We start from the raw sequence: 112,754 nt of genomic DNA, 5'->3' as shown, positions 1-112,754 counted from the left end.
GGGGGTGGCGGCCGGCCGCCCCCCGTTCGCATCGAAGCCCGCGCGGCGCATCGCGCTGGTGGGGGAGACCTTCGCCGACGCCCGCGAGGTGATGATCGAGGGCGTGTCAGGCCTTCTCTCCGTGCACATGCCGGCCGAGCGCCCGCGCTGGGAGCCCTCCCGGCGGCGCTTGCTCTGGCCCAATGGCTGCGTGGCGCAGGTGTTCTCGGCCGAGGATCCCGAGAGCCTGCGCGGGCCGCAATTCGACGTCGCCTGGCTCGACGAACTCGCCAAGTGGAAGCATCCGCAGGAGACCTGGGACATGCTGCAGTTCGGCCTGCGCCTCGGCGACTTCCCGCGCCTCGTGGCCACCACCACACCGCGCGCCGTGGACCTGGTGCGCCGGCTGGTGTCCGATCCGTCGGTGGCGCTCACCCGCGCCTCCACCACAGCCAATGCCATGAACCTGGCCGCCGCCTTCCTCGACAGCGTCACCGCGCGCTATGCCGGCACGCGGCTCGGGCGCCAGGAGCTCGATGGCGAATTGATCGAGGACCGATCCGACGCGCTGTGGTCCCGCGAGCTCATCGAGGCGCGGCGCGAGGCCGAGCCGCCGCCGCTGGTGCGCATCGTGGTGGCGGTGGATCCGCCGGCGACCTCCGGCGCCAGGGCCGATGCCTGCGGCATCGTGGCCGCCGGCATCGACACCGCGGGCGTGGTCCACGTGCTCGCCGACGGCAGCGTCCAGGGCGTGAGCCCGGCCGGCTGGGCGCGGGCGGCGCTGGCCGTGCACCGCCGGCTGGAGGCCGACGCACTGGTGGTGGAGGTGAACCAGGGCGGCGAGATGGCCGAGGCGGTGCTGCGCGAGGCCGACCCGCTCGTGCCGGTGACGCCGGTGCGCGCCACGCGGGGCAAGGCCCTGCGGGCCGAGCCCGTGGCGCTGCTCTACGAGCAGGGTCGCGTGCGCCACGCCGGCAGCTTCCCGGCGCTGGAGGACGAGATGTGCGATTTCGGCCCCACCGACCGCGGCTACGCCCTCTCCGGCGGCCGCTCGCCCGACCGCCTCGACGCCCTGGTCTGGGCGGTGACCGCCCTGGCCCTGCAGCCGAGAGGCGCGCCGAGGGTGAGGCGGTTGTAGGCGCCTGCAGCCTTTCATTCGCCCCCGCCCTTCTCATCCCGGACCCACCCCATGATCCTCTCGCGCCTCTTCGGCCGCGGGCCGCGTGCGCATGCGCCGGCTGCGGAAGCCAAGGCCTCGCGCACGGCTGCGGTGTTCGCCTGGCAGGGCGTCGGACGCCCGGTGTGGACGCCGCGCGACTACGCGGCGCTGGCCCGCGAGGGCTACCAGCGCAATCCCGTGGTGCATCGCGCCGTGCGCATGGTGGCCGAGGCGGCCGCGGGGGTGACGCTGGTCGCCTATGACGGCGAGCGCGAGGTGCCGGACCATCCGGTTCTCGGCCTCCTCGCCCGCCCCAACGCCCGCGACGGCGGCGCTGCCCTGCTGCAGGCGCTCTACGGCCACCTGATGGTGAGCGGCAACGCCTATCTCGAGCGCGTCGACATTGCCGGCGTGCCGCGCGAACTGCATGCCCTGCGCCCCGACCGGGTGAGGGTGGTGCCAGGCCCGGACGGCTGGGCGCAGGCCTGGGACTACACGGCGGGCGGGCGCAGCGTGCGCCTGGAGACCCCGCCGGACGGCCCGGCGCCTGTGCTCCATCTCGCCCTGTTCAACCCGCTCGACGACCACTACGGCCTCTCGCCCATGGAGGCGGCGGCCGCCGCGCTCGACGTGCACAACGCGGCGGGCGCCTGGAACAAGGCCCTGCTCGACAACGCCGCCCGTCCCTCGGGCGCGCTGGTCTATGCCGGGCCAGCCGGTGCCACCCTGGGCGAGGAGCAGTTCCAGCGCCTGAAGGCGGAACTCGAGGCAGGCTTCCAGGGCTCCGCCAATGCCGGCCGGCCCCTGCTGCTGGAGGGCGGGTTGGACTGGAAGCCGCTGTCGCTTTCGCCGCAGGAGATGGATTTCGTCGAGGCCAAGGCGGCCGCGGCGCGCGAGATCGCGCTGGCCTTCGGCGTCCCGCCGATGCTGCTGGGCCTGCCCGGCGACAACACCTACGCCAACTTCGCCGAGGCCAACCGCAGTTTCTGGCGCCAGACGGTGCTGCCGCTCGCGGCCCGCACCGCCCAGAGCCTCGCCCACTGGCTCGGCTCCGCCTGGCCGGGCGCCCTGCGCCTGGAGCCGGATCTCGACCGCATCGACGCGCTGACCGCCGAGCGTGGCGAGTTGTGGGCGCGCGTGGGAGCGGCCGATTTCCTGAGCCGCGACGAGAAGCGGGCGGCGGTGGGGTATGGGGCGGAGGGGGGCGGGGTTGGCATCAAGGGTGGCTGGGCCGGCTCCGATACGGTGGGCGGAGACCTCAGCGTCTCACCCGCCGGCGGAGGTGGCGGGGGCGATCTTGGCGGTGGGGCTGGCTCAGGAACTCGCCAAAGCTGGCGGGAACAGCCACGTGTACCGGCGGGCAGTGAGGATGGGGGGCAGTGGACCAGCGAGAACCTCCCTGATCATTCCTTGATTGGCGGGGCCGGCGATGACGACTTGACGACAGGCGCGCCAAAGCTGACAAAAAACATTCGTGAGGTGGCTCGGCGGCTGGAAATCGACCCCATCGAATTCCGGGCATTGATACATCGTCTAAAAGACGACCTGGGCTTTGGAGGCGCTGACGAACTCGAGTTTGATTTCGAAGGAAATGCATTTTTCAATGGGGAACACCTTGGAAACATAAAGGACTATAGAAAATGAGCATGACAATACCCCTTAGGTTGGTGTCCCTTGTCTTGAGGGGCGACACATTGGACCCAGCCGAGTGGACGACGTTCTTCAATAAAACGCCGTGTAGTTGGGCTGTTAAGGGTCAGCGTATCTGTAGAGTGGGTCGAACAATTGAAGGCACTGTAAGCAAGACGGGCCTTTGGGTGTATTGTCCAGAGCATCGGGAGGATCCGAAAAGTATGGACTTCATGGTGAAATCGATGTTGGACGAGCTATCGTTGCCCAATGATATTTTCTTGAAAAGGAAAAAATACTCCTCAATTCAGTGCGAGATATCGATGTATTTCGACAATCATTCAGGAGACAATCCGCCGTCATACTCGTCTGATACTGTAAAATTGGCTGCCGAGTGCAGTGCGAAGATAAAAGTGGATGTTTGGGAGCCAGAGCAGTCAGGTCATTGAGATAGGATCATCAGACCTGGTCTCTCCTTTCTGGACAACATAATCGTCCTGACGCAGAGCAAATTCCCCTCCTAACCTTCGCACCCCTCCCATCCTCCTCATCCTGAGCAGGCCGCATAGCGGCCGTGTCGAAGGGCGCAGAACTGTGCCGTGCCCGGCATCCTGCGTCCTTCGACACGCCGGCTCCGCTGGCTGATCAGGATGAGGACGTATTGAGGTTGAAATCGGATGTGGCGGATACATGCTTGAAATTGCTAAAGCAAAGGACATCTAGGAAATGAAAAAATATCATGGGATCAATGGGTTGCTAGAATTTTGCACGCTTCTGCAAAGCAAAAATATTCATTTCAATATGAATATGTATTCGGCAGACTCCATCACAGTTACATTGACTCTGGTAGGGGCGCGCGTAGAGGTCTCATTTCAACAAAATGGGACGAATTATTCGGTGTTCGAAGGCAGTGAAGCCACGAGTTCCGATCTGTCGATGGTTTTGAAGATGATAGCCGAGGAAAACTAGTACTTTCTGCGTCTGCTGCCGGAAACCCGGGAACCTGGCTTTGCTCGCAATTGCACGTGGACCTCGGGCGCGCGTGGGGGCGGTGGAATTCCTGAGCCGCGACGAGAAGCGGGCGGCGGTGGGGTTTGGGGCGGAGGGGGGCGGGGCTGGCAGCAAGGGTGGATGGGGAAGCCCTGATCCCGGCGTAGAGTTACCGTCAAATTCCGAGAGCCGGGATGTCTCAACTGACGATCACTGGAGGAAGCAACCGAGAGTACCACCTGGCTCACCGGATGGCGGCCAGTGGACGAGCTCCAAAGGGGCTCGTCCAAGTGAGGGAACACAATCAGACCACGAGGGAAATCAGAGGACGAAAATCTCAGACATAGTCAAGATTTGCGTGCCGACTGACATATTGAGAGAAGTCGACAGTTTCGGGAACAAAAGCTACACTGCCATTGATGAGTGCCACGATGGGTTTCAGTTGAAGCGCTTTGGCGCAGGCAACGCTCCCGGATTGATGCGACAACCAGATATTCAGAAGCGGAATATACTATTAATTTTCAAGACGATGAAGTAATGGACGAACGGCTATTTGCGTTTCCCGGATCACTCTCCATCGATCCGGAAGTTCTTGTACAAGGTCAAGCATTCTTCGACGCTGCGCGAGCCGCGGACCCTGACAAAGATTGGATCTTGGCTTTCGAATGGGCTGACGATCGTCGCTATCGAATCCCTGGCACAAACAACTGGCGCGTGATGGGAGCGGGCCTAGACGTGTGTGTCTACAAGCGGCGGTGTGTGCCACCGAGCGTGATCGTGTCACTCAGCGGAGTTCCGTTGGTTGTCAAGATGAGGGCTGACGTCCTGAGCCAATCAAAACAGCGACGCCTGATCTCGGACCCGCAGAATCCGTCGAACATTCTATTGCGTTGACGTGTGGCCGGCGGCCGCCAAGGAGGAAGATCAAACGTCATCCGCCCGATGCTTGGCCGCCTGCGCCTACAACAAGACTCTGCTCAGGCTGGCTCGACAGAAGCCGCTGTCGCTCTCGTCGTCAGAGTGGTAACTGATGCCGCCCAGCGATAAACATGCTAATCGCCGGTCAATGCGCGTTGGGGTGGCCGCCGATTGCGCTTTCGACGGGGGATGACTTGAAATGCCCGCCTCTGCTTGGTGATTTCGTAGAGGATGATGCCGGATGACGTCCCGAGATTCAGGCTCTCAACGATGCCATACATCGGGATATTGACGCACAGCACACTACGGTCGAGTGCTTGCGCACTGATGCCGGTTGCCTCGTTGCCAAACCAGACGGCAAGCTTCTTGTACTGCGTGTAGTCATGCTCGTGCAGGACAGCATTTTGGCGCCCCTTCGTGTAGGGCGATGTCACGATCGAGACGAACCCGTTTCTTTCGAGGTGCTCCAGACAGGCTTCCGTCGTTGGAAATGTCTTCACAAAGCTCCACTTGATCGCAGAAGCCGACACATTCCCCAGTTTCCTGCGTTCCCGCATGTCACGCCACTCGGGCGGCAGAAGGGATCTCCTGGACACCACGTAGGCCTTCTCAACGCCAAGCACATTCACGTTTCGAATGACCGATCCGACGTTTCTGATGTCGTCCGGTTCTTCGATGACCGCGATCAGATATCGACACCGAAAGCCCTTGATCCGGTTCGCACGGGCGCGAACGCTTCGGGTTTGCGTGTCAGTGGTGTTCATTTTTTGGGCTCTCTGTCCATGGGGTCGGTCGCAATAGAAACAATTCCCTCGATCATGGCTCTAAGATTTTTGAACAAAATTCTGATGCGAGGGGTAATAAAAAGCCATAGACCAGAAGTTGGCTCTATGCACAGAATGAAGAAAAGGCAACTCAAGCGAGAAGAACGGGGCAAAATTTGATGCCGCCGCGCCGTTTGGACAATCACCAACAAGCCCGTTCCCGGGCCGCGGCCGACACTGTCAGGCGTCGAAGTGTGTACCAAGGTCCCGCCGCGGCGTGGCCGAGGGCGTGGCTCGGGGCAGTGCGTGGTTCGGCGGGGTTCACCGGGACGAGATGATCATGGCCATCCTGCGACCGGAGCGGGAGCGCTGGGTGTGAGCTCGCCTGGGCGTCCGTCGACCCGCCTTCCTTGCGGGCTGCCGACACGAGGATGTCGGGTGGTCGAGAACGATCCGAACACCGCCTGAGTCGCTTCCGCAGTCCCACACACCGGAGCCGTGCCATGGCCGTCGACGCGGTTCCCTCGATGATCGACGCCTTCGTGACCCGCGCCGACCTCGCGGATCTCGCGCTGTTCATCTGGGCCAGCGGGGCATCCACCGCGGCGGCCATGCTGCTGCGCGAGCTGGCCGCCGCCAACCGCCGCTTCGACGCCTTCGTGCGTGAACTGCACCGCTTCAACGCCCGCCACGCGGACGACTGACGAACCGCTGCCCCGCAACCCTGGAGATCACCATGCCGCGACGCGATGAGCGCCGCGGGACGGCGGCCGTGCGCCCGCCGGATCCCGCGGATGTCTTTGCCACCTTCCTGGCCCTGCTGGCCCGGCTGTCCTCCACCGGACGGCGCCCGGGCCAGGCGCCACGCCCGGGGAGGTAAGGCCATGTCGCACGCTCCCCTGGCGCCCGTCTGGCCACCCACCGCTCCGCCCTCCGTGCCGCTGCGCCCGGCGCCGCGGCCGGGCCCGCTGGCCGCCGCCGAGACCAAGCGCGTCGACGCGGCGCTGAGCGCCGCCGGCGACGGCGTCTTCGAGGGTTATGCCAGCCTCTTCGGCGTGGTGGACCTCGGCCGCGACATGGTGATGCCCGGCGCCTTCGCCGCCAGCATCGCCAGCCGCGGCGCGGGCGGCATCAGGCTCCTGTGGCAGCACGATCCCGAGCAGCCCGTCGGCCGCTGGGAGAGCGTCGTGGAGGACGAGAAGGGCCTCTTCGTGCGCGGCATCCTGAACCTGAAGGTGGCCCGCGCCCGGGAGCTCCACGCCCTCATGCGCCAGGGCGCGCTGGACGGGCTGTCGATCGGCTACCGCACGGTCAACGCCCGCACCGAGCCGCGCACCGGGGTGCGCAAGCTCTTCAAGCTCGATCTCTGGGAGGTGTCGCTCGTCACCTTCCCCCTGCTTCCCGCCGCGCGCGTCGCCGCGGTGAAGGCGGCTTCACCGCCGCGTCCGCCGCGCCCGGCCCGCCGCCGGCTGCGCACCCTCTTCGTCAACTCCGGGATCCCGACATGACCGACACGCCCGCCGACCTCGACACCAAGGCCCGCTCCGGCGAGGCCTACGCCACCCTCGACGACCTGAACCGCGTGTTCGCTCACTACCGCGAGGCGAACGAGGACCGGCTCGGCGAGCTCGCGGCGAAGTCCGCCGCCGATCCGCTGACCGAGGAGAAGCTCGCCCGCATCGACGCGGCGCTCGACGAGACGCGCAGCCGTCTCGACGCGCTGACGCTGAAGGCCGCGCGTCCCGCGCTCGAGACGCGCGCCGCCCCGGCCGACACGCTGGCCAGCGAGCACAAGGCCGCCTTCGCGGCCTATGTCCGCACCGGCGAGACGCAGGGCATGAAGGCGCTGGAAGCCAAGGCGCTTTCCGCCGGCTCGGGACAGGACGGCGGCTACCTCGTCCCGCCGCCGGCGGAACGCGAGATGCTGCGCCGGATGACGCAGATCTCGCCGATCCGCGCGCTGGCGACCGTGCGGGAGATCTCCACCGCGGTCTACAAGAAGACCTACTCGACCACCGGCCCGGTGGCCGGCTGGGTGGGCGAGACCGCGGCCCGTCCGCAGACCGCTAGCCAGGTGCTGGCCGAGCTCGCCTTTCCCTCAATGGAACTCTACGCCATGCCGTCGGCGACGCAGACGCTGCTCGACGACGCGGCGCTCGACATCGAGGCCTGGGTGGCCGACGAGGTCGAGACGGTCTTCGCCGAGCAGGAGGGCGCCGCCTTCGTCAACGGCGACGGCATCAGCAAGCCCCTCGGCTTCCTGTCGCCGCCCAGGGTCGCCCAGGCGGCGTGGACCTGGGGCAAGCTCGGCTACATCGTGACGGGTGCCGCAGGAGCCCTGCCGGCCGCCAACCCGTCGGACGTGCTCATCGACCTCGCCTATGCGCTGAAGGCCGGCTACCGGCAGAACGCGTCGTTCGTCATGAACCGCAAGACGCAGGCCATGGTGCGCAAGCTCAAGACCACCACGGGCGAGTATCTCTGGGCGCCGCCGCTCACCCCCGGCACGCCGGCCACGCTGATGAACTTCCCCGTGGTCGAGGCCGAGGACATGCCCGACGTCGCCGCCGACAGCCTGTCCATCGCCTTCGGCGACTTCCGTCGCGCCTACCTGATCGTCGACCGCCTCGGCATCCGGGTCATGCGCGATCCCTACACCGCCAAGCCCTACGTGCTGTTCTACACCACCAAGCGCGTGGGCGGCGGCGTGCAGGACTACGACGCGCTGAAGGTCCTGAAGTTCGGCACGGCGTGAGGCGTGGGCCTTCACGGCGCGTGAAGCGTCCAGCCTGCACCACCTCTCCGCACGTCTTCCCCGGGCTTGGCCCGGGGACCCACGACTGCGGAGCGGCAACGGCGAAGGCGTGGATGGCTGGGCCGGGCCCGGCCAGGACGCGGCGAGGTGGGCGCCTTGATGGCGGGCCCGAGGCGTCAGCGCTTCACCGCACGCCCCAGCCGCCGAGCACGCCGTCGATCCAGCCGCGCTGCGGGCCGACGAGAAGGCCCTGGGTCAGGGCCCCGCAGCGTGCCTTGCCGGCGCCCTCGGCCCAGACGGTGACGGCGATCACGCCGCCGCCGTCGAGGATCGGGCCGCCGGAATCGCCCTGGCAGGCCCCCGCGCCCGACGCGTTGCGGCCGGTGGCGGGGTCGGTGAGCCAGACGAGGATGCTGCTCGGGCCGAAGGGCTCGATGACGCCGAGCTCGGCCGTGCGGAACTGGCCGCCGCTCACCGCCGAACCCTCCACGCCGAGGCCGTAGCCGGCCACGGTCAGCCGCGCGTTCGGGCCCGGCCGGCCGGCCTGCGACAGGCCGATCGGCTCGAAGCCCGGAAGCGGTGCCGTGAGCCTCACCAGGGCCATGTCGATCGACCTCCGGCGGCCCTTCACGGCGCCCGCGTCGTAGCCCGGGTGCACGGCGATCTTCGCCGGTTCCAGCATCACGGGCTGCCCGCCGCCGTCCTTGTAGTGGACGCGGTAGGCGTTCGCGCCGGTGACGCAGTGCGCCGCGGTGAGCAGCACCGTCGGCGCGATGAGCGAGGCGGAGCAGAAGGCGCCGCGGTCGTTGAGCACCATCAGGGCATGGCGGGCGAGGCCCGTGTCGGGGCGTCCCTGCACCACGGCATGGGCCGGGCCGGCCGTGGCCAGTGCCACGACGGCAGCGACAATCCACTTCGGCATCGCAACCCGCATCTCTTCCGCCTCCGGCGACACATGGGCCGCTGCTTAGCACGCTCTCGCCGCGGCGCCAGCCATCTCGCTCGGGAGACACCGCCATGGCCCTCGACATCGTGATCCCACCCTCGGCCGAACCGCTGGGGCTCGAGGAGGCCAAGGCGTGGTTGCGCGTCGACGGCAGCGGCGAGGACGCGCTGCTCATGGCGCTCGTCGCGGCGTCCCGCGCCGCGGTGGAGGCGGCCTGTGGCCGCCTGCTGCTGACCCAGGGCTGGCGCCTGCGCCTCGACGCGTGGCCGGAACACGGGCCGCTTCGCCTGCCGGTGTCGCCCGTCACCGCCGTCACCGGCGTGACGGTCGTGACGGCCGGCGGTCCCGTCGACGTCGATCCGGGCTGCTGGGTGCTCGCCACCTCGCGCGATCCGCCGCGCCTCGTCTTCCTGCGGCCGCCGCCCCTACCCGATCCACCGGCCGGAGGCATCGCGATCACCGGCACGGCGGGCCTCGCCGGGGCGCCGTCCGCCCTGCCCGAGGCGGTTCGCCAGGCCGTGCGCCTGACGCTCGCCGCGCTCTGGGAGAACAGGGGCGACGCGGCCCTGCCCTGGGCGGTGCCGTCGGCCGCGCTGGCGCTGCTGCTCCCGTTCCGGAGGATCCGCCTGTGAGCCCGCTGCCGCCGCTCGCGTCCCTGCGCCAGCACCTCGTGCTGGAGGCTCCCGTCGATACGCCCGACGCCGCCGGCGGCCTGGCCCGCCGCTACGTCGCGGCGGGCTCCGCCTGGTGCGCGGTGACGCCGCTGAAGGCCAGCGACGCGCCGCTGGCCGACGCCCCGGCGCTCGCCATCACGCATCGCGTGACGCTGCGCTGGCGGGCCGGCGTGACGGCCGCCATGCGCTGGCGCGAGGGTGACCGCGTGCTCGACATCCGCACCGTCTTCGATCCCGACGAGCGGCGGCGCGCCCTCGTATGCCTGTGCCAGGAGACGCGACCGTGACCAGCCCCATCCTGGCTTTGCGCGCCGCCCTGCGCTCGGCACTGCTGGCCGATGCCGACCTCGTCGAGCGTCTCGGGGGAGCGCGGGTGTGGGACCAGCCGCCCCAGGGCACCAGTCCGCCCTACCTGCTCTTCGCCGAGGCCGAGGCGCGCGACTGGAGCGACGCCGACGTCGCGGGGCACCGGCACGCGCTCGCCCTCGTCGCGTGGTCGCAGCAGGCCGGCGACGCCGAGGCACTCGGCATCGTCGAGCGCGCCGCGCTCCTCCTCGACGGAGCCGAACCGGCGGTCGAGGGCCACCGGCTGCTGCTCCTGCGCGTGTCGGCGCAGGAAGCCTGGCGGCCCGATCGCCAGGGCCTGCGCCGCGCCGTGCTGCGGCTCACCGCCCTCACCGAACCCGCCTGACGAAAGGACCCGCCATGGCCGCCCAGAGAGGCAAGGACCTGCTGCTGAAACTCGACGACGGGGCGGGGGCGTTCGTCGCCGTCGCCGGCCTGCGCGCCCGCCAGATCACCTTCAACGCCGAGGCCGTCGACGTCACCCATGCCGGCTCGGCCGGCCGCTGGCGGGAACTGCTGGCGGGCGCCGCCGTGCGCCGCGCCACGGTGAGCGGCTCGGGCGTGTTCCGCGACGAGCAGTCCGACGCGCTGGTGCGCCAGGTGCTGTTCGACGACGAGATCCGCCCCTGGCAGGTCTGCGTGCCCGACTTCGGCATCGTGCAGGGCTCCTTCCATATCGCCAGCCTGGACTACCGCGGCGACCATGCGGGCGAGGTCACGTTCGACCTCACGCTCGAGAGCGCCGGCCCCCTCGTCTTCACCGCGATCTGACGGAGAGCCCCATGGTCAACGCGCGACGCGGCGAGGTCGAGGCGACGCTCGCCGGCCGCTCCTTCGTCTTCTGCCTCACCCTCGGCGCGCTGGCCGAGCTGGAAGCCGCCTTCGGCGCCAGCGACGTCGATGCGCTGGGCCGCCGCTTCGCGGCCGGGCGCCTCTCGGCGGGGGACCTGCGCACCATTCTCGTGGTCTCCGCCCGCGGCGGCCCGCGGCCACAGGATGCCGAGGCTCTCGCGACGCTGCCCCTGGGCGGCGAACTGCATCTCTTCGTCGACGCGGCGATCCGCGTCCTCGAAGCCGCCTTCGGCTCGGGCGCGGACCCCTCACCGCGCCCTTGAGCCCCGCAGGACGCCGGCCCGCCCGGGGCGAGGGAACTCTCTCCCGCCCCTTTCCCTGGGCCGAGGCGCTGGCCTTCGGGCTCGGCGTCCTGCGGTGGCCGCCCGCCGCCTTCTGGTCCGCCACCCCGCGCGAACTCGCCGCCGCGGCGGGTCGGCGCGGCGGTCCCGGTGGCGAGCCTCCGGACAGGGCGGTCCTGGGAGAGCTGCTGGCGCGGTTTCCCGACTGAGACCGCTCACCGTCCCGCCAAAGGAGGTCCCATGGATCCCACAGCGCAGTTCACCGACACCCTCCAGGCCGCCGGCCGCGACATGGAGCGCCTGACGGCCATGGCGGAGAAGCTCTCGGCTTCGCTGGCCGGCGCCTTCGCCACCGGCATCGCACGGGGCAAGAGCTTCGACGACGTGCTGAAGGGGGTCGCGCAGCGGCTCGAGCAGACGGCGTTGAAGGCGTCGCTGCAGCCCCTGCAGCAGCTCGTGGCGTCGGGGGTCGGCACGGTGACGAGCGTCCTGGGGAGCGCGCTCACGTCCGCGCTGGGCGGCTTCGCGGGCTCGGGGGGCGGGGAGGGGGTCTCGGCCGCGGCGCCCGTGATGCGGGCGGCGAGCGGGGCCGTGCTGACGACGCCCACCTACTTCCCCACCGCGGGAGGCCTGGGCCTGGCGGGCGAAGCCGGGGCGGAGGCGATTCTGCCCTTGGAACGCGGCGGCGACGGCCGCCTCGGCGTGCGCGCCAGTGCCGGCACGCGGCCCGTCGCCGTCACGGTCAACGTGGCGACGCCGGATCTCGACGGGTTCCGGCGATCGGAAGCCCAGGTCTCCGCCGCCATCGCCCGGGCGGTCGCCCGGGGGCAGCGGGCGCTGTAGGCCGCTCAGGCGGCCGTGCGCAGCATGGCCGCGATTTCGTCCTTCAGCTTCAGGCGCTTCTTCTTGAGGCCTTCGAGGGCTTCGTCGCTCGCCGGAGCCACGTCGGCTTCGATGCGATGGATCTCGCGGTTCAGGGTCTCGTAGGTCTCGGCCAGACGCGCGAAATGGGCGTCCTTGATCTTCAGGGACGAGATGGCTGCGGCGCTGCTGGGAAACTCCTCGTGCAGGCCGTGGGGGACGTGGGTCATCTCTCGCTTCTCCTCGCATGACGGGGCGCAGGGCGCCCTCCGTCGCGTATCTGAGCCCTCAACCGCCTCGCCCGCCTTGAGCAGGATCAACCCCCGGAGAGGTCCCCATGCCGGCCCCCTTCCACGAGGTGCTGTTTCCCGTCGACATCGCGCTTCGCGCGCGGGGCGGGCCGCGGCGGCGTACCGACGTCGTCGTCACGGGCTCGGGCCGGGAGGAGCGCAACGCCCGCTGGGCCCACTCGCGCCGCCACTACGAGGCCGGCTACGGCGTGAAGACCCTGGCGGCGCTCGCCGAGGTCGTGGCCTTCTTCGAGGAACGCCGCGGCCGGCTCTACGGGTTCCGCTGGCGCGACAGGCTCGACGACCGCTCGTGCCGCCTGGGCACCCTGCCGACGCCGTTCGACCAGCCGATCGGCACGGGCGACGGCACGACCCTGAGCTTCCAGATCGCCAAGACCTATGGCTGGGCCTTCGCGCCCTATGTGCGGCCCATCCGCAAGCCGGCGGCCGGCAGCGTGACGGTGGCCGTGGGCGGCCAGCCCGTGTCGGCCGCCGACCTGTCGATCGATGCCGCCAGCGGGCTCGTGACCTTCCGGGCCGGCCGCGCTCCCGCGCCCGGCGCCGCGGTCACCGCGGGCTTCCTGTTCGACGTCCCCGTCCGTTTCGACACCGACGATCTCGCCGTCGATTTCGCCGCCTTCGAGGCCGGGGAAATCCCGCAGATCCCCCTCATCGAGATCCTGCCCTGAGGACCCCACCATGCGTGACCTGCCTTCGAGCCTGCGCGAGGCGTTCGCGTCCGGCGTGACGACGCTCGCCCGCTGCTGGACCCTGCGCCGCCGCGACGGCACCGTGCTGGGCTTCACCGACCATGACCGCGACCTCGACCTCGGCGGCGTCGTCCATGCCGCGGGCACCGGCCTGGAGGGCTCCGACATGCACGGCGAACTGGGTTTCGCCGTGGGCGGCGGAGACGTCTCCGGCGCCCTCACGGCGCCCGGGCTGGCGGAGGACGACCTCGCCGCGGGCCTGTGGGACGATGCGCGCGTGGAGCTGTGGCTGGTGGACTGGCAGGCGCCGCAGACGCGCGTCCTGCTCGACGTCGGCACCATCGGCGAGGTGCGTCGCGCAGGCGCGGCCTTCGTCGCGGAGATGCGCGGCCTCGCCCACCGGCTCGACCTGCCACGCGGCCGGCTCTACCAGGCGCGCTGCGACGCCGACCTGGGCGACGCGCGCTGCGGTGTCGATCTCGCCGATCCGCGCTGGTCCGCGACGGGGTGGGTCGCCGCGACGGATGGGGTGTCGTGGTTCACCGCCACCGGGCTCGAGGCGTATGCCGACGGGCTCTTCAACGGCGGCCGGGTGACCTTCGCGCAAGGCGGGCTGGCGGGGCAGATGGCGCAGGTGCAATTGCACCGCCACGATGCGTCCGTCGTGTCGCTGACGCTGTGGGAGCCGGCACCCCGCGCCATCGAGCCCGGCATGGCCTTCACCGTTTCGGCGGGGTGCGACGGCAGCCTCGGCAGCTGCACGGGGCGCTTCGGCAACCTGCTCAATTTCCGCGGCTTTCCCCACATGCCGGGCAGCGACTACGTGCTGCGCAACATCCGCACCGGCGACGGCCGCATGGATGGTGGGAGCCTTTTGTCGTGACCGCCGGTCCCTCGGATGCGGCCCGCATCGTCGCGGAGGCGCGGGCCTGGATCGGCACGCCCTACCGGCACGCCGCCTCGCTGCGCGGGGTGGGCTGCGACTGCCTCGGCCTCGTGCGCGGTGTCTGGCGGGCGCTCTACGGCGAGGAGCCGGAACCCGTGCCGGCCTACTCTGCGGACTGGGCCGAGGCGGCCGGCGCGGAGACGCTGCGCGACGCGGCCGCCCGGCATCTCGCCGGCCGTCCGGTCGACGAGGCGCGGGCAGGGGACCTCCTGCTCTTCCGCTGGCGCGACGGGACGCCCGCCAAGCATTGCGGCATCGCCACCGGCCCCGGCCGCATGGTGCACGCGCACGACGGGGCGAGCGTGGCGGAGGTCGACCTCGGCCTCTGGCGCCGCCGCCTCTCCCACGCCTTCCGGTTTCCGCCCCTGCCGGAGTTCCGCCCATGAGCACCCTCGTCCTCCAGGCCGCCGGCGCCGTCGCCGGCGGGGCCATCGGCGGCCCGGTCGGGTCGGCGGTCGGTCGCGCCCTCGGCGGGCTGGCCGGCGCGGCGCTCGACGGCGGGCTCCGGCACAGCAGCCATACGGTCGCCAGCCGCAGCGTCGAGGGCCCGCGCCTCACCTCGCTGCCGGCGCTCGGCTCCAGCGAGGGCGCGCCCATCCCGCGCGTGTTCGGCCGGGCCCGGATCGGCGGCGAGATCATCTGGGCGACGCGCTACGAGGAGGTCGTCTCGGTCAGCCAGTCGACCTCCACCTCGGCGACGCGCACCTCGTCCAGCGGCGGCAAGGGCTCCCGCACGGCCGCGAGCGCGACGAGCGTCACGACCACGACGCGCTACAGCTATTTCGCCAACTTCGCCGTCGGCCTGTGCGAGGGACCCATCGCCTTCGTCCGGCGCGTCTGGGCCGACGGCAAGCTCCTCGACACGCGGACGCTCGCCATGCGCGTCCATCGCGGCACGCAGGACCAGGAGCCCGATCCGCTGATCGTCGCCAAGGAGGGCGCTGCCGCCGCGCCGGCCTACCGCGGAACCGCCTACGTCGTGTTCGAGCGCCTCGCTCTCGAGCCCTTCGGCAACCGCGTGCCGCAGCTCACCTTCGAGGTCGTGCGCCCGGTCCACGGTTTCGCCGACCGGATCAGGGCGGTGAACCTGATCCCCGGCGCGGGCGAGTTCGTGCTGGATCCGCAGCCGGTCTCGCGCGTCGGCGACCTCGGCGCGACGGTGGCCGAGAACACCCACCAGTGGCAGGCCGCCAGTGACTGGGGCGCCTCGCTCGACGCGCTGCAGGCCCTGTGCCCCAACCTGCGCCGCGTCAGCCTCGTCGTGGCGTGGTTCGGGGATGACCTGCGGGCTGGCTCCTGCACCGTCGCGCCCCGGATCGAGGATGCGGGGCGCAGCCATGTCGGCACCGCATGGAGCGTGGCCGGCCTGGACAGGGGGCATGCCCGTGTGGTGTCCCGCGCCGACGGCGTCCCCGCCTTCGGCGGCACGCCGTCCGACGCCTCCGTCGTCCGGGCCATCCGCGATCTCAAGGCGCGGGGGCTGGAAGTGACCCTCAACCCGTTCCTGATGATGGACGTCCCGGCCGGCTCCGGCCACCAGGACCCCTGGTCGGGCGCCGCCGACCAGCCGGCCTATCCCTGGCGCGGCCGCATCACCTGCGACCCCGCGCCCGGCCGGCCCAATTCCGCCGAGGGCACGGCGTCGGCGCAGGCGCAGATCGACCGCTTCTTCGGCCAGGCGCTCGCGTCGCACATGGTGCTGGCGGGCGACGCGGTGTCCTATGCGGGGCCCGACACGTGGTCGCTGTCACGGCAGGTCCTGCACTGCGCGGCGCTCGGCGTCGCGGCCGGCGGCGTCGACGCGGTCCTCATCGGATCCGAGCTCGTCGGACTGACGCGCGTCCGCGATGCCGCGGGACGCTATCCGGCGGTCGACCGGCTGGTCGCGCTGGCCGGCGAGGTGCGCCGGCTGGTGGGGCCCGCCACCGCCGTCACCTATGCGGCCGACTGGACCGAGTATGGCGGGCACTGGCCCGCGCCGGGCACGCTGCGCTTCCCGCTCGACACGCTGTGGTCAGCGCCGGCCGTCACGGCCGTCGCCATCGACGCCTGGTGGCCGATGGCCGACTGGCGGGACGGGCCTCTGCACGCCGACGCGAGCCGCTTTCGCGGCCCGCACGATCCGGACGGGCTGCTGGCCGGCACCGCCGGCGGCGAAGGCTACGACTGGTACTACGCGAGCGACTCGGACCGGCGCCTGCAGCGGCGCAGCCCCATCACGGACGGGCTCGGCAAGCCGTGGATCAACCGCCCGAAGGATCTGCAGGGCTGGTGGGCCTCCCCCCACGTCGAGCGCGACGGCGGCATCGAGACGCGATCCACGGCCTGGGTGCCGCAGGGCAAGCCGATCTGGCTCATGGAGGTGGGCTGCCCCGCCGTCGACAAGGGAGCCAATGCGCCCAACGCCTTCCCCGATCCGCGATCGACGGCCGCCACCCTGCCGCCGTTCTCCACCGGCGCACGGGACGACCTGATGCTCGCGCGCGGCGTGATCGCCGTCCTCACCCGTTTCGATCCCGCCGCGGCCGGCCATCCGGCCGGATCCAATCCGGTCTCGCCCGTCTATGGCGGGCGCATGGTCGACCCCGATCGCATCCATGTCTGGGCCTGGGACGCACGCCCTTTCCCGGCCTTTCCGAGCCTGGCGTCGGTGTGGGCCGACGGCGCCTCGTGGCAAACCGGGCACTGGCTGAACGGCCGGCTGGAGGCCGCACCGCTGGATCTCCTCGTCGCGGACGTGCTTGCGGCCACCGCCGTCGCCCCGGTGGGCCGCGTCGCGGTGGACGGATGGTGCCACGGCTTCGTCCTCGACCGTCCCCTCTCCGCCCGTGCCGCGCTGCAGCCGCTTGCCGAGGCCTTCGGCTTCGAGGCCGTGGCCTCCTCCGGAGAACTGCGCTTCCTGGCCGATGGCTCGCGCCGGTCCGTCGCCATCGCGCCGGACGACCTGGTGCCGGGTCGGGACGGGAGCCTCGTCCAGCGCGTTCGGGCGCAGGAAGCGGACCTCGTCGACGAGCTCACGGTCGGCTTCATCGATGCCGAGGGTGACTATGCCAGCGCGGCCGCGACCGCCCGGCGAGCGGGAGGAGCGAGCGTCCGCACCGCCCAGGTGGACCTTCCGGCCGTCCTCGACCGCGCCGTCGCCGAGACCATCGCCGAGCGTGCGCTGCACCGCGCCTGGATCGCGCGGGAAACGGCGACCCTCGTGCTGCGCCCGGGGCTGCTGGAGCTGGAACCCGGCGACACGGTGATGCTTCCCGCGCCGGGGGCCCCGGGCCCCTATCGCATCGTGCGGATCCGGGATGCGGGGCAGCGGGAGATCGAGGCCCGCGCCGTCCCCCCGCCTCCGGCATCGCCTCCCCCAAGGGCCAGACCCCGGCCGGGCACGGCGGCGGCGCCCTCGGTGGCCGGCCGTCCCCTGATCGTGACGCTCGACTGGCCGCTGGCCCGCACGGACCCGGCGGTGCTGCAGTCTTTCGCCGCGGCGGCCGATCCGTGGACGGGCCCCCTGGCCGTCTGGCGCTCCGTCGACGGGGCGTCCTACGCGCTGGCGGGCAGCATCGCCGCCGCGTCCCTGATCGGCCGGACCATGGCCCCGCTGCCGGCCGGGCCGCCGTGGCGGTGGGATCGCACGGCCGTCTGCGACGTGGTGCTGTCCGGCGACGGCCTCGTCGGTCGGGGCGACCTGGCCGCCCTGGCGGGCGAGGCCGTCGCGGCCGTGCGCGGCGCCGACGGGCAGTGGGAGGTCCTGGCCTTCGCGGCCGCCGACCTGGTCGGCCCGCGCCGGTTCCGGCTGAGCCGCCTGCTGCGTGGCCTCGGCGGCTCGGAGAGAGCGGCCGCGCGGCCGGCGCCCGCCGGCTCCGACGTGGTGATCCTGGACGGCTCGCTGTTCGACGCGGCGGTCGGCGCCGACGCGCTCGGCCGCGCGCTGCGCTGGCGGATCGGCCCGGCCACCGCCGACGTGGGCGATCCCGCGATGGTCTCGCTCACCGCGACGCCGGGTGCGGACGCGCTGCGGCCGCTGGCGCCGGTGCGGGCCGGGGCGCGGCGCACGGCGGATGGCGTCGCTCTCGCATGGATCCGCCGCAGCCGCCTCGGCGGCGATGCCTGGGAGCCCGTCGACACACCGCTGGACGAGGCCTCCGAACGCTACGAGGTCGACGTGCTGAAGGCGGGCCTCGTGGTCCGCACCCTGGGCGCCACGTCGCCCGCGGTGCTCTACCCCGCTGCGGCCGAACTCGCGGACTTCGGCGCGCCGCAGCCCACCCTGTCGGTCCGCATCGTCCAGCTCAGCGCCAGCGTCGGGCGCGGCGCCCCGCTGGAGGCCGTGCTGGCGGCCGCCTGATCCCACCCTCCGAGGATCCTCATCCATGTCAGACAGCACGCGGCTGCGGTTGCCCTACCTGGCGGCCGCACAATCCCAGAAGCACGTCACCCACAACGACGCCTTGCAGGTGCTCGATGCGCTGGTGCAGATCGCCGTTCTCGACCGCGACCGCCTCGTGCCGCCGACGGCTCCGGCGGAGGGCGATCGCCATCTCGTCGGCACCTCGCCGACCGGGGCCTTCGCCGGCCAGGCGGGCCGCCTGGCGGCCTTCGAGGACGGCGCCTGGCGCTTCCACCAGCCGCGTGCCGGGTGGCTCGCCTTCGTCATCGCCGAGCAGGCGCTGCGCCTGTTCGATGGCACCTCCTGGACCGATGCCGGCCTCGCCCTGCGCACGCTGGCGGGTCTGGCGGGCCTCGGCATCGGGGCGGCGCCCGACGGGCAGAACGCCTTCGCCGCGAAGCTCACGGGCGGGTACTTCACGGCCAGGACGGTCGCGGAGGGCGGCACCGGCGACGTCCGTCTCGCCCTGAACAAGGAGGCCCTCGGGCGCACCGTCTCGCACGTCTACCAGTCCGGCTGGTCCGGGCGCGCGGAAACGGGCCTCGCCGGAGATGACCGCTACCGCATCAAAGTGTCGGCCGATGGCGCCGCCTGGCACGATTGCCTGGTCGCCGATCCGGCGACGGGGGCCGCGAGCCTCCCGGGCGGCCTCACCGACATCGCCGGAGCTCCCCTCGGGGGCCTGCGCAATCACGTCGTCAACGGCGAGTTCGCCATCGCCCAGAGGGGCGCCGGTCCCTTCACGCTGGCCACCGGTTCGGTCTGGACCTTCGACCGCTGGGTGGCCGTCGGCACGGGCTCGGTCGCGGGGCAGGTCAGCCGGACGGCTGGCGTGCCCGACGGGCCACCCGGCTGGGTCGCGACCCTGAACGTCACCTCGGCGGCCGTCGGTGGCCTGGAATGGAGCACGCGGCTGGAGGACGTCTCGCGCCTCGCCGGGCGGACGGTCACGCTCTCCTTCTGGTACCGCACCGCCTCCGCGTCGTTCTCCGTGGAAGCCCGCCAGCTCTTCGGGGCAGGCGGCAGTCCGGCGGTCGTCGCGTTGCCGCCCACGGCGCTCGCCATCTCGCCGGCCTGGCAGAGGATCCGCTTCGTGGTCTCGCTGCCGCCGGTGCTGGGAAAGACCATCGGAACGGGGTCCTCCCTCGCGCTCCGGCTGCTGCTCACGGGGACCGCGCCGGCCACGCTCGACGTCGCGGGCGTGCAGCTCGAGGAGAGCCCGGTCGCGACGCCGTTCGAGCGGCGGCCGCCATCGCTCGAACTCCTGATGGCCCGCCGCTACTTCCGCCGCTCCGCCCTGGCCGTGCCCGCCGCCGACCTCGCGCTCGAGATGCGGGCCGCGCCGGTCGCCAGCGGCACGGGCCCCTACGACTACCTGGCCGAACTGTGAGGCTGACATGGACACGTCCTTCGACACCGCACTGGCCTGCGTGCTGCGCCACGAGGGCGGCTGGTCCGACGACCCGCGCGACCCGGGCGGTCCCACCTTCCGCGGCATCACGCTGTCGACCCTCGCCGCCCACCGCGGCCGGCCGGTGACGGCGGCCGAGCTGAGGGCGCTCGAAGCGTCCGACATCGCAGCGATCTACCGGGCCCGCTACTGGCGGGCGGTGGCGGCGGACCGGTTGCCGTCGGGCCTGGACCTCGCCGTCTTCGACCTCGCCGTGAACTCCGGTCCGGGCCGCGCCATCCGCCTGCTGCAGAGCGCGCTGGGCGTCACCCCGGACGGCCGCATCGGTCCGGCAACCCTGGCAGCCGCCGCCAGGGCCGATCCGCTGGCGGCGATCCGGGACCTGCAGCGAAGACGCCTCTCCTTCCTGCAGCGCCTCGCTGCCTGGACCGCCTTCGGCCGCGGCTGGAGCCGCCGCGTCGCCGATGTCGAGGCCGAGGCGATCCGCCTCGTCCGCGCCACGCCTGCGCCTTCCGTTTCAACAGCAAGGGACATTGCGATGATCGATACGAAATCCATTTTCCTCAGCCGCACCATCTGGGCCAACGCCATCGGCGTGGTCGCCTTCGGGCTGTCGGTGCTGGGCTTCGACACCAAGGCGATCGACTCCGGCGGTCTAGCCGATGCCGCTCTGCAGATCGTGACGGCGGGGAGCTTCGTCGCCTCGTCGGTCTTTCGTGTGCTGGCGACGCGGCAGCTCAGCGGCTGACGCAGACGCAAACCGCTGGACGCGGAAACTGGTATGATGACATGATCTCTCGGCCTGGCGCGTCAAGACGCCGGGCCGGGAGGCATGACATGGGCAAGCTCGTCCTTGCGCCCAACGGGCGCCATTTCCTGCGCGACGGCAGGGCGTTCTTCTATCTCGCCGACACGGTCTGGGCGACGTTCTCCAACGTGACGCTGGAGGAGTGGGCTCGCTATCTGGCGGTCCGGCGCCTGCAGGGCTTCACGTCCCTGCAGATCAGCATCCTGCCCATCACCCACGACCGCAGCGTGCCACCCACCGAGCTCGCACCCTTCGAAACGCAGCCCGATGGCCGCTGGATCCTGTCGCGGCCAAACCCGGCCTATTTCGACCGGGCCGAGCGCATGCTCGAGATGGCCGTCGCGGAAGGCTTCCTGCCGGTGCTCACGGTGCTGTGGTGCAGCTACGTCCCGGAGACGCGCTGCTCCCGCGGCAGCCCGATCCCGTCGGCCATGGCGCTTGCCGACGTCGCCCCCTACGCGACCATGGTGACGCGCCGCTTCCGCCGCTTCGATCCCGTGATGGTGATCAGCGGTGACACCCGGTTCGAGTCGCCCGACGAGGCGCCCTACTACGGCGCGGCCCTCGAGGCGGTGCAGCGGGAGTGGCCGGACGCCACTGTCTCGATGCACCTCCATCCCGAAGGACACCTGCCGGCGCCGTTCGACACGGCCGTCGACTTCTACTCGTTCCAGTCCGGGCACCACGTGGCCCACTCCGACCGGCCCTGGATGCTCGCCGAAACCTTCCTCGGCTACCCCAAGCGCGTCCCGGTGCTGAACTCCGAGCCCTGCTACGAGGGCCACGGCCGCATCACCCAGGACGGCAGCCGCTGGTCACGCGACGAGGTGCGCCGCGCGGCCTGGCAGAGCCTGCTCTCCGGCGCCAGCATGGGCGTCGCCTACGGCGCGCACGGCGTGTGGAGCTTTCACCGGCGCGGCTTCGATTTCCTCGCGAAGGCCCGTTCGCTCGAACCCTTCGACTGGGAGGACGCCCTGACCATGCCGGGCGCCTGGGACATGGGCTTCGCGCGGCACGTCTACGAGACCCACGACCTCTTCGCCATGGAACCCGCGACGATCCTCGAGGGCGCCATTCCGCAGATCCGGACCATGGCGACGCCCGACCGCTCGCGCCTGGCCGTCTACTGCCCCGCCCCCACGGACCTGCGCTTCACCGTGGATCTCACGGGCTACGACGTCCGCGGGATCGATCTCGCCAGCCGCCAGGCGTTCTGGCCCGTGGTCGACCGCGGTCCCCGCTCGCTGGTCCGCCAGCCCCCGATGAACGGCGATGGCCTGATCCTGGCGGAGCGGCGGTAGGGGGCAAAGGGACTGCCTAACAACGGTTCCCACAGTCTCCAACTCGGCATTCTTCCAGTTCGCGCTCCCTCTCAACCGTCATGGCCGGGCTTGGCCCGGCCATCCACGACTTTGCCGGGGCCGTTCCGAAGTCGTGGATGCCCGGGCCAGGCCCGGGCAGGACGAGGGAGGGGAGCAAGGCGTGCACGCTTCTTGGCCGAAGCGTGTCTCTCACCCCGTGACGAACGCGACCGCATAGGGACCGAGCACCGCCGGCAGGGCTTCCGGAGTCCCATCGATCCAGCCGGCGTCGCCGCGCGCCTCAGCAACGGTTGAGACGTCAAGCACGCGTCCCGGGCCCGTGAGCCCGAGGGGCTGTTCCTCGGCCGTGAGGTTGGCCACGACACCACGTTTGCCCGTCCCGTCGCGCCACGCCAGCGACGCCAGGCCCGTGCCGACAGGCAGCTCCGCCCACTCTTGTCCCGAAGCCCGCGCCAGCGCCGCCATCACGTGGAAGCACGGCCAGAGGCCGGTCTCGTCGCCGAGCCCCAGGAAGCCGTGGCTGGCATGCAGGCAGACCATCGCCGCTCCCGCCTCCGTGGCGGCCGCCGCGTACCCGACCGTCCAGGCCGCGCCGAAGAGCCCGCGCTGGCGCGGGTCGCGATCGGCCAGCGGCATGCGCAGCCAGTCCGGGTTCCGTGGCTCGGTCGCGCCGTACGGATTGGAGCGCATGGCGATGGACGATGGCCCAAGGTGCCAGGGCACGCCGGGCCAATGGTCCCTCACGCGGTGCCCGATGTGGACCAGCGTCTCCAGCGTCTCCATCACGGCCTCGTCGTCGGCATCGTGCACGATGGCCGTCGTGCCGTGGGCGATGAAGGCGAGGTTCGCCGGATCGGGCCGCTTGCGGTTCAACTCCGTGAAGTTGGTCATCATGCCGCCGCCGACCGCAGCCCCCGGGAAGGCACTGCGCGCGGCGGCGTAGTACTCCTCGAGTGGGGGCAGATCGGGCCATGGCCCGCTCGGCTGAAAGCTCTTGAGAAGGGGAGCCGGCACCACCAGGACCGCGTCGGGCCGCAGGCCGGCCTGGGCGCACAGCACCGCTGCGGCGGCCAACTCGTCGGCCGGGGACGACACGGCCGGTGCGACGATCTCCACCTGTGTGCCGCGGCCCGCGGTCAGCCGGGCTGCCGCCGACAGATGGTCGGGGAGATCCGCGCGCCGCATGTCCGCCTCGATGACGGCCCAGGGCATCCGCAGGCCACGCACGGCGGCCAGGGCCGTCGGCGGAGCCTTGTCCGCGCCATGCGGCACCGCGATCGCAAAACGCGGCAGCGCATCGACACGGGACGCAGCGGACGCATCGGCGGCCGCGGCCGGCCCCCCATCCGTCGCATCGACCGACACCGTCACCTGCTGCCGGAACGGCTCGCCGGCGGGCAGCCCGTAGGGCCAGGGATGCAGCAGTGAGCCGACATAGGTCTTGAACGACGCGTCGCACCAGTTGCGCTGGTCCTCGGTCTCGAAGCGGCCCAGCGGGTCGGTCGGCAGCGAGGCGTCCATCAGGCACGTGACCGTACCGGCGCCCGCAAGCGCGTAGCGCAGGCCGCGCAGGTCGAAGAAGGGTTGGCCGGGGCTGATGCTCTCGGGGAAAACCGCGTCGCTCTCGTGCTCCGCGACGTCGAGCAAGGTCACCGGCATCCCGGCGAAGCCGGCAGGATGGAGAACGACGAAACCGGCCCGGTTGGTGACGATCTCCGCGTCCGATCGTCCCTCCACGGCGAAGGAGAACGTTCCGTCGGCGCGGCCCTCGATGGAGGCGGCGAAGGCGAAGCGCGCGCCCTCGGCCTCGATGGTGCCGTTGAGGCCCACGCGAAAGCCGCTGTCGGTCCGTTCCAGCACGGGATCGTCGAGGCGGACCGGCAGCGTGCCCCAGGCTTCGTCGCGGATCAGGAACGAGATCCCGCGCACGATTTCGACGCCGTTCCAGGCGAGCCGGCGGATGCCGCCGTCGACGAGGTCGGCGGTGAGCGCTCCGGCGCGAAGGCGCAGGCGGGGCGGCGGCGGGGCGGCGGTGCCGTAGAGACGTTCGGCCACAGGCTCCATCGCGCCGCGGCCCGTCATGACGACCCGCTGCCCGTGGCGTCGGTTCCCAGGCGCCGATAGAGCTCGTTGGCCCGCGTGAGATGGTCGCCCATCGCGGCGGCGGCCGCGTCGGGATCGCCGGCCGCGATCGCGGCCAGGATGCGTTCGTGCTCGGCGAGCGTCAGCTGCTCCGCGCCGGGCGCGCGCACCAGCGATCGGTAGAAGGCGCCGAGCCAGCCGAACGTCGCCTCGATGATGGCCGGAAAGATCGGATTGCCCGACAGGTTCGCGATCTCACGGTGGAAGGCCATGTCGCGGTCGAGGAAGTCCTCGAGATGCGTCAGCGCTTCCCGCTGGTCGTCGAGCCGCGCCCGCAGGGCGGCCACGCCCTCGGGGGTCGCGCGCTCCGCCGCCAGCCGCGCCATGCCGGTCTCCAGGAACAGGCGGGCATCCTTCAGGTGATCGAGCGAATGTGTGTCGGAGCGCAGCAGATGCCGCGCCCCTTCCTGCACCTGTGCCAGCAGGTTGCCGGCGGTCGGCACGACGAGGCGGGCCCGCTCGCCGTGGGTGATGCTGACCAGCCCCCAGCGTTCGAGCGACTGCAGCGCCTCGCGGATGGCCGGTCGCCCGACCTGGTAGGCTTCCATGAGCTCGCGCTCCGAGGGCAGCGGATCGCCTGGCGCGATCTCCCCGCTCTCGATGCGCGACAGGAGCCGCTCCACCACCTCGTGGGAGAGTTTCCTGCGGTGGATGGGCTCCTGGCGCATGGCGTCATCCGTCGAAGCGCGCAAACTCCCGGATGCCTCGGGCGAAGCGCGAGAGCTTTGCGAAGAAGTCTTCCTGAATAAAGCGCACGTCGACGGTTTCATAGACCCTGGCGGGCCGGTTCATGCCGTTGGGCACGTAGCTCATCAGGTCGTTGAACTCGGGGCCCGGCCGGTACTCCCACTTGCCGCACTCCGGGTACATCATCACGCCGATGGCCGGGCTGTCGCCCAGCGAGCGGTGTTCGATGGGGCCCGCCACCATGCGGGTGTTCCAGTCGATGAGCTGCTCCACCAGGTACTTGCCGATGGGGCCCTTGTCGTAGACGCGCTCGTAGAGCTCGGCGTAGCCGACCGCCATCATGCGGTAGACCGTCATCGGGATCTGCCAGACCTCGATGCCGGAGCCGAACACGAGGTTGGCGCCGGCGATGTCGTTCGACAGGTTGTACTCGCGTCCGCCGTGCGGATAGTGGCCGCCGCCGATCCAGATCACGCGCACGTTCCGGTTGACGATCCGCGGCTCCATCAGGATCGCCGACGCCATGTCCGTGAGCGGGCCGAGGAAGGCAATGTGCAGCGGGCGCGGGTCGTCCTTCATCGCCTCGCGGATGATCATCTCGGCCCCGGCCGAAGGTGCCGGCGTCTGCGCGTCGGGGATCGGGCCCAGCGCGCCGTCGGCCACCCGCACCTGTCCGGTGAGGTCCATGAGGTCGAGGATCTTGTGCACCTCGTCGGCCGAGTCCTTCAGGCTCGTCTTCGACTTGATCGCGCCGAAGTGGGCCGGAATGATTCCATGCAGGTCGAAGCAGGGCGTCAGGAGAGCCTGGACGATGGCGTACTGGTCGTCGGCCTCGTTCTTGGCGTCGGTGTTGATGATGACGCGTTGCAGCTTCTCGGGTGGCAGGCGCATGTCGTGCTCCGTTGGGGTCAGGATTTGAGGGAGCCGGACAGTCCGTCGACGAAGTACCTCTGGAAGAAGAGGTAGACGAGGACCAGCGGCACGATGGTGATGCACTGCGCTGCGGCGAGGAGCTCGTAGGCGGTCGAGAACTCCGTCTGGAAGTTCACGAGCCCCAGCGGCAGCGTGCGGTTGGTGTTCTGGCGCAGGAAGATCTGGGCCAGGATGAACTCGCTCCAGGTGGCGATGCCGTCGAAGATGATCAGCGACACGACGGCCGGCTTGGAGAGCGGCAGGACGATCCGCCAGAAGACGCCGAACCACGTGCAGCCGTCGATGAACGCCGCGTCGATGAGCTCGCGCGGGATCGACCGCATGTACCCCCGCATGACCAGGATCGCGAAGGGCAGCCCGAAGCCCAGGTAGATCCAGAACAGGCCGAACAAGCTGTCGATCAGGTCGACGCTGCGCAGGAGCAGGGTCAGCGGCACCAGCGTCATCTGGATCGGCACGACGAGGCCGACGATGAAGAAGGTGAAGATCCAGCGTTCGCCGGGCAGCCGCAGGAAGGTCAGCGCGAAGGCGGCGAGCGAGGCGATCAGCACGCCGGTCGGCACCTTCACCAGCGTCATCATGGCGGAGTTGGCGAAGTAGATGCGGATGCCGACGTCCCAGGCCTTGGAGAAGTTCGCCCACTCGATGTGCCTGGGCAGCGAGAACGTGCCGCCATGGGCGAAGTCGGAGGCCGATTTCAGCGCCGTGAAGATGAGGATGAAGACCGGCGCGAACCACACGAGCGCGAAGATCGACAGGCCCGCGTAGAACACGACGCGGCTGACCGGGATGCGGGTGCCGCGCGCGTACTCGGCGGCGCGGGGATGGGAGCGAAGGGCGGCGTCGGTCATTTCTCCGCCCCCAGCCGGCGCGTGTAGGGAATGGCGAAGATCAGCGTCAGGCCGAAGAGCACGACGGCGATGGCGGTGCCGAGCCCGATGCGGTTGAAGTTGTAGGTCAGGAAGTACATCCAGGTGCCCAGCACCTGCGTCTGGTTGGCCGGGCCGCCATAGGTCATCACGTAGACGACGTCGTAGACCTTCAGCGAGTTGATGAAGGTGATGGCGAGGACCACGAAGGTAGTGTCCTTCAGCATCGGCCAGATCACGAAGCGGAAGCGCTGGATGCGGCTGGCGCCGTCGACCTCGGCGGCCTCGATGATCTCGCGCGGGATGGTCTGCAGGCCGGCGAGATAGAGCAGCATCGGCAGGCCGGTGTTGTGCCAGGCCGCCGCGACCATGACCGCGAAGAGCGCGATCGAGGGCTCGGAAAGCCACGCCCGCTGCAGGTTCTCCAGTCCCACCCACTCCAGGAACTGGTTCAGGAAGCCCAGCGTCGGATGATAGATCCAGGTCCAGATGAGGCCGCAGATGCTGAGCGAGAGGATCGCGGGAAAATAGAAGATGCCGCGCCAGAAGCCTCGGGCGACCAGCTTGCCGTTGAGCAGCAGGGCGAGCCCGAGGCCCAGCGCCGTCGGCACCACCAGCGCCACGGCCGTCCACAGGGCGTTGTTCTTGAGCGCGATCCAGAAGACCCGGTTCGACGTCCACAGGGTGACGTAGTTCTCGAAGCCCACGAAGCGCTTCGTCGGGCTGATGCCGTCCCAGTCGAACAGGCTCAGCCAGGACGAGTAGACCAGCGGGTAGACGATGATGGTCACGTAGATCAGGAACGCCGGCGCGAGGAACAGCGCGCCGACGATCCATTCGGGCCGCAGGGAGGCACGGCGGCCCCCCTGCGTCACGGGCGTGGTGACGCTCACTTGGTGCGCGCCTTGAAGGCGGTGATCGCCTGCTGGACGCTCTTGGCGGCCTCGGCCGGGGTCATCGCGCCGAGCACGACGCTGTCCTGCGCCTCGAAGTAGGCGGCGACCATTTCCTGCGGCAGCGACTGGTCGCCCGGCAGGTAGAGCTGCAGGCCTTCGGAAAGCCACTTGGCGTACTGGCTCTGGATCGGCGAGTCGGCGCCGGGCGTGATGCCCTTCACCGCGCTCGGTCCGCCGATGCTCTCCATGTTCTTGGCCGCGAGGTCGGGCCGCACGACGTAGGTGGCGAAGAGCAGCGCGGCATCCTGCACGTCCTTCGACGCCTTGGCCGAGACCTGCAGCTGCTGCTGGAAGCCGGAGACGCGGCGCGGCGTCTGGTCGGTCGGCATCAGGAAGGTGCCGTAGGTGTTGGGATCGATGTTCTCGCGCTTCAGGCGCGTGACCTCGACCGAGGGCACCTCGAGCACCATGGCCGCCTTGCCCTGGTAGAGGAGCTGCATGTTCGTCGCCGGGTCGACGTTCAGGAAGCCCGGGTTGAAGTAGCCCTTGTCGTTCCATTCCTTGAGCTTGGCGAAGGCCTTGACCACGGCCTCCTGGTCCCAGCTCTCGTCCATCGCCTTGATGGCGTCGTGCTTCTTGGGGCCGGCGTAGTGCTCGATGAAGAAGTCGGTGAAGCGCATCGTCATCCAGCTGAACTTGCCGCCCAGCGAGAAGGGGATGATGCCGGCGGCCTTCAGCTTCGCGGCGGCCTCCTCAAGCTCGGCGAAGGTGTTGGGCACCTTCACGCCGGCCTTCTCCAGCATCTCCTTGCGGTAGACCATCGTCATCGGGACGACGCGGTTGGGCACGCCCCAGAGCTTGCCCTGGTCCTTGGCGAGCTCGATGGCGGCGGGCGCCAGCGTCTGGTCGAGCTTGAGCTCGCCGATGCGTGGCGTCAGGTCGAGGGTGAGGCCCGCCCGGCTGTAGGGATAGGCGAGGCTGCCGCCCCAGTTGAACCACAGGTCGGGCATCTTGCCCGAGGAGGAGCCGACGCGCAGCGCCTGCTTGAACTCGTCGGTGCCGAACTTCGTGTATTTGATCGTGATGTTCGGATACTGCTTCTGGAACGTCTCGATCACGGGATCGAAGCCGTTCGTAGCCAGCGCGAAGAGTTCGACGGTGACCTTGCCGGTGGGCACGGTCTGGGCCGCCGCGGGCAGCGTGGTCGCGGCCGCAAGCGCGAGGCCCGCGGCTCCGGCCAGGAGGTGACGACGATCAAGCAAGCGGGTCATGGGCGTTTCTCCAGGTGCTTTGTTCGTTTTGGGTTTTTGGCAGGCGATAGGCGAAGGCAGGCGACACGGCCCTCAGCGGGCCGGATTGCAGATGTCCTTGACGCTCTCGGTGATCGCGTCGGGCTCGAGCACGGAGAGCCAGTCGTCGCGGAACAGGCGCGGCATCGCCTTGGCGATGGCGAGCTTCGCGCCGTCGGAGAATTGGCCGGGGTACTGCTCGAACAGCAGCGCGAGCTCGATGCCGAGATGGCCGAGCATGAAGTCCCAGGCGGCGCCCTTCGGCACGCCCTTGGCGACGGCGGCGTCGGTGGCCTGGCGCAGCGCGGTGACGAGCGTCGCGCCGATCGTCTCCGAGAGGCCGGGCTCCAGGATCGCCATCTGTTCCACCGTGACGCGATGCGACACGGTCACGGGTGCGTAGATGGCCTTCGCCACCGCCTCGCACTGCGCGTAGTGCTCCTCCGGTCCTTGCATCAGCGCGCAGACGATCGCCTGCGGGGCGATGCCGCCGAAGAAGTCGGCGTGCCGTTCCGCGGTCGGCTCGTGCTTGAAGATCGACGGGTGGCAGGGGTGCGAGATGAAGTAGGTGACGTCGTCGCGCTTGGGCAGTTCGCCGGCATGCGGGGCCGCCGCGTCGAGCATGACAATGGCGCAGCCCGGCTTCACGCGCTCGATGAAGCCCTTGGCGATCTTGCCGATCAGCGCGTCGGGCACCGCCATCAGGATCCCGTCCGCCGCGGCGAGCGCGTTGTCGGCCGGCACGCAGGTGATGCCGAGGTCCTTCTCGACCCGCGCCCGCGCGTCGGGGTTCACCTCGACATGGTCGACCTGCCAGGGGCCGCCCTTCAGGTTGAGGGCGAGGCGCCGCCCCATCTTTCCGCCTGCTCCCAGGAGCGCGATCTTTTCCATGGGCCTTGGTCCTTTCACGTCAGGGGAGCGCCGGCCTTGACGGCGCCGAAGAAGGAGGCGGAACCCACCTGGCCGCCCTTGAGGGCGACCTCGAGCGGTGGGCGGGAGGGATCGTCGGACCAGGCCGCGCAGAGCGGCGACCCGGGTGCGAGAGGGGCCAGGGCTGTGAGCGCCATCAGCCCGAGGCTGCTCGCCACGTCGCCCGAGGTGTCGCCGCCGGCGACCGCGACCCGGGTGAGACCGGTGCGCTCGAGCAGCGTCCGCATCACGCTGGCCAGGGCCTGTCCGATGCGCCGGTTCGCGGCGGCCGGATCGAGGCCGGTACGCTCCGCCGCCGCAGCGACGGTGGCGAGCGACGGATCCGCGGGGCCGAGCGCGCTGAAGACGAGCGGGTCGCGCCCTTGCCCCAGCGCCGCGAGGGCGAGGCCCGTGCAGCGGTCCGCTTCGCGTTCGACATCGCCGGACACGGCCGCCGCGGCATCGAGGCGGATCGCGTCGAAGCCATGCTCGGACGCCCAGCCGATCTGGGCCTGGGTGGCCGGCGAGCAGCTGCCGCTGACGACGGCGATCCTGTCGACCGCCGATGCGGGCCGCGCCGCGGTCTCGGGCGCGAGGGCGCCACAGCCGCGCCAGTAGGCCACGAGCGCGTATTGCAGGCCCGACGAGGATGCCGTGAACAGTCCCTCGCCGCGGTTCTCCCACACGAGCCGGCCGGCCTCGGCCAGGGTCTCGTCGTCGAGCACGTCGATGAGAACCACCGGCACGTCGTCGCCGGCCAATCCGGCCAGGCGATCGGCGCCGCGCCCCTGCTTGAGCTGCACGAGATGCACGAGCTCGATGCGCCGTTGCGTCTGGCGTGACAGGTGGATGGCGAGGTCGGCCTCGCCCATCGGCGTCACCGGATGGCGCGCCATGGTGGGATGGCGATCGAGCCGGTAGCCGACGTCGTCCAGCGTGGCGAAGAGGTTGCCGAAGGCCTGGAAGCGGCGCAGCCGCGGCGCACCCACGACCATCGGCGTGAACCGGCCGGGCGCGTGCTGCACGCCGAGGTCGACGGCCTTGCCGATGGACCCGACATGGGGCGCGGAGTCGAAGGTCGAGCAAACCTTGTACTGCAGCACCGGGGCGCCGAGCCGCGCCAGGGCCTCGAACCGTCCGGGGAGATTGGCTTCCATCCAGGCCGGATCGCGGCTGCGCGAGACGCCGGCGATGCCCACCGCCCGCGCATCGGGAAAGCGGGCCATCCGTTCGGGCGTGGGATCCTCCAGGAACAGCACGATCGGCAGGCCGGCGAAGGCCATCACCTCCATCGTGTCGGTCGAGCCCGTGAAGTCGTCGCCGTAGAAGGCGAGCAGCAGGCCGCCAGGGAGGGCGAGGGCGTCCGTCACCGGCCGATTCCCATGGCAGCGGCGACGTCCGGTTCCTGCCGGGCGAGGTCGTCCAGGGACACGCCCTCGACGGCCGCCTGCCACGCCTTCCGCAGGGCGACGACGCCGGCCTTCACGCCGCCCGGATGGCCGAAGATCCCGCCTCCCGCGGCGAAGATGAGGTCCGTCGTGCCGATGGCCGCATAGGTCGGTGCCGCCTGGCGTACCGTCTGCCCCGAGCTGAACACGGGCATGGCCGCCATGGGCGCCTGGGGGAACATCGGGGTGAGCACCGCCTGCGCGGACGCGATCACGCTGGCGTCGTCCTCGCAGAACTTGTTGGCGAGGCCGTTCACGTGCAGGTGGTCGGCGCCGGCCAGCCGCCAGAGCATCTGCCAGGGCGCATAGTCGAAGCCGAGTGCGGGGTGACGGGACAGATAGCCCCAGCCGTTGCGGTGAGCGTGGATCGGCAGGGCGCTGTGCCGCGCGAGCTCGACCATGCCGACGAAGCCGACCGAGTGCAGGCTCGCCATCACGCAGGTGCCGCCCTGCGCCACGACGAAGTCGTGCCGGCGCCGCATCTCGTCGAGCTCGCCCGTGAGGTTGAAGGCGATCATCGCCTTCTTGCCTGTGCGGTCGGCGGCCTCGTTGACGACCCGCATGACCGCGCGCACGCGGTCCTCGAAGGGGCAGTGCGGCCCGTCGGCCTGGAGCTCGTCGTCCTTCACGAAATCGATGCCGCCAGCCACGAGCTGCGCCACCTCGTGGGCGGTCTCGTCGGGTGACAGACCCACGCTCGGCTTGACGATGGTGCCGATCAGCGGACCGTCCGTGACGCCGGAGAGCCGGCGCGTGCCGTCGATGCCGTGGCGCGGTCCGGGATAGCGCTCGGCGAAGGCGGCGGGGAGCGCCAGGTCGACGAGCCTGAGCCCCGCGACGCAGTTCAGCTCGAACAGGTTGCCGGCGATCGTGGCGACGAGGTTGGGCAGGGACGGGCCCATGTTGGCGAGCGGCCAGGAGAGCTCCAGCACGCAGCGCCGCAGGACCGGCCCTGTCTTGGCGCCCGGCAGGCCGGGGCCCTCGACCTCGCCCACGATCTCGAGTGTCTCGACTTGCGCGCCGGACCGCTCCTTCAGCCCTTTCGTCTCGCGCGCCAGCGCCACGAAGGTTCCGCTCGACTGTTCGCCCGCGATGATCTCGGCGGCGCGCTCGGGCGCTTCCGCCGTGTCGAGGACGTAGCGCGCGACGACGCGCTCGGGCGGGGAGGGAGCCTGGCGGCCGGAGGCGGTCATGCGGCAGCTCCCGAGATGGTGACGGCCTCGCCCCGCGCCGCGCTGTCGTAGGCGGCGAAGACGAGTTCGAGCGTCCGCAGGTTGTCGGCCCCGGAGGGGGCCGGCTCGCGCCCGTTGCGCAGGCAATCGAGCCAGTGCCGCTGGATGGCGATCACGCTGTCCTGGATCAGGTGCCAGGGGCGCTCGCCCCAGGCCGGCACGGGCGGATCGACGGAGCGGACGGAGGTCTGGCCGCCCGTCGTCACCGCGAGGCGATAGCCCGGCGAGACCTCGAGCGTTCCCGTGTCGCCCTCGATCCGGACCAGCGTTTGCGGGAAGGGGTCGGGATCGAGCTTGGCGAAGAAGGAGATCTCGACGGTGCTCACCGCACCCGAGGCGTGGTCGAGCACGAGGGTGGCGGCGTCCTCGCCGGCGACACGCGGGTTCAGCCGCTGCGTCCGGCAATAGAGGCGCGTGACGTCGCCCAGGAAGAAGCGCGCGAGGTCGAGCACGTGCACGCCGACGTCGACGAGCGCGAGCCGCGGCTCCGTCGCCAGGTAGGGCTGGTTGGCATAGATGTCGAAGCCGTGGCGGAAGCTGATGCGAGCGAAGGCGGGTCGTCCGATCGCGCCGTCCTGCAGGAGCCCGGCCATCGCCTGCATCGGGGCCTGCCAGCGGAAGTTCTCGTGCACCAGCAGCGGGACGCCGGCGGCCCGCGCGGCGGCGACCATGGCGCGACCGTCGGCGAGATCGAGGGCGAAAGGCTTCTGGCAGATCGTCGGCAGGCCGGCGGCGGCGCACATTTCGACCAGGGGCCGGTGGCTCTCGACCGTCGTGGCGATGTCCACGAAATCGAGGCGCTCGGCCGCGAACATGGCCGCAGCGTCCCGATACACGGCCTTGGCGCCGAATTCGCGGGCGAGGGCCTCGGCCCTGTCGAGAGCCCGGTCGCACAGGACCATCTCGACGCCCAGGTCGCGCCAGGCTGCCAGGTGATTGCGGGCAAAGAACCCGCAACCGATCAATCCTCCCCGCATGGTGCCTCTCTCTGGAGATCACTCGTGTACTCATCATACCAGTTGACGGGAGCGCTGCAAGAGCGTTCATCCGCGGGGCTCGCAGCAACGCGGCCGCAAGGAATTCTTGCTCATTCGGCAAATGGCATGATGATGCAGATCATCAAAAAACCCTTTGGTTTCAATGCTTAGACTGGGGTAATCTGGGGCTCCCAGGGATCCCCCGGCCCCACGATGGTCACGCGAGAAACGCCGTCCCCCAGCGCACCGGATCTCGCGCAGGAGAACCTGCGCCTCCGCGAGGAATTGCGCCTGAGCGAAGGGCGCCTTCGGGCTCTCCTCGACGCCTTGCCCGTGGGCGTCATCATCGCCGACGCCTCGGGCCGCCTCGTCCTGGACAATGCCGCCAATCGCGCGCTCTGGGGCGTGCCTCCCGAGACGGGGAGCTGGGAGAACTACGGCGAGTGGCTCGGGTGGGACGGTGAGACCGGCCGGCGCATGGAAGCCGGCGACTGGGCCATGGCGCGCGCCTTGCTGCGCGGGGAGACCACCCGCAACGAGCTGATCGAATGCCAGCCCTTCGATGGAGGCCCCCACCGCTTCTACATCAACAACGCCGCGCCGATCCGCGATGCGGCGGGTGCCATTGTCGGCGGCGTGGTCGTCGAGCTGGACGTGACCGAGCGGCAGGCCGAGGACCGTCAGCGTCAGCTCCTGCAGCAACTGGTGGAGACCATCCCCGATCTCGTCGCCCTGGCCGACCCCGACGGGCGCGTGACCTACATGAACCGGGGCGGTCGCCGCATGCTCGGCGTCCCGGAAGGCGAGGACGTCTCCGCGGTCGATCTCCCCTCCTGCGTCGCCCCGGAACAACGGCCGCGGCTCGAGACGGAGGTGCGGCCGGCCATCGAGCGGACCGGCACCTGGACCGGCGAGATGCGGCTTCTGAACCGCGCCGCCGGCACCGTCGTGGAAACGCATCGCACGGTGGTCGCGCTTCGCGACAGGACCGGCCGGCAGCTCGGGCTGGCCACCATCGCCCGCGACGTCAGCCTGGAGAAAGACAAGGACCGGCGCCTGCGCGAACTGCTCGCCACGCTCGATGCCGGGGCGTTCATGACGCGCCGTCCCGACGGCACGATCCGCTACTGGTCGGACGGTTGCCAGCGGCTCTATGGCTGGACGGCCGCGGAGGCGTTGGGGCGCAAGGCCCAGGACCTGTTGCACACCACCTACCCCGACACCTTCGCCAGGATCTCGGCCCGGCTGGAGGCCGAAGGCGAGTGGGAGGGTGACCTGAGGCAGATCCGTCGCGACGGCACGGCCATCGTCGTCCGGGCCGTCAAGCGCCTGCGTCGCTCCTCACCGGCGGGGCCGAACGTGCTCGAGGCCCTGACCGACGTCACGGCCCAGCGCGAGGCGGAGACGCAGCTGGCCCTCAGCCAGGCGCGCCTGCACACGATCGTGGAAACCGTGCCCGTGGGTCTCGTGATGGCCGAACTGCCATCGGGGCAGATCGTCGAGGGCAACAGCTATGTCGAGAAGATGCTGGGGCATCCGGTCCTCCATTCGCCGGACATCCACAGCTATGGCGAATGGGTGGCCTTCCACGCCGACGGCCGCAAGGTCGAGAGCCACGAGTATCCGCTCGCGCGGATGGTCGTGGCCCACGAGGACAATCCCGTCATCGAGGTCCAGTACCAGAGGGGCGACGGCACCCTGGCCTGGACGAGGATCATGGGTCGCGCCGTCAGGGACGCGGGCGGGCACCTGATCGGCGGCGTGGTGGCGCTGATCGACATCGACGCCGAGAGGCGCACGCTCGCGGCCCTCGCCGAAAGCGAGACGCGTTTCCGGCTGGCGACGGACGCGGGGCAGATCGGCGTCTTCGACTTCAACATCGAGACCGACGAACTCACCTGGGACGATCGCGTCCGTGCGATGTGGGGCATGGAGCCCGGTGCCCCTGTGACCTTGCAGGTCTGTCTCGATGGCATCCATCCCGACGACGTGCCGATGGTCCGGGACCGCTTTCGATGGTCGCTGAAGCAGGACGACGGCGCGGACACCGGCTGCGAGTATCGCGTCAGGCCCAGGAACGGGGATCCAGAGCGAAGGATCTCGGCCCAATGGAGGACGTACCATCGCGACGGGCGGGCCATCCGGCTGGTGGGCACCGTCGTCGACGTCACCGCGGCGAGGCAGGCGCAGGCGATCCTGACCCGCGACAAGGCCGATCTCGAAAGGCTGGTTGCCGAGCGCACGAAGGAGCTGGAGGACGCCCAGCAGCGCCTCGCCCACAGCCAGCGCATGGAAGCGCTCGGGCAACTCGCGGGGGGCATCGCCCACGACTTCAACAACGTCCTGCACGCCGTCCAGGGCGGAGCGCTGCTCCTCGCCAAGCGGGCCGGCGATCCCGACAGCGTCCGGCGCTATGCCCGGCTGATCGGCGAGGCGACGGAGCGGGGCGCCGGGGTGACGCGCCGCCTCCTCGCCTTTTCCCGCCGGGGTGACCTGCGCGCCGAGGCCGTCGCCGTCCGGGCGCTGCTGGACGGGATGCAGGAGATCCTCAGCCATACGCTCGGATCGGGCATCCGGGTCGACGTCGAGGTCGAGGACGGCGTCCCTGCCCTGTTCGCCGACAAGGGCCAGCTGGAGACCATGCTGGTCAACCTGGCCACCAATGCGCGCGACGCCATGGACGGCAGCGGCGTCCTGAGGCTGGCCGCGCGCCGAACCGACATGCGCACCAACGGGCACGGGGAGCCCGTTCCGGTGGTCTGCCTGAAGGTGATCGATACAGGCGAAGGCATGCCGCCGGACGTGCTTGCCCGCGCGACGGAGCCCTTCTTCACGACGAAGCCGCGCGGCAAGGGAACCGGCCTGGGTCTCGCGATGGCCAAGGGCTTCGCCGAGCAGAGCGGCGGCGGTCTCTCGATCGAGAGCGCACCGGGGCAGGGCACCACCGTCGCGACCTGGTTTCCCGTGGCGGGGATGGACGCCCGCGAGACCGCCGCGCCCGCGGACAAGACGGCCGCGTCCGATGGCCGGGGCCGGCGCATCCTGCTCGTCGACGACGACACCATCGTGCGCACGGTCACGGCCGAACAGTTGGGCAATGCCGGCTATCTCGTCCTGCAGGCGGAGCGAGGCGTCGAGGCCCTTTCGATGCTCGATCGTGGCGAGCCCGTGGACCTCCTCGTCTCGGACCTGTCCATGCCCGGCATGGACGGCATCGCCGTGATCCGCGAAGCCCAGCGCCGCCGCAGGGACCTGCCCGCGATCCTGCTCACGGGCTTCGCCACCAGCGCCACCGAGCCCGCCCTCGCCGAGGCCCTGCCCGGCACCTACGCGCTCCTGCGAAAGCCGATCTCGGGTCCGCAGCTGATCGAGAGGATCGAGGTTCTGGTGAACGGGTGAGGGAGGCGCAGGCATCCTGCGTCCTTCGACACGCCGCCTGCAGCGGCTGCTCAGAGCTTGTGAATCAATCTCGCGGGTCGACCTGTGCCTCAGTTTTCGCGTTCACAACACCCTCTTCGCCGTCTTGCCCGGGCTTGGCCCGGGCATCCACGACTTTGCCCGGGCCATCCTGAAGTCGTGGATGGCCGGGCCAAGCCCGGCCAGGACGCGGAGAGGGAGGTGCAAGCCGGACTGAGACAAAGATTCACAAGCTGTGAGCAGCCCGCGAAGCGGGCGTGTCGAAGGACGCACCGTCTCCCAGGCGCTTCTTACCGCTGCGTCGATCCCGGATAGGCAGCCTCGGCGGCCTGCAGCGCCGCGGCGATGTAGCCGTAGACGAAGGCGAAGGCCGTCATCTGCGGATCGCGACCGGCGATCTTCGGCACGTGGTCGGGCATGACCATGTATTTATAGCCGACCTCGGCAAAGACCTTGAGCGAGCGCAGCATGTCCATGTCGCCTTCCTCTGGGAAGGTTTCCATGAAGGAGAGCTTGCGACCGCGGATGTTGCGGAAGTGCAGGTTGAAGATCTTGCCCCGCGAGCCGAACCAGCGGATCACGTCGTCGATCTCCTTGTCCGGATCGTCGAGCATCTCGCCGACCGTGCCCTGGCAGAAGTTGAGCCCGTGCCACGGGCTCTCGTGCATCTGCACGAAGCGCTTCAGCCCGTCGACCGTGCCCAGCACGCGCGTGACGCCGCGATAGCCCGGCGGCGTGTAGGGATCGTGCGGGTGGCAGGCGAGGCGCACCTTGGCGGCGGCCGCCGCCGGCACCACGCGCGCCAGGAAGTAGTCGATCCGCTCCCAGTTCTCGTCCTCGGGCAGAACCCCCGCGAGTCCGGGAGGGGCGTTCTGGTCGGTGAGGTCCCACCGGAACGCCGCGTTGAGCGAACCGCCCCGGCCCGGCTCCGGCGGCGTGCGCGGGATGCCGATCAGGTTCATGTTGTACTTCACCGACGGGATGCCGGCCCGACCCACCCGCTCGATGAGCGCGCAGATGCTGTCGATCTGGCGATCGCGGTCCGGCCCCTTGGTCAGGATGTCCGGGCTCTTCTGCTCCTCGACCGGCCGGGAGTTCAAGGGCAATTCGACCATGTCGAGGACCAGGCCGAAGCTCTCCACCCGCTCGCGGTGGCGCAGGAGATCGTCGAGCGTCCAGTCGTGCGGATTGCCCGGCGGGTCGGCGCAGACGTGGTTCACGCCCAACTGGGCGAAGACGCGGAAATCGTCGTCGTCGCGGGCAGGGGTCTGGGTTCCGAGATACATGGGCAGAGGCTCCGGCTTTGTGCCCGGAGTGAAGCAGCGCCGGTCGCGCTGCACAATCGGCCGCCGGGCATGGCTGGGCCCCACGGGCTCTGCCGCAATGCAGCATCGACGATGCCTCGACAGGCGTCGGCCGCGGACCCTAGTCTGGATCCCCAGCCCGCCGGAGCCCCACCATGAAAGTCGTCTGCTGCCTCGAACCCGGCCGCGTCGCCGTGCTCGATCGTCCCGATCCCGTGCCCGCGGGAGACGACGACGTCGTGCTGCGCATCCGCCGCGTCGGGGTGTGCGGAACCGACCTGCACATCGTCGCGGGCAAGCATCCCTATCTCGAATACCCCCGTGTGCTCGGCCACGAACTCGCCGGCGAGGTCGTCGCGGCACCGGCCGGCGGGCGCCTGTCGATCGGCGATCCGGTCTATGTGAATCCCTACATCGCCTGCGGCACCTGCCATGCGTGCCGGCGTGGGCGGCCGAACTGCTGCATGAGCATCGGCGTGCTCGGCGTCCACCGCGACGGCGGCATGGGCGAGTATCTCGCGCTTCCCGCCCGCAACGTCTTCAAGGCGGAGGGCATCTCGCTCGACGACGCCGCGACCGTCGAGTTCCTCGCCATCGGCGCCCATGCCGTGAGCCGCAGCGGCCTCGGTTCGCAGGACCGCGTCCTCGTGGTGGGAGCCGGCCCGATCGGCCTTGGCGTGGCGCTTTTCGCCGGCCTGCGCGGGGCCCCCGTGACCATGATGGACATGAACACCGGCCGGCTCGCGTTCTGCAAGGACGCGCTCGGCGTCCCGGAGACGGTGATGGCCGGCCCGGAAGCGGCGGCGGCGCTTGCTTCGCTCACCGGCGGCGACATGTTCGACGTCGTGTTCGACGCGACCGGCAACCCGAAGTCGATGGAGGCCGCGTTCGGTCTGGTGGCGCACACCGGCACCTACGTCATGGTCGGGATCGTGCGCACGGACCTGTCCTTCTCGGACCCCGAGTTCCACAAGCGCGAGATGCGGCTGCTCGCGAGCCGCAATGCGCTGGCCGAGGACTTCGAGACGGTGCTCGCCGCCATGCAGGCCGGCAAGGTGCCGGTGTCGCGGCTTGTGACCCACCGCTGCGGGCTCGACGCGGTGCCCACGCAGATCGCGCGCTGGACCGATCCGGCATCGGGGACGATCAAGGCGATGGTGTCGCTGTGAGGGGGGTGGTCCAGCTCGCGTACCCCTCTCCGCCGTCATGGCCGGGCTTGGCCCGGCCACCCACGACGTGAGGATGGCCCCGGCAAAGTCGTCGATGCCCGCGCCGAGCCCGGGCAGGAGGAGCGGAGGGATTCAGGCCTTGGCTGACAAGCGAAATTGGCCACCGAGACCTGACGACGACATTCCCTCATCCCCCACGGGACGCCGTGTCACACAGCTGACTTGTTTCAGCCAGTGAAAAAGCAGTTTACGTGCTGCAACGAGTAGGCCAATCTCTGCATCAGGTCAGCCGGACCGTTTCCGGCCCACCCAACGCGTCCCGCGTTTCACCCTGTCCTTGAGGGGAGGAGAGGCATGAATCTTCATCGTCGCGTCCTGACACTGTCCATGCTTGCCGCGGTCGCCTCGGCGCCGTTGATGGTCGCTTCGCCCGCGCTCGCCGCCGGCGACCCGATCCGCAAGATCGTGCTGGCCACGGCCGCCCAGGCGGCCGACCCGCAGGAATACCAGGCTGCCCAGCTCATCGCGCAGGAGTGGCGCAAGCTCGGCCTCGACGTCGAGGTCCGCGGCTTCCCGCGCCAGCAGCTGTCCGACTACGTCTGGTTCAACCGCCAGAAGTGGGACACCACCATGTGGCGCATGGTCGGCCGCCCCGAGCGTTCCGATCCGGACGAGCTCGTCTTCAACCTGTTCCACTCCTCCACGGCGGAGAAGGGCTTCAACTTCGTCGGCTATACGAACAAGGAGTACGACGCCATCGCGGAGCAGCAGCGCCGCGAGACCGATCCGGCCAAGCGCAAGGCCGAGGTCGCCAAGGCGCAGGCGATGGTCGCCAAGGACGCGCCCTACGTGTTCCTCGTCCACCCGAAGAACACGGTCGGCTACCTGTCGTCGGTGTTCAAGCCCGACACCGTCGTCGACCAGGGGGGCATCGGCATCCGTAATTTCTGGACCTTCACGCAGGCGGCTCCGGCCGGCACGGTGAAGGACATCATCGCCAACTCCACCGATCCGCTGGTCTCCATCAACCCGCTCTACATCTCGGGCGCGGTCGACAGCTGGGTCACCGAGCTCATCTGGGATCGCCTGATGCGCATCGGGCCGGATGGCCTGCCCAAGCCCTATGCCGCGCAGAAGGTGACCTGGGCCGACGCGACGACGCTCGACGTCGAGCTGAAGCCGAACATGAAGTGGCATGACGGCAAGCCGGTAACGGCCGAGGACGTCGTGTTCTCCTTCCAGGCGACGATGGGCGACAAGTCGCCCATGTACAAGCCGTTCTCCTCCAACATCGCCTCGATGGAAGTGACGGGCCCGGGCAAGGTGCGCTTCAAGCTGAAGGAGCCGAACGCTTCGTTCCTCACCTCCAGCATCGCCAAGATCAACCTGATCCCCAAGCACGTGTGGGAGCCGGTCCTGGCGGGCATGGCGGGCAAGCCCGAGAACGCCGAGTCCTACCAGGAAAAGCAGCCGGTCGGTTCGGGCCCCTTCAAGGTCGCCCGCTTCAAGCTGAACGAGGAGGTGGTGCTCGAGAAGAACGCCGACCACTTCGCGGCTCCGAAGTTCGACCGCTTCATCCTGCGCGTCATCGCCAACAACGAGGCGGGGCTCGGCATGCTGAAGCGCGGCGAGGTCAACTTCCTCTCCGACTACCGCGGCGATCCGAAGCTCCTCAACGACATGGCCGCCCAGCAGAAGGACATCCAGGTCGCCTCCACGGTCGACATGGGCCTGCGCTTCGTCGGCCACAACCTGCGCCGCCAGCCCTTCGACGATCCGGCCTTCCGGCAGGCTCTCTCGATCGCGGTCAACCGCAACCTGATGGCCCAGGCGGCGTGGAACGGCTTCGCCGTGCCGGCCTCCTCGATGATCTCGCCGGCGCTGCCGTTCTGGCACACGGGCACTCCGCCCAAGGCCAGCATCGACGAGGCCAAGGCCATCCTGAAGAAGGCGGGCTACGAGGTGGTCGGCGGGAAGCTCAGCTACCCGACCGGCAAGAAGGAAACGCTGCAGCCGGAATGAGGCTTCGCAGCAGGCGGACGGGCCAGGCGGCCCGTCCGTTGCATGTCCAGGCCGGGCTGCCGAAGGGCGGCGGCCGGCCTTCCACGGAGTGACGGATGCGTTCGGTTGCGATCCGCTTTGGCCAGATGCTGCTGGTGCTCTGGGCCGTGGCGACGCTTCTGTTCTTCCTGTTCAGGCTGATGCCGGGCGACCCCACGGCGGCCTACATCGACACGACCTTCACGGCCGAGCAGCAGGAGGCCCTGAAGAAGCAGTTCGGCCTCGACCGCTCGCTGCCCGAGCAATACGCCCTCTATTTCGGCAACGTGCTGCGCGGCGAGTTCGGCACGTCGTTCCGGTCCAAGCGGCCGGTCTTCGAGATGATCTTCGAGGTCCTGCCGAACACGCTCGCCCTGACGGCGCTCTCGATCACCATCGCCTACATCTTCGGCGTTCTCGTGGGCGCGTGGCTCGCCTGGAAGCGAGGCTCGATCGCCGAGGCCGTGGGCATCCCCATCGTGCTCACGCTGCGTGCCGCCCCGGAGTTCTGGCTCGGCATGGTGCTGCTCGCCATCTTCGCCTTCGGGCTCGGCTGGTTCCCGTCGGGCGGCGCCAATTCGGCCGGCGCCGACTACGGGTCGACCTTGGCGCGGATGACCTCGGCGGACTTCCTGCACCACCTCATCCTGCCGTCGATGACGCTCGCCCTCTACCTGCAGGGCCTGCCGCTCCTGCTCATGCGCTCGAACATGCTCGACGTGCTGCAGGAGGACTACGTGATGATGGCGCGCATGAAGGGCCTGCCCGAGTGGCGGATCCTGCTGATGCACGCCGCGCGCAACGCGCTGCTCCCCGTCGTCACCGCCTTCGCGCTGGGGCTCGGCGCCTCGGTCGGCGGCAACGTCGTGGTCGAGACGGTGTTCAGCTGGCCGGGCCTCGGCCGCGTGCTCGTCGACGCGGTGGCCTCCTCCGACTATCCGCTGGCCCAGGGCGCCTTCATGTTCATCGCGCTGATCCTGATCGTGATGAACTTCGTCGCCGACCTGCTCTACTCGGTGCTCGACCCGCGGGTGGCCCATGGTTGAGGTCGCCGCCCAGCCGCCGGTCCTGTCGCGCAAGCGCAAGCTCCCGAGCCTCATGCGGGCCCTGCGCCTGCCCGAGAAGGATCCGCTCGCCCTCATCGGCGTGACGATCTACGTCGTATTCCTGCTCGTGGCGCTCTTCGCCGATTTTCTCGCCAAGGATCCTCTCGAGATCCTGTTCCTGGACGACGGGAACCTCGCCGCCAATCTCGGGCCGAGCCTGGAGTTTCCGCTGGGCACCACCAATCTCGGTCGCGACATCTTCTCCCAGCTCGTCATCGGCACGCGCAGCGCCTTCATGGTCGGGCTCACCGCGGCTCTCGCGGTCGTGGCGCTCGGCACGCTGGTCGGCCTCGTGTCCGGCTATTTCGGCGGCCTGGTCGACGCCGCGCTGATGCGCCTCGCCGACATCGCGCTCGGCATCCCGTTCCTGCCCTTCGTCATCGTGCTGGCGGCCTTCCTCGGGCCGCAGACCCAGAACGTGGTGATCGCGATCACCGTCCTGCTGTGGCCCAACACGGCGCGCGTCATCCGCTCGCAGGTGCTGACGCTGCGCGAGCGCGGCTTCGTCGAGGCGGCGCGAGTCGCGGGCTCCAGCGACTGGCGCATCATCCGGGTCCACATCGCGCCCAACATCCTGCCGCTGTCGCTGCTCTACGGCTCGATCGCCATCGGCTGGGCCATCCTCACGGAGGCCAGCGTCAGCTTCCTCGGATTCGGACCGTCGGGCTCGGTGTCGTGGGGCGGCATGCTGCAGGACGCCTATGCGTCGCAGGCGCTGTCGCGCGGCAGCTACAACTGGTTCATCCCGCCGGGGCTCTGCATCGTCCTCGTCGTCGTCGCCGGCTTCTTCATCAGCCGCGGCTACGAGGAAGTCCTCTTCCCCAAGCTGAAGGACTGACGGCGTGACGCTCCTCTCCGTCCGCAACCTCGCCGTCGACTACGCCACGAAGGGCGGCACGCTGCATGCCGTGAGCCGCGGCACGCTCGAGGTCGGCGCGGGCGAGGTCGTGGGGCTCGTGGGCGAATCGGGCTGCGGCAAGACCACGCTCGCCCGGGCGCTCACCGGCGTCGTGCCCCGCAACGCCACCTTCAAGGGCGGCGAGGTGGTGTTCGAGGGCAAGGACCTCCTCGCCGGTCCGCCGGCGGCCTGGAAGGACCTCTTGTGGCGGCGCATCAGCTTCGTGCCGCAGAGCTCCATGAACGCGCTCGACCCGGTCTACCGCGTCGGGACGCAGATGGAGGAGGTGCTGCGGCTGCGCGGCGGCCTCGGTCGGGAGGCTGCGCGCAACCGCACGGCGGAGCTGTTCGGCCTCGTCGGCCTCGACGCCAAGCGCTCCGTCGAATACCCGCACCAGTTCTCCGGCGGCATGCGCCAGCGCGCCGCCATCGCCATGGCGCTGGCGCTCGAACCATCCCTCGTCATCGCCGACGAGCCGGTCACCGCCCTCGACGTGATCGTCCAGCGCCAGGTGCTGGACACGTTGCGCGACCTTCAGTCCCGCCTCGGTGTGTCGGTGCTGCTGGTGACCCATGACATCAGCGTCGTCGCCTATGTCTGTGACCGCGTGGTCGTCATGTATGCGGGCGAGGTGGTGGAATCCGGCAAGGTCGGCGACGTGCTCGCGGCGCCCCGCCACCCCTACACCATGGGCCTGACCAACGCCTTCCCGGACCTCGAGCGCGCCGGCGGCACGCTCGCGCCGATCATGGGTGCGCCGCCTGACTTGCGGTCGCCGCCGACGGGCTGCCGCTTCGCCGAGCGCTGCCCGTTTGCCGTGGCCCGCTGCCGCAGCGAATCGCCACCTCTCACCGTCGCGGCCGACGGACATGCCAGCGCCTGCTGGCGGTCCGACGAGGCCGCGGCCCTCGCCGAAACCGCCAGGGATCCAGCCACATGGACGCCTACGTCCGCGTCCGCGGCCTGACCAAGACGTTCGCCGTCCGGCGTGGCCTCGCGCAGGTGATGCGCGGGGAGCATCCGGTCGTGCACGCCGTGCGTTCGGTCGACTTCGACATCGCGCCGGGGGAGACGGTGGGCCTGCTCGGCGAATCCGGGTGCGGCAAGACGACGACGGGACGCCTGCTTCTCAAGCTGCTGGAACCATCCGCCGGCTCCATTGCCATCGGCGGCCGGGAGCTCGCCGGGCTGGCCGGCACCGAACTGATGGCGTTCCGCCGCGACGCCCAGTTCGTCTTCCAGAATCCCTTCGACGCGCTGAACCCGCGGCTCAGCATCGCGAACTCGCTGTCCGAGCCGCTGGTCAACGCCGGGATCCCGAAGGCCGAGCACCTCGACCGCATGAAGGTCGTGCTGGAGCGCGTGCGCATCCGCGGCACCGATCTCCTGGAGCGCTACCCGCACGAGATGTCCGGTGGCCAGCTGCAGCGCATCGTGCTGGCGCGGGCGCTGGTGCTGGAACCGCGCTTCGTGGTGGCCGACGAGCCCGTGTCGATGCTCGACGTCAGCGTGCGCGCCGGCATCCTCAACCTGATGCGCGAGCTCCAGGACACGCTGGGGCTGACCGCGATCTACATCTCCCATGACCTCGCGCTGGTGCGCTACGTCGCGCGCCGCACCATGGTCATGTATCTCGGCTCCCTGGTGGAGGACGGCCCCACCGAGGACGTCATCCGCGAGCCGCTGCATCCCTACACCCGCGCCCTCATCGCCGCCGTGCCGCAGCCCCGCGTCGACCAGTCGCGCGCCCCGCTGCCGCTGCGGCCGGGCACCGCCGATGCGCGCAAGGTCGGCGCCGGCTGCGCCTTCGTGAATCGCTGCCCGGTGGCCATCGCCGCCTGCACCGCCGAGCGCCCGCCGCTGATCGACCTGCCCGGCGGCCGCCGCGTGGCCTGCCACCTCGTGCAGGCGCCCCGCGCTGCGGTGGCGGCCGAACCCGTCCTGTCCTGAGCCGTAGGAGACGCACCATGGCGACCCTCGACGCGCAAGCCCGCGATCTCGTGTCCCCCGACCACCTGATGGAGACCTGCAAGGCGCTCTGCGCGATCGGCGAAAAGGTGTCCGGCACCCCGCAGGAGGAAAAGGCCTGCAAGGTCCTGACCGACGCGCTGACGGCTGCCGGCATCTCTCACACGGTGCATCGCTTCCAGTCCTACATCTCGCATCCGGTTTCGGCGGCGTTGGCGCTGAAGACCGCCGAGGGCGGCATGGACATCCAGGCCGTCGGCGTCGCCTTCGGCCTGTCGACGCCCAAGGGCGGCGTCACCGCGCCGCTCGTCGACGTGGGCGACGGCACCGAGGCGGGCTACGCCGGCAAGGACGTGGCGGGCAAGATCGTTCTCGTCGGCAAGCTGCCCACGCCCTACAACGCCCTGCTCGCGGCCAAGAACGGGGCGCTGGGCATGGTCTCGATGTCGGCCGGCAAGCAGCGCCACAAGATGATCATCACGCCCGTCTGGGGCACCCCCGAGTTCGACCAGACGAGCGCCATCCCCAAGCTCCACGTCGTGTCGATCAGCGGCCACGACGGTGCCCGCATCCGCGAGGCCATGGCCAAGGGCCCCGTCACCGCGACGCTGTCCGCCGAGGTCGAGACGAGCTGGCGCGAGGTGCGCCTGCCGGTCGCCGAGATCAAGGGACGCGAGCCGGAGTTCCTGCTGGTCGGCGCGCACTACTGCTCGTGGTTCGACGGTTCGACGGACAACGTCACCGGCGATGCCTGTGTCCTCGAGCTCGCCCGCGTCCTCAAGCAGTTCGAGGGCAAGCTGCGCTACGGCATCAAGCTCGCCTGGTGGCCGGGTCACTCGCATGGCCGCTACTCGGGCTCGACCTGGTTCGCCGACACTTTCCACGCCGACCTGCACGCCCACGCCATCGTCTACTTCAACATCGACTCGCCGGGCGTGCGCGGCGCCACCGTCTACGTGCCACGCCACCAGATGGCCGAGGTCTCGACCTTCAACGAGGCGATGACCAAGGAGATCACCGGCTGGACGACGATGACCAGCAGCAAGGCGCAGCTCGCCATCGGCAAGCGCGGCGACAAGTATGTGTCCGCCACGCGGCCGTCGCGCGCGGCCGACCAGTCCTTCTGGGGCATCGGGCTCTCCTCGATGTCGGTCTATTCGATGCTGACGCCGGACGATCCCGATCGCGACCCCAACGTCGGCGGCTCGGGCGGCGCCTGGTGGTGGCACTCCGAGCACGAGACCATCGACAAGGTGGACCCCGCGATCCTCGCCCAGGACACGCGGCTCTACGCCTCGATCCTGCTGCGCATGGCCACCGCCGACGTGCTGCCCTTCGAGCCGCAGGCCATGGCTCAGGACTATCTCGACGCGCTGCGCGAGTACCGCGAGGAGGCGGGCTCCGCCTTCGACTTCGCCGCCGCCGAGAAGGCCGTCGCCACGCTGAAGCAGCGGGCTGAGACCCTGCGCGACGCGCTGGAAGGCGCCACCGACGACGCGCTGACGGCGGCCGCCAACCGCCTGTTCCTGCGGCTCACCCGGGTGCTGAACCCGGTGCTCTACCAGGACCTGCCCGGCCACCTGCACGATCCGGCGCTCGGCTCGCGCGCGCTGCCGAGCCTGAAGGCGGCGCTGACGATCGCCAAGCTCGACCCCGCCTCCGACACCGCCCGCTTCGCCGCAGCCGGCCTCACGCGTCGCCTCAACCAGGTGCTCGTGAAAGTGCAGGACGCCACCGCGCTGATCGACGACTTTCTGGCTCGGCCGGACCTGGCGAACAGGGCGGCGTGAGTACGGATCCGCTTACAGCACGAAAAGCCCCTCATCCTGAGCCGGCCGCGCAGCGGCCGAGTCGAAGGACGCAGACTGGTGCAGCGGCACTGAGCTGCGTCCTTCGACACACGGCCTGCGGCCGTGGCTCAGGATGAGGGGCTTTGTGGTGCAGAAAGAAGCGCCATCTCACTCCGTCACCGCGATCAGCACCTTGCCCACGTCACCCCGCTCGGAGGCCTCGTGCGCCGCAACGATCTCCTCGAGCGGGAAGACCTTGCCGATCCGATGCACGAGCGCCCCGTGCGCCAACGCATCCGTGATGTCCGCCACCGCCTGCGCCCGTGCGGCGTCGGGCAGGCAATACCCCTGCACGATGCGGAAGTTCAGCCCCTTGGGCGCGATCGCGTAGTAGGGGAACGGAAACTCCCGCACGCGCGTGGACGAGTAGGACGCGATCGTCGCATTGAGCGCACAGACCTCCAGATCGAGCGTCAGGTTCTCGCCGAGGTCCACCTCGACGACCCGATCCACGCCCCGGCCACCGGTGAGCGCCAGGATCTGGCGGGCGGCCTCGGGGTCGCGGTAGTCCACCGCGTGGCGGGCGCCGAGGCCGAGCGCGACGTCGCGTTTGTCCGGGCTCGATCCGGTGGCGATGACGCGTGCTCCCGCCCGGGCGGCGAACTGGACGGCATAGGCGCCCACCGCGCCGGCCCCGCCCTGAACGAGCACCCACTGCGCCTCCACGGGCCCGTCGGCGAACACCGCACGGTGGGCCGTGCAGGCCGGCACGCCCAGGCAGGCGCCGACGTCGAACCCGGCAACGTCCGGCAGCCGGACCGCCTGATCGGCGGCGACGATGCAGTGGTCGGCCGCGGTGCCCTGGCCCTCGGTCTCGGCGTTCCACACCCACACCCGCTCGCCGATCCGGTGCGGCGAAACGCCCTCGCCGACGGCCTCGATCACGCCGGCTCCGTCGCAGTGCAGAACCATTTGCGGCGACCGCGGCTTGTAGCTGGACCAGCCCCCGCGTCGCTTGGTATCGGAGGGATTGATGCCGGAGCGATGAATGCGCACCCTGACGCTTCCAGGCACCGGCTCCGGGATCGGGCGCTCGGCGATGACGATGACGTCGCGCGCGGGGCCGGTGTCCCGGTAGAAGGCGAAGCGCGACGTGGCGCCGGCGATGGCCATGGCTGCTGTCTCCTGTCCCGGACCGATGTTATTGTGTGAAACGCGATTTCACGCTACGCAACAGCGCAGTTGTTCCAGATTTTGGAATGTGACAGCCGCCCAGCACCGACGAGCTCATGCCGTACACCATCTCCGCCGTCGACAGAGCTCTTTCCCTGCTGGAGGCCCTCGCCGAGCATCCCGGCCTGAGCGTGACGGAATTGGCCAAGGTGTCGGGCAACACCAAGAGCCTGGTCTTCCGGCTCATCTTCACGCTGGAACAGCGCGGCTATGTCATCAAGGATCCGGACACACGCACCTACACGCTGGGCTACCGGCCGCTGGTTCTGGCCGCGAGCGCACAGGACAATGTCACACTCATCAAGGCCGCCGCGCCGTTCCTCGACGATCTCGCCCGCGCCGCCGGCCAGCACGTGAACCTGCTCGTCCGCGACGGCCTGAACAGCGTCTGCGTGGCTTTGCGCACCGCCACCGACTCGGGCCGCCTTTACGCCCAGGTGGGCCGCCGCGGTCCGCTCCACGCCGGTGGTGGGCCTAAAATCCTTCTGGCTTTCGCACCCGAGGAGATCCGGAAGGAAGTCCTCGCCGGGCCGCTCACCGCCTTCACGCCCAACACCATCACCGATGCCAAGTCGCTCAAGAAGCGCCTGAAGCAGATTCGGGAGACGGGCACGAACGAGAGCCGCGGCGATCTCGATGCCAACGCCTTCTCCTTTGCGAGCGCCGTCTACGACCGGGACGGCCAGGTCGTGGCCGCCGTCAGCGTGGCGGGCACCATGGACCGCCTCGTGCCCGGCTCCGAACCCAACCTGCGCCGCCTGGTCGGCGAGGCCGCCGTGCGCATCTCGGAGGCGCTGGGCTGGCGCCAGCACTGGCCGGCCGCGGTTTAGGGTCGGCACGGCACGGATCTGCGTCCTTCGACACACCGCCGTCGCCGAACACCTGAATCCTTCCCTCGGTTGAGGCGGCTCCCCCCCCTCTCGGGGTCCTCGCCGGACTCGGCCCGGGCAGGACGCGGAGAGGTGTTTGCAAACGCGAAGAGAATGCTTCAGCGCGACCGCATCTGCTCTGCGTTCTCGGCGCTTGCCAGCCCCGCACAGGCTGGTATCGTCCGTCTGAAACGCGATTTCAGCCAGTGAAACGGGAGGCGCGCCATGGCGCACGCGGAGATCCTTGCCGACGTCACACTCGATGCCCCGTGGGCCCTCGTGGAGCGCTTCTCCACGTTCCCGCGCTGGAAGCCGGAGGACGTCAACGCCAGCTGCGACATCATGGTGGAGGCGCTGAAGTCGTTCGGCGTCCCGGTCACCGTGCACGAGCCCGAGATCTACCTGTCCGTGCCCTACGATGCCCGCGTGAAGGCGGGTGGCCGGACCATCCGGGCGAAGCCGCCGGCCTATGCGATCGATTGCCGCAAGGGCGTGACCGCGCCGATCGTCCACGTGCCGGCGACCTACTCCCGCTCCATCGGGTCGCTGTTCCACAAGAGCCAGGACGCAGACCTTTCGTCGGCCGAGCGCATTCGCGGCAAGATCGTCATCTCGGAGGGCTTCGCCTTCCCGCAGAAGATGCGCGAGTTCGAGGAGAAGGGGGCCGTCGGCGTCATCGCCATGAACCCCGGCGTCGACATCCACTGGGGCATCTGCACCTCGATCTGGGGCACGCCCGACCTCGACGACCTGCCGCGCAAGCCCAAGATCCCGATCGTCGCGGTGAACAACGAGAACGGCAAGGCGCTGATCGAGATGGCCTCGCGCGGCGAGAGCGTGACCATCGAGACGGAGATGCGCGAGGGCTGGTTCAAGCAGAAGGTGCCGGTCGTCGAGATCAAGGGCTCGGTCGAGCCCGACAAGTTCGTCCTGCTGCACGGCCACTATGACAGCTGGGATGTCGGCGTCGGCGACAACGCCACCGGCGACGCGACCATGCTGGAACTCGCCCGCGTGCTGTGGAAGCACCGCTCCAAGCTGCGCCGCACCGTGCGCATCGCCTGGTGGCCGGGTCACTCGACGGGCCGCTATGCCGGCTCCACCTGGTTCGCCGACCACTTCGCCATCGACCTCGACGAGAACTGCGTGGCGCAGGTCAACTGCGACAGCCCCGGCTGCCGCTGGGCGACGCTGTTCAAGGACGTCTCCTGGATGCCGGAGACCGAAGGCTTCGTGCAAGGCGTCATCAAGGAGGTCGCCGGCCTCGAGAGCCACGGCGAGCGCCCCCACCGCGCCGGCGACTACTCCTTCAACAACATCGGCATCTCGAGCTTCTTCATGCTGAGCTCGACGATGCCGGACGAGCTGCGGGCCGAGAAAGGCTACTACGCGGTCGGCGGCTGCGGCGGCAACATCGCCTGGCACACCGAGAACGACGTCATGGACATCGCGGACAAGGACATCCTGCTGCGTGACATGAAGGTCTATCTCGGGTCGATCCTGGGCGTCGCCAACGCCGAGATCCTGCCCTTCGACTGGCGCGCCACGACGAAGGAGTTCTCTGAGACGCTGGCGCGCTATTCCAAGGCCGCCGGCGAAGCCTTCGACCTCGCCCCGGCCAAGGCCGCCGTCGCCTCGCTCGAGAAGGCGCTGGACGCCTTCTACGGCAAGATCGCCTCGGGCAAGGCCGACGCGGCGCGCGCCAACGTGGTGATCCAGGGCCTCGCCCGCATCCTCGTGCCGATCAACTTCACGGTGGCCCCGCGCTTCCGCCACGATCCGGCGACGCCGGTTCCGGCCCTGCCGACGCTGGCTGCCGCCAACGAGATCGCCGCCATGGACGCGACCACGCAAGGGTTCGCCAAGGTGCAGCTCGTGCGCGGCCAGAACCGCTTCGTCGCGGCGCTGCGTGCCGCAGAGCGGCTCGTCGCCACGGCGTGATAGGCTGCAAGGCGCCGGCACATCTTTGCGTGTTTGCCGGCGCCTCCGCGATCCGCATCAACCAGGGATACCCCGCATGACGCCAGCCAGCGCCGCTGCCCTGTCCGTGCCGCCCGCCGCCCCGGCGAGCCGCTGCGATCCCGTGACGCTGGAGATCGTGCGCGGCGCGATCCGGGCGGTCCAGGCCGAGATGGAAGCGCTCATCGAGCGCACCGCCATCAGCGCCTTCATCCGCGAGAAGAAGGACTTCTACACCGCGCTCTTCGACGCCGACGGCGTGATGGCGGTGGGCTCCATGGTGCCCGTGTTCGGTGACATGACGAGCCCGGTCTTCGCCTCCTTCCCCAAGGAGACGATGCATCCGGGCGACCTCTACTGGTACAACGACTGCTACGGGTCGCGCGGCGCCGTCTCCCACTCCAACGACCAGGTGCTGATCGCCCCGATCTTCCACGAGGGCCGGCGCTGCGCCTTCGTGATGTGCTGGGCCCACTTCGCCGACATCGGCGGCATCCGCCCGGGCTCGATCAGCCCCGACGCCACCGACATCTACCAGGAAGGCATCATCATCCCGCCCACCAAGCTCATCGACCGGGGCGCGGTGAACGAGGCGACGCTGACGATCTTCCACCGCAACTCGCGCTTCCCCGACCAGAGCCGTGGCGACCTGCGCGCCCTCATGGGCGCCGTCGAACTGGGCGTGCGCCGCGTCGGCGAACTCGTCGGCCGCTTCGGCGCCGACGTGATGGAGGACGCGCTGGCGCAACTCCTCGAGCGCACCCGCAAGCTCGTGCGCACCAAGCTCGCCGAGACCTTCCCGGTCGGCACGCACAGCTTCACCGACGCGATCGATGGCGACGGCCATGGCAGCGGCCCGCTGAAGCTGCGCTTCTCGCTCACCCACGACAAGGCGCCGGGCGGCGAGGACCGCTTCGTCTTCGACGCGACCGCCACCGACGACCAGTCGGTCGGCCCGGTGAACTTCCTCATGAACCCCGGCGTGCCGGGCATGGCGCTCGGGCTCTACTTCCTGGGCGGAGACCCCGGGCAGGTCTGCAATGCCGGCGGCCCGCAGGCGCTCGACGAGATCCGCCTGCGCGAGGGCTCGCTGCTGTGGCCGAAATTCCCGGCCTCGCTCGGCATGCGCGGCCTGACCATGATGCGCGTGCTCGCGGGCATCAACGGCCTGGTCAACGCCGCAGGCGGCGGCGCGCCGGCCGCGCACTCGGCCTACGTCATCACCATCATGCGCGGCACCTACACCAACGCCAAGGGCGAGAAGGACCGCTTCCTGCTCGCCGACGGGCTCGGCGTCGGCTACGGCGCGCGCCCCTTCGCCGACGGCATCGACACGGTCTACTTCGTGGCGCAGGAGAACTACCCCGTCGAGTTCCTCGAGATTGGCTACCCGGTGCGTTTGCTAGAGTATGGCGTCGTCACCGACAGCGGCGGCGCGGGGCGCTGGCGCGGCGGCTGTGGCGTGGTGCGCGAGTACGAGATCCTCGCCGACGAGGCGCTGATGGCCCTGCGCATCGACTGCGTCACCAACCCGCCCTGGGGCATGGCCGGCGGCATGTCGGGCGGGCCCGGTCGGGCCTACGTGAACAAGGGCACGCCGAACGAGCGGCAGCTCAAGCCCTTGTCCGACGGCAACGTGCTGAAGAAGGGCGACATCCTGCGCATCGAGACGGGCGGCGGAGGCGGCTACGGCCACCCGCACGACCGGCCGCCGGCGCTGGTGCTGGCCGACGTCGAAGGCGGCTTCGTCACCGTGGAGGCGGCGCGCCGCATCTACGGCGTCGCCGTCGTCGATCATGCCGTGGACGAGGCCGCGACCGCGCGCCTGCGTTCCGATCGCTATCCCGTCAAGGCTTTCCACCGGAACGAGTACGTCGATGCCCTCTCCTGAAGGCGCCCGCCACGTCGTCGCCGTCGACATCGGCGGCACCTTCACCGACATCGCGCTGCTCGACACGGCCTCCGGCCATGTCTGGCGGGCGAAGACGCCGAGCGTCCCGTCGGATCCGTCACAGGCCTTCATGACGGGCGTGGGCCTCGCCATGGAGAAGGCCGGGATCGGCGCGGCCGACGTCGGCCGCGTGCTGCACGGCACGACCATCGCGACCAACATGATCCTGGAAGGGAAGGGCGCCTCGACCGCGCTCGTCACCACGCGCGGCTTCCGCCACGTGCTGACGATCGGCCGCCAGGACATCCCTCGCAAAGCGAACCTCTACAGCTGGGTGAAGCCCGAGCGACCCGTTCCAGCGGCACGCGTGCTGGAGGTCTCCGAGCGCATCGCCGCCGGCGGCGCCGTGCTGGAACCCCTGGACGAGGCGACCGTGGTGGCGGCGGCGGCCGACCTGAAGCGGCTCGGAGTCCAGGCCGTCGCCGTCTGCCTGCTGCACTCCTTCGCCAATCCCGAGCACGAGCTGCGCGTCACCGCCATGCTGCGCGACGCGCTGCCGGGCGTCGCCGTCACCTCGTCGGTCGACGTGCAGCCGGTCGTGCGCGAATACGAGCGCTCGCTGGCGACCGTGCTCAACGCCGGCGTCATGCCCGGTGTGTCGACCTATATCGGCCGGCTCGAGACGCGCCTCACCGAGGCCGGCGTCGACGCGCCGCTGCTGCTGATGCAGTCGAACGGCGGCGTGGCCGGCGCGAAGACCATCCGCCGCGCCCCCGCGCTCACCGCCCTGTCCGGCCCGGCGGCCGGCGTGGTCGGCGCGCGCGACGTCGCGGCGGCCTGCGGCATCTCCGACATCATCACCGTCGACATCGGCGGCACCAGCGCCGACATCTGCCTCATCAAGGACGGCCAGATCGGCCTCACCCAGCGCGGCCAGGTCGGCGAGTGGCCGTTGCCGCTGCCCATGGTGGACATGGTGACGATCGGCGCCGGCGGCGGCTCCATCGCCCGCATCGTCGATGGCGCGCTGAACGTCGGCCCCATGAGCGCCGGCGCCCGTCCGGGCCCGGCCTGCTACGGCCATGGCGGCACCGAGCCGACCGTCACCGACGCGCATGTGGCGCTGGGCACGCTGCCCGACCGCCTGCTCGGCGGCGCCATGACCCTCGATGTCGAGAAGGCCCGGTCCGCGGTCATGGACAAGGTCGCCCGCCCGTTGGGCCTCTCGCTGCAGGACGCGGCCCGCGGCATCCTCGCCATCGTCGACAGCCACATGGTCGGCGCCATGCGCGTCGTCTCGGTCGAGCGCGGCCACGACCCGCGCGACTTCACCCTCGTGCCGTTCGGGGGGGCCGGCCCGCTGCACGGCTGTTCGCTCGCCGAGCTGCTGTCGATCCCGCGCGTCATGATCCCGCCAGCTCCCGGCGTGCTCTGCGCCGACGGGCTGCTGGCCGCTGACCTGCGGGCCGAGTTCAGCCGCACGTTGCCGGTGGCGGGCGCCGTCGACGTCGCGGAGATCGAGGCGATCTACACCGATCTCGCGGCGCAGGCCGTCGCCTGGTTCGACGCCGAGGAAGTCGGTGCCGACGCGCGCACCACCACCCGCGTCACCATGATGCGCTACAAGGGCCAGGGCGGCGAATTGGCGATCGCTTGGGCCGGCTCGCGCGAGGCGGCCGAGGCGGCCTTCTCGGCCGCGCATGAGGCGCTCTACGGCTTCACGCTGGAGGCGCCCATCGAGGTCGTCACCCTGCGGGTCGAGGCGGTCGGCCAGATGCCGCAGCCGGAGAAGATCGAACTCGGCAAGGGCAGCGGCGCGACGCCGACGGGCCGCCGTCCGGTCCATCTCGCCACGGGTGTGGCCGAAGTCCCGGTTTACGAGCGCGCGGAGCTCGGCGCCGGCGATGCCTTCGCCGGTCCGGCCATCGTCATGCAGCTCGATGCGACGACGTTCGTGGCGCCGGGATGGCGCTGCAGCGTGCACGCCTCGGGCGCTCTTCTCCTCACCCACGACGCCTGAGGGATCGCGATGACGAACGGTGCAGGCAGCACGCCGGAAGGTCTCGAAAAAGTCTTCGCCCACATCAAGGCGAACGAGGAGGCCTTCATCCGCCGGGTGATGGACTATGTGCGCCACCCCAGCATCAGCGCGCACAACATCGGCATCCGCGAGGTCGCCGCCCTGCTCGTGGACATGCTGTCGGGCCTCGGCATGCAGGCCGAGACCATCGCCACCGAGAACCACCCCATGGTGCTCGCCCGCTGGGAGAAGAAGCCCGGCGCGCCCACCGTCCTGCTCTACGGTCATTACGACGTGCAGCCGCCGGATCCGCTGGAGGAGTGGGTGAGCCCGCCCTTCGAGCCCACCATCCGCGACGGCCGCATCTGGGCCCGCGGCATCGGCGACAACAAGGGCCAGCACTTCGCGCAGATCATGGCGATCGAGTCGCACCTCGCCGTGCATGGGGAGCTGCCATGCAACGTGCTCTTCCTGCTGGAAGGCGAGGAGGAGATCGGCAGCCCGCACATCGCCTCCTTCGTCGAGAAGCACCGCGACCGGCTGAAGGCCGACCTCGTCGTCACCGCCGACGGGCCGCTGCACGAATCCGGCCGTCCGACCGTGACCTTCGGCGTGCGCGGAGTCGCCTCCTTCGAGCTGCGTGCCCGCGGTGCCAAGCGCGACCTGCATTCCGGCAATTTCGGCGGCGTCTCGCCGAACCCGATCTGGACCCTCGTCCACCTGCTCGGCACCATGAAGAACGCGCAGGGCGAGATCACCATCGAGGGCTTCCACGACTCGATCGTGCCGCCGACCGCGCTGGAGCGCGAGGCGGCCGCGCGCCTGCCGATGGCCGCCGGCGACGTGAAGGCCGAGCTCGACCTCAAGGCGCTCGACGCGCCGCAGGACCGCCCGGTCGCGGACCGGCTGATGTTCCACCCCACGCTGACCATCAACGGCCTGCACGGCGGCTATGGCGGGCCCGGCTCCAAGACCGTGCTGCCGCACGAGGCCTTCGCCAAGTGCGACATCCGCCTCGTCGAAGCCATGACGCCGGCCGAGGTCTTCGCCAAGGTCGCGGCACACGTGAAGAAGCACGCCCCCGACGTCCAGTTCGTGCCCCTCAACGGCATGCTGCCGTCTAAGACCCCGATGGAATCGCCCTTCGCCGAGCCCATCCGCCAGGCCATCGTCGATGCCCAGGGTGTCGAGCCGCTGCTGGTGCCGTCCGCTGGCGGCAGCCTGCCGGACTACGTCTTCACCAAGATCCTCGGCACCCACGCCTTCGTCGTGCCCTATGCCAACGCCGACGAGGCCAACCACGCTCCCAACGAGAACCTGAAGCTCGAGTGCTTCCTCAACGGCATCCGCACCGGCGCCGCGTTGCTGAGCCGGCTGGGGCGCTGAGCAATATTCGCTGAGAGGCGCCTCCCTCTCCGCCGTCCCGAAGTCGTGGATGCCCGGGCCGAGCCCGGGCAGGACGAGCGAGGGTGAAAGTGAGCGGGATCAGACTGCTCTCTCCATTCGTTCAGCGGCGGTTCACATTCGGATCTGATAGCATCGCGGCATGATGCGGATCTCATCCCTTGCCATCTTCGCGGCGCTCGCGGTGCACCCCGGCCAGGTGCAGGCGCAGACCGCGCAGCCCAGCGGTTGCCTCACCGATTCCGAAATCCGGGAGGAGGTGCAGGCCAAGCGGGTGGTGCCGCAACTCACCGCCCTGCGCGCGGCGCGGGCGAAGATGGGCGGAGAAGCCGTGCGCGCACGACTTTGCCGCGAAGGTGATAACCTGTTCTACCATATCACGGCGCTGAGACGGGACGGCCGAGTCGTCAGGGTCGTGGTGGATGCCGCGACCGGCAAGGTCCTGGGTCCCCAGTAAGCGCGGGAGAACGTCGCCGTGAGACTGCTCGTCGTCGAAGACGACAAGGACTTGAACCGTCAGGTCGTCACTGCCCTGGAGCAGGCGGGTTACGCCGTCGACACGGCATTCGACGGCGAGGAAGGCCATTTCCTGGGCGACACCGAGCCCTACGACGCGGTGATCCTGGATCTCGGCCTGCCCAAGATGGACGGCGTGGCCGTTCTGTCCGCGTGGCGCCGCTCCCAGCGCACCATGCCGGTGATCATCCTCACGGCCCGCGACCGCTGGAGCGACAAGGTCCAGGGCTTCGATGCCGGGGCGGACGACTACGTCACCAAGCCGTTCCACATGGAGGAGATCCTGGCGCGGGTCCGGGCCGTGCTGCGGCGCGCCGCCGGCCATGCCACCAGCGAGCTCATCTGCGGTCCGGTCCGCCTCGACACGCGCGCGGGCCGCGTCACGGTGGACGGAAACCCGGTGAAGCTCACCTCGCACGAGTACCGGCTCATCGCCTACCTCATGCATCACGTAGGCCGCCTCGTGTCGCGCGCCGAGATCGTCGAGCACCTGTACGACCAGGACTTCGACCGGGACAGCAACACGATCGAGGTGTTCGTCGGCCGGTTGCGCCGCAAGCTCGGGGTGGACGTGATCCAGACCGTGCGCGGGCTCGGCTACATCCTCCAGCCGCCGCCCGAGACCCCTGGCCGATGAATGCACTGCGCTGGCCGTCGCTGCAGCGCCAGTCGATCGCGACGCGCCTCTTCGTCACGTCGGCGGCTTGCAGCCTGGTGATCCTGGTGGTGGCGGGCGTCATCCTGTCCACCATCTACCGCCGCAACACCGAGCGGTCCTTCGACGAGCGCCTGCACGTGTACCTGAAGTCGCTCGTCGCCTCGGTGGCGGCACCGGACGACGGGGACCGGACTGAGTCGTTCAGCCTGGGCGAGCCGCGCTTCGACCTGCCGCTGTCGGGCTGGTACTGGCAGGTCACGCGGGTCGACAAGAGCTTCGACACGCGCAGCTCCACGTCGCTCTTCGGCGGGAAGCTGCCGGCCATGCCCGATCCCGGCCCCAAGGCGCGGCCGGGGGACCTGCGGGAGGGCTACGCCACCGGGCCCGACGAGCGCCTCCTGCGCATGGTCGAGCGCACCATCGACCTCGGGGAGGACGGTCGCTACCTGATCCAGGTCGCCGCCGACGCCAACGAGATCGAGCAGACGATCTCCTCCTTCCGCCTCGCGCTGACGTTCACCTTCTTCCTGCTGGGCCTGGCGCTCGCCGCCACGGCCGTGTTCCAGGTGCGGTTCGGCCTGCAGCCGCTCTCCCGCCTGCAGCAGGCGGTGGGCGCGATCCGGCGGGGCCAGGCCGAACGGATCGACGGGAACTACTCCGACGACCTCGCGCCGCTGGCCAGCGAAGTGAACCTGCTGATCGATTCCAACCGCGAGATCCTCGACAGGGCGCGCACCCAGGTCGGCAACCTCGCCCATGCCCTCAAGACGCCGCTCAGCGTGATCGTCAACGAGGCGTCGGGGGACGAGGGACCGCTGGCGGACAAGGTCCGCGAGCAGGCCGCCGTCATGCGCGACCAGGTGAACTGGTACCTGGAGCGTGCGCGGGCCGCGGCCCGCGCCGGTTCGGTCGGCGCCTCGACCGAGGTGGGGCCCGTCGTCGACGGCATCCTGCGCACGGCCGCCAAGATCCACCGCGACCGCGACCTCGCCTTCGATCGCGAGATCGAGGCCGATCTGCGCTTTCGCGGCGAACGCCAGGATTTCGAGGAGATGGTCGGCAACCTCGTCGACAATGCGGGTAAATGGGCCGACGCGCGGGTCCTGGTCCTCGTCAAGCCGGCGGCGCCGCGCGACGACCGGCCGTTCCTGGCCGTCTGGGTCGAGGACGACGGTCCGGGACTGCCCCAGGAAGCTCGCGAGCGGATGCTGCGGCGGGGCGCCAGGCTCGACGAATCGAAGCCCGGGTCGGGCCTCGGCCTGTCGATCGTGGCCGACCTCGCCGACCTCTATGGCGGTCATCTGGCGCTCGAACCGTCGTCCCTGGGGGGGCTGAGGGCCGTGCTCGTGCTCCCGGCGAACTGAAGCCTGCCCAATTGGCGTCCCAATCCACCGTCAGAGCTTTGCCTTGACAAGCGTCGCTCCGCGATGATCGCGTGCGGCGAAGAGAGTCTCAGGAGCCGATAACATGGTCGTGAAATCCGTCGTCGCCCTCGGTCTTGCCGCCGCCATCGCGCTCGGCACCGCCGGGTGTTCCCAGAGCACCGGGCCGAACGAGGCGGGCGGCACCGTGATCGGCGCGGTGGCCGGCGGCCTCATCGGCAGCCGCTTCGGCGGCGGTGCCGGCAAGGTCGCCGCCGTCATGGCCGGCACCATGCTGGGCGGTTTCCTCGGCAACCAGGTCGGGCGCAATCTCGACGACGAGGCCCAGGCGCGCGCCTATGATGCCCAGTACAGCGCCGTGAACAGCGGCGCGCGGTCCGAATGGCGGTCGCAGAGCGGCAACTACGGCTACATCGAGCCGGGCCCGGTTTACACCGACCCGCAGGGCACCTGCCGCCGCTACACCCACACCATCTACATCAACGGCCGCCCGCAGCAGGGTACGGGCGTCGCCTGCCGCAACCCGAGCGGTGGCTGGGACATCGTGAGCTGACCGCGCAAAGGCCCCGCATCCGAAAAGATCACGACCCACATAGGGCGTGACCTGCAGCGCGCGGGACTGTATTCCCCCTGCCATGGTCGTCACGATCGTTCTGGCTCTCCTCACCGGCGCGGCCGCCCTGGCCGTGCTGCTTCCGCTCGCCCGCCGCCCGGCCGCCCACGCAGCCGGCGATGCGGACACCGGCTTCTATGCGGCGCAACTCGCCGAAATCGATCGGGACGCCGCCCGTGGGCTGCTGGCCGCCGACGAGGCGGAGGTGGCCCGCGTCGAGGCCGCGCGGCGGCTGCTGGCGGCCGAGCGGCGCGCCGCGGCGGTCTCGGCCGACGCCAGCGCGACATGGCGGCGTCGTGTCGCGGCCCTGGTCGCGCTCGTCGGCATCCCGCTGCTCAGCGTGCCGCTCTACTACACGCTCGGCCAGCCTTCGCTGCCCGACCAGCCCCTCGCGTCGCGCAGCCAGGAGAGCAAGGGCAACCTGGATTTCGACCAGGCCATGGCCCGCATCGAGAGCCATCTCTCCGCCAATCCGGAGGACGGCCGCGGCTGGGAGGTCGTCGCGCCTCTCTACATGTCGATGGGCCGCTACGACGACGGCGTGCGCGCCTGGGCTTCGGCCAACAGGCTCCTGGGCGAGACCCCGGCCAGGCTCGACAACTGGGGCGAGGCGCTGGTCGCCGCCGCGGACGGTCTCGTCACCGCCGAGGCGCGCGCCGTCCTCGACCGCGCGCTGAAGGCCGATCCCACCTCGGTGAAATCCCGCTTCTACCGCGCGCTCGGTGCCGAGCAGGACGGCGACAGCAAGGCGGCCATCGAGGCCTATTCGAAGATCATCGAGGACGTCCCGCCCGGTTCGCCCGTGGTGAAGAGCCTGGCGGAGCGCATCACGAAGCTGGGCGGCACGCCCCCGGCCGCGGCCCAGGTTGCAGCCCTGCCCCCGAAGGACCAGATGGATGCCATCAAGGGCATGGTCGAGGGCCTCGCGGCCCGGCTCGCCCAGGATGGCTCCGACGTCGAGGGATGGCTGCGGCTGGTGCGCTCCTATGCCGTCTTGAACGAGCCCGACAAGGCGAAGGACGCTCTGCAGCGCGGGACGACGGCGCTGGCCGACAATCCCGACGGCCGCGCGCGCCTGGAAGCGCTCGGCCGCGACCTGAAGATCGGTGGTTCGTGATGACCCGCAAGCAGAGGCGCCTCACCCTCATCGGCTCGGCTCTCGCCGTGCTCGGCGTCGCCGCGGGCCTGGTGCTCTTCGCCATGCGCGACACGATCGTGTTCTTCTACGGCCCGAGCGAACTCGCCGAGAAGAACGTGCAGCCCGGCACGCGGCTGCGCATCGGCGGGCTCGTCCAGCAGGGCAGCGTCCAGAAGGGGCCGGAAATGGCGGTCGTCTTCGCCGTCACCGACACCAACAAGTCCGTGACCGTGCGCTACCGCGGCATCCTGCCCGACCTGTTCCGGGAAGGGCAGGGGGTGGTCGCCGAGGGCATCCTGGAGCCCTCCGGCGAGTTCAGGGCCGACAGCGTGCTGGCCAAGCACGACGAGAACTACATGCCCAAGGAAGTGGCCGACTCGCTGAAGAAGCAGGGCGTGTGGCAACATGCGCCGGGCAAGGACGGCGCCGCCGCCGGCACGCCTCCCACGACCACGCCCGCCGCCGCGCAGGGGACAAAGCCATGATCGTCGAGGTCGGCCACTACGCGCTCGTGCTCGCCTTCGCGCTGTCGCTCGTCCTGAGCGTCATTCCCATCTGGGGCGTCGTGGCGCGCGACGGCGTGCTCATGGGCACCGCCCGGCCGGTGGCGCTGGTCATGGCGGCGCTGGTGGCCGTGTCCTTCGTCGCGCTGACGGCGGCCTACGTGACCTCCGATTTCTCGGTCGTCAACGTCGTCCAGAATTCCCATTCGGCCAAGCCGCTCGTCTACAAGATCTCCGGCGTGTGGTCGAACCACGAGGGCTCGATGCTCCTGTGGGTGCTGATCCTCGCGGTGTTCGCGGCGGCCGTCGCCGTGCGGGGCTCCGGCATGCCGCAGCGCCTGCTCGCCGGCGTGCTGGGCGCGCAGGGCGCCGTCGCCGCCGCCTTCCTGGCCTTCATCCTGGTCACGTCGAACCCCTTCGCCCGCCTTTCCCCGGCTCCGTTCGAGGGCCAGGGGCTCAACCCGCTGCTGCAGGACCCGGGCCTCGCGATCCATCCGCCGCTCCTGTACCTCGGCTATGTCGGCTTCTCGATTGCGTTTTCCTTCGCGGTCGGCGCCCTCATCGAGGGCCGCATCGACGCGGTGTGGGCGCGCTTCGTGCGGCCGTGGACGCTGGTCGCCTGGATCTTCCTGACGCTCGGCATCTCCATGGGCTCGTACTGGGCCTACTACGAGCTCGGCTGGGGTGGCTGGTGGTTCTGGGACCCGGTCGAGAACGCGTCCCTGATGCCCTGGCTCGCCGGCACCGCGCTGCTGCATTCCACCGTCGTGATGGAAAAGCGCGACGCGCTGAAGGTCTGGACGATCCTGCTGTCGATCCTCACCTTCTCGCTCTCGCTGATCGGCACCTTCCTGGTGCGCTCGGGCGTGCTCACCTCGGTCCACGCCTTCGCCACCGACCCGACGCGCGGCACCTTCATCCTCGCGATCCTCATCATCTTCATCGGCGGCAGCCTGGCCCTCTTCGCCTGGCGCGCCCCGATGCTGCGCCAGGGCGGCATCTTCGCGCCGGTGTCGCGCGAGGGCGCCCTGGTCCTGAACAACCTGTTCCTGGCCGCGTCCTGCGCCACCGTCTTCGTCGGCACGCTCTATCCGCTAGCGCTCGAAGCCGTCACCGGCTGGCTCGACCCGGCCAACCCCGCCAAGATCTCGGTGGGTGCGCCGTTCTTCAACCTGACCTTCCTGCCGCTCGCCATCCCGCTGCTGCTGGCCGTGCCCTTCGGTCAGTCGCTCGCCTGGAAGCGCGGCGACCTGCTGGGCGTCGCCCAGCGCCTCGTCACGGCGGGCGTGCTCGCCGTGCTCGTGACCGTCGCAGTGCTTGCGGTGACCTGGGGTGGGCCGGTCGCGGCACCGCTCGGCATCGGGCTCGGGGCCTGGTTGATCCTGGGCTCGCTGACCGAGATCGTCACCCGCAGCCGGCCTGCCGGCGGATTCTTCGCCTCCGGCAATCTGGGCAAGGCCTTATCGCGCGCCGCCGGCCTGCCGCGATCCGCCTGGGGGACCGCACTGGCCCATGCCGGCATCGGCCTCACCGTCATCGGCATCGCCGCCACGGCTTGGGGCGTGGAGCGCATCGTGACGATGAAGCCCGGCGAGACGGTGGATCTGGGCGGCTACCAGGTCCGCCTCGATGGCGTGGCGCCCCGCAACGGGCCGGACTACCGCGAGACCGTGGCCCGGCTCGTCGTCCTCGACGGCAGCAAGGTCCTGGGGACGCTGGAGCCTGGCAAGCGCATCTTCGCGGCCCGCAACATGCCGACGAGCGAAGCGGGCCTGCTCACCGTCGGGCTCGGCCAGGTCTACGCCAGCGTCGCCGAAATCGAGAGCGACGGCCGCGCGGGCCTGCGCCTCTACTGGAAGCCGCTGGTGCTGCTGATCTGGCTGGGCTCGGTCGTCATGGCTCTCGGTGGCGGCCTGTCGCTGCTGGACCGGCGCGTGCGGCTCGGCGCGCCCGTGCGTTCGCGGGCACCCGCTGCCGTGCCGGCGGAATGACCGTGCGCGCCCCCCGCCGCCTGCCTGCGCTTCTCCTCGCCGCCGTGCTCGGCGCGGCTTCGCTCGCGCCGGCTTTCGCCGTGCAGCCGGACGAGATCCTGGCGGACCCGAAGCTCGAGGGCCGCGCCCGCCAGCTCTCGGCCGAACTGCGCTGCCTCGTCTGTCAGAACCAGTCCATCGACGACAGCGACGCCCCACTCGCGCGCGACCTGCGCCTCGTCGTCCGCGACAAGCTCAAGAGCGGGGCCTCCGACCAGGAGGTCCGCGACTTTCTCGTTGCCCGCTACGGCGAGTTCGTGCTGCTGAAGCCCTCCTTCTCCGGCAAGAACCTCATCCTCTGGCTCGCCCCGTTCGCGGTGCTGCTGGCCGGCGGCGCCTTGGTCTGGACCAACGCCCGCAAGCGCGCGGTGCTGGCCGGCGCATCGGCGCCGCTGACGGCGGAAGAGCAGGCGGAATTGGACAAGGTTCTGCGCAAGGAAGGTTGAGCGTCCACATCCTGCGTCCTTCGACACGCCGCCTGCGGCGGCTGCTCAGGATGAGGACTATTGAGATTATTCAGGCACTTGCAACGCTCCTCATCCTGAGCAGGCCGCGCAACGGCCGTGTCGAAGGGCGCAGGACGTCTCCACCAGACCCCACCTTTCCAAAAATTCATTCACCCGTGAAACGGCCGTAAGCCGACATCCCCAATTCTCCCGTGCAAGCCGGGGCGCTTCTCCGGCACGAATTCAGGGTCAACCGGACCCGCACAGGAGACGAGCATGACGAACGAGACGAAATCCCCCCGCCGCACGCTGCGGGCCAGCCTTCTGGCCGGGGCCTGCGCGGTCGCGGTCGTCGGGGCAGGGTTGACGCACAACACCTTCTTTTCCGCCGACAGCGCCTTCGCCCAGACGCAGACCCAGGGCCAGGCTGCGACCGCCCGGCCGATGGCCGGCCCGACCTCCTTTGCCGACGTCGTCGACCGGGTGAAGCCCGCCGTCGTGTCGGTGAAGGTGAAGATCGAGACCGCCGGCATGCGTGGCAACGGCGTCGCGGACGATGACGAGGACAGCAGCGGCAACGGCCTGCCTCCGGGCCTCGACAACCTGCCGCCGAACATCCAGAAGTTCTTCCGCGAGTTCGGCCAGAACGGCCAGCGGGGCCAGCAGGCCCGTCCGCGCGGCAAGCAGTTCGGCCAGGCCCAGGGCTCCGGCTTCTTCATCTCGCAGGACGGCTACGTGGTGACCAACAACCACGTCGTCGCCAACGCGGTGGAAGTGACGCTGACCATGGACGACGGGCGCACGCTCGACGCCAAGGTCGTCGGCACCGATCCCAAGACCGACCTGGCGCTGCTCAAGGTGAAGCAGGAGGGGACCTATCCCTTCGTGAAGTTCGCCCAGGGCCAGCCGCGCATCGGCGACTGGGTCGTGGCCGTCGGCAACCCCTTCGGCCTCGGTGGTACCGTGACGGCCGGCATCGTCTCGGCGCGGGGCCGCGACATCGGCTCGGGCCCCTACGACGACTACCTGCAGATCGACGCGGCCGTGAACCGCGGCAACTCGGGTGGCCCGACCTTCGACATGAACGGCGAGGTCGTGGGCGTGAACACGGCGATCTACTCGCCGTCCGGCGGCAGCGTCGGCATCGCCTTCGCCATCCCGACCGAGGTCGCGACCAACGTCGTCGAGTCGCTGAAGGACAAAGGCTCCGTCTCGCGTGGCTTCATCGGCGTGCAGATCCAGCCGGTGACGGCCGAGATCGCCGACAGCCTCGGCCTGAAGGGCACCAGCGGCGCGCTCGTTGCCGAGGCGCAGAAGGACGGCCCGGCGGCCCAGGCCGGCGTGCAGGCGGGCGACACGATCGTGTCCGTCGACGGCAAGCCGGTGGCGGGCCCGCGTGAGCTCAGCCGCGAAATCGGGGCCAAGCGTCCCGGCGTCACGGTGCAGCTCGGCGTCGTTCGCGGCGGCAAGGAGCAGACCCTGTCGATGAAGCTCGGCACCCTGCCGGGCGAGAAGACCGCCAAGGCCGACATCGGTTCGGGCGCGGACGGCGAGTCCCAGGGCTTCGGCCTGCAGCTCGCCCCCGCCTCGACGGTGAAGGGCGCCGGCGGGCAGGGCGTGGTCGTGACGCAGGTCGACCCGGACGGCGCGGCTGCCGGCCAGGGCATCAAGACCGGCGACGTGATCCTGGAGATCGGCGGCAAGGCCGTCTCCGAGCCCTCGCAGGTGAAGCAGGCCGTCACCGACGCCCGCAAGGAAGGCCGCAAGGCCGTCCTGATGCGCCTCAAGTCCGGGGACAACTCGCGCTTCGTCGCGCTGGCCTTCCCGGGCAAGGACGCCAAGAGCCGCGGCTGATCTCTGCCGCTGCTAGGAATCGGCCGGAGCCAGCCCCTCTCCGGCCGTACCGCGGCGCAGAGCCCGCAACCTGCGCCGCATCGAAGCGGCAGGCCGGACGCCCCCCGCCGGCCTGCCGTTTGCGTTTCGGGAGAGGGCCGGGAGCCGCCGCGTTCCCGCTTCACACCGGCGCGCGTTGGAGTAGTTTCCATGCCCATGAAGTTGCTCATCGTCGAGGACGACAAGGAAGCCGCCGCCTATCTGGTGAAGGCCTTCCGCGAGACCGGGCACGTCGCCGACACCGCGGCCGACGGGCTCGACGGCTATGCCATGGCGCGCGAAGGCGCCTACGACGTCCTGATCATCGACCGCATGCTGCCCAAGCTCGACGGCCTGTCCCTCATCCACGGCCTGCGCGAGCAGAAGGTGGAAACCCCCGTCCTGATCCTGTCGGCGCTCGGCCAGGTCGACGACCGCGTGAAGGGCTTGCGCGCCGGCGGCGACGACTATCTCGCCAAGCCCTATGCCTTCTCCGAGCTGCTCGCCCGCGTCGAGGTTCTCGCCCGCCGGCGCCGCGCCGGTCCCGCCGAGGAGACGCTCTACCGCGTCGGCGACCTCGAGCTCGATCGCCTCGCTCGCCGGGTGACGCGGGAGGGCAAGCCGATCGACCTGCAGCCGCGCGAGTTCCGCCTGCTCGAATACCTGATGCGCCACGCCGGCCAGGTCGTGACGCGCACCATGCTGCTCGAGAACGTCTGGGACTACCATTTCGACCCGCAGACCAACGTCATCGACGTCCACCTGTCGCGGCTTCGGGGCAAGATCGACAAGGGCTTCGACCGCCCGCTGATCCACACGGTGCGCGGCGCGGGATACATGGTCCGTGACGGCGCTCGGTAAGCTCTTCCGCACGACGGCGTTCAAGCTCTCGGCAGCCTATCTCGTCATCTTCGCGATCTTCGCGGCGGTGCTGCTCGGCTACATCGCCTTCAACACCCGCCGGCTCATCGCCGAGCAGGTCTCCGGCGCCGTCGATGCCGAGATCCAGGGCCTCGCCGAGCAGTACCAGGCCGGCGGCGTGCCACGGCTCGTCAGCGTCATCGACGCCCGCACGCGCCTGCCGGGATCCTCGCTCTATCTGCTCCTCGCACCCCGGGGCGTCAGGCTCGCCGGCAACGTCGGACGCGTCGGGCCCGACGTGATGCTCAGTCCCGGCCAGCGCATCATCCGCTACTCCCATGCGGACGACGACAACGGCGAGCACGAGGCGCTGGTGCGCGTCTTCGAACTGCAGGGCGGCTTCCGTCTCCTGGTGGGGCGCGACCTGTCGGAAAGCGACCGCCTGCGCTTCGTCATCCGCCGCGCCTTCGGCTGGTCGCTGTCCCTCGTCGTCGTCATGGCCCTGCTCGGCGGCTGGTTCGTCACCCGCCGCGTGCTGGGGCGCATCGACTCCATGACCGACACGACCCGCGGCATCATGGAGGGCAACCTCGCGGGCCGCCTCGCCATTGCCGGCACCAACGACGAGTTCGACCGGCTCGCCGGCAACCTCAACCTCATGCTCGACCGCGTGGAAGAGCTGATGGCGGGCCTCAAGCAGGTGTCCGACAACGTCGCCCACGATCTCAAGACGCCGCTCACCCGCCTGCGCAACGGCGCCGAGGAGGCGCTGCGCACCGCCCAGTCGCCGGACGACTACCGCGGGGCGCTGGAGAAGATCATCGAGGAAGCGGACAACCTCATCCGCGTCTTCAACGCCCTGCTGATGATCGCCCGGGCCGAGGCGGGGAATGCCCGCGAGGGCATGGCGGAGTTCGACGTCGCCGAGGTCGCCCGCGACGTGGCCGAACTCTACGAGCCCGTGGCCGAGGAGGCCGGCGTGACCCTCACCGTCGAGGTCCCCGACCAGGTCCGTCTCTTCGGCTCGCGCGAGCTCGTCGGCCAGGCCCTCGCAAACCTCGTCGACAACGCCCTGAAATACGCCCCCGTCGGCAAGGACGCCGCCACCCAGCCCGCAGTCTCCGTGCAGGCGATGCGCCGCGACGACATGGTCGACCTCGTGGTGTCCGACACCGGTCCCGGCATCCCCGAGGCCGACCGCGCCCGCGTCCTCGACCGCTTCGTGCGGCTGGAAAACTCCCGCTCCCGGCCGGGCTTCGGCCTCGGCCTCTCGCTGGCCGCCGCCGTCGCCCGCCTGCACGGCGGCGCGCTGCGCCTGGAGGACAACGGCCCGGGACTGCGCGCCGTGGTGTCGCTGCCGGTGCGGCGCGGGGGCGGTTGAGAGGTCACGCGCACCATCGATTCGGCGTATCGAGCCGCTCGCATCCCTCCGCGCGTCATGCCCGGGCTTGGCCCGGGCACCCACGACTTCGGGATGGCCCAGGTAAAGTCGTGGGTCCCCGGGCCAGGCCCGGGGATGACGGCTGAGAGGTGGGCGTGAAATGGACCCACCGTCTTGGGGCTGCCCCGTCCACGCAGGTGCGCTAGAGAGAAGCACCAAGAACGAGAGGGAACACCCGATGGCCGGAGCGCTTGCCGCACGGATCACCGCCGCACCGGTGCTCGCCGACCGCAAGGGTGCGCAGCGGCGGTTGAGCGATTGGCTGGCGGGCCTTGCCGACGATCCGTCCGGGGCCGAGCTGGCGGCCCTGTTCGATGCGCATCCTCCCGTCCGCGCCCTGCTGTCGGGGCTCGCCGACCACTCGCCTTACCTGTGGCGTCTCGTCACCGGCGACCCGGCGCGGCTCGTCCGGCTTCTCGCGTGCGATCCGGACGAGCGCATCCGGGCCACCCTCGGCCAGGCCGCCTCGGCCTGGCGCGCGGCCTCCAGCGAGACCGCCCTGATGCGCGAGCTCCGGCTCGCCAAGCAGGAGGTCGCGCTGCTCGCGGCCCTGGCCGACATCGGCGGTGCCTGGGGCCTGGATGCCGTCACCGCATCGCTCGCCGGACTGGCCGACGCCGCCATCGGCTCGGCGGTGCGCTTCCTGCTCGCCGAGGCGGCGCAGGGCGGACGCTTCCGCCCGCGCGATCCGGCCGATCCCGCCGAAGGGTGCGGCGTCGTGGTGCTGGCGCTCGGCAAGCACGGGGCACAGGAGCTCAACTACTCCTCCGACATCGACGTCGTGGTGTTCTTCGATCCGGAGGGCGCGCCGCTCGCCGACGGAGTCGAGCCGGGGCCGTTCTACGTCCGCCTCGTGCGAGGCATGGTGAAGATCCTCCAGGAGCGCACCGCCGACGGCTACGTCTTTCGCACCGACCTGCGCCTGCGGCCGGATCCGGCCTCGACGCCGACCGCGATCGCGCTGCCCTCGGCCTTCGCCTACTACGAGACCGTGGGGCAGAACTGGGAGCGCGCCGCACTCATCAAGGCGCGTCCCGTGGCGGGCGACCTGCCGCTCGGCGAGGCCTTCCTGCGCGACCTCACGCCGTTCATCTGGCGCAAGTATTTCGACTTCGCGGCCATCGCCGACATCCACGCCATGAAGCGCCAGATCCACGCCGTGCGCGGGCACGAGCAGGTGGCCGTGGCAGGGCACGACATCAAGCTCGGGCGAGGCGGAATCCGCGAGATCGAGTTCTTCGTGCAGACGCAGCAGCTCGTCTTCGGCGGGAGGCGGCCCGCGCTGCGGGGACGTCGGACGCTCGACATGCTGCCGGCGTTGCGCGCCGACGGCTGGATCTCGGACGGCGCGGTGCAGGACCTCACGGAGGCCTACGTCTTCCTGCGCACGCTCGAGCACCGGCTGCAGATGGTGGCCGACGAGCAGACGCAGCGACTGCCCGACGACGCCGACCGCCTGGCCCGCTTTGCCAAGTTCTGCGGCTTCCCGGACCTGAAGCGCTTTTCGAAGGCGCTGACGCAGCGCGCGCTCCTGGTGGAGAAGCACTATGCGCGCCTGTTCGAGGAGGGCGCCGACCTGAGCGCGGGCGAAGGCAACCTCGTCTTCACCGGCACCACCGACGACCCGGGCACGCTCGAGACGCTGCGCCGCATGGGCTTCACCGATCCGCCGCTCGTCGCCGAGACGGTGCGCGGCTGGCATTTCGGCCGGCGCCAGGCGGTGACCTCGGCACGGGCCAGGGAGGTGCTCACCGAACTCGTGCCTCCCCTGCTCGCGGCGTTCGGCAGCACGGCCGATCCCGACGGCGCGCTCGCCGCGTTCGACACCGCGCTGGGCAAGATGCCGGCGGCGGTGGAGCTCTTCGCCATCCTGAAATCGCAGAAGCCGGTGCTGGCCCTCTTCGCCGATCTGCTCGGCTCGGCGCCCCGCATGGCCGAGACTATCGCCGCCCGGCCGCACCTCCTCGACGCCATCATCGATCCGGCGTTCGGGGCCGCGGGGCTCGACGTCGCCGCGCTCGAGAAGCGCCTGGGCGCCGCCATCGGCGAGCCGGCCCTGCTGGAGGATTTCCTCGACCGCATCCGCGAGGCCGGCCAGCACGAGCTGTTCCTGATCGGTGCGCGGGCGCTGTCGCAGGCACTGTCGTTCGAGCGTCTCGGCGAGGCCTACGCCAACCTCGCCGAAGCGGTGATCCGGCTCTGCCTCGCCGAGGTCGAGCGCCGCTTCGCGGCCGATCACGGCCGGGTGCCCGGCGGGCGCCTAGCGGTGCTGGGCATGGGCCGCCTCGGCTCGCGCGAGATGACGGCGACGTCCGACCTCGATCTCGTCGTCCTCTACGACTTCGAGGACGACCATCCCGAGAGCGACGGGCCGCGCCCGCTGCATGCCGTGGTCTACTACGGCCGCCTCACGCAGCGGCTCATCAGCGCGCTCACCGTCCCGACCCGCCGTGGCGTGCTCTACGCGGTCGACATGCGGCTGCGCCCCTCCGGCAACAAGGGCCCTGCCGCCACCCAGTACAAGGGCTTCGTCAGCTACCAGCGCGAGGAGGCCGAGACCTGGGAACACATGGCCCTGGTGCGGGCCCGGCCGGTGGCCGGCGATCCGGCCTTCGCGGAGGAGGTCGAGGCGGCCATCGGCACCGCGCTGGCCCGGGCCGGCGACCCCGCGGCCATCCGCCGCGAAGCGCTGGCCATGCGGCGCCTCGTGGCGCAGGAGAAGGGCGAGGACGATGCCTGGGACCTCAAGCTCGCGGCCGGCGGCCTCCTGGACATCGAGTTCATCGCGCAGGTGCTGGTGCTGGCCAACGCGCGCCACCATCCCTCGCTCGCGGCGCGGACCACCGCGGCCATCGTCGAAGAGGCGGGGCGCCTCGGCCTCCTCGATCCGAACGACGCGGATCTCCTGCGCCGCGCCCACGACCTGATGCGCGACATCTTCCAGTGGCAGCGCCTCAGCGTCCCCGGCGGCTTCGACCCCACGAAGGCGGCCCCCGGCATCCGTCGCCGCATGGCCGCCGTCGTGGGGCTGCCCGACTTCAAGGTCCTGGAGCGCGACCTCACCGAGACGCGCCGGCAGGTGAGGGCCGTGTTCGAGCGGCTGATGGGCGGCTGAGGGTTGGTGTCCTTCGACACGCTCGCTGAGAGGGTGTGAATCTTTCGGCTGTCCAGCTTGCCTCACTCTCTCCGCGTCATGGCCGGGCTTGGCCCGGCCACCCACGACTTCAGAATGGTGCAGGCAAAGTCGTGGGTCCCCGGGCCAAGCCCGGGGATGACAGCTGAGAGGTCGGTTCGACCTGGACTACCAATCCTTAGGTGAAAGGTTCACAGGCTCTGAGCCGCCGCCGAAGCGGTTTGTCGGCCGAACCTTTCAGTGGCCGAAACTCAGGGCTTCGGCGCCTGCGATGGGCGCGTGCTGTCGGTGAGCTGCACGGTCCAGTTCTTCTGTTCGCCCGTATCGATCTCGAAGAAGCCGGTCCGGTCAAAGCCGCGGGCCAGGCAATCCTCGACGCCGCGGATCGTGAACTCCTTGTCGCGGGTGCACATGAAGGTCTTGCCGCCCCACTCGCCGCCGCGGTCGTAGTCCTGGGCGAAGATGTAGTAGAACCGCGCCGCCAGCGCGCCCTTCAGCATCGTCTCGCAATCGTTCGGCTTCAGGTTCCACCAGCCTTCGGTCAGCCAGCCCTGGGCGTCGCGATAGCCCATGGCCACGCCGACGCGGCTCTGGGTCATGTTGCACAGGCGCAGGTCCGCGCGGGCCTCGCCGGCGGCGAACAGGCCGGCAAGTCCGGCGACGATCAGGCTCGACAGCAACCGCATGGGGACGTGCACCTCACGAGGCGAATCGGCGCCGGTGAAAGGGCGCGACCGCAGCGACTGCTTCGCCCCGCCCGCGCCACCCTGTCAATCGACGAGAATAGCCCGCAGGTCGTTGACGTTGGTGCGGGTGGGCCCCGGCGACAGCAGATCGCCGGTGGCCGAGAAGAACCCGGTCGAATCGTTGTCGGCCAGCGAGGCGGCGGGATCGACGCCGGCGCTGCGGGCGCGGGCCAGCGTCGTGGGATCGACGAAGGCCCCGGCCGGGTCGTCGGGGCTGCCGCCGCCGCCATCCGTCCCGTCGGTGTCGCCGGCCACGGCCGAGATGCCTTCGGCGCCGTCGAGGGCCACCGCCAGCGCCAGCGCGAATTCCTGGTTGGGGCCGCCCCGGCCGCCGCCGCGCAGCGTCACGGTAAGTTCGCCGCCCGAGAGGATGGCGGCCCGGCGCCCCTCGGACTTCAGCCGCAAGGCGAGGCGGGCCTGCTCCACGGCGACCTCGCGAGCCTCGCCTTCCAGGTCGGCCCCGAGCATCACCGGCTCGTAGCCCGCGGCCCTGGCCGCGGCGGCGGCGGCCTCAACGCTGGCCCGCGGCGCCGCGACGATCCGGAACGCGGTGCGGTCGAACACCGGGTCGCCGGGCTTCGGCGTCTCGTTCGCCGGATCGTCGATGAGAACGCGCGCGGCATCGGGGAGGGGCAGGCCGTAGCGGGCGACGATCTCGCGGGCATCGGCGTTGGTGGTGGGGTCGGGCACGGTCGGGCCGGAGGCGATCGTCGAGGGATCGTCGCGCGGGACGTCCGAGATCGCCAGGGTCAGCATCCGGGCCGGGGCGGCAATGCGGGCGAGACGCCCGCCCTTGATGAGCGACAGCCGCTTGCGCACCGTGTTGATCTCGCCGATCGACGCGCCCGATCGAAGCATGGCGCGCGTCACGGCCTGCTTGTCGGCCAGGGTCAGGCCCCCGGCCGGCGCGATCCAGTTGGCCGAGCCGCCGCCCGAGAGCAGCACGAGAACGAGGTCGTCCTCCGTCGCCGACGCCGCGAGCTCGAGCGTGCGCCGGGTCGCGGCGACGCCCGCCGCATCGGGCACGGGATGTCCCGCCTCCACCACCTCGATCCACCGGGTCGGCACGCCGTAGCCCAGCCGCGTCACGGCCAACCCGACGAGGCGGTCCGGCCCCAGGCCGTGCCGATCGGCGTACCAGGCCTCCGCGAAGGCCATCATGCTTCCGGCGGCTTTGCCGCCGGCAAGCAGGATCAGGCGGCCCTTGGCCGGAGGCTCGGGAAGGTGGGCCGGCAGGCAGCCGGCTGGCTGGGCGGCATGGACGGCGGCATCGAAGAGCAGGCGCAGCGTCTCGCGCTGCCGGCCGATCGCCTCACCCGCGCTGGTCCACATGCTTTTCCTCCGCGTCGCCCGGCTCCTGCCTCAGTCCTATGGCAAGCGGAGGGCCCCGTCACTATGGTGACCGCTCGTCATCACGCGCCCGCTCCCCGTCCCGCCATGACACTGTCCGACGCCATCCCCGCACCCGTCGAGCGGATCGCCGGCGATCCCGCCTGCGGCCTGCTCATCCTGTGCGACCACGCCTCCAATGCGATCCCGGCCGACTACGCGTCCCTCGGCATGCCCGCCGCCGAGCTGCAGCGGCACATCGCCTACGACATCGGCATCGCCGAGACGACCCGGCATCTCGCCCGCCTCACGGGCGCGCCCGCCGTCCTCAGCACCTTCTCGCGCCTGCTCATCGACCCCAATCGGGGCGAGGACGATCCGACCCTGGTGATGCGGCTCTCGGACGGTGCCATCGTCCCCGGCAATGCGCGGGCCGACGACGCCGAGGTCGAGCGCCGGCTGGATCGCTTCTACCGGCCCTACGACCGGTCCATCGGCGAGGCCGTGTCGGCCGGCCTCGAGAGCGGACGTCCGCCCGCCATCCTCTCCATGCATTCCTTCACGCCGTCGTGGAAGGGCGTGCCGCGTCCCTGGCACATCACGGTGCTCTGGGACGCCGATCCCCGCTTTCCGAAGCCGCTCCTGCGGGCCCTAGAAGCGGAGGGCGACATCGTGGTCGGCGACAACGAGCCCTATGACGGGGCACTGGCCGGCGACGTGGTCAACCGGCATGCGACGCGTCTGGGCCTCGCCAATGCCCTCATCGAGATCCGCCAGGACCTGATCGGTGAACCGGCGGGGTGCCTCGCCTGGGCCGAGCGCCTCGCCCGCATCCTCCCGGGGATTCTCGCCGACCCGGCGCTGAACCGCGTCGAGCGTCAACCGACCCGCACGGCAAGCCGCCACCGCGCCAGGTGGACGCCCGGCTGAGATTGCCCCCGCCATCCACAGGCCGGGCCCGATGCGGATCGTCCCGGGCTTGACCCCCGCGGTCGGATGGCCGACACGCAACGCTCGATCGCTCACCCTTCCGTAGACGACTGCACGAGGCGCTGACCCATGGATAATTCGATCGCCGCCGACCAGCTCAAGACCATCATCGAGCGCATCGAGCGGCTCGAGGAAGAGAAGAAGGCGCTGTCGGACGACATCAAGGACGTCTACGGCGAGGCGAAGGCCAACGGCTTCGACACCAAGATCATCCGCAAGATCGTCGCGATCCGGAAGAAGGACCACGCCGAGCGCAAGGAGGAAGAGGCCATCATGGAACTCTACCTCGAAGCCCTCGGCATGGCCTGAGCCGCAACCGCCACCGACGATCCGTCGGGCGGCTCCCGCCCTGGTGGCTGTCTCGTCCACCCTCGCTCGTCCTCCCGGGCTTGGCCCGGGCATCCGCGACTTTGTCGGGGCCAATCCTCGAGGCGTGAATGGCCGGGCCAGGCCCGGCCAAGACGCTGGGAGGGGTGTGCAGACGGGGCGGACGTGCGGGTGCGTGAACCCCACGCAGCCGCCTGCGGAAATCAACCCTAGGGGTTGAACCGCGCCACCGGGAGCGGCTTCACGGCGGGGCCGGCGAAGCGGTCGTGCTTCAGCTCGCCCTCGTTCTCGCGGAAGCCCATCACCACGGTGGAGGCGGGGCGTGCGGTCAGTCCCGCCACGTCCTTCTCGACGGGCTTCGCCTTGGTCGTGGCGACCGTCACCTTGCCGGCGGGCGCCGGGGCATCTCCGGCGATGGACGCCGTCGCGAACAGGGTCTTGAGGGCGGTGCGGTCCAGGGGCGCGCTCACGAGCGGCTCGGACCTGGCGGGGGCCGGCGCGGCAACGGCCGACGGGGCGGCGACCGCGACGCGGGTGGGCTGCGGGCCCAGGCCAGGCGGGCGCATGGGCGGCAGCGGCACCGCCGCATAGGCGAGAGCCACGCCCACCGGCGCGGCGGCGGAGCCGGCGATCAGGTTCTCGGGCAGTTTCTCGGGCGCCGGCGCCTGTGGCGCCGCGGCCAGCGGCACCATGGGCACGAGGGAGGCGAGGTTGACCGGCCGCTGCGGCGGCAACGGAACGTTTGCGGCCAGGAGCCCCTGACCGGTGAGATCGGCGGGCCGGGCGAGCGGCAGAGGCACGTCGGGGCGCAGGACGGGCTCGGGCGTGCCGGCAGCGGGCTGCGCCCCGGTGGTCCAGACGAGACCCTGGGGCTGCGTCGACGCCGTGCGAAGCGGGGCGGCCGGAGCGGCGGGGGCTTCCGGCGGCGGTGCCGCCGCGACGACGGGCGGCGCGGCCTGGGCCGGCGCCGGAGCCTCGACCGGGGCAGGCGCCGGGGGCGCTTCCACCCTGCGCGGCTGCGCGGGGCGGCGGGTGTCGGGCGCCGGTGAACCGATGCTGGTGTTGGGGAAGAACACCGGGCGACCGTCGGTGTCGCCGGAGCCTGAAATGGTCAGGGACGCCATCTGCGGTCCCGAGGGCGCCTGCGCGTTGCGGGCCGCCGTGCGCGCGTTCCGCCGGGGCGCCTGCGCCATGTCCTCTTCCTCGTCGGCGCCGCCGAAGAGGGCCGCGAAGAAGCTCTTGCCGCCGCGGGAGAACAGGCCGCCGCCGTCGCCGCTGTCGGCATAGGCGCTGACCGACCCGCCATTGGCTTCGATTTCCGCCTGCGCGAGGTCGTAGCCCGGCATGGGCTTGCCGTCGGAGGGGATGTGGACCGTCTTGCCGTCCGGGAACAGCCGCGCGAGCTGGTCACGCGTCATGCGCGGCCAATGGCGCACGCTTCCGGCATCGATATGCACGAAGGGATTGAACGCGGTGGGGTAGTAGCCGACGCCGCCGCGCTGCAGTCGGAGCCCGATCTCGCGCACCTTCGCCATGGAGGCGTCCGGCAGGTAGAAGTCCATCGCCTTGCCCTCCATGTGCTGGGAGTGCTTGGCGACGGCGCGGGAGCGGCGCCGGAGCATGGCGTTCGTCTCGGGCGCGCGGTAGGCGGACACGATGTGCAGGGGCTCGTTCGAGCCGACCTCGCGGTGCACCTCCCACACGATGTCGAAGAGCCGCGGATCCATGTTGGTGGGCTCGTCGCGCCGCCAGTCGCGCAGGATCCAGTTCAGCTTGTCGAGCGCGGCACGATCATACGACCCGTTCCGCTTGTAGGTGATCGAGGCCGATTCCTTGGTGTGCGTATGGTAGATGTCGAGGGTGCGGGTATCGCCATTGGCCACCGCATTGCCGACCTGGCTGCTCGCCGCGACGAGGGCAGCGAGGGAAAGGCAACCGGGGGCCACCGTCCGGAGACAGCGGCCGACGATACGCGCCATGCGCCTGGAGCGAAGGAACGCCAACTGTTCAACTCTTCCGATCGAGGCGGCGCATAGGCGCCCGCATCGCTGCGAGATTGCTGAACAGAAGCTTGCCCAAAACGGTTAACGGCACGTTACCCCCTGCAATGCCGCGACCCGATACGAGCATGCCGACGGTCCAGTACGCGGACGTCGAGCATGCCATCCGGCTGCGCTAAGGGGTAAAGGTGGCGGAATTGGGTTCCCAGCGCGAGCTACGCAGTTTTACACAGTCTTACTGACTGACGCCACGGCGCAGCGTCGCGAAGCGCCGGCCGTCGGGGCTGACGCCCAGCGCGGTCTTCACCTTGCCGTCGTGCCCGTAGATGTCCTCGAGCCGCTGCAGCCGGCCGCTGTCGTCCACATAGGCCGTGAAGTAGGTGAGGTGCACGGGGAGCTGGCTGCGCAGCTTGATCATGCGCTCGCCCGTCCCGATCATCCTGCGCATCTTCTCCTCGGTGAACCCCTGCTCGCCCAGGACGAACTCGGCCAGCCGGAACGGCTGGTCGACGCGCACGCAGCCGTGGCTGAACGCCCGCCGCGTGCTGGCGAACAGGTTCCGCGTCGGCGTGTCGTGCAGGTACACGGAGTGCTGGTTCGGGAACATGAACTTGATGAAGCCGAGCGCATTGCGCTCGCCGGGCGGCTGGCGCACCGAGATCGAGTTGCCGCGCCGGATCACCTCGTAGCCGTGCTTGGCCGCGTAGTCGGGGTCCTGCGCCAGCTTGGGCAGGATCTCCTTGCGCAGGATCGACGGCGGAATGTGCCAGTACGGGTTGACGATCACGTGCTCCATGGCGTGGGAGAACACGGGCGTCTGCGTTTCGGGCTTGCCGACGATCACGCGGGTGCGATGCACCACCTGGCCGTCTTCCACCAGCCGCAGCGTGTACTCCGGCAGGTTCACGATGATGTGGCGCTGTCCGAGCTCCGGCGGCAGCCAGCGCCAGCGCTCCATGTTGGCCACGATGTCGGTGACGCCGAACGGCGCCGACACGCGTCCGCCGTCGAGGGCGTCGAGCGTCGCGCGGTCCAGGCGCCCGTTCGCCCGCAGGCCCCGGGCGCGCTGGAAGTCGGCCAGCGCCTCGGACACCTGTCCGTCGAACTGGGTGCTGTCCGTGTCCAGCAGGCCGAGCCGCTTGCGAAGGGCCGGCACGCGGGGATCGCTCATGCCGGGGCGCAGGACGGGGCCATTCGGGATCGGCTCCGGTCCCCCCACGGCCGCGGTGCTCTCGCGCATCTCGGCGAGCTTGGCGCGCAGGGCCTTGTAGCCCTCGTGCTGCGGCTGCCACGCGGCAAGGGCTGCCGCTGCGTCGGGCGCCGCCTGCAGCGTCGCCACCACCTCGGCGGGCGTCGGGATGAACAGTTCCGGCGTGATCAGGTTCGAGAGTTTCGTCGGGTCGAGGCGCCCGCCGCGCGCGTCCCGCGCATAGGCGAAGGCCGCCGCCGTCAGGGTCACGTCGAAGCGAACGGCCGCGGCCGGTGCCATGCCGCTGGCGGCCACGGGGTAGGCGCTGGGATCCAGCGCGTCCGCCTCGGCTGTTCCGAGCGTGTGCAGGATGCCGCCTGCGGCAGCCGTCGGACGCCCGTCCGCATCCAGCCACAGCGGCGCATGGTCGCGGGCGGCGTAGATCTCGACGAGCGCCTGGCGCTCCTTCGCCGTCAGCGCGGCGACGCCGGGTCCGGTGAGCGAGCCCGTCTCGATGGCGGTCTTGAGGGCCGTCGGGAGCGGCGATGCCGCCTTATCGACGAGCAGGGTGGTCGGAACGTCGGGCAGCGGCACGTCGACGCGCGTCTCGGCAAGGGTGCGGGCCTCCTCGGCCTGCCGGTCGACGATCAGCGTCTCGGCGGGTTCCGGGAGGGCCGGCATGGCGATCGCCGGCTCGGAAGGCTGGGGCTGGGCGGCCAGGCGCTCGACGATCAGGGCGTCCGGCGCGTCGGGCAGGGGCGCCAGCAGCGCATCGCGGGCGCTGTCATCGGCCGTCTGCGCCGGGCGCAGCTCGGCGGCGATGGTCCCGGCGGCGGATTGCTGGTCGCCAGGCACTTCGGTGGCCGAGGCGGCGACGGGCGTGGCGGCCGCAAGAGCCAGGAGAGAGGCTCCCGCCAACATCGCTCGCCAGGTCTGGGGACGCATCGAGGGCTCCGAAAAACAAATCAAGACAGTCCCGATTTGGATCACTTCTCACCGTCCCGCACTGTGTTGGCAAGCACGCCACGACGTCGCATCATCCCCCGTGATGCTCGCCTGGCGCGAAAGTCGTCGAGGTGTTGCGCGAAAGGCGCGGTTCAAGCTGCGGCCTCGTCCCCGGACTCCTCGGCACCGCCGTCGATGCCGAATTCCTTGAGCTTCCGATACAGGGTCGAGCGGCCGATCCCGAGCTTGCGGGCCATTTCGGTCATGTGCCCGCGGTAATGGTCGAGCGCGAAACGGATCACCTGCTCCTCGATGGTCGACAGGGCCCGCACGTCGCCGCGGTCGTCCAGAAGGCGCATGATCGACGGATCGCGCAGCACGACTTCCGTCAGCGGCCTGGTGTCGACGACGGGCAGGGCCTCCTGGCGCAAGGGAGGGGCCGGCGGCATTTCGACCGAATACCCGTCCACCTGCGCCGCGATCTGCGGGAACTCGGTGACGCCCAGCTGGTCGCCGTCGCACAGCACGACCGCACGGAACATCGTGTTCTCGAGCTGCCGCACGTTGCCCGGCCAGGCATAGCTCGCCAGCAGGGCCTCGGCGTCCGGCGTGATGCCGACGATGCGCTTGCCTTCTTCCGCGGCGAAGCGCGCCAGGAAGCGGCGGGCGATGTCGGTGATGTCCTCGCGGCGCGAGCGCAGGGGCGGGATCGTGATCGGGAAGACGTTGAGCCGGTAGAACAGGTCCTCGCGGAAACGACCCTGCTTCACCGCCTCGATCAGGTTCTGGTTGGTCGCGGAGATCAGGCGGATGTCGACCTTCACGGGGCGGCGACCGCCGACGGGATCGACCTCGCCCTCCTGGATGGCGCGCAGCAGCTTCACCTGCGCCTCAAGCGGCAGCTCGCCGATCTCGTCGAGGAACAGGGTGCCGCCGTGGGCTTCCACGAACTTGCCCATGTGCCGTTCGGTCGCGCCGGTGAAGGCGCCCTTCTCGTGGCCGAACAGGATCGACTCCACGAGGTTGTCGGGGATGGCCCCGCAGTTGACCGTCACGAAAGGTTTGCCGCGCCGGTCGCTGGACCCCTGGATGGCGCGGGCGAGCAGCTCCTTGCCGACGCCGGACTCGCCTTCGACCAGCACCGGGATGGTCGACTTGGCGGCGCGTTCGGCGAGCCGCACGACGCGCGACATCTCGGCGCTGCGCGTGGCGAGGTCGCGGAAGGTGAGGGTGCCCGTCGCGTGGCGCGTCATGCGCCGGATCTCATCCTCCAGCGCGCCGGCCCGCAGGGCGTTCTTGACGGAGACGGCGAGGCGCTCGGCCCCGACCGGCTTCACCACGAAGTCGGCGGCCCCGGCCCGCATGGCCGAGATCACCGTCTCGATGGAGCCGTGCGCCGTCTGCACGATCACCGGGACCTCGATGCCGCTGTCCCGCAGGCGCGACAGGACGCCCATGCCGTCGAGATCGGGCATCACCAGGTCGAGCACGACGAGGTTGATCGAGGGCTGCTCGGCGCCCTGGAGCAGCGCGACGGCCTCTTCGCCCCCCTGAGCGATCACCGTCTCGTAGCCGAGCTTGCGCAGCGTGTTGTCCAGCAAGCGTCGCTGGATCGGATCATCGTCCACAATCAGGATGGTGCTGGTCATGGCCCCGACTCTCTTCGCTGTGTCTCGTTTCGGGGCGATCCTCGACGAATAGGGTAAATGGGGGTTTAACGTCGGAAGGGCGTACAACCGTGACCATTGATCGGGAGCCGGGCTCACCGATATGTGACGGATGGTCCTTTTGCCGAGATGGGTGCCCCAATGCTCGATTTCCGCGTCTTCCGCCCGATGGCTCCCGCCGAAGTCGCAAAGGGTGGAGCCGCCGCGGCCGGCGCCCCACTCGGGACCCTGCCCGAGTGGAACCTGAACGACCTCTATCCCGGCATGGAGTCGGAGGCGTTCGCCGCCGACACCGCCAGGGCCGACGCCGAGTGCAAGGCCTTCGCCGATGCCTATCGCGGCAAGCTCGAAGCGATGGTCACGGGGCCGGACGCGGCCCGCCGTCTCCACGAGGCCATCGCCCAGTACGAGGTGATCGACGACCGCCTCGGCCGGATCATCTCCTATGCCGGTCTCGTCTATGCCGGCGACACCACCGACCCGAAGCGGGCCAAGTTCTTCGGCGACACGCAGGAGCGGGTCACGGCCGCCTCGACGGAGCTGCTGTTCTTCCAGCTCGAACTCAACCGCCTCGACGACGCTGTTCTCGACGCGCTCGCGCAGAAGTCTCCGCTCTCCCACTATCGGCCCTGGCTCGAGGACATCCGCAAGGAGAAGCCCTACCAGCTCGACGACAAGCTGGAGCAGCTCTTCCACGAGAAGTCGGTGACCGGGCGCTCCGCCTGGAACCGCCTGTTCGACGAGACGATCTCGTCGCTGCGCTTCAAGGTCGGCGACGAGGAGCTCACCCTCGAGCCGACCCTGAACAAGATGCAGGACGCCGACGGCGCGGTCCGCAAGCAGGCGGCCGAGGCGCTGGCCGCGACGCTGAAGGACAATCTGCGGGTCTTTACGCTGATCACGAACACGCTGGCCAAGGACAAGGAGATCGCCGATCGCTGGCGGGGCTTCGGCGACGTGGCCGAGTCGCGCCACCTGTCCAACCGTGTCGAGCCCGAGGTCGTCGACGCGCTGGTGTCGGCGGTGCGCGAGGCCTATCCGCGGCTCTCCCATCGCTACTATGCGCTCAAGGCGCGCTGGTTCGGCGTCGACGCGCTGAACCACTGGGACCGCAACGCACCGCTCCCCAAGGTCGAGCAGCGCACCATTCCCTGGGCGGATGCGCGCGAGACGGTGCTGAAGGCCTATGGCGGCTTCTCGCCCGGCATGGCCGACATTGCCCGCCGCTTCTTCGACGGAGGCTGGATCGACGCCCCGGTGCGCCCGGGCAAGGCGCCGGGCGCCTTCGCCCATCCCACGGTTCCCTCCTCGCACCCCTACGTGCTGCTGAACTACCAGGGCCGCCCGCGCGACGTCATGACGCTGGCCCACGAGCTCGGCCATGGCGTGCACCAGGTGCTGGCCGCGCCCAACGGCGCGCTGATGGCGCCGACGCCGCTGACGCTGGCGGAGACGGCCTCGGTGTTCGGCGAGATGCTGACCTTCCGGGCCTTGCTGGCGGGCACCACGGACCCGAAGGCCCGCAAGGCCATGCTGGCCGCCAAGGTCGAGGACATGATCAACACGGTGGTGCGGCAAATCGCCTTCTACAGCTTCGAACGCGAGGTCCACACGCGGCGCACCGCGGGCGAGCTCACCGCCGACGACCTGGGCGAGGCCTGGCTGAAGGTGCAGACCGAGAGCCTGGGGCCGGCAATCCGCATCGGCGCGGGCTACGAGACCTTCTGGGCCTACATCCCGCATTTCGTGCACTCGCCGTTCTACGTCTACGCCTACGCCTTCGGCGACTGCCTGGTGAACTCGCTCTACGGCGTCTACGAGAAGGCCGCGGACGGCTTTGCCGAGCGCTATCTCGCCATGCTCTCGGCCGGCGGCACCAAGCACCACACGGAGCTGCTGGCCCCGTTCGGTCTCGACGCCCGCGACCCGGCCTTCTGGCAGATCGGTCTGTCGCTGATCGAGCGCCTCATCGTCGAACTGGAGGGCATGGAGTGACGGGGGAGCGAGGAGAGAGAGTAGCGAATAGCGAGACGGGCTCGGCGAGACGTTAGCCTTTCCCTATTGCTACTCGCCATTCGCTCCCCCCCTCCATCGACATCCGCCCGCACCGCCCCATATCTGCGCCATGACCGAACGTGATCGTGAAGCGAACCGGATGTCGGCGCGAGTCTCGCGCTACGCCCGGGTCGGAGCCAATGTCGGCGGCGTGGCCGCCCGCATCGCCGGGTCCAAGCTCTTCGGGCTGGACGGCAGGGACCAGGGCAATGCGGCCGCGCTCGCGCAGGCGCTGGGCGGGCTGAAAGGTCCGCTGATGAAGGTCGCCCAGCTGATGGCGACCGTGCCCGACGTGCTCCCGCCCGAATATGCCGAGGAGCTGTCGAAGCTGCAGAGCGAGGCCCCGCCCATGGGCCCCGCTTTCGTCAAGCGCCGCATGATGGCCGAGCTCGGTGCGGACTGGATGAGCCGCTTCGGGTCTTTCGAGCTCCGCTCCGCGGCGGCGGCGTCGCTCGGGCAGGTGCACCGCGCCACGGCGAAGGACGGCAGCGCGCTGGCCTGCAAGCTCCAGTACCCGGACATGCAATCGGCCGTGGAGGCCGACCTGAAGCAGCTCGAGATCCTCTTCGCCGTGCACCGGCGGATGGATCCCGCCATCGACACCCGCGAGATCGCCAAGGAGGTCGGCGCCCGCGTCCGCGAGGAACTCGACTACCGGCGCGAGGCCCGCCATGCGCGGCTTTATGCCGCCATGCTCGACGACGAGCCCCTCGTCCGCGTCCCGGCGGTCTGGCCCGAGCTGTCGACCGCCCGCCTGCTGACGCTGGGGTGGCTCGAGGGTGAGAAGATGCTGGCCTTCAAGGATCACTCCCTCGAGGACCGCAACCGGCTGGCCACCGCGATGTTCAAGGCCTGGTGGCACCCCTTCAGCCACTACGGCGTCATCCACGGCGATCCGCACCTCGGCAATTACACCGTGTTCCGCGACGGCGAGAGCCCGGCCGGCATCAACCTGCTGGACTATGGCTGCATCCGCATCTTCCCGCCCCGCTTCGTCGGCGGCGTGGTCGATCTCTATCGCGGGCTGCTCACCGACGATCGCGCCCGCATCGTCCACGCCTACGAGACCTGGGGCTTCCGCGGCCTCACCAACGAGCTCATCGACATCCTCAACATCTGGGCCCGCTTCATCTACGGGCCGCTGCTCGACGACCGGGTCCGCACCATCGCCGACAAGGTGAAGCCGTCCGAGTACGGCCGCCGCGAGGCGTTCACGGTGCACAAGGCGCTGAAGGAAAAGGGACCGGTGACGGTGCCGCGCGAATTCGTCTTCATGGACCGCGCCGCCATCGGGCTCGGCGGCGTGTTCCTGCACCTGCGCGCCGAACTCAACTTCCACCGCCTGTTCGACGCCGCCGTGGCCGACTTCTCGCTCGACACACTGGCCCAGCGCCAGGGCGCGGCTCTCTCGGCCGTCGGCCTGTCCCCGCCGGCTTGAGGGCGCGCCCGGCTCGGCCCGCTCACCGTCTGGCCAGATCCCCCAGCAGGCTCGCGGCGACCGTGAGCTTGGACAAGGTCAGGCCGGAGCCGGCGATGGCCTCGACGCTCGCCATCAGCCGGTCGGCGGCGGCGCCGCGGCGCTGGGCCCAGCCGTCGACGGCTTCGAGCCCGGAGGCGTCTCCCTCCCCCACGATCTCGGTGGTCAGGGCCCGGTGGGCAGCCTCGATGGTGGACAGCGCGCCGTCGAGCGCCAGGCGATCGTAGTGGTCGGTCACCGGCACGTCCCGGGCGGACAGCGCGATGTCGGCGAGGCGGAAGCGGGCAGCCACGGCGAAGTGGGTTGCCGCGACCGCGGCGATCGGCCGGCCCGTCCGCATCGCCACGAGCACGATGTCCGGCGCGGCGACGAGCGCCGGGAAGCTCGCGACGCGCAGCGCCAGCGGCTCCGGAGCCCCGTCGGCCACGAGGGCCGCCGCCCGCCGGCTCACCTGCTCGGCCTGATCGGGGAGCAGCGTGTCGGCGAGTGAAGCCGCGACCTCGGCGATGCCGTCGCGGTAGCGGCCCACCACGGCGTCGAGCGTCTCCGCCGTCCAGTCGATCTGCCGGATGAACCAGACGAGCCGCGACAGGAGCAGGTCCTGCGCCGCGCCGTAGAGGCGCATCTGCAGGGCTCCGGGAACGCGCGCGTCGAGCCGGTCGACGGCGCCGTTGAAGCCGCCGAGGTCGTAGCTGTCGCGGACCGCGGCGTAGGCCGCCGCGATGGCCGGGGCGTCGGCGCCCGTCTGGTCGGCGAGCCGGACCACGACCGACGGGCCGCCGCGGTTGACGATGGCATTGGCGAGCTGCGTCGCGACGATCTCGCGGCGCAGGCGATGGGTCTCGATGGCGTCGGGAAAGCGCTCCACCAGCGTCGCCGGGAAGTATCGAACGAGCTCCCGGCTCAGATAGGGGTCGTCGGGCACGCGGCTGGCGAGAAGCGCGTCGTGCAGGGACAGCTTCGCATAGGCGAGCAGCACCGCGAGCTCGGGCCGTGTGATGCCCTCGCCCTTGCGGGCCCGTTCGTCCAGCGTCATGTCGTCGGGCAGTTCCTCGACCGCGCGGTCGAGGCGGCCCTCGGCCTCCAGCACCTGCATCAGGCGCCGCGCGAAGCCCAGGTCTTCGCGGGCCCGCTGCTCGGACAGGGAGAGCGACAGCGTCTGCAGGTAGTTGTTGCGCAGGACGAGGGTGGCGACCTCGTCGGTCATGGCCGCCAGCAGCGACGATCGGGCCTGCGCGTCGAGGCGTCCGTCCGCCTCCGGCACGGCGAGCGCGATCTTGATGTTCACCTCCACGTCGGAGGTGTTCACCCCGGCCGAGTTGTCGATGGCGTCGGTGTTCAGGCGGACGCCCTTGCGCGCGGCCTCGATGCGGCCGCGCTGCGTCACGCCGAGATTGGCGCCCTCGCCGATGACGCGCGCCCCGACATCCGCGCCGGTGATCCGGATCGCGTCGTTGGCGCGGTCGCCGGCCTGCTCGTCCGTCTCGGTCGAGCTGCGCACATAGGTGCCGATGCCGCCGAACCAGAGCAGGTCGACCCGGGCCTTCAGGATGGCCCTCATCACGTCGGCCGGCGCGGCCTCCCGCGCGGTGAGACCGAGCATGGCGCGCACGGGCTCCGACAGGGGGATGCTCTTGGACGAGCGCGGAAAGACGCCGCCGCCGGCGGAGATCAGCGTCCGGTCGTAGTCCGCCCAGGACGAGCGCGGCAGGTCGAACAGGCGTTGCCGCTCGGCCAGCGACGCGGCGGGATCCGGCGAGGGATCGAGGAAGATGTCCCGATGGTCGAAGGCGGCGAGAAGCCTGATCTGCGGCGAGAGCAGCATGCCGTTGCCGAAGACGTCGCCGGACATGTCGCCCACGCCCACCACCGAGAACGGGGTCGCCTGGATGTCCGTGCCGAGCTCCCTGAAGTGCCGCTTCACGGCTTCCCAGGCGCCACGCGCGGTGATGCCCATCTTCTTGTGGTCGTAGCCCTGCGAGCCGCCCGAGGCGAACGCATCGCCCAGCCAGTGGCCGTGCTCGATGGACAGCGCGTTGGCGATGTCCGAGAACGTCGCGGTCCCCTTGTCGGCGGCAACGACGAGGTAGGGGTCGTCGCCGTCGTGCCGGACGGTGTCCGCAGGCGGGACGATCGCGTCGCCCGCGATGTTGTCGGTCAGATCCAGGAGCGTGCCGACGAAGGCGCGATAGGCGCCGATGCCTTCCGCCATGAAGGCCTGGCGGTCGGCGGGAGGAGGCAGGCGCTTGGGCACGAACCCGCCCTTGGCGCCGACCGGAACGATGACCGCGTTCTTGACCTGCTGGGCCTTCACGAGGCCCAGGATCTCGGTGCGGAAGTCCTGCGGCCTGTCCGACCAGCGCAGGCCGCCGCGCGCCACCTTGCCGAAGCGCAGGTGCACGCCCTCGACCCGCGGCGAATGCACGAAGATTTCGTAGAGGGGCCGGGGCAAAGGCAGCCCTTCGATCCGGCGGCTCTCGAACTTGAACGCGATGGCCTCGCGGTGCCGCCCGTCCCTCTCGCGCTGGAAGAAGCTCGTGCGGACCGCGGCCGCGATCAGGTTGACGAAGCGCCGCAGGATGCGGTCCTCGTCGAGGCTCGTGACAGCCGTGAGGGCGCTTTCGATCCGGCCGCGCACCTCCTCCTCCCGGGCGGCGCGATCGCGCTCTGCCGCGGGGGACGGGTCGAAGCGCGCGTGCAGCAGGTCCACGAGGAGGCGCGCCGCCTCCGCATGCTTCACCAGCGTCGCCGCCATGTAGTCCTGGCTGAACGGCACGCGGGCCTGCTGCAGATAGCGGGACAGGGTCCGCAGCGCGGCCACGTCCCGCCAGCCGATGCCCGCCTCCAGCACGAGGGCGTTGTAGCCGTCCGACTCGGCCTCTCCCGCCAGGAGCGCCATCAGGGCCGACTCCAGGAGCGCCTCGAGGCGTTCCACGTCGATCTCTCCGCCGCTCGCCCGCTCCAGCGTCATGTCGTGGATCGCGAACCCGGTGTGGTCGGCGCCGGGCGGCGTGACCGCGTAGGTGCGCTCGCTCACGGCCCGGAAGCCGAGATGCTCCAGCAAGGGCACGCGTTCCGAGAGCGGCAGGGAGCGGCCATGGCTGAACAGCATGAGCGAGACCCGCGTCGCCGGCTCGCCGGGCCGGCGCCCGATGTCCACCGCATGCGGCCGGGCCGCGTCGAGCTTCTCCAGGATGGCGATGTCCTCGAGCGCCTCCCACGGCTTGAACGCCTCGCGATAGGCGGCCGAGAAGGCCTCGCCGTAGCGGGCCACGAGCTGGCGGGCCCGCCCGGGGTCCTCGGTCTGGCGCAGGCGCTCGGTCAGGCCGTCGGCCCAGGTCTGCGCCACCGCCGCGACGGCCTCCTCCAGTGTCGCCTGGTCGAGCTTCGGGGTTTCGCCCTCGTAGCGGCCGATGATGTAGTGCGTCCGCGACAGGGGGCCCTCGGGATAGGCGGGGTAGGTCGCCGAGACGCGACCGTCGTAGAGCCGGGCCAGCACCTCGCCCACCTTGCGCCGGATGGCGCTGTCGAAACGATCCTTCGGAATGTAGACGAGCAGCGAGACGAAACGGTCGAACTTGTCCGCCCGGGCCAGCACGCGGATGCGCGGCCGCTCGTAGAGGGTCATGATGTCGAGCGTGAACGCGAGCAGCGTGTCCACGTCGATCTGGAAGAGCTCGTCGCGGGGATAGCTCTCCAGCACGTTGAGGAGCGCTCGGCCGGAGTAGCTCGCCGGATCGAAGCCCGCGCGGCGAACCACCTGCGCCACCTTGTGCCCGATATAGGGGACGGCGGACGTGGAGCCGGTGTAGGCGCTCGCGGTGAACAGGCCGACGATGCGCAACTCGCCGGTCAGCCGGCCATCCTCGCCGTATTGCTTGACCCCGATGGTGTCGAGGTGGACGCGCCGATGCACGCGCGAGCGGCTGCTCGCCTTGGTCACGATCAGCGGAACGGGCTCCTCGAGGAAGGCCATGATCTCGGGCGTCGTGGCCACCAACTCCCGTCCCCGCCGCAGGATCTTCACCTCCGGATCGGCGAGGATGCCCAGACCCGAGCCCTGGACGGAGCTTTCGGCGGAGGCGCCGGGCTCGTAGCGGTACTCCCGCAGGCCGAGCAGCGTGAAATGGTCCGCGGCCAGCCAGTCGAGAAAGGCCACCGCCTCCGAGACCTCCTCCGCCGGCAGGGGTGGCGGATTGGTGCGGTAGGCGTAACCGATCGCGGCCAGCCGGCCGCGCATGGCGCCCCAGTCGCGCACGGCGACCCGCACGTCGGCGTAGATGCGCGCGAGCGACTCCAGCAAAGCCCGGCGCGCCTCGTCGTCCAGGGGATCGAGGTGCACCTGGATCAGGCTCTCCCGCCGCGTCCCGACTTGCCCCGTGGCCTGTGCCTCGCCGGCGAAGCGCCTGAACGTGCCGTCCTCCGTCCGTTCGATCGCCAGGATGGGATGGGCGAGGAAACGGATCTCGAGCCCGCGCTCGGTGAGTTCGGCAAGCGTCGAATCGAGCAGGAACGGCATGTTGTCGTTGACGATCTCCAGGACCGTCACGTCCCGCGGACGCCCTCCGACCGGGACCATGAACTCCGTCAGGCGGACGTCTTCATGCCCCGGGGGGCGGGGAGCCTGCAGGTGCTCGAGCGCATGGGCCGCGAAAATCCGCAACGTGTCGGGATCGTATCGACCGGCATCTTCCCGCGAGACGCGCCCGAACAGCGCCTGCACGAAGGCGGCAGGGACGTCTGTGGACGCGACGGACTCCGTCGCCTCGCCGGGGTTGCGGGGCTGGACCGACATGGGCTTCCCTCCGAGCGGCGGCGTGGGGTCCCGCCATGGGCCTATGCTAGGCTCATTGAGGCAGCGAAACCATGGCGAGAATGGAAAGAAGAGGGTTGAAATGACGACCAAGCGGCCCGAAACCGGCGAAAAGCCCCGCAACCAGGCCAGCGGAAAGCGTGTGATGGCGCTGGATCTGCCGCCGGCGGCCCCGACCCCGGCCATGGAGGCTTATTTCCAGAAATGCCTCGACAAGATCGGCTTCGTGCCGAACGTCCTCACGGCCTATGCCCACGACATGGCCAAGCTCGAGGCCTTCGTGTCCTTCTACAACGACCTGATGCTCGGACCGTCCGGCCTGTCCAAGCTGGAGCGCGAGATGATCGCGGTCGTGGTGTCCGCCGAGAACCGCTGCTTCTATTGCATCACCGCCCACGGGGCCGCGGTCCGCCAGCTCTCGGGCGATCCCATGCTGGGGGAACTGATGGCCATCAACTGGCGAGCCGCGGACCTGTCGCCCCGCCACCGCGCCATGCTGACCTTCGCGGCCAAGGTCACGACCGCCTCCGCCACGGTCGGCGACGACGACAGGCAGGCGCTGCGGGCCGCGGGTTTCTCGGAGAAGGACATCTGGGACATCGCGGCCGTGACCGGCTTCTACGCCATGTCCAACCGCATGGCCTCGGCTGTCGACATGCGTCCCAACGACGAATACCACGCGCAATCGCGCTGAGAGCCGGGCTCCGGCCAAAGAAAAAGCCCCGGGGCGAACCCCGGGGCTTCTCGGAGGACCTGTCGGTCGGTCCGTTTACTCGTTCCGGTTGCCCACGAGGGCGAGGATGAACTGGAACATGTTGATGAAGTTCAGGTAGAGCGACAGGGCACCCATCACCGAGGCCTTGCCAGCCATCTCGCCGTCGCCGGCGACGATGTCGTACTCTTCCTTCAGGCGCTGCGTATCCCAGGCCGTCAGGCCGGCGAAGATCAGCACGCCCATCAGGTTGATCGCGAACTGGAACACGCTGCTCTGCATGAAGATGTTCACGAGACCGGCGATCAGCAGGCCCCAGACACCCATGATCAGGAAGGAGCCCATTCCGGACAGGCTCTTCTTGGTCGTGTAGCCGAACAGCGACAGGCCCGCGAACGAAGCCGCCGTGATGAACAGCGCCTGCATGATGCTGGCGGAGGTGTACACCAGGAAGATCGAGCCCATCGACAGGCCCATCACGCCGGCGAAGGCGAGGAAGGTGCCGAGGAGCGTGCCCTGGCTCATCCGGTCGAAGCGGAACGACAGGAAGAAGATGAAGGCGAGCGGGGACAGCATCACCACCCACTTCAGCGGGCTGGCGTAGAGCAGCGCACCGAAGCTCGTGACGAGCGTTCCGCCGACCTTGCCCACCGCGAGGGAGGGATCGGTCGTGATGGCAAGCTTGGCCACGCCCAGCGCGACCAGCGCCGAGATAGCCAGCCCCAGCGTCATGTGGTTGTAGATGCCGAGCATGTAGGCCCGCAGGCCCTGATCGTACTCGGCGGCACCGGTGCGGGCAAAGCCCGTGCCGAACCGGGCTGCGGGGTTGCGATCGTAGTTGCTCATGTGAGTCCTCTCGAAGAGCGGATTCAATTTTCCTTCGCCGGGACGGCGATGCACGAAATATGAGGGGGCCTCGCGACAAAAACAAGACCTTCGTAGAAGGCTCGCTTGCCAAATTATTGCGTTGCACCAGACACGGTGAGACTACCGGCGCGGTAGAGCCCCAGTGTTCAGGAACTCTGCCGATTTATACTCACAGGTCGCGTAGATAAGGCGCGGGCTTCTGGCCCAGGATTCGCCAGGTCCCGGCTAGTCCCAAAAGGATCGTCACGGCAATGGCGCCGGCCGAAGCGGCGAGCGCGCCGCCCAATTGCCAGTCGAAACTGAGCATCATCACACGCGTGAGCACCCACCACGCCGCGAAGCCTCCGGCCAATGCTCCGAACAGGGCCGTGGCCACGCCGAGCAGACCATATTCGAGCAGGAATGCGGCCAGAAGCCGCCCGCGCGTCGCGCCGAGCGTCTTCAGGACCACCGCGTCGTGCACGCGGGAGCGACGTCCCGCGGCCAGCGCGCCGGCGAGCACGAGGACGCTGGCCACCAGCGCGACGGCGCTGGCGCCGCGGATCGCCATGGCGAGCTTGCCGACGATGTCGTTCACAGCCTCCAGCGCTTCCTTGACGCGAACGCTCGTCACCATCGGGAAGTCCCGCCCCGCTGCGGCCAGGATGGCGGCCTCGGTCTCGTTGCTCGCGCCGCCCGGAAACGTCACCGTCGCCAGGTTGGTGTGCGGGGCGCCGGCAAAGGTGTTCGGCGAAAAAACCATAACGAAGTTAATGCCGAGAGATTGCCATTCGATCTTCCGGAAGTTGGCGACCTTCGCGGTGAGATTGCGGCCCAGCACGTTCACCGTGATGCGGTCGCCGATCTTCAGGCCGAGGCCGCGGGCAAGCTCCGCGTCGAAGGAGACCAGCGGCTCGCCCCTGTAGTCCGCAGGCCACCAGCTTCCGGTGGCGACCGTCGAGCCGTCGGGCGGGCTGGCCGCATAGGTGATCCCGCGATCGCCCTCCAGCACCCAGCGGGCGTTGTCGGCGGCCTTGATCTCGGCGGCCGGAACGCCGTTGAGCGCCACCACCCGGCCCCGCATCATCGGAACGCGCTCGATCTTCGCACCCTTGGCCTGCGCCGCGAGGAAGGCGTCGAAATCCTTCTCGGCCGACGAGGGCACGTCGAGGAAGAAGAAGCTTGGCGCCTTCTCGGGCAGGGAGCGAGTGAGCTGGGTCCGCACGGTGCTGTCGATCAGCGCCAGCGTGACGAGCAGGGTGACGCCCAGCCCGAGCGACAGCACCAGCGTCGGCGTCAGCGCCCCCGGCCGGTGAATGTTGGCCACCGCCATGCGCAGTTCTGTGCGCCTGGGCCTGGGGAGCCGTGCCGCGATCGCGGTGATCGCCGCGGCGATGAGCCTCAGGAGCACGAAGGCCCCCGCCGTGCCGATGGCGGCCGCGAAGGCGATGCGGCGGTCGTAGGACAGCAGGATCGAGGTCGCGGCGAGGGCCGCCACCGCCGCCACCGTCATCGCGACGTAGCGCCGCCGGGGCCAGCGCTGCCCGGGTTCGATCTGGTCGCGAAACAGGGCCGAGACCGGCACGTCGTGCACCCGGCCGAGCGGCCAGAGCGAGAAGGCGAGGGCCGTCAGCAGGCCGTAGACGCCTCCCAGCAGCAGTTCGCGCGGATAGAGATGCGGTTCGAGCGGCACCGGCAGGAGATCGCGAACGGCGGCCTCCAGCACGAAGGGCAGCGCCGCGCCCAGGCACAGGCCGATCGCCACGCCGAGAGAGGCGAGGGCGAGGATCTCGGCGAGCGCGATCGCGAAGACGCGTCCGCCGGTCGCCCCCAGGCTCTTCAGCGTGGCGAGCGAGGCCCGCCTGCGATCCACGTAGGCCGCGACCGCGTTCGCGACCCCCACGCCGCCCACCACGAGCGCCGAGAGGCCGACGAGGGTCAGATACTGGGCGAAGCGCTCCACGTTCCGGGAAAACTGGGGCGCCGCGTTCACGCGGGACCGGACCTCGAAGCCCGACTCAGGCAGGTCGCGCGCCAGGTCGTCAGCGAACCGGGTGAGGCCCGCGTCGTCGGATTGACCCGCGGGCAGCGAGACCCGGTAGGTCCAGCGCACGAGGCTTCCGGGGGCGAGCAGCCCCGAAGCCCGCAGCGCCTCCTGCGACAGGATGAGCCGCGGACCGAATCCGATGCCGGCGGCGAGCTTGTCCGGTTCCGAGACCAGGACGGCGCGCAGGACGATGTCGGCCTCGCCGATGCGCAGCCGGTCGCCCGGCTTCAGCCCGAGCCTGGCGAAAAGAACCTCATCGGCGGCGGCTCCATAGGCCGCACCGTCCTTGGCGAGAACCTGGTCCAGGGCGAGCGGAGGCGAGAATTCGATGCTTCCGACGGCGGGATAGCCCTCCGCCACGGCCTTGGGTTCGACGAGCGCGCTGCGGCCGTCGGCGGTGCGGACCATGGCGCGCAGGGTCGCCACCGCATGCATCTGGCCCCGGCCGCGCAGCCAGGCGATTTCCTCGGGCGTCGCCTCGCGCTGCAGGAGGCTCGCCGAAACGTCGCCGCCGAGAATGAGTCGGCCCTGGCTGGCGAGGCCGTCGCCGAGCGCGCGCGCCACCGAGCCGACGCCGGTGATGGCTCCGACGCCCAGCGCGATGCACGCCAGGAACACGCCGAAGCCGCGCAGCCCGTGCCGAAGGTTGCGCAGGGCGAACGCGATGGTCAGGCCGAGGCCCGCAGGCTGCCCGGCGGTGATCCGCGAGGGGGGAACAGGGGCGTTCATGCCGGCACCGCGCCGGTGGCCACGGTGTCGACCACGTTGCCCGATCGAAGCGTGATGGTGCGGTCGCAGCGCCTGGCCAGCGTGGAGTCGTGCGTCACCAGGACCAGCGTCGTCCCGCGCTCGCGCTTCATGGCGAACACCAGGTCCATGATCTGGCGGCCCGTCGTCTCGTCGAGATTGCCGGTCGGTTCGTCGGCCACGAGGATCGCCGGGTCGGGTGCGAGGGCCCTCGCCACCGCCACGCGCTGCTGCTCGCCGCCGGAGAGCTGCGCGGGGAAATGCGACAGGCGGTGCCCGAGGCCCACGGCCTCCAGCTCCTTCCGCGCGCGGCCCTGGGCATCCGGCAGGCCGGCGAGTTCGAGCGGGATGGCCACGTTCTCCAGCGCCGTCATCGTCGGCAGCAGGTGGAAGGACTGGAAGACGATTCCGATGCGCCGGCCGCGGAAGCGCGCCAGCCCGTCTTCGTCCAGCGGGCCGAGGTCCTCTCCGTCGATCCGGATCGTTCCGGAATCGGGGCGCTCAAGGCCGGCCATGGTCATCAGCAGGGTCGACTTGCCCGAACCCGACGGGCCGACGAGGCCCACGGCCTCGCCGCGCTCCACCTGCAGCGAGATGCCCTTGAGGATGTGAACACGTGCGGCGCCGCGTCCGAGGCTCAATTCGACGTTATCGAGTTCGATTGCCTTGACCATTCGGGATTTCGTTCCGATCTAGGGGCGATGTCAGACGAGCCGACCTTCCCCCCGTGCGCGACGCGTCCTGCACCCTCATATGGTGAGCCCCGGGCCGTCGTCCAGAAAGGCCGAACGCGGCGAGCCGTCCTGGGTCTGCTCGCGCTCGGCGTCACACTCCCCCTGATCGAGAGGCTTGCGTCCATGGCGGGTGCCCCCTTCGCGGGCGAGGCCGCCGCGGCCGAGCCCCTGCGCATCGTCGCCCTGGGCGACAGCCTGACCGCCGGCTACATGCTTCCGCAGGGCGCGGCCTTCCCCGACCAGTTGCAGAAAGCCCTGCGGGCGCGCGGCCATGCCGTCGAGATCGCCAATGCGGGCGTTTCCGGCGACACCGCCAGCCAGGGCCTCGAGCGCCTGGACTGGTCCGTCGGCGAAGGAACGCGGGCCGTGATCGTCGAACTCGGCGCCAACGACGCCCTGCGCGGCATCGACCCCGCGGTGACGCGAAAGGCCCTCGACACCATCGTCACGCGGCTCAAGGAGCGTGGAATCGCGGTGATGCTCGCCGGCATGCTCGCCCCCCGCAACATGGGTGGCGACTACGCCCGGGCCTTCGATGCGATCTACCCGGATCTGGCGAAAAAGCACGACGTGCCGCTCTATCCGTTTTTCCTCGACGGGGTCGCCGGCATATCGCGTCTCAACCTGAAGGATGGCATTCATCCCACGACGGAAGGGGTCGGCGTGATCGTCGAGCGCATCCTTCCCAGCGTGGAAGCCTTTATCGCGACGCTGAAGAAGGCGGCCTGACGCGGCCGGCGTCTGGCCGCAGAGCCGTGTTGCACTGCAACTCTGGCCAAGTTGCAGGCGAGGGGCCATAACCGGGCGGACCGTTTCGCGTGATCCCCGGAGACCCCATGCAGTACCGCCCGCTCGGCCGCACCGGCCTCGACGTCAGCCTCATTTGCCTCGGCACGATGACGTGGGGCCAGCAGAACACCGAGGCCGAAGGCCACGCCCAGATGGACTACGCCCTCGACCAGGGCGTCAACTTCTTCGACACGGCCGAACTCTACTCGATCCCGCCCAAGGCGGAGACCCAAGGCTCCACCGAGCGGATCATCGGCACCTGGTTCAAGGCCCGCAAGAACCGCGGCAAGGTCATCCTGGCCTCGAAGGTGATCGGGCGCAGCCAGAACACCTGGTTCCGCGACGACGGGTCGACCACCCAGCTCAACCGGGCGCAGATGACCGAGGCGCTCGACAAGAGCCTGAAGCGGCTTCAGACCGACTACCTGGACCTCTACCAGCTGCATTTCCCGGACCGGGCGGTGCCGTGGGGCTCGAACCCGACGGTCTTCAGGGTCCAGGACTATCGCGGGCCGGAAAATCCGATCGAGGAAATCCTCGAGGTGCTCGGCGACTTCGTGAAGGCCGGCAAGGTGCGCCACGTGGGGCTGTCCAACGAGAGCGCGTGGGGCACGATGCGCTTCCTGGCCGCCTCCGAGACGCGCGGTCTGCCGCGCGTGGCCTCGATCCAGAATGCCTACAACCTGCTGAACCGGACCTACGAGGTGGCGCTCGCGGAGGTCAGCATGCGTGAGCAGGTCGGTCTGCTCGCCTATTCCCCGCTCGCGCAGGGGTATCTCACCGGCAAGTATCTGGACGGAGCCCGTCCGGCCGGTGCCCGCACGACCCTGTTCAACCGCGGCCAGCGCTACGAGCGCCCCGGCGCGGAGGACGCGATCCGCAAGTACCTGGCGCTGGCCAGCGACGCGGGCCTGGACCCCGCCCAGATGGCCCTTGCCTTCGTCAACAGCAGGCCGTTCGTGACCTCGAACATCATCGGGGCCACCACCATGGACCAGCTCGCGATCGCGATCGCGTCGGCCAAGGTGACGATCACCGCGGACGTGGAGGAGCGGATCGACGCGATCCACCAGTTGCACAGCAACACCTGCCCCTGAGGGCGCGCCTGCATTTGTCCCCGGACAGATGCAGGCTTGTGCAACCATACCTCCCCCCGGGGATTGAGAATCGGCGCCTGCGGAACCATGGTGGGTGGCGAGCATGGTCGCGCCCCTCGTGCCACGGCTTCCGTCACGTCGGCGCGGCCTTTCCTCGAGGGCCGGCCCGGCTCCGGCTCTCGGCCCCGTGACTGCGGGAGGTCCTGATGCCACGCCTGTTCACCGGCCTCGAGGTCCCTCCGGAGATCGCCGAATCCCTCTCGATGATCCGCGGAGGGCTGGTCGGAGCCCGCTGGATCGACACCGAGAATTACCACGTCACGCTGCGATTCATGGGCGACATCGACGACGCCAGCGCCCGTGACGTCTACAGCCTGCTCTACCAGGTGCGCCGACGGCCGCTGACGCTGACCTTCGACGGCCTCGACATTTTCGGTGGCGACCGGCCGCGGGCGCTCGTGGCACGCATCGCCCAGAACACCGCCCTGGCCGAGTTGCAGGCGGAGCAGGAGCGTCTGGTCAGGCGCGTCGGCCTGCCGCCCGACAAGCGCAAGTTCACCCCCCACGTCACCCTCGCCAGGCTGCGCGACACGACGCCCTGGCACGCGGCCGACTTCCTGTCCTCGCGCGGCCCCTTCCTGGCGCGCAGCTTCACCGCGGACCGCTTCGTCCTGTTCTCCTCGCGCGCCTCGACGGGCGGCGGGCCCTACATCGTCGAGGCGGAGTACCCGCTGGGCTGAGCGGGCCCGGCTGGACGTTTGCGACCGCGGCGCTAGCTCTCATCGCGATGGACCAGACGAGGATGCGGCATGAGTGACAGGCTTGAAGGCACGCAACGGACCGAAGCCCTGGCCGCACTGGAGGGCTGGACGCTGGTGGAAGGGCGTGACGCCATCCACAAGCGCTTCGTCTTCGCGGACTTCGTGGCGGCGTTCGGCTTCATGACCCGGGTCGCCCTCGTGGCCGAGAAGATGGACCATCATCCCGAGTGGTCGAACGTCTACCGCACCGTGAACGTGACGCTCACCACGCACGACGCCAAGGGCCTGACGCTTCGCGACGTGGCGCTCGCGCAGGCCATGGACAAACTTGCCGTGTGATCCCTTGCAGCGAGGGTCGGGAGGGGCCATCTCCTCCCGCGTTGCAGCCCCGGGCTGGAGAAAGCGATGCGCTCGACTTCGGACGATCCCTTCAACAACGTCTTCTCGGCCGCCGAGATCGAGGCGATGCGCCGCGCCGCGCGTGACGAGGAGCGGCTGAAGGGCGACTTCTGGACGCTGCTGCGCAAGGTCGGGCGCAAGCTCCCCTTTGCCGAGGACGTGCTGGCCGCGTTCTACTGCGCGACCGACCCGACCACCGAGCGCCGCGTGAAGCTCATCCTGCTGGGGGCGATCGGCTATTTCGTGCTGCCCGTCGACATCATCCCCGACGTGCTGCCGATCATCGGCTTCACGGACGACGCCGCCGTGATCGCAACGGCCCTGTCCACCGTGGCCCGCGCCATGAAGCCCGAGCACCGGGAACGGGCCCGCGAGACCCTCGACGCCGACGTGTGAGACCGGTGCGCCGAAGCGTCCGGGTCAGGGCCTGACGAGGACTTTTCCGGCGGCCTTGCGCTCGGCGATGAGGCGTATGGCCGCAGCTGTCTCCTCCAGCGGAAAGACGGCCGAGGCGTGCGCGCGGATGCGGCCCTCCTGGGCCCACTGCATCAGCGTCGCGATGTTCGCGGCATTGGCCGCCGGTTCGCGTTCGGTGAAGGCGCCCCAGAAGACGCCTTGCACGTCGCAGCCCTTCAGAAGGACGAGGTTCAGTGGGATCTTAGGGATCTCCCCCGCCGCGAAGCCGATGACGAGATAGCGACCCTTCCAGGCGATCGAGCGCAGGGCCGGTTCGGCCAGCGCGCCGCCCACGGGATCATAGACGACGTCGACGCCCCGGCCGCCCGTTGCGGCCTTCAGCGCCTCGCGCAACTCGCCCGATCCGTAGTCGACGAGTTCGGCCGCGCCGTGGTCACGCGCGACGGCCAGCTTGTCCTGCGAGGAGGCGCAGGCGATCACGCGCGCCCCCATCAGGGCGCCGATCTCGACCGCGGCGAGGCCGACGCCTCCAGACGCGCCGAGAACGGCCAGCGTCTCGCCGGCCTGCAGGCGCGCACGATCCTTGAGCGCGTGGAGGGTGGTGCCATAGGTGACCATGAGGCCGGCCGCGGCCTCGTCGGCCAGCCCGTCCGGAATGGGCACGAGCTGGTCGGTGCGCACCACGACCTGCGACCGGCAGGCGCCGTAGCCGACCCAGGCGGCGACGCGTCGCCCCATCCACGACGGTTCGACGCCCGGACCCACCCGGATCACCCGTCCCGCCAGTTCCGCCCCGGGGGAGAACGGCAGGTCGGGCTTCACCTGGTACTTGTTCTGGATGATCAGGCTGTCGAAGAAATTCATCCCGATCACGGCGCTGTCGACGACGACCTCACCGGGACCGGCGACCGGATCCGGCATGTCCTCGACGACCAGGCTCTCGGGAGGCCCGTAGCTCTTGCACAGGACCGCGCGCATCATCAGCCGGCCTCCACGACCCCGGCCGATTCCAGCTGCCGTCGCAGGCGCGTGAAGGCGAGGCGGATGCGGGACTTGACGGTCCCGAGCGGAATGTTGGCGCGCTCGGCGATCTCGCTGTGGGACAGCCCCTCGTAGAAGGCCATCTTCACCAGGGAGAGCTGCTCGGGTGGAAGCGTTTCCATGGCGGTGCGCAGGAAATCCTCGCGCTGGACCATGTCCAGGCTGCGCTCGGTGTCGCTCTCGTCCGGCACGTCCTGGCCGGGCTCCAGCGGATCGACGAAATCGAGCCGGTCGCGCCGCAGCGCGTCGATGCGTCGGTTGCGCGCGATCCGGTAGAGCCACGTCGCGACCGAGGATTTCGACGCGTCGAACTGGTCGGCCTTGCGCCAGAGCGTGACCATGACCTCCTGGGTCAGTTCCTCCGCGAACGTCGCCTCGACGCCGAGGCGCTGGAGATACGACACGAGCCGCGGAGCGAAGTGGTCGAACAGGCGAACGAAAGCCTCGCGGTCGCGCTGCTGTGCGACAGCGGTGACCCACGTCACCAGTTCCGCGTGTGAACTCAAGAACGGTCCCCAATCGATGACGGAGCGCGACCGCCTCACGGTGGGAGGCGTCGATCCGGTCCGCGGGAACCAAAATCGGTTGACCCACGACCGCCACTTTGCCACGTCTCGCGCGGTCGGGAAACCGACTCGCTCGATCGAGGTCACCCGTGACGACGGCGCCGCGCCCAAGCCGGCTGCCGTCGGTTAAACTGCCGACATGGCGCAGGGCCCGCGGAACGCTAGAATGCACCCCATGATTCGCATGTCTCATCAGGCTCTCTGGGTCGTTTGTCTCGCTGCCGGCCTTAGCGCCGGCTTGGCCGCGCCGTCGTCGGCGCAGGAAAAGCCCAAGCCCGCGACCCCGGCCAAGCCCGCCACGACGACGGCCAAGCCGGCAACCCCGGCCAAGCCCGCGACGCCCGCCAAGCCGGGCACGCCGGCGAAACCCGCCGCCGCAGCCAAGCCTTCCACGCCGGCCAAGCCCGCTGCGGCTGCCGCCGCCGCCGGCGGAGGCCAGCCCATGGAGGTGGCCAAGTTCGGGAGCTGGGGCGTCTACATGTCGGAGACGACCAAGAGCAAGGTCTGCTACGCGCTGCTGCAGCCGGCCGAGCGCCTGCCCAAGACGCTGAAGCGCGATCCCGGATACCTGTTCATTTCCAGCCGGCCTGCGGAAGGCGTGCGCAACGAGGTGAGCGTGGTCCTGGGCTTCCAGGCCAAGGACGGCTCGGAAGGCAGCGCGGTGATCGGCCCGACGACGTTCGCGCTGCTGACCAAGGGCACCGCGGCCTGGGTCAAGAACGCCGCCGAGGACGCGGCGTTCGTCGAGGCGCTGCGCCGGGGCCAGAGCCTCGTGGTCAAGGCCACGTCGAAGAAGGGCAACGAGTCGACGGACCGCTATTCGCTGGCCGGCGGCGCGCAGGCCCTGGATCGCGTCAGGAAGGAATGCCCCTGATGGGCATCCTCATCCCATCTTCGTCATGAGAGCGTCGGAGAACTCGGCGTTCGTGTAGACGTTCTGGACGTCGTCGTTGTCGTCCAGCGAATCCATGAGCCGGATGATCTTTTCACCGGCCTCGTCGTCCACGGCGACGGTGTTCTGCGGCTTCCACACCAGCGACGACTTGCGCGGCTCGCCGAACTTGGCCTCGAGCACCTTCTGCACGTCGCGCAGGGCCTCCATCGCCGTGACGATCTCGTGCCCGTCCTCGGACGAGGACACGTCGTCGGCTCCCGCCTCGATGGCCGCTTCCATCACCGCGTCCTCGCTGCCGACCTTGGCGTCGAAGGCGATGACGCCGACCCGGTCGAACATGAACGACACGGCGCCGGTTTCGGCCAGGCTGCCGCCCGCCTTGGTGAAGTAGGACCGGACTTCGCTCGCGGTGCGATTGCGGTTGTCGGTGAGCGCCTCGATGATCACGGCGACGCCGCCGGGGGCGTAGCCCTCGTAGCGGATCTCCTCGTAGTTCTCGGTGTCACCGCCGAGCGCCTTCTTGATGGCGCGCTCGATGTTGTCCTTGGGCATGTTCTCGGCGCGGGCGGCCAGCACGGCGGCGCGCAGGCGCGGGTTCATGTTCGGGTCCGGCAATCCCATCTTCGCGGAGACGGTGATTTCGCGTGCCAGCTTCGAGAAGAGCTTGGACCGCTGGGCGTCCTGGCGGCCCTTGCGGTGCATGATGTTCTTGAACTGGGAATGACCGGCCATGGAACGTCCTCGGATCGTCGGCGGGACCACGCGGCGCGGCGGCCGGCAGCCCGGGAAAGCAACGGCGCGCCTTATACGTCGCGGCGCGCGGGAAATAAAGGAAGCGCTGCCGCCGAGGCGCTCATGACCAGAAGGCGGGGGCCGATTCGGCCAGGCGCGGCCCAAGCCGCACATGGGCGACGGCCACGGCGAGGCCCGTCCGGTCATCGATCTCGACGGCGAGGCCGCACAGCGTGCCTTCGCCCGTCGCCACCTCGAGCCTGCCGCCGGGCGTCTTCTGGATGAACCGGCGCACCGGTTCGTCCTTCGCCATGCCGAGGATCGAGTCGTAGTCGCCGCACATTCCGGCGTCGGTGAGATAGGCAGTGCCGCCGGGCAGGATCTGGCCGTCGGCGGTCGGGACGTGGGTGTGCGTCCCCACGACGACGCTCACCCGGCCATCGAGGAAGGCACCCATCGCCTGCTTCTCGCTCGTGGCTTCGGCGTGCATGTCGACGAGGATCGCGTCGCAGGCGCTCCCGAGCGGGCACTCGGACACGATCCGCTCCACCGCGGCGAACGGATCGTCCAGCGGATCGATGAACAGCCGGCCCATCACGTTGACCACGAGCACGCGGGCGCCCGAGGGCGTGTCGATGACCGTGGCCCCGCGACCGGGGGTGCCGGGGGGATAGTTGGCGGGCCTCACCAGCCGCGGCTGGCGCTCGATGAAGACGAGCGCCTCGCGCTGGTCGAACGAGTGGTTGCCGAGCGTGATCACGTCGGCGCCGGCGCCGAGCACCTCGTCGCAGATTGCTTCGGTGATGCCGAAGCCGCCGGCGGCGTTCTCGCCGTTGATCACCACGCAGTCGAGCTTCCAGGCGTCCCGCAGCATCGGCAGCCGGGACATGACGACCTGGCGGCCGGGGCGCCCCACGATGTCGCCGAGAAAGAGAAGACGCATCAGACCTGAATCCCGTTGCAGCCGGGCGAGCCCCGTCAGGGCGCCCGGAACCGGATCGTTTCGCGCTCGGTGACGAGAAAGTCCAGCGGCTTGTCGTGCGCCTCGTCCGGAACGGCCTCGACCTCCTGGCACGAAAACGCAAGCCCGATGGTCAGGAGCGGGGCGCCGTCGGCCTGGCAGGCGGCGATGGCGCGGTCGTAGTAGCCGGCGCCATAGCCTATCCGGTGGCCGCGTCGGTCGAACGCCGCCAGCGGCACAAGCATCGTCGCGGGGCGCACGATCGGAGCCTCCGGTCCGGGCTCGCTCAGCCCGAACCCGGCCTTGACCAAGGGGTCCCCCGCCGACCAGGCGCAGAACTGAAGACCCCGGGGCGTGACGCGCGGGAGGGCCGCCGTCCGGCCTGCCGATGCCAGGAGGCTCAGCGCCGGGCGGGGATCGATCTCGCTGCGGATGGGCCAGAAGGCCGACACGGGTCCGGGAGGCATCGCGCCGGCGAGCGCGGCGATCCTGGACGCGACGGCCTTGGCAGCCTCGTCCCTGAACGCGGCATCGAACGCGTCGCGCCTGGCCAGCGCCGTCGTCCGGAGCGCGGCCTTGCCCATGGGGATCGTCATCGGGAGGAGGAAGAGTGCGGAGCCACAGTGGCCGTGGGACGATCGATCCCGGGAAACCTACAACGTAGGTGGGCGCCGTGTGCCCAAGTCCACGGACGAGGGCGGGGACAGCTCCCGTTAGGATCGATAAGGCCCCGGGGATTCATTGTCCTCACGCACCCCGCAGCCCCGCAAGACAACATGTAGGCCTTCAGGCGGTCCTTGGCCAGTGCCGGCAGCCATGCACGGGGCACAAACCCGTACGGGGAACCTTCCGGTCAGGGATCCTCGTCCGGAAACAGCCCGTATTGCGGTGCTCCGGCCTGGGCCGGGACGGCGAGGCCCATGTGCCGGAAAGCCTGGGGCGTGAGCAGCCGTCCGCGCGGCGTGCGCTGCAGGAAACCCTGCTGCAGCAGATAGGGCTCGATGATGTCCTCGATGGCGTCGCGCGGTTCGGACAGGGCTGCGGCGATCGTCTCGATGCCGACGGGTCCGCCGCCGAAATTGACGGCGACGAGCTCGAGGTAGCGCCGGTCCATGAGGTCGAGCCCGATCGGATCGACGTCGAGGAAGCGCAGGGCGCGATCCGCCACCTCGCGCGTGACGACGTCCACGCCGTCCACGACGGCGAAGTCCCGCACACGCCGCAACAGGCGGCCGGCGATGCGCGGCGTGCCGCGGGCGCGCTTGGCGATCTCGTTGGCGCCGTCGGATGCCATGTTGAAGCCGAGCACCCGGGCGCCGCGGCTGACGATCAGTTCGAGTTCGTCGACGGTGTAGAAGTTCAGGCGGATCGGGATGCCGAAGCGGTCGCGCAGGGGGGTCGTCAGCAGGCCGGCGCGCGTGGTCGCGCCCACGAGCGTGAACTTGGCGAGGTCGATCTTCACCGAGCGGGCGGCTGGCCCTTCGCCGATGATCAGGTCGAGCTGGTAGTCCTCCATCGCAGGGTAGAGGATTTCCTCGACCGCCGGGTTGAGCCGGTGGATCTCGTCGATGAAGAGGACGTCGCGCTCCTCGAGGTTCGTGAGCTGCGCAGCGAGGTCGCCCGCCTTCGCGATCACCGGGCCGGACGTGGAGCGGAAGTTGACGCCGAGCTCGCGCGCCACGATCTGCGCCAGCGTCGTCTTGCCGAGGCCGGGCGGTCCCACGAACAGCACGTGATCCAGCGCTTCGCGCCGCGTCTTGGCCGCCTCGATGAACACCTTGAGGTTCTTGCGTGCCGCCGCCTGCCCGACGAAGTCGTCGAGCACCAGCGGGCGGATCGAGGATTCCAGGTCGTCCTCGCGCTTCTCGGCGGAGACGAGCCGGCGGGGCGGCGGGGTGCTCATGCGGCTGTCCTGGTGGTGGTGCTGCCGGGCCCGTCGCAGGCGAGGGCTGTCCGTGTTAGCATCCCTGCATTCTTTGATGACATTGCCGGAGTGAACGGATGAACAAGGCCATGCGCCGCGACGGCTTCGAATACATGGACTTCGACGACTTCGAGGAGGCGCTGGCCGACAAGCCCGCCCACGAGAAGTGGGAGCTCATCGGTGGCCGTGTCATCCGAATGATGGTCGGCGCCCGCTGGGAGCACAACGTCATCGTCGGCAATCTGGCGATGGAGTTCCGGCAGCAACTCCGGGCCCGCGAGGCATCGTGTCAGGTCTTCACCGAGACTTTCTGGCTCAAGGAGCGCTTTCTCGATTTGGCCGTCTTCCCAGACGTCATGGTCCGTTGCGGGCCACGTCTCGAACGCAGCGCGGTTTCCGCACATGACCCCGTCGTTCTGGTAGAAGTCGCTGGACCGGGAAGCGAAGTCCGCGACCGCCTCGAAAAAGACCGGCTTTACCGGCGGCTGCAGACGCTTCAGCACTACGTCATCGTCGACCGGGATCGCAGCCACATCGACGTGATCGACCGCATTGACGGCGAATGGCGCAGCAGACGTGTTGAAGGACTGGCGGCCGCGCTCGATCTCCCCGCCATCGGCGTGTCGGTGCCCCTTCGGGAAATCTACCGCGACGTGATCGACGCTGAGGGCTGATCCGCTCACCGCGCCATCTCCCGCAATCCCAGCCGGATGAGCTGCGGCGCTTCCGCGCCGTCGCCGGCCACCTTCAGCGCCGCGGCCACCGCGGCCGACGCCTGCGCCTGCGGATAGCCGAGGTTGATCAGCGCCGAGACGGCGTCCGCCACGGGCTTGGGGGCGGTCTTGTCCTCGACGGCGCCACTGAGCTTCACCAGCGCGGGGTCGATGGTGCCGAAGGCGGGTGCCTTGTCCTTGAGTTCGGCCACGATGCGCGCCGCGAGCTTGGGCCCGACACCCGGGGCACGGGCGATCATGGCCTTGTCCTGCGTGCCGATGGCGGTGGCGATGGCGCCGGGCTCGAGCGAGGAGAGGATGCCGAGCGCCACCTTCGAACCGACGCCCTGCACGGTCTGCAAGAGCCGGAACCACTCCCGCTCGTTGTCGGTGCGGAAGCCGAAAAGGCGGATCGCGTCCTCGCGGACCTGTGTCTCGATCGACAGGACGGCGGCCTCGCCGGCCGGCGGCAGCGCCGTCAGCGTCCGGGCCGAGCACTGGACGACGTAGCCGACGCCGTGGACGTCGAGGATGACATGGTCCTCGCCGTAGCTGTCGATGACGCCCTTGAGCTTGCCGATCATCCGTCCGTGCGCCCCCGCGCCACCATCGCCGCCATCGCGGCCGCCGCTTCCGTTCCGAGCGTGCCCAGGCCCTCCACCACGCCGGCCCGGTCGGCCTCGTTGCGGTTCTGGCTGGCCTTCCACTTCCCCTCGACGGAGTCGATGGGGATCTCGAGACCCACAATCCCGCGCACCTGGCCTTCAAGGAACTCCGACGGGGCGTCGTCGACGGCCCAGGGCTCGGGACGCCCGCCCTCCATCATGGTCGTGAGGGCGCGGATCTGCGCGTGCAGCCAGGCCGGATCCTCGATGGCCAGGGCGCGGCCGCGAGCCTGGACCACGGCGTAGTTCCAGGTCGGAACGACGCGGTGCGTCTCCTGCTTGGTCGCGTACCAACTGGGCGACACGTAGTGCTCGGGCCCCTGGAACACGACCAGGGCATCGCAGCCCTCGACGCAGGCCCGCCACTGCGGGTTGGGCCTTGCGAGATGACCTCGCAGAATGCCGCGGCCCTCCGCACCCGTCTCGTCGAGCACGAACGGAATGGAATTCGCGAGGATCTCGCCGTTCCGGGCCGTCACGAGCAGACCCAGGGGATGGGTGCGCATCAGGCCGTGCTGGCGCTCGCGGTCGGTCTCGCGGAAGTGAGGAGGCTGATACATGCCGGGTCGCCGGGTTGGAGTCTGACGCGCAATCTAGTGCATGCCGGGCCGTGGCGGAACGCAGCGCCGTGTCGTTAGCGCGCGCGCGCGAGGACGGCGCGTTCGAGCGCCCGGGCGCCGCGGTGCTGGGCGTGCGTGAGCGCGATGGCCAGGGCGTCGGCCGCGTCGGACGTCCCGGGATCGGCCTTGGGCAACAGCACGCGGACCATCATGTGGATCTGGTCCTTCTCGGCGTGGCCGGCGCCGACGATGGTCTTCTTCACGAGGTTGGGGGCGTATTCCGCCACCGGCAGGCCTGCCTGGGCGGGCACCAGCATGGCGATTCCGCGGGCCTGTCCCAGCTTCAGGGTGGCGCGGGCGTCCTTGTTCACGAAGGTCTCCTCGATGGCGACCTCGTCCGGCATGTGCGCGTGGAGCACGGAGGACAGGCCCTCGTGCAACTGTCGCAGGCGATCGGCCAGATGCAGGTCCCCGTCCGAATGGACCGTCCCGCAGGCCACGTAGGACAGCCTCGTCCCGACGCAGTCGATCACGCCCCACCCCGTGTTCCGAAGGCCGGGGTCGACGCCGAGAATGCGAATCACGGATGGCGCGCTCATGCGCGAGGGATAGCGGCGGCGCCGGGCGGTGTCACCCGCGCTTTGTTCCCGATCGGTTCCGGGCCGTCAGAGGCCAGGACCCTTGGCCGCGCCCAGCACGATGCCGGGCCTGTCCGTGGTGCCTTCCTGAACGATGACGGCGAAGGCGTCGGCATTGCGCATGCGGGCGAGCGAGGCAGGGGCTTCGAACGACTTCTGCGTGCCGTCCCAGACGCCGAGCGGAATGAGTTCGCGGACGACGTTCGTGTAGGTGACGGTGCGGCCCTTGTTCTCGCCGCGCGCGATCGCGACGTCGCTGCGCCGCATGACGGGAAGGAGCAGGACGGTGGCGGGCTTGAGGCGAGGCTGGGCCGCGGCCCCGACCGCGATGCGGATCGTGCTGCCGTCGACCGTCGCCGACACCGGCACTGCCAGCGCGCCCTTGGCCCGCCCGTCGAAGCGCTGGGCAATGATGGAATCGCGGTTGGAGCCGACCGCGTGGAGCATGCCGTCGACGACGGCCTGCGGCGTGTACACGTGCCGGTCGCCGCGCGCCTCGCTGTAGCCGCGCTGACGGGCGGTGAAGGCCTTGTCCGCGAAAGTGTCCTTCCAGCCCAGATAGTCCCAGTAGTCGACGGGGAACGACAGGGCGAGGACCGAGGGGTCCTTGGCGAGTTCGCCCACCATCAGGTCGGCCGGCGGGCAGGACGAGCAGCCCTGGCTGGTGAACATCTCCACCACCGCCGTCGGTCCTTCGGCCAGAGCCGGGGAAACCGAGACAAGGACGGCGAGAACTGACAGGACGCGACGGACTGGAACCATAATCGATGCGTTTTCCGAACTGGCTCGTGACGGGACGGGGAAGCGCCCCGGGCGGAGGACGACCGCCGATGCCGGACGGGGCGGACCCTAGGCGCGTCGCCCCCGTATCGAAACTCACGTTGGGTTGAGGCCGTATCAAAAAGGGCCGCCGGACGGTGCCCGGCGGCCCTTTTCACACAAATGTGATGGAATATTACGCGACCAGGCTGCGGATCACGTAGGGCAGGATGCCGCCGTTCTTGAAGTACTCGAGCTCGTCGAGCGTATCGATGCGGCAGATCAGCGGCACCTTCGTCTTCTTGCCCTTGGCGTCGGTGATGATCGCCTCGAGCTTCTGACGGGGCTTCAGGTCACTGGAGAGGCCGGCGATGCTCACCGTCTCGTCGCCCTTCAGCCCGAGCGTCTGCCAGGAAGTGCCCTCCTCGAAGACCAGCGGAACGACGCCCATGCCGACCAGGTTCGAGCGATGGATGCGCTCGAACGACTGGGCCACCACCGCACGGACGCCGAGCAGCAGGGTGCCCTTCGCCGCCCAGTCGCGGGACGAGCCGGTGCCGTATTCCTTGCCGGCGAAGACCACCAGCGGCACCTTCTCGGCCTGGTACGACATGGCCGCGTCGTAGATCGGCATCTGCTTCTTCGACGGATAGTGGATCGTCACGCCGCCTTCGACGCCGGGCACCATCTGGTTCTTGATGCGGATGTTGGCGAAGGTGCCACGCATCATGATCTCGTGGTTGCCGCGGCGCGTGCCGTACTGGTTGAAGTCGGCGGGAGCCACCTGGCGTTCCGTCAGGTAGGTGCCGGCCGGAGACGACACCTTGATCGAACCGGCCGGGGAGATGTGGTCGGTCGTGATCGAGTCGAGGAAGAGGCCGAGGATGCGCGCGTTGACGATGTCCTCGACGGGCTTGGGCTGCAGCGTCATGCCCTCGAAGTAGGGCGGGTTCTGCACGTAGGTCGAGCTCATGTTCCAGCGGTAGGTGAGCCCGCCCTCGACGCTGATCTTGCGCCAGTTGGCGTCGCCCTTGAAGACGTCCGCGTACTTGGCCTTGAAGAGCGCCTTGGTGATGGTCTTGCGGATCGTCTCCTCGACCTCCTTGGAGGTCGGCCAGATGTCCTTCAGGTAGACCGGGTTGCCCTTCTTGTCCTTGCCGAGCGGCTCGGTCGCGAGGTCGACCTGCAGCGAGCCGGCGAGCGCATAGGCGACCACCAGTGGGGGCGAGGCGAGGTAGTTGGCCCGGACGTCCGGATTGACGCGGCCTTCGAAGTTACGGTTACCCGAGAGCACAGCCGCGGCGACGAGGTCGTTGTCGTTGATCGACTTCGACACCTCGGCCGCGAGCGGGCCGGAGTTGCCGATGCAGGTGGTGCAGCCGAAGCCGACGAGGTTGAAGCCGAGCTTGTCGAGCGACTTCTGCAGGCCGGACTTGTCGAGATATTCGGCCACGACCTGCGATCCGGGCGCCAGCGAGGTCTTCACCCACGGCTTCGTCGTGAGGCCCTTGGCCACGGCGTTGCGGGCGAGCAGGCCCGCAGCCACCATCACGCCCGGATTCGACGTGTTGGTGCACGACGTGATCGCGGCGATCACCACGTCACCGTTGCCGAGGTCGAAGTTCTTGCCCTCGACCTTGTAGCGCTTGGCGAGGTCGGCGGCGGTCTTCTTGAAGTCCGCCATGGCGGCCGCGAAGCCCGGCTTGGCCTCGGCGAGCAGCACCCGGTCCTGCGGCCGCTTCGGGCCGGCGATCGAGGGCTGCACCGTCGTGAGGTCGAGCTCGAGGGTGTCGGTGAACACCGGGTCCGGCGTGGCGCGCGAGCGGAACATGCCCTGCGCCTTGGCATACTTCTCGACGAGCGCGACGCGCGCCGGGGCGCGGCCGGAGGTGCCGAGGAAGTCGAGCGTTTCGGTGTCGACCGGGAAGAAGCCGCAGGTGGCACCGTATTCGGGCGCCATGTTGGCGATCGTGGCACGGTCGGCGAGCGTCAGGGCCGCGAGGCCGCTGCCGTAGAACTCGACGAACTTGCCCACCACGCCCTTCTTGCGCAGCATCTGCGTCACGGTGAGCACGACGTCGGTCGCCGTCACGCCTTCGCGGATGCGGCCGGTCAGCTTGAAGCCGATGACCTCGGGGATGAGCATGGAGATCGGCTGGCCCAGCATGGCCGCCTCGGCCTCGATGCCGCCCACGCCCCAGCCCAGCACCGCCATGCCGTTGACCATGGTGGTGTGGCTGTCGGTGCCCACCAGCGTGTCGGGGTAGGCGACCTCCTGGGTGACGGTCTTGCCGGCGACCTTCACCTTCTCCTTCTTCGTCCAGATGGTCTGGGCGAGATATTCCAGGTTCACCTGGTGGCAGATGCCGGTGCCGGGCGGCACGACGCGGAAGTTCTCGAACGCCTTCTGGCCCCAGCGCAGGAAGTTGTAGCGCTCACCGTTGCGGGCGTATTCGAGCGCGACGTTCTGCTTCAGCGCCTTGGAGGTGCCGAACTCGTCGACGATCACCGAATGGTCGATGACGAGGTCGACGGGCACCAGCGGGTTGATCTTCTCGGGATCGCCGCCGAGGTTCTTCATGGCGTCTCGCATCGCGGCGAGGTCGACCACCGCGGGAACGCCGGTGAAGTCCTGCATCAGGACGCGGGCCGGCCGGAAGGCGATCTCGCGCTCGGCCTTGCCCTTGTTGATCAGGAAGGCGGCGACGGCCTCGATGTCTTCCTTCGTGACGGAGCGGCCGTCCTCGAAGCGCAGCAGGTTCTCCAGCAGGACCTTCTGGGAGAACGGGAGGCGGGAAATGCCTTCCAGGCCGTTCTTCTCGGCGTCCTTGAGCGAGTAGTAGATGTAGGTCTTTGCGCCGACCTTGAGCTTCTTGCGGGACTTGAAGCTGTCGAGTGAAGTCGTCACGACGGGATCCTCTCGGGGTTCGCGGTGAATGCGGCCAAAGGCGTTGACACGCGCGCCGCCCCGGGAGTGCCCGAGTCCCCGCGCTGGATGAAGCGCTCGGCGCAGCCGTCGCGCTTATAGATAATTTCAAGCGAAGCCGCTACACGGACGAAAGTCGTCCCATGCGGTTTTTCTCTTCGATGCGCGTCGTCGCCGCCGATCTCGCCTGCGAACGGTCCGGTCGACCGGTCTTCAGAAACCTTTCCTTTACCGTCGCGGGCGGCGAGGGACTGGTCCTGACCGGTCGCAACGGCGCAGGCAAGTCGAGCCTCCTGATGATGCTGGCGGGCCAGATCGTGCCGGCCGCGGGCCGGCTGGCCGTGGAGGACGCCCCGGCCGAGAAGACCCTGCCGGAACTCGCCCATTACATCGGGCATCGCGACGCGCTCAAGCCGTCCCTGACGCCGCTGGAGAGCCTCGGGTTCTGGCAGGCCATGCTCGGCCACGCGGCCCGCGCGCCCCAGGAGGCGCTCGAGCGGCTGGGTCTCGGCCATGCCGGCGACCTGCCCTGCGCCTATCTCTCGGCGGGCCAGCGCCGGCGGCTGGCGCTCGCCCGCCTGCTCGTCTCCTCGCGTCCGGTCTGGCTCCTCGACGAGCCCACGGCGGCCCTCGACGCGGCGTCCCAGCGCCTGTTCGACGCCCTCGTCGACGAGCACCTGGCCGCGGGCGGACTCGCCATCGCGGCGACGCACGTGCCGCTGGGCTTCCGGACGGCCACGCGGCTGGCCATCGGAGGCACGCCATGAGTGCACTGGGCGCGCTGCTGTCGCGGGAGCTCAAGCTCGCCGTCCGCATCGGCGGCGGCGGGGCCATGGGTCTCGTCTTCTTCCTGATGCTGGTGACCATCGTGCCCTTCGCGATCGGTCCCGACCTCAACCTGCTGTCGCGCATCGGCCCGGCCATCCTGTGGATCGCGGCGGCGCTGGCGACCCTGCTGGGGCTCGACAGGCTCTTCCAGGCGGACGCCGAGGACGGGTCCCTCGACCTCATCATGATGGGCGAGGCACCGCTCGAGCTCGTGGTCGTGGTGAAGGCCTTCGCCCACTGGTTGACGACGGGGCTGCCGCTGGCGCTGGCCGCTCCGCTGTTCGGCCTGCTGCTCGCCCTGCCGACCGAGGCGCTCGCCTCCGTCACGGCGACGCTCCTCGTCGGCACGCCCGCGCTGACCTTCATCGGCACCGTCGGGGCCGCGCTGACCGCGAGCCTGCGCCGCGGCGGGCTCGTGCTGTCGATCCTGGTGCTGCCCCTCATGGTGCCGGTGCTGATCTTCGGCGTCTCCGCGTCCAACGCCGCCACCGGCGGGACCATCCCGTTCCTGACGCCGTTCCTCGTGCTGTGTGGACTGACCCTGTTCTCCCTCGTCCTCGGCGCCTTCGGGGCCGCCGGGGCGCTCAGGGCCGGGCAGGGATGACCCGGCGCGCCGGACGGTTCCCCAAGGCGGCGACTCCGTTGCACGGGTTCGGCGCTTGCGCTAAAGCCCTCTTCTGCAAGGAATACGTCTTCAAGCGGACACGAGCCCGAGGATAAGATGGCGGATCACAACACGGTGCATGGCGGCCACCCGGCGATGGACTATGCCGAGCATGAGCGCACCTACCGCGGCTTCATTGCCTTTACGAAGTGGGGCACCATAACCGTCGCGGGCATCGTCGTCCTGATGGCCATCTTCCTGCTCTGACGGGCAGGACCTTGCCGCCTACCGTACCCGTCGACGCCCGGCGTGCGCCTTTCGAGGCGGCGCCTCCTGCGGAGTGCTCCTGATGCGCATCGCCGTGATTACCGAGTCCGACGCGCTGGAGACGCGCGTCGCCGCCACGCCCGAAACGGTCAAGAAGCTGGCCGCGCTTGGAGCGTCGGTGTCCGTTCAGTCCGGGGCGGGCCTCGCCTCGGGCATCGTCGATGCCGACTACGAGGCGGCCGGCGCCACGGTCGCGGCCACCGCCGCGGCCGCCCTCGACGGCGCGGACGTGGTCCTGAAGGTGCGCCGGCCCAATGCCGACGAGCTCAAGGGCATGAAGAAAGGCGCCCTCGTCCTCGCGATCATGGACCCCTATGGCAATGACGCTGCGCTGAAGGCGATGGCCGATGCCGGTGTCGCGTCCTTCGCGATGGAGCTGATGCCCCGCATCACCCGCGCCCAGGTCATGGACGTCCTGTCCTCCCAGGCCAACCTCGCCGGCTACCGCGCCGTCATCGACGCCGCGGCCGAGTACGGCCGCGGCCTGCCGATGATGATGACCGCCGCCGGCACGGTCCCCGCCGCCAAGATCTTCGTCATGGGTGCCGGTGTCGCCGGCCTCCAGGCCATCGCCACCGCCCGCCGCCTCGGCGGCGTGGTGACCGCCACGGACGTCCGGCCCGCCGCCAAGGAGCAGGTCGAGTCGCTGGGCGCGAAGTTCATCGCGGTGGAGGACGAGGAGTTCAAGCAGGCCGAGACGTCCGGCGGCTACGCCAAGGAGATGTCCAAGGAGTACCAGGCCAAGCAGGCCGCGCTCGTGGCGTCCCACATCGCCAAGCAGGACATCGTCGTGACCACGGCGCTGATCCCCGGGCGGCCGGCTCCCAAGCTCATCTCCGAAGACATGGTCATGTCCATGAAGCCCGGCTCGGTCATCGTGGACCTCGCCGTGGAGCGGGGCGGCAACGTGGCGTTGGCCAAGCCCGGCGAGGTCGTGACCACGCCGAACGGCGTCAAGATCGTCGGCCACCTGAACGTTCCCGGACGGCTCGCGGCGACGTCCTCGGCGCTCTACGCCAAGAACCTGTTCTCCTTCCTCGAGACGATGGTCGACAAGGCGGCGAAGGCGCTGGCGGTGAAGTGGGACGACGAACTCGTCAAGGCCACGAACCTGACCCGCGACGGCGCGGTGGTCCACCCCAATTTCCAGCCCAAGACCGCCGAAACGGCGGCCTGACGGGAGGCTTGAATGGCCAACGAGACACCCCAGCAGTTGCTCGAAAAGGCGCAGGCCGCCGCACGGCTTGCGCAGGAGGCCGCCCAGGCGGCCCAGGCCTCGGCCGACCAGGTCGCCACGGCGCTCGGTGCCGCGGCCCACGCGGCCACGGGCGGCGCTATCGACCCCTTCGTCTTCCGCCTCGCCATCTTCGTGCTGGCAGTCTTCGTCGGCTACTACGTGGTCTGGTCGGTGACGCCGGCGCTGCACACGCCGCTGATGTCGGTCACCAACGCGATCTCCTC

General features: G+C 69.9%; 96 protein-coding genes, 1 other RNA gene and 1 pseudogene (1 of these 98 running past the window's edge). 62 read left to right on the top strand and 36 right to left on the bottom strand.

The features are described 5' to 3' along the window. The 3 genes and pseudogenes from Q0Q47_RS00485 to Q0Q47_RS31115 form a co-directional block, all read left to right on the top strand. Positions 1 to 1,117, top strand: partial view of a terminase family protein gene (locus Q0Q47_RS00485; RefSeq protein ID WP_293853510.1) — the 3' portion only. It extends 140 nt beyond the left edge of the window; the window shows 1,117 of its 1,257 coding nt (coding positions 141–1,257); its start codon lies beyond the left edge, outside the window; its stop codon occupies positions 1,115 to 1,117. 51 nt (positions 1,118 to 1,168) lie between these two features. After that, positions 1,169 to 2,329, top strand: a pseudogene (locus Q0Q47_RS00480) (phage portal protein); the annotation flags it as partial. A gap of 449 nt (positions 2,330 to 2,778) precedes the next feature. Beyond that, complete coding sequence (locus Q0Q47_RS31115; protein WP_367278193.1) at positions 2,779 to 3,216, top strand: DUF4279 domain-containing protein; 438 nt, start codon at positions 2,779 to 2,781, stop codon at positions 3,214 to 3,216. Between the two features lie 1,593 nt (positions 3,217 to 4,809). On the opposite strand, the gene Q0Q47_RS00475 is transcribed toward Q0Q47_RS31115, so the two are convergent. Beyond that, a complete protein-coding gene (locus Q0Q47_RS00475; protein ID WP_293853215.1) occupies positions 4,810 to 5,439 on the bottom strand; it encodes an RNA methyltransferase in 630 nt (209 codons plus the stop codon). Between the two features lie 503 nt (positions 5,440 to 5,942). On the opposite strand from Q0Q47_RS00475, the gene Q0Q47_RS00470 reads away from it, so the two are divergent. The 3 genes from Q0Q47_RS00470 (at position 5,943) to Q0Q47_RS00460 (ending at position 8,194) form a co-directional block, all read left to right on the top strand. Further along, the gene (locus Q0Q47_RS00470; RefSeq protein ID WP_293853213.1) at positions 5,943 to 6,143 is read left to right on the top strand and encodes a hypothetical protein; all 201 of its coding nucleotides are present in this window, start codon (positions 5,943 to 5,945) and stop codon (positions 6,141 to 6,143) included. A gap of 180 nt (positions 6,144 to 6,323) precedes the next feature. After that, positions 6,324 to 6,947 (top strand): HK97 family phage prohead protease, encoded by a 624-nt coding sequence (locus tag Q0Q47_RS00465; RefSeq protein ID WP_293853211.1) that lies wholly within the window; start codon positions 6,324 to 6,326, stop codon positions 6,945 to 6,947. Continuing rightward, complete coding sequence (locus Q0Q47_RS00460; RefSeq protein ID WP_293853209.1) at positions 6,944 to 8,194, top strand: phage major capsid protein; 1,251 nt, start codon at positions 6,944 to 6,946, stop codon at positions 8,192 to 8,194. Before Q0Q47_RS00465 ends, Q0Q47_RS00460 begins: the two co-directional genes overlap by 4 nt. 184 nt (positions 8,195 to 8,378) lie before the next feature. Here Q0Q47_RS00460 and Q0Q47_RS00455 read toward each other — a convergent pair whose 3' ends face one another. Continuing rightward, on the bottom strand, positions 8,379 to 9,116 hold the full coding sequence (locus Q0Q47_RS00455; protein ID WP_293853207.1) for a trypsin-like serine protease: 738 nt from the start codon (positions 9,114 to 9,116) through the stop codon (positions 8,379 to 8,381). Positions 9,117 to 9,211: 95 nt separating this feature from the next. Between Q0Q47_RS00455 and Q0Q47_RS00450 the strand changes: the two genes are divergently transcribed. Genes Q0Q47_RS00450 through Q0Q47_RS00420 form a run of 7 tightly spaced genes read left to right on the top strand, consistent with a single transcriptional unit; the run spans position 9,212 to position 12,135 of the window. Beyond that, entirely contained in the window at positions 9,212 to 9,772 is a 561-nt protein-coding gene (locus Q0Q47_RS00450) for a head-tail connector protein (RefSeq protein ID WP_293853205.1), read from the top strand. Beyond that, positions 9,769 to 10,101 carry a phage head closure protein gene (locus Q0Q47_RS00445; RefSeq protein WP_293853204.1) on the top strand — a complete coding sequence of 111 codons (333 nt, stop codon included), beginning with the start codon at positions 9,769 to 9,771 and terminating at the stop codon, positions 10,099 to 10,101. The genes Q0Q47_RS00450 and Q0Q47_RS00445 overlap by 4 nt, the downstream gene beginning before the upstream one ends. Then, positions 10,098 to 10,505 carry a DUF3168 domain-containing protein gene (locus Q0Q47_RS00440; RefSeq protein WP_293853202.1) on the top strand — a complete coding sequence of 136 codons (408 nt, stop codon included), beginning with the start codon at positions 10,098 to 10,100 and terminating at the stop codon, positions 10,503 to 10,505. The genes Q0Q47_RS00445 and Q0Q47_RS00440 overlap by 4 nt, the downstream gene beginning before the upstream one ends. Before the next feature lie 14 nt (positions 10,506 to 10,519). Then, on the top strand, positions 10,520 to 10,930 hold the full coding sequence (locus Q0Q47_RS00435; RefSeq protein WP_293853201.1) for a phage major tail protein, TP901-1 family: 411 nt from the start codon (positions 10,520 to 10,522) through the stop codon (positions 10,928 to 10,930). A gap of 11 nt (positions 10,931 to 10,941) precedes the next feature. After that, complete coding sequence (locus Q0Q47_RS00430; RefSeq protein ID WP_293853199.1) at positions 10,942 to 11,274, top strand: gene transfer agent family protein; 333 nt, start codon at positions 10,942 to 10,944, stop codon at positions 11,272 to 11,274. Further along, positions 11,271 to 11,501: a rcc01693 family protein gene (locus Q0Q47_RS00425; RefSeq protein WP_293853197.1), complete on the top strand. Its 231-nt coding sequence runs from the start codon at positions 11,271 to 11,273 to the stop codon at positions 11,499 to 11,501. Before Q0Q47_RS00430 ends, Q0Q47_RS00425 begins: the two co-directional genes overlap by 4 nt. A 31-nt stretch (positions 11,502 to 11,532) precedes the next feature. Next, entirely contained in the window at positions 11,533 to 12,135 is a 603-nt protein-coding gene (locus Q0Q47_RS00420) for a phage tail tape measure protein (RefSeq protein ID WP_293853195.1), read from the top strand. 5 nt (positions 12,136 to 12,140) lie between these two features. Here Q0Q47_RS00420 and Q0Q47_RS00415 read toward each other — a convergent pair whose 3' ends face one another. After that, on the bottom strand, positions 12,141 to 12,383 hold the full coding sequence (locus Q0Q47_RS00415) for a DUF465 domain-containing protein (RefSeq protein WP_293853194.1): 243 nt from the start codon (positions 12,381 to 12,383) through the stop codon (positions 12,141 to 12,143). A gap of 107 nt (positions 12,384 to 12,490) precedes the next feature. Here Q0Q47_RS00415 and Q0Q47_RS00410 point away from each other — a divergent pair, with 107 nt between their 5' ends. The 7 genes from Q0Q47_RS00410 (at position 12,491) to Q0Q47_RS00380 (ending at position 22,003) form a co-directional block, all read left to right on the top strand. Next, complete coding sequence (locus tag Q0Q47_RS00410; protein WP_293853192.1) at positions 12,491 to 13,132, top strand: DUF2460 domain-containing protein; 642 nt, start codon at positions 12,491 to 12,493, stop codon at positions 13,130 to 13,132. Positions 13,133 to 13,142: 10 nt separating this feature from the next. Continuing rightward, positions 13,143 to 14,036 (top strand): DUF2163 domain-containing protein, encoded by an 894-nt coding sequence (locus tag Q0Q47_RS00405; RefSeq protein WP_293853190.1) that lies wholly within the window; start codon positions 13,143 to 13,145, stop codon positions 14,034 to 14,036. Further along, positions 14,033 to 14,485 carry an NlpC/P60 family protein gene (locus Q0Q47_RS00400; protein WP_293853188.1) on the top strand — a complete coding sequence of 151 codons (453 nt, stop codon included), beginning with the start codon at positions 14,033 to 14,035 and terminating at the stop codon, positions 14,483 to 14,485. Before Q0Q47_RS00405 ends, Q0Q47_RS00400 begins: the two co-directional genes overlap by 4 nt. After that, entirely contained in the window at positions 14,482 to 18,441 is a 3,960-nt protein-coding gene (locus Q0Q47_RS00395; RefSeq protein WP_293853186.1) for a glycoside hydrolase/phage tail family protein, read from the top strand. The genes Q0Q47_RS00400 and Q0Q47_RS00395 overlap by 4 nt, the downstream gene beginning before the upstream one ends. Before the next feature lie 25 nt (positions 18,442 to 18,466). Next, positions 18,467 to 19,873 carry a DUF2793 domain-containing protein gene (locus Q0Q47_RS00390; protein WP_293853184.1) on the top strand — a complete coding sequence of 469 codons (1,407 nt, stop codon included), beginning with the start codon at positions 18,467 to 18,469 and terminating at the stop codon, positions 19,871 to 19,873. A gap of 7 nt (positions 19,874 to 19,880) precedes the next feature. Next, positions 19,881 to 20,642, top strand: coding sequence for a glycosyl hydrolase 108 family protein (locus tag Q0Q47_RS00385; RefSeq protein WP_293853183.1), 762 nt, complete (start codon positions 19,881 to 19,883; stop codon positions 20,640 to 20,642). Between the two features lie 89 nt (positions 20,643 to 20,731). After that, positions 20,732 to 22,003, top strand: coding sequence for a DUF4038 domain-containing protein (locus Q0Q47_RS00380; RefSeq protein ID WP_293853181.1), 1,272 nt, complete (start codon positions 20,732 to 20,734; stop codon positions 22,001 to 22,003). A 210-nt stretch (positions 22,004 to 22,213) separates the two neighbouring features. On the opposite strand, the gene Q0Q47_RS00375 is transcribed toward Q0Q47_RS00380, so the two are convergent. From Q0Q47_RS00375 to Q0Q47_RS00330, 10 genes are all read right to left on the bottom strand, one after another. Next, a complete protein-coding gene (locus Q0Q47_RS00375; RefSeq protein ID WP_293853179.1) occupies positions 22,214 to 24,106 on the bottom strand; it encodes a hypothetical protein in 1,893 nt (630 codons plus the stop codon). Next, positions 24,103 to 24,834, bottom strand: a complete 732-nt coding sequence (nanR, locus tag Q0Q47_RS00370) for a transcriptional regulator NanR (RefSeq protein ID WP_293853177.1) — start codon at positions 24,832 to 24,834, stop codon at positions 24,103 to 24,105. The genes Q0Q47_RS00375 and nanR overlap by 4 nt, the downstream gene beginning before the upstream one ends. Positions 24,835 to 24,838: 4 nt before the next feature. After that, complete coding sequence (locus Q0Q47_RS00365; RefSeq protein ID WP_293853175.1) at positions 24,839 to 25,744, bottom strand: nucleoside hydrolase; 906 nt, start codon at positions 25,742 to 25,744, stop codon at positions 24,839 to 24,841. Positions 25,745 to 25,761: 17 nt separating this feature from the next. Next, entirely contained in the window at positions 25,762 to 26,637 is an 876-nt protein-coding gene (locus Q0Q47_RS00360; protein ID WP_293853173.1) for a carbohydrate ABC transporter permease, read from the bottom strand. Further along, positions 26,634 to 27,548, bottom strand: coding sequence for a carbohydrate ABC transporter permease (locus tag Q0Q47_RS00355; protein ID WP_293853171.1), 915 nt, complete (start codon positions 27,546 to 27,548; stop codon positions 26,634 to 26,636). The genes Q0Q47_RS00360 and Q0Q47_RS00355 overlap by 4 nt, the downstream gene beginning before the upstream one ends. After that, a complete protein-coding gene (locus tag Q0Q47_RS00350) occupies positions 27,545 to 28,822 on the bottom strand; it encodes an extracellular solute-binding protein (protein WP_293853170.1) in 1,278 nt (425 codons plus the stop codon). Before Q0Q47_RS00350 ends, Q0Q47_RS00355 begins: the two co-directional genes overlap by 4 nt. 72 nt (positions 28,823 to 28,894) lie before the next feature. Continuing rightward, the gene (locus Q0Q47_RS00345) at positions 28,895 to 29,731 is read right to left on the bottom strand and encodes a phosphogluconate dehydrogenase C-terminal domain-containing protein (protein ID WP_293853168.1); all 837 of its coding nucleotides are present in this window, start codon (positions 29,729 to 29,731) and stop codon (positions 28,895 to 28,897) included. A 14-nt stretch (positions 29,732 to 29,745) separates the two neighbouring features. Next, positions 29,746 to 31,119, bottom strand: a complete 1,374-nt coding sequence (locus tag Q0Q47_RS00340; protein WP_293853166.1) for a four-carbon acid sugar kinase family protein — start codon at positions 31,117 to 31,119, stop codon at positions 29,746 to 29,748. Then, entirely contained in the window at positions 31,116 to 32,390 is a 1,275-nt protein-coding gene (locus Q0Q47_RS00335) for a ribulose-bisphosphate carboxylase large subunit family protein (protein WP_293853165.1), read from the bottom strand. Before Q0Q47_RS00335 ends, Q0Q47_RS00340 begins: the two co-directional genes overlap by 4 nt. Further along, positions 32,387 to 33,406 carry a Gfo/Idh/MocA family oxidoreductase gene (locus tag Q0Q47_RS00330; protein WP_293853163.1) on the bottom strand — a complete coding sequence of 340 codons (1,020 nt, stop codon included), beginning with the start codon at positions 33,404 to 33,406 and terminating at the stop codon, positions 32,387 to 32,389. Before Q0Q47_RS00330 ends, Q0Q47_RS00335 begins: the two co-directional genes overlap by 4 nt. Before the next feature lie 213 nt (positions 33,407 to 33,619). Between Q0Q47_RS00330 and Q0Q47_RS00325 the strand changes: the two genes are divergently transcribed. Continuing rightward, on the top strand, positions 33,620 to 36,805 hold the full coding sequence (locus Q0Q47_RS00325; protein ID WP_293853161.1) for a PAS domain S-box protein: 3,186 nt from the start codon (positions 33,620 to 33,622) through the stop codon (positions 36,803 to 36,805). 308 nt (positions 36,806 to 37,113) lie between these two features. Here Q0Q47_RS00325 and Q0Q47_RS00320 read toward each other — a convergent pair whose 3' ends face one another. Beyond that, positions 37,114 to 38,109 (bottom strand): mannonate dehydratase, encoded by a 996-nt coding sequence (locus Q0Q47_RS00320; protein ID WP_293853159.1) that lies wholly within the window; start codon positions 38,107 to 38,109, stop codon positions 37,114 to 37,116. A 173-nt stretch (positions 38,110 to 38,282) separates the two neighbouring features. Here Q0Q47_RS00320 and Q0Q47_RS00315 point away from each other — a divergent pair, with 173 nt between their 5' ends. The 7 genes from Q0Q47_RS00315 (at position 38,283) to Q0Q47_RS00285 (ending at position 47,098) form a co-directional block, all read left to right on the top strand. After that, entirely contained in the window at positions 38,283 to 39,296 is a 1,014-nt protein-coding gene (locus tag Q0Q47_RS00315) for a zinc-binding alcohol dehydrogenase family protein (RefSeq protein WP_293853158.1), read from the top strand. A gap of 354 nt (positions 39,297 to 39,650) precedes the next feature. Next, positions 39,651 to 41,318, top strand: a complete 1,668-nt coding sequence (locus tag Q0Q47_RS00310; protein ID WP_293853156.1) for an ABC transporter substrate-binding protein — start codon at positions 39,651 to 39,653, stop codon at positions 41,316 to 41,318. 95 nt (positions 41,319 to 41,413) lie between these two features. Next, entirely contained in the window at positions 41,414 to 42,382 is a 969-nt protein-coding gene (locus Q0Q47_RS00305; RefSeq protein WP_293853154.1) for an ABC transporter permease, read from the top strand. Further along, entirely contained in the window at positions 42,375 to 43,280 is a 906-nt protein-coding gene (locus Q0Q47_RS00300; RefSeq protein WP_293853152.1) for an ABC transporter permease, read from the top strand. Before Q0Q47_RS00305 ends, Q0Q47_RS00300 begins: the two co-directional genes overlap by 8 nt. A gap of 4 nt (positions 43,281 to 43,284) precedes the next feature. Further along, entirely contained in the window at positions 43,285 to 44,307 is a 1,023-nt protein-coding gene (locus Q0Q47_RS00295) for an ABC transporter ATP-binding protein (protein ID WP_293853150.1), read from the top strand. Then, entirely contained in the window at positions 44,277 to 45,290 is a 1,014-nt protein-coding gene (locus tag Q0Q47_RS00290) for an ABC transporter ATP-binding protein (protein ID WP_293853148.1), read from the top strand. Before Q0Q47_RS00295 ends, Q0Q47_RS00290 begins: the two co-directional genes overlap by 31 nt. A gap of 17 nt (positions 45,291 to 45,307) precedes the next feature. Beyond that, positions 45,308 to 47,098 carry a M28 family peptidase gene (locus tag Q0Q47_RS00285; protein ID WP_293853147.1) on the top strand — a complete coding sequence of 597 codons (1,791 nt, stop codon included), beginning with the start codon at positions 45,308 to 45,310 and terminating at the stop codon, positions 47,096 to 47,098. A 168-nt stretch (positions 47,099 to 47,266) separates the two neighbouring features. Here the strand turns inward: Q0Q47_RS00285 and Q0Q47_RS00280 are convergent, their stop codons facing one another. Continuing rightward, positions 47,267 to 48,271 (bottom strand): NADPH:quinone reductase, encoded by a 1,005-nt coding sequence (locus Q0Q47_RS00280; protein ID WP_293853145.1) that lies wholly within the window; start codon positions 48,269 to 48,271, stop codon positions 47,267 to 47,269. 116 nt (positions 48,272 to 48,387) lie between these two features. On the opposite strand from Q0Q47_RS00280, the gene Q0Q47_RS00275 reads away from it, so the two are divergent. The 17 genes from Q0Q47_RS00275 (at position 48,388) to Q0Q47_RS00195 (ending at position 71,049) form a co-directional block, all read left to right on the top strand. Further along, positions 48,388 to 49,161 (top strand): IclR family transcriptional regulator, encoded by a 774-nt coding sequence (locus Q0Q47_RS00275; protein WP_293853133.1) that lies wholly within the window; start codon positions 48,388 to 48,390, stop codon positions 49,159 to 49,161. 264 nt (positions 49,162 to 49,425) lie between these two features. Then, positions 49,426 to 51,141 carry a M28 family peptidase gene (locus Q0Q47_RS00270; protein ID WP_293853132.1) on the top strand — a complete coding sequence of 572 codons (1,716 nt, stop codon included), beginning with the start codon at positions 49,426 to 49,428 and terminating at the stop codon, positions 51,139 to 51,141. Positions 51,142 to 51,217: 76 nt separating this feature from the next. Continuing rightward, entirely contained in the window at positions 51,218 to 53,050 is a 1,833-nt protein-coding gene (locus tag Q0Q47_RS00265; protein ID WP_293853130.1) for a hydantoinase B/oxoprolinase family protein, read from the top strand. Beyond that, the gene (locus Q0Q47_RS00260) at positions 53,037 to 55,070 is read left to right on the top strand and encodes a hydantoinase/oxoprolinase family protein (protein ID WP_293853128.1); all 2,034 of its coding nucleotides are present in this window, start codon (positions 53,037 to 53,039) and stop codon (positions 55,068 to 55,070) included. Before Q0Q47_RS00265 ends, Q0Q47_RS00260 begins: the two co-directional genes overlap by 14 nt. A gap of 9 nt (positions 55,071 to 55,079) precedes the next feature. Continuing rightward, positions 55,080 to 56,456, top strand: coding sequence for a M20/M25/M40 family metallo-hydrolase (locus Q0Q47_RS00255; protein ID WP_293853126.1), 1,377 nt, complete (start codon positions 55,080 to 55,082; stop codon positions 56,454 to 56,456). A gap of 160 nt (positions 56,457 to 56,616) precedes the next feature. After that, complete coding sequence (locus Q0Q47_RS00250) at positions 56,617 to 56,931, top strand: PepSY domain-containing protein (protein ID WP_293853125.1); 315 nt, start codon at positions 56,617 to 56,619, stop codon at positions 56,929 to 56,931. A gap of 18 nt (positions 56,932 to 56,949) precedes the next feature. After that, positions 56,950 to 57,627, top strand: coding sequence for a response regulator transcription factor (locus tag Q0Q47_RS00245; protein ID WP_293853123.1), 678 nt, complete (start codon positions 56,950 to 56,952; stop codon positions 57,625 to 57,627). Then, positions 57,624 to 59,012 (top strand): sensor histidine kinase, encoded by a 1,389-nt coding sequence (locus tag Q0Q47_RS00240; protein WP_293853121.1) that lies wholly within the window; start codon positions 57,624 to 57,626, stop codon positions 59,010 to 59,012. Before Q0Q47_RS00245 ends, Q0Q47_RS00240 begins: the two co-directional genes overlap by 4 nt. Before the next feature lie 103 nt (positions 59,013 to 59,115). Continuing rightward, positions 59,116 to 59,583: a glycine zipper 2TM domain-containing protein gene (locus Q0Q47_RS00235; protein ID WP_293853119.1), complete on the top strand. Its 468-nt coding sequence runs from the start codon at positions 59,116 to 59,118 to the stop codon at positions 59,581 to 59,583. Between the two features lie 82 nt (positions 59,584 to 59,665). Next, a complete protein-coding gene (gene ccmI, locus Q0Q47_RS00230) occupies positions 59,666 to 60,760 on the top strand; it encodes a c-type cytochrome biogenesis protein CcmI (RefSeq protein WP_293853117.1) in 1,095 nt (364 codons plus the stop codon). Then, on the top strand, positions 60,760 to 61,266 hold the full coding sequence (gene ccmE, locus Q0Q47_RS00225) for a cytochrome c maturation protein CcmE (protein ID WP_293853115.1): 507 nt from the start codon (positions 60,760 to 60,762) through the stop codon (positions 61,264 to 61,266). The genes ccmI and ccmE overlap by 1 nt, the downstream gene beginning before the upstream one ends. Further along, on the top strand, positions 61,263 to 63,275 hold the full coding sequence (locus Q0Q47_RS00220) for a heme lyase CcmF/NrfE family subunit (RefSeq protein WP_293853114.1): 2,013 nt from the start codon (positions 61,263 to 61,265) through the stop codon (positions 63,273 to 63,275). The genes ccmE and Q0Q47_RS00220 overlap by 4 nt, the downstream gene beginning before the upstream one ends. A gap of 2 nt (positions 63,276 to 63,277) precedes the next feature. After that, entirely contained in the window at positions 63,278 to 63,760 is a 483-nt protein-coding gene (locus tag Q0Q47_RS00215; RefSeq protein WP_293853112.1) for a cytochrome c-type biogenesis protein, read from the top strand. A gap of 276 nt (positions 63,761 to 64,036) precedes the next feature. Next, on the top strand, positions 64,037 to 65,614 hold the full coding sequence (locus Q0Q47_RS00210) for a Do family serine endopeptidase (RefSeq protein WP_293853110.1): 1,578 nt from the start codon (positions 64,037 to 64,039) through the stop codon (positions 65,612 to 65,614). 195 nt (positions 65,615 to 65,809) lie between these two features. After that, entirely contained in the window at positions 65,810 to 66,493 is a 684-nt protein-coding gene (locus Q0Q47_RS00205; RefSeq protein ID WP_293853508.1) for a response regulator transcription factor, read from the top strand. Next, positions 66,477 to 67,874, top strand: coding sequence for an ATP-binding protein (locus tag Q0Q47_RS00200; protein WP_293853108.1), 1,398 nt, complete (start codon positions 66,477 to 66,479; stop codon positions 67,872 to 67,874). The genes Q0Q47_RS00205 and Q0Q47_RS00200 overlap by 17 nt, the downstream gene beginning before the upstream one ends. A 238-nt stretch (positions 67,875 to 68,112) precedes the next feature. Next, positions 68,113 to 71,049, top strand: a complete 2,937-nt coding sequence (locus Q0Q47_RS00195; protein ID WP_293853106.1) for a bifunctional [glutamine synthetase] adenylyltransferase/[glutamine synthetase]-adenylyl-L-tyrosine phosphorylase — start codon at positions 68,113 to 68,115, stop codon at positions 71,047 to 71,049. Positions 71,050 to 71,318: 269 nt separating this feature from the next. Here Q0Q47_RS00195 and Q0Q47_RS00190 read toward each other — a convergent pair whose 3' ends face one another. Together Q0Q47_RS00190 and Q0Q47_RS00185 are read right to left on the bottom strand one after the other, a co-directional pair. Beyond that, positions 71,319 to 71,753 (bottom strand): DUF1036 domain-containing protein, encoded by a 435-nt coding sequence (locus Q0Q47_RS00190; protein WP_293853105.1) that lies wholly within the window; start codon positions 71,751 to 71,753, stop codon positions 71,319 to 71,321. Between the two features lie 84 nt (positions 71,754 to 71,837). After that, positions 71,838 to 73,145: a glycerate kinase gene (locus Q0Q47_RS00185; protein ID WP_293853103.1), complete on the bottom strand. Its 1,308-nt coding sequence runs from the start codon at positions 73,143 to 73,145 to the stop codon at positions 71,838 to 71,840. Between the two features lie 105 nt (positions 73,146 to 73,250). Between Q0Q47_RS00185 and Q0Q47_RS00180 the strand changes: the two genes are divergently transcribed. After that, positions 73,251 to 74,072, top strand: coding sequence for an N-formylglutamate amidohydrolase (locus tag Q0Q47_RS00180; protein WP_293853102.1), 822 nt, complete (start codon positions 73,251 to 73,253; stop codon positions 74,070 to 74,072). 129 nt (positions 74,073 to 74,201) lie between these two features. After that, positions 74,202 to 74,441, top strand: a complete 240-nt coding sequence (locus Q0Q47_RS00175) for a GapR family DNA-binding domain-containing protein (RefSeq protein ID WP_293853100.1) — start codon at positions 74,202 to 74,204, stop codon at positions 74,439 to 74,441. Positions 74,442 to 74,668: 227 nt separating this feature from the next. Here Q0Q47_RS00175 and Q0Q47_RS00170 read toward each other — a convergent pair whose 3' ends face one another. The 3 genes from Q0Q47_RS00170 to Q0Q47_RS00160 form a co-directional block, all read right to left on the bottom strand. Further along, positions 74,669 to 76,438 carry a DUF882 domain-containing protein gene (locus Q0Q47_RS00170; RefSeq protein ID WP_293853099.1) on the bottom strand — a complete coding sequence of 590 codons (1,770 nt, stop codon included), beginning with the start codon at positions 76,436 to 76,438 and terminating at the stop codon, positions 74,669 to 74,671. 256 nt (positions 76,439 to 76,694) lie between these two features. Then, positions 76,695 to 78,593 carry a L,D-transpeptidase family protein gene (locus Q0Q47_RS00165; protein WP_293853097.1) on the bottom strand — a complete coding sequence of 633 codons (1,899 nt, stop codon included), beginning with the start codon at positions 78,591 to 78,593 and terminating at the stop codon, positions 76,695 to 76,697. Positions 78,594 to 78,745: 152 nt separating this feature from the next. Then, a complete protein-coding gene (locus Q0Q47_RS00160; protein WP_293853095.1) occupies positions 78,746 to 80,242 on the bottom strand; it encodes a sigma-54 dependent transcriptional regulator in 1,497 nt (498 codons plus the stop codon). 186 nt (positions 80,243 to 80,428) lie between these two features. Between Q0Q47_RS00160 and Q0Q47_RS00155 the strand changes: the two genes are divergently transcribed. Continuing rightward, a complete protein-coding gene (locus Q0Q47_RS00155) occupies positions 80,429 to 82,255 on the top strand; it encodes a M3 family oligoendopeptidase (protein WP_293853506.1) in 1,827 nt (608 codons plus the stop codon). Positions 82,256 to 82,385: 130 nt separating this feature from the next. Next, on the top strand, positions 82,386 to 83,753 hold the full coding sequence (locus Q0Q47_RS00150) for an AarF/ABC1/UbiB kinase family protein (protein ID WP_293853093.1): 1,368 nt from the start codon (positions 82,386 to 82,388) through the stop codon (positions 83,751 to 83,753). A 22-nt stretch (positions 83,754 to 83,775) separates the two neighbouring features. Here Q0Q47_RS00150 and Q0Q47_RS00145 read toward each other — a convergent pair whose 3' ends face one another. Continuing rightward, complete coding sequence (locus Q0Q47_RS00145; protein WP_293853091.1) at positions 83,776 to 88,587, bottom strand: NAD-glutamate dehydrogenase; 4,812 nt, start codon at positions 88,585 to 88,587, stop codon at positions 83,776 to 83,778. A gap of 163 nt (positions 88,588 to 88,750) precedes the next feature. Here Q0Q47_RS00145 and Q0Q47_RS00140 point away from each other — a divergent pair, with 163 nt between their 5' ends. After that, the gene (locus Q0Q47_RS00140; RefSeq protein WP_293853504.1) at positions 88,751 to 89,299 is read left to right on the top strand and encodes a peroxidase-related enzyme; all 549 of its coding nucleotides are present in this window, start codon (positions 88,751 to 88,753) and stop codon (positions 89,297 to 89,299) included. A gap of 75 nt (positions 89,300 to 89,374) precedes the next feature. Here Q0Q47_RS00140 and Q0Q47_RS00135 read toward each other — a convergent pair whose 3' ends face one another. From Q0Q47_RS00135 to Q0Q47_RS00125, 3 genes are all read right to left on the bottom strand, one after another. Further along, positions 89,375 to 90,163: a Bax inhibitor-1/YccA family protein gene (locus Q0Q47_RS00135; RefSeq protein ID WP_293853090.1), complete on the bottom strand. Its 789-nt coding sequence runs from the start codon at positions 90,161 to 90,163 to the stop codon at positions 89,375 to 89,377. Positions 90,164 to 90,353: 190 nt separating this feature from the next. Next, positions 90,354 to 92,939, bottom strand: a complete 2,586-nt coding sequence (locus Q0Q47_RS00130) for an FtsX-like permease family protein (protein ID WP_293853088.1) — start codon at positions 92,937 to 92,939, stop codon at positions 90,354 to 90,356. After that, positions 92,936 to 93,631: an ABC transporter ATP-binding protein gene (locus Q0Q47_RS00125; RefSeq protein ID WP_293853086.1), complete on the bottom strand. Its 696-nt coding sequence runs from the start codon at positions 93,629 to 93,631 to the stop codon at positions 92,936 to 92,938. Before Q0Q47_RS00125 ends, Q0Q47_RS00130 begins: the two co-directional genes overlap by 4 nt. 183 nt (positions 93,632 to 93,814) lie before the next feature. Here Q0Q47_RS00125 and Q0Q47_RS00120 point away from each other — a divergent pair, with 183 nt between their 5' ends. The 5 genes from Q0Q47_RS00120 to Q0Q47_RS00100 all read left to right on the top strand — a co-directional run bounded on the left by Q0Q47_RS00120 (position 93,815) and on the right by Q0Q47_RS00100 (position 97,133). Beyond that, entirely contained in the window at positions 93,815 to 94,420 is a 606-nt protein-coding gene (locus Q0Q47_RS00120) for an arylesterase (protein WP_293853084.1), read from the top strand. Between the two features lie 107 nt (positions 94,421 to 94,527). After that, positions 94,528 to 95,577 (top strand): aldo/keto reductase, encoded by a 1,050-nt coding sequence (locus Q0Q47_RS00115; protein ID WP_293853082.1) that lies wholly within the window; start codon positions 94,528 to 94,530, stop codon positions 95,575 to 95,577. 206 nt (positions 95,578 to 95,783) lie between these two features. After that, complete coding sequence (gene thpR, locus Q0Q47_RS00110) at positions 95,784 to 96,317, top strand: RNA 2',3'-cyclic phosphodiesterase (RefSeq protein ID WP_293853081.1); 534 nt, start codon at positions 95,784 to 95,786, stop codon at positions 96,315 to 96,317. Positions 96,318 to 96,386: 69 nt separating this feature from the next. After that, positions 96,387 to 96,677, top strand: a complete 291-nt coding sequence (locus Q0Q47_RS00105) for a 4a-hydroxytetrahydrobiopterin dehydratase (protein WP_293853079.1) — start codon at positions 96,387 to 96,389, stop codon at positions 96,675 to 96,677. A 126-nt stretch (positions 96,678 to 96,803) separates the two neighbouring features. Next, positions 96,804 to 97,133 carry a YkvA family protein gene (locus Q0Q47_RS00100; protein ID WP_293853503.1) on the top strand — a complete coding sequence of 110 codons (330 nt, stop codon included), beginning with the start codon at positions 96,804 to 96,806 and terminating at the stop codon, positions 97,131 to 97,133. Between the two features lie 24 nt (positions 97,134 to 97,157). Here the strand turns inward: Q0Q47_RS00100 and Q0Q47_RS00095 are convergent, their stop codons facing one another. Both Q0Q47_RS00095 and Q0Q47_RS00090 read right to left on the bottom strand, forming a co-directional pair. Further along, on the bottom strand, positions 97,158 to 98,132 hold the full coding sequence (locus tag Q0Q47_RS00095) for an NADPH:quinone oxidoreductase family protein (RefSeq protein WP_293853501.1): 975 nt from the start codon (positions 98,130 to 98,132) through the stop codon (positions 97,158 to 97,160). Between the two features lie 2 nt (positions 98,133 to 98,134). Further along, a complete protein-coding gene (locus tag Q0Q47_RS00090) occupies positions 98,135 to 98,701 on the bottom strand; it encodes a sigma-70 family RNA polymerase sigma factor (protein ID WP_293853077.1) in 567 nt (188 codons plus the stop codon). Positions 98,702 to 98,999: 298 nt separating this feature from the next. Between Q0Q47_RS00090 and Q0Q47_RS00085 the strand changes: the two genes are divergently transcribed. Beyond that, complete coding sequence (locus Q0Q47_RS00085) at positions 99,000 to 99,635, top strand: hypothetical protein (protein ID WP_293853076.1); 636 nt, start codon at positions 99,000 to 99,002, stop codon at positions 99,633 to 99,635. Between the two features lie 9 nt (positions 99,636 to 99,644). On the opposite strand, the gene Q0Q47_RS00080 is transcribed toward Q0Q47_RS00085, so the two are convergent. The 5 genes from Q0Q47_RS00080 to ruvB all read right to left on the bottom strand — a co-directional run bounded on the left by Q0Q47_RS00080 (position 99,645) and on the right by ruvB (position 103,252). Beyond that, positions 99,645 to 100,388 carry a YebC/PmpR family DNA-binding transcriptional regulator gene (locus tag Q0Q47_RS00080; protein ID WP_293853074.1) on the bottom strand — a complete coding sequence of 248 codons (744 nt, stop codon included), beginning with the start codon at positions 100,386 to 100,388 and terminating at the stop codon, positions 99,645 to 99,647. 121 nt (positions 100,389 to 100,509) lie between these two features. Next, positions 100,510 to 101,331 (bottom strand): TIGR00282 family metallophosphoesterase, encoded by an 822-nt coding sequence (locus Q0Q47_RS00075; protein WP_293853072.1) that lies wholly within the window; start codon positions 101,329 to 101,331, stop codon positions 100,510 to 100,512. Between the two features lie 35 nt (positions 101,332 to 101,366). After that, positions 101,367 to 101,933 carry a 5-formyltetrahydrofolate cyclo-ligase gene (locus Q0Q47_RS00070; protein WP_293853070.1) on the bottom strand — a complete coding sequence of 189 codons (567 nt, stop codon included), beginning with the start codon at positions 101,931 to 101,933 and terminating at the stop codon, positions 101,367 to 101,369. 27 nt (positions 101,934 to 101,960) lie between these two features. Beyond that, positions 101,961 to 102,117, bottom strand: a non-coding RNA gene (gene ssrS, locus Q0Q47_RS00065) — 6S RNA. Positions 102,118 to 102,202: 85 nt separating this feature from the next. Beyond that, on the bottom strand, positions 102,203 to 103,252 hold the full coding sequence (gene ruvB / locus Q0Q47_RS00060) for a Holliday junction branch migration DNA helicase RuvB (RefSeq protein WP_293853068.1): 1,050 nt from the start codon (positions 103,250 to 103,252) through the stop codon (positions 102,203 to 102,205). 98 nt (positions 103,253 to 103,350) lie between these two features. Here ruvB and Q0Q47_RS00055 point away from each other — a divergent pair, with 98 nt between their 5' ends. Then, positions 103,351 to 103,947 carry a Uma2 family endonuclease gene (locus tag Q0Q47_RS00055; protein ID WP_293853067.1) on the top strand — a complete coding sequence of 199 codons (597 nt, stop codon included), beginning with the start codon at positions 103,351 to 103,353 and terminating at the stop codon, positions 103,945 to 103,947. 5 nt (positions 103,948 to 103,952) lie between these two features. On the opposite strand, the gene ruvA is transcribed toward Q0Q47_RS00055, so the two are convergent. The 5 genes from ruvA to acnA all read right to left on the bottom strand — a co-directional run bounded on the left by ruvA (position 103,953) and on the right by acnA (position 109,516). Continuing rightward, positions 103,953 to 104,570 carry a Holliday junction branch migration protein RuvA gene (gene ruvA, locus Q0Q47_RS00050; protein WP_293853065.1) on the bottom strand — a complete coding sequence of 206 codons (618 nt, stop codon included), beginning with the start codon at positions 104,568 to 104,570 and terminating at the stop codon, positions 103,953 to 103,955. Further along, the gene (locus tag Q0Q47_RS00045; RefSeq protein WP_293853064.1) at positions 104,567 to 105,211 is read right to left on the bottom strand and encodes an FMN-binding negative transcriptional regulator; all 645 of its coding nucleotides are present in this window, start codon (positions 105,209 to 105,211) and stop codon (positions 104,567 to 104,569) included. The genes ruvA and Q0Q47_RS00045 overlap by 4 nt, the downstream gene beginning before the upstream one ends. Before the next feature lie 74 nt (positions 105,212 to 105,285). Next, the gene (ruvC, locus tag Q0Q47_RS00040) at positions 105,286 to 105,810 is read right to left on the bottom strand and encodes a crossover junction endodeoxyribonuclease RuvC (RefSeq protein ID WP_293853062.1); all 525 of its coding nucleotides are present in this window, start codon (positions 105,808 to 105,810) and stop codon (positions 105,286 to 105,288) included. A gap of 66 nt (positions 105,811 to 105,876) precedes the next feature. Next, positions 105,877 to 106,521, bottom strand: a complete 645-nt coding sequence (locus Q0Q47_RS00035) for a thioredoxin family protein (RefSeq protein ID WP_293853060.1) — start codon at positions 106,519 to 106,521, stop codon at positions 105,877 to 105,879. 283 nt (positions 106,522 to 106,804) lie between these two features. Beyond that, complete coding sequence (acnA, locus tag Q0Q47_RS00030; protein WP_293853058.1) at positions 106,805 to 109,516, bottom strand: aconitate hydratase AcnA; 2,712 nt, start codon at positions 109,514 to 109,516, stop codon at positions 106,805 to 106,807. A gap of 179 nt (positions 109,517 to 109,695) precedes the next feature. On the opposite strand from acnA, the gene ccmA reads away from it, so the two are divergent. From ccmA to Q0Q47_RS00005, 5 genes are all read left to right on the top strand, one after another. After that, entirely contained in the window at positions 109,696 to 110,301 is a 606-nt protein-coding gene (gene ccmA, locus Q0Q47_RS00025) for a heme ABC exporter ATP-binding protein CcmA (RefSeq protein WP_293853499.1), read from the top strand. Next, entirely contained in the window at positions 110,298 to 110,966 is a 669-nt protein-coding gene (gene ccmB, locus Q0Q47_RS00020) for a heme exporter protein CcmB (protein ID WP_293853056.1), read from the top strand. Before ccmA ends, ccmB begins: the two co-directional genes overlap by 4 nt. Before the next feature lie 117 nt (positions 110,967 to 111,083). Further along, positions 111,084 to 111,233 carry an aa3-type cytochrome c oxidase subunit IV gene (locus Q0Q47_RS00015; RefSeq protein WP_293853054.1) on the top strand — a complete coding sequence of 50 codons (150 nt, stop codon included), beginning with the start codon at positions 111,084 to 111,086 and terminating at the stop codon, positions 111,231 to 111,233. A gap of 82 nt (positions 111,234 to 111,315) precedes the next feature. Further along, on the top strand, positions 111,316 to 112,470 hold the full coding sequence (locus tag Q0Q47_RS00010) for a Re/Si-specific NAD(P)(+) transhydrogenase subunit alpha (protein WP_293853052.1): 1,155 nt from the start codon (positions 111,316 to 111,318) through the stop codon (positions 112,468 to 112,470). Positions 112,471 to 112,482: 12 nt separating this feature from the next. After that, positions 112,483 to 112,754 (top strand): proton-translocating transhydrogenase family protein (locus tag Q0Q47_RS00005; protein WP_293853050.1); only part of this gene is annotated, 272 nt, incomplete at its 3' end.

Origin of the sequence: uncultured Alsobacter sp. (genome assembly GCF_945952055.1) — a bacterium.
Classification (GTDB): domain Bacteria; phylum Pseudomonadota; class Alphaproteobacteria; order Rhizobiales; family Beijerinckiaceae; genus Alsobacter.
The sequence above is the reverse complement of the archived record's forward strand: the minus strand, read 5'-3'. Positions and strand labels throughout refer to the sequence as shown.

Excerpts from the sequence above, each read along its gene's own strand:
- Q0Q47_RS00190 (WP_293853105.1), bottom strand. The coding sequence starts at position 71,753 with ATGCGGTTGCTGTCGAGCCTGATCGTCGCCGGACTTGCCGGCCTGTTC.
- Q0Q47_RS00365 (WP_293853175.1), bottom strand. The coding sequence starts at position 25,744 with ATGCGCCTGCCACCCGAGAAGCTGCAACGCGTCATCATCAACACCGAC.
- Q0Q47_RS00055 (WP_293853067.1), top strand. The coding sequence starts at position 103,351 with ATGAACAAGGCCATGCGCCGCGACGGCTTCGAATACATGGACTTCGAC.
- ccmE (WP_293853115.1), top strand. The coding sequence starts at position 60,760 with ATGACCCGCAAGCAGAGGCGCCTCACCCTCATCGGCTCGGCTCTCGCC.
- Q0Q47_RS00305 (WP_293853154.1), top strand. The coding sequence starts at position 41,414 with ATGCGTTCGGTTGCGATCCGCTTTGGCCAGATGCTGCTGGTGCTCTGG.
- Q0Q47_RS00290 (WP_293853148.1), top strand. The coding sequence starts at position 44,277 with ATGGACGCCTACGTCCGCGTCCGCGGCCTGACCAAGACGTTCGCCGTC.
- Q0Q47_RS00455 (WP_293853207.1), bottom strand. The coding sequence starts at position 9,116 with ATGCCGAAGTGGATTGTCGCTGCCGTCGTGGCACTGGCCACGGCCGGC.
- Q0Q47_RS00395 (WP_293853186.1), top strand. The coding sequence starts at position 14,482 with ATGAGCACCCTCGTCCTCCAGGCCGCCGGCGCCGTCGCCGGCGGGGCC.
- Q0Q47_RS00420 (WP_293853195.1), top strand. The coding sequence starts at position 11,533 with ATGGATCCCACAGCGCAGTTCACCGACACCCTCCAGGCCGCCGGCCGC.
- Q0Q47_RS00315 (WP_293853158.1), top strand. The coding sequence starts at position 38,283 with ATGAAAGTCGTCTGCTGCCTCGAACCCGGCCGCGTCGCCGTGCTCGAT.
- Q0Q47_RS00170 (WP_293853099.1), bottom strand. The coding sequence starts at position 76,438 with ATGGCGCGTATCGTCGGCCGCTGTCTCCGGACGGTGGCCCCCGGTTGC.
- Q0Q47_RS00070 (WP_293853070.1), bottom strand. The coding sequence starts at position 101,933 with ATGGGCAAGGCCGCGCTCCGGACGACGGCGCTGGCCAGGCGCGACGCG.
- Q0Q47_RS00105 (WP_293853079.1), top strand. The coding sequence starts at position 96,387 with ATGAGTGACAGGCTTGAAGGCACGCAACGGACCGAAGCCCTGGCCGCA.
- Q0Q47_RS00080 (WP_293853074.1), bottom strand. The coding sequence starts at position 100,388 with ATGGCCGGTCATTCCCAGTTCAAGAACATCATGCACCGCAAGGGCCGC.
- Q0Q47_RS00470 (WP_293853213.1), top strand. The coding sequence starts at position 5,943 with ATGGCCGTCGACGCGGTTCCCTCGATGATCGACGCCTTCGTGACCCGC.
- Q0Q47_RS00100 (WP_293853503.1), top strand. The coding sequence starts at position 96,804 with ATGCGCCGCGCCGCGCGTGACGAGGAGCGGCTGAAGGGCGACTTCTGG.
- Q0Q47_RS00210 (WP_293853110.1), top strand. The coding sequence starts at position 64,037 with ATGACGAACGAGACGAAATCCCCCCGCCGCACGCTGCGGGCCAGCCTT.
- Q0Q47_RS00345 (WP_293853168.1), bottom strand. The coding sequence starts at position 29,731 with ATGGAAAAGATCGCGCTCCTGGGAGCAGGCGGAAAGATGGGGCGGCGC.
- Q0Q47_RS00325 (WP_293853161.1), top strand. The coding sequence starts at position 33,620 with ATGGTCACGCGAGAAACGCCGTCCCCCAGCGCACCGGATCTCGCGCAG.
- Q0Q47_RS00465 (WP_293853211.1), top strand. The coding sequence starts at position 6,324 with ATGTCGCACGCTCCCCTGGCGCCCGTCTGGCCACCCACCGCTCCGCCC.
- thpR (WP_293853081.1), top strand. The coding sequence starts at position 95,784 with ATGCCACGCCTGTTCACCGGCCTCGAGGTCCCTCCGGAGATCGCCGAA.
- Q0Q47_RS00235 (WP_293853119.1), top strand. The coding sequence starts at position 59,116 with ATGGTCGTGAAATCCGTCGTCGCCCTCGGTCTTGCCGCCGCCATCGCG.
- Q0Q47_RS00430 (WP_293853199.1), top strand. The coding sequence starts at position 10,942 with ATGGTCAACGCGCGACGCGGCGAGGTCGAGGCGACGCTCGCCGGCCGC.
- ruvC (WP_293853062.1), bottom strand. The coding sequence starts at position 105,810 with ATGAGCGCGCCATCCGTGATTCGCATTCTCGGCGTCGACCCCGGCCTT.
- Q0Q47_RS00240 (WP_293853121.1), top strand. The coding sequence starts at position 57,624 with ATGAATGCACTGCGCTGGCCGTCGCTGCAGCGCCAGTCGATCGCGACG.
- Q0Q47_RS00280 (WP_293853145.1), bottom strand. The coding sequence starts at position 48,271 with ATGGCCATCGCCGGCGCCACGTCGCGCTTCGCCTTCTACCGGGACACC.
- Q0Q47_RS00330 (WP_293853163.1), bottom strand. The coding sequence starts at position 33,406 with ATGCGGGGAGGATTGATCGGTTGCGGGTTCTTTGCCCGCAATCACCTG.
- Q0Q47_RS00255 (WP_293853126.1), top strand. The coding sequence starts at position 55,080 with ATGACGAACGGTGCAGGCAGCACGCCGGAAGGTCTCGAAAAAGTCTTC.
- Q0Q47_RS00320 (WP_293853159.1), bottom strand. The coding sequence starts at position 38,109 with ATGTATCTCGGAACCCAGACCCCTGCCCGCGACGACGACGATTTCCGC.
- Q0Q47_RS00160 (WP_293853095.1), bottom strand. The coding sequence starts at position 80,242 with ATGACCAGCACCATCCTGATTGTGGACGATGATCCGATCCAGCGACGC.
- Q0Q47_RS00015 (WP_293853054.1), top strand. The coding sequence starts at position 111,084 with ATGGCGGATCACAACACGGTGCATGGCGGCCACCCGGCGATGGACTAT.
- Q0Q47_RS00140 (WP_293853504.1), top strand. The coding sequence starts at position 88,751 with ATGGCGCTGGATCTGCCGCCGGCGGCCCCGACCCCGGCCATGGAGGCT.
- Q0Q47_RS00335 (WP_293853165.1), bottom strand. The coding sequence starts at position 32,390 with ATGACCGCCTCCGGCCGCCAGGCTCCCTCCCCGCCCGAGCGCGTCGTC.
- Q0Q47_RS00205 (WP_293853508.1), top strand. The coding sequence starts at position 65,810 with ATGAAGTTGCTCATCGTCGAGGACGACAAGGAAGCCGCCGCCTATCTG.
- Q0Q47_RS00450 (WP_293853205.1), top strand. The coding sequence starts at position 9,212 with ATGGCCCTCGACATCGTGATCCCACCCTCGGCCGAACCGCTGGGGCTC.
- Q0Q47_RS00075 (WP_293853072.1), bottom strand. The coding sequence starts at position 101,331 with ATGCGTCTTCTCTTTCTCGGCGACATCGTGGGGCGCCCCGGCCGCCAG.
- Q0Q47_RS00135 (WP_293853090.1), bottom strand. The coding sequence starts at position 90,163 with ATGAGCAACTACGATCGCAACCCCGCAGCCCGGTTCGGCACGGGCTTT.
- Q0Q47_RS00410 (WP_293853192.1), top strand. The coding sequence starts at position 12,491 with ATGCCGGCCCCCTTCCACGAGGTGCTGTTTCCCGTCGACATCGCGCTT.
- Q0Q47_RS00460 (WP_293853209.1), top strand. The coding sequence starts at position 6,944 with ATGACCGACACGCCCGCCGACCTCGACACCAAGGCCCGCTCCGGCGAG.
- ccmA (WP_293853499.1), top strand. The coding sequence starts at position 109,696 with ATGCGCGTCGTCGCCGCCGATCTCGCCTGCGAACGGTCCGGTCGACCG.
- Q0Q47_RS00185 (WP_293853103.1), bottom strand. The coding sequence starts at position 73,145 with ATGTGGACCAGCGCGGGTGAGGCGATCGGCCGGCAGCGCGAGACGCTG.
- Q0Q47_RS00275 (WP_293853133.1), top strand. The coding sequence starts at position 48,388 with ATGCCGTACACCATCTCCGCCGTCGACAGAGCTCTTTCCCTGCTGGAG.
- Q0Q47_RS00130 (WP_293853088.1), bottom strand. The coding sequence starts at position 92,939 with ATGAACGCCCCTGTTCCCCCCTCGCGGATCACCGCCGGGCAGCCTGCG.
- nanR (WP_293853177.1), bottom strand. The coding sequence starts at position 24,834 with ATGCGCCAGGAGCCCATCCACCGCAGGAAACTCTCCCACGAGGTGGTG.
- Q0Q47_RS00265 (WP_293853130.1), top strand. The coding sequence starts at position 51,218 with ATGACGCCAGCCAGCGCCGCTGCCCTGTCCGTGCCGCCCGCCGCCCCG.
- Q0Q47_RS00350 (WP_293853170.1), bottom strand. The coding sequence starts at position 28,822 with ATGACCCGCTTGCTTGATCGTCGTCACCTCCTGGCCGGAGCCGCGGGC.
- Q0Q47_RS00010 (WP_293853052.1), top strand. The coding sequence starts at position 111,316 with ATGCGCATCGCCGTGATTACCGAGTCCGACGCGCTGGAGACGCGCGTC.
- Q0Q47_RS00285 (WP_293853147.1), top strand. The coding sequence starts at position 45,308 with ATGGCGACCCTCGACGCGCAAGCCCGCGATCTCGTGTCCCCCGACCAC.
- Q0Q47_RS00380 (WP_293853181.1), top strand. The coding sequence starts at position 20,732 with ATGGGCAAGCTCGTCCTTGCGCCCAACGGGCGCCATTTCCTGCGCGAC.
- Q0Q47_RS00405 (WP_293853190.1), top strand. The coding sequence starts at position 13,143 with ATGCGTGACCTGCCTTCGAGCCTGCGCGAGGCGTTCGCGTCCGGCGTG.
- Q0Q47_RS00045 (WP_293853064.1), bottom strand. The coding sequence starts at position 105,211 with ATGTATCAGCCTCCTCACTTCCGCGAGACCGACCGCGAGCGCCAGCAC.
- Q0Q47_RS00180 (WP_293853102.1), top strand. The coding sequence starts at position 73,251 with ATGACACTGTCCGACGCCATCCCCGCACCCGTCGAGCGGATCGCCGGC.
- Q0Q47_RS00250 (WP_293853125.1), top strand. The coding sequence starts at position 56,617 with ATGATGCGGATCTCATCCCTTGCCATCTTCGCGGCGCTCGCGGTGCAC.
- Q0Q47_RS00475 (WP_293853215.1), bottom strand. The coding sequence starts at position 5,439 with ATGAACACCACTGACACGCAAACCCGAAGCGTTCGCGCCCGTGCGAAC.
- Q0Q47_RS00165 (WP_293853097.1), bottom strand. The coding sequence starts at position 78,593 with ATGCGTCCCCAGACCTGGCGAGCGATGTTGGCGGGAGCCTCTCTCCTG.
- Q0Q47_RS00260 (WP_293853128.1), top strand. The coding sequence starts at position 53,037 with ATGCCCTCTCCTGAAGGCGCCCGCCACGTCGTCGCCGTCGACATCGGC.
- Q0Q47_RS00175 (WP_293853100.1), top strand. The coding sequence starts at position 74,202 with ATGGATAATTCGATCGCCGCCGACCAGCTCAAGACCATCATCGAGCGC.
- ccmI (WP_293853117.1), top strand. The coding sequence starts at position 59,666 with ATGGTCGTCACGATCGTTCTGGCTCTCCTCACCGGCGCGGCCGCCCTG.
- Q0Q47_RS00145 (WP_293853091.1), bottom strand. The coding sequence starts at position 88,587 with ATGTCGGTCCAGCCCCGCAACCCCGGCGAGGCGACGGAGTCCGTCGCG.
- Q0Q47_RS00360 (WP_293853173.1), bottom strand. The coding sequence starts at position 26,637 with ATGACCGACGCCGCCCTTCGCTCCCATCCCCGCGCCGCCGAGTACGCG.
- ruvB (WP_293853068.1), bottom strand. The coding sequence starts at position 103,252 with ATGAGCACCCCGCCGCCCCGCCGGCTCGTCTCCGCCGAGAAGCGCGAG.
- ruvA (WP_293853065.1), bottom strand. The coding sequence starts at position 104,570 with ATGATCGGCAAGCTCAAGGGCGTCATCGACAGCTACGGCGAGGACCAT.
- Q0Q47_RS00125 (WP_293853086.1), bottom strand. The coding sequence starts at position 93,631 with ATGGTCAAGGCAATCGAACTCGATAACGTCGAATTGAGCCTCGGACGC.
- Q0Q47_RS00115 (WP_293853082.1), top strand. The coding sequence starts at position 94,528 with ATGCAGTACCGCCCGCTCGGCCGCACCGGCCTCGACGTCAGCCTCATT.
- Q0Q47_RS00120 (WP_293853084.1), top strand. The coding sequence starts at position 93,815 with ATGGCGGGTGCCCCCTTCGCGGGCGAGGCCGCCGCGGCCGAGCCCCTG.
- Q0Q47_RS00300 (WP_293853152.1), top strand. The coding sequence starts at position 42,375 with ATGGTTGAGGTCGCCGCCCAGCCGCCGGTCCTGTCGCGCAAGCGCAAG.
- Q0Q47_RS00195 (WP_293853106.1), top strand. The coding sequence starts at position 68,113 with ATGGCCGGAGCGCTTGCCGCACGGATCACCGCCGCACCGGTGCTCGCC.
- ccmB (WP_293853056.1), top strand. The coding sequence starts at position 110,298 with ATGAGTGCACTGGGCGCGCTGCTGTCGCGGGAGCTCAAGCTCGCCGTC.
- Q0Q47_RS00035 (WP_293853060.1), bottom strand. The coding sequence starts at position 106,521 with ATGTTCACCAGCCAGGGCTGCTCGTCCTGCCCGCCGGCCGACCTGATG.
- Q0Q47_RS00385 (WP_293853183.1), top strand. The coding sequence starts at position 19,881 with ATGGACACGTCCTTCGACACCGCACTGGCCTGCGTGCTGCGCCACGAG.
- Q0Q47_RS31115 (WP_367278193.1), top strand. The coding sequence starts at position 2,779 with ATGAGCATGACAATACCCCTTAGGTTGGTGTCCCTTGTCTTGAGGGGC.
- Q0Q47_RS00435 (WP_293853201.1), top strand. The coding sequence starts at position 10,520 with ATGGCCGCCCAGAGAGGCAAGGACCTGCTGCTGAAACTCGACGACGGG.
- Q0Q47_RS00375 (WP_293853179.1), bottom strand. The coding sequence starts at position 24,106 with ATGACGGGCCGCGGCGCGATGGAGCCTGTGGCCGAACGTCTCTACGGC.
- Q0Q47_RS00310 (WP_293853156.1), top strand. The coding sequence starts at position 39,651 with ATGAATCTTCATCGTCGCGTCCTGACACTGTCCATGCTTGCCGCGGTC.
- Q0Q47_RS00415 (WP_293853194.1), bottom strand. The coding sequence starts at position 12,383 with ATGACCCACGTCCCCCACGGCCTGCACGAGGAGTTTCCCAGCAGCGCC.
- Q0Q47_RS00270 (WP_293853132.1), top strand. The coding sequence starts at position 49,426 with ATGGCGCACGCGGAGATCCTTGCCGACGTCACACTCGATGCCCCGTGG.
- Q0Q47_RS00390 (WP_293853184.1), top strand. The coding sequence starts at position 18,467 with ATGTCAGACAGCACGCGGCTGCGGTTGCCCTACCTGGCGGCCGCACAA.
- Q0Q47_RS00155 (WP_293853506.1), top strand. The coding sequence starts at position 80,429 with ATGGCTCCCGCCGAAGTCGCAAAGGGTGGAGCCGCCGCGGCCGGCGCC.
- Q0Q47_RS00095 (WP_293853501.1), bottom strand. The coding sequence starts at position 98,132 with ATGCGCGCGGTCCTGTGCAAGAGCTACGGGCCTCCCGAGAGCCTGGTC.
- Q0Q47_RS00150 (WP_293853093.1), top strand. The coding sequence starts at position 82,386 with ATGACCGAACGTGATCGTGAAGCGAACCGGATGTCGGCGCGAGTCTCG.
- Q0Q47_RS00220 (WP_293853114.1), top strand. The coding sequence starts at position 61,263 with ATGATCGTCGAGGTCGGCCACTACGCGCTCGTGCTCGCCTTCGCGCTG.